This is a genomic window from Pseudomonas sp. MIACH (genome assembly GCF_001269925.1).
GTDB lineage: Bacteria > Pseudomonadota > Gammaproteobacteria > Pseudomonadales > Pseudomonadaceae > Aquipseudomonas.
The window spans coordinates 57,672-173,014 of the sequence record NZ_LHVO01000033.1 but is presented as its reverse complement, the minus strand read 5'-3'; the positions used below and the strand labels follow the sequence as shown (position 1 = coordinate 173,014).

General features: G+C 60.1%; 103 protein-coding genes and 2 other RNA genes (2 of these 105 cut by a window edge). 59 read left to right on the top strand and 46 right to left on the bottom strand.

The genetic code is table 11. The features are described 5' to 3' along the window. From cysM to AD670_RS13915, 3 genes are all read right to left on the bottom strand, one after another. Positions 1 to 624, bottom strand: the 5' portion of a protein-coding gene (cysM, locus tag AD670_RS13925; RefSeq protein WP_053133073.1) for a cysteine synthase CysM. Its footprint begins 279 nt before the window's first position; only the first 624 of its 903 coding nucleotides appear in the window; the start codon lies at positions 622 to 624; the stop codon falls past the left edge of the window. Positions 625 to 854: 230 nt separating this feature from the next. Then, positions 855 to 1,460, bottom strand: coding sequence for a tRNA-uridine aminocarboxypropyltransferase (locus tag AD670_RS13920; protein WP_053133070.1), 606 nt, complete (start codon positions 1,458 to 1,460; stop codon positions 855 to 857). A 6-nt stretch (positions 1,461 to 1,466) separates the two neighbouring features. Next, positions 1,467 to 2,360, bottom strand: a complete 894-nt coding sequence (locus tag AD670_RS13915) for a LysR family transcriptional regulator (protein ID WP_027603788.1) — start codon at positions 2,358 to 2,360, stop codon at positions 1,467 to 1,469. 149 nt (positions 2,361 to 2,509) lie between these two features. On the opposite strand from AD670_RS13915, the gene speB reads away from it, so the two are divergent. Genes speB through AD670_RS13895 form a run of 4 tightly spaced genes read left to right on the top strand, consistent with a single transcriptional unit; the run spans position 2,510 to position 6,825 of the window. Continuing rightward, entirely contained in the window at positions 2,510 to 3,460 is a 951-nt protein-coding gene (gene speB / locus AD670_RS13910; RefSeq protein WP_053133067.1) for an agmatinase, read from the top strand. Then, entirely contained in the window at positions 3,460 to 3,882 is a 423-nt protein-coding gene (locus AD670_RS13905) for a nuclear transport factor 2 family protein (protein WP_053133064.1), read from the top strand. Before speB ends, AD670_RS13905 begins: the two co-directional genes overlap by 1 nt. Positions 3,883 to 3,903: 21 nt before the next feature. Beyond that, a complete protein-coding gene (locus AD670_RS13900; RefSeq protein ID WP_053133061.1) occupies positions 3,904 to 5,418 on the top strand; it encodes a cytosine permease in 1,515 nt (504 codons plus the stop codon). Positions 5,419 to 5,442: 24 nt separating this feature from the next. Next, positions 5,443 to 6,825 carry a sodium:solute symporter gene (locus tag AD670_RS13895; protein WP_053133058.1) on the top strand — a complete coding sequence of 461 codons (1,383 nt, stop codon included), beginning with the start codon at positions 5,443 to 5,445 and terminating at the stop codon, positions 6,823 to 6,825. A 65-nt stretch (positions 6,826 to 6,890) separates the two neighbouring features. Here AD670_RS13895 and AD670_RS13890 read toward each other — a convergent pair whose 3' ends face one another. The 3 genes from AD670_RS13890 to AD670_RS13885 form a co-directional block, all read right to left on the bottom strand. Continuing rightward, positions 6,891 to 8,987, bottom strand: coding sequence for an amino acid dehydrogenase (locus tag AD670_RS13890; RefSeq protein ID WP_053133055.1), 2,097 nt, complete (start codon positions 8,985 to 8,987; stop codon positions 6,891 to 6,893). Positions 8,988 to 9,522: 535 nt separating this feature from the next. Beyond that, positions 9,523 to 9,645 carry a PA1414 family protein gene (locus AD670_RS31980; protein ID WP_003193089.1) on the bottom strand — a complete coding sequence of 41 codons (123 nt, stop codon included), beginning with the start codon at positions 9,643 to 9,645 and terminating at the stop codon, positions 9,523 to 9,525. Between the two features lie 143 nt (positions 9,646 to 9,788). Next, a complete protein-coding gene (locus AD670_RS13885) occupies positions 9,789 to 10,682 on the bottom strand; it encodes a LysR family transcriptional regulator (protein WP_053133053.1) in 894 nt (297 codons plus the stop codon). 103 nt (positions 10,683 to 10,785) lie between these two features. On the opposite strand from AD670_RS13885, the gene AD670_RS13880 reads away from it, so the two are divergent. Further along, a complete protein-coding gene (locus tag AD670_RS13880) occupies positions 10,786 to 11,994 on the top strand; it encodes an MFS transporter (RefSeq protein ID WP_053133050.1) in 1,209 nt (402 codons plus the stop codon). Here the strand turns inward: AD670_RS13880 and AD670_RS13875 are convergent. The 3 genes from AD670_RS13875 to AD670_RS13865 form a co-directional block, all read right to left on the bottom strand. Next, positions 11,906 to 13,348: an NCS1 family nucleobase:cation symporter-1 gene (locus AD670_RS13875; RefSeq protein WP_053133047.1), complete on the bottom strand. Its 1,443-nt coding sequence runs from the start codon at positions 13,346 to 13,348 to the stop codon at positions 11,906 to 11,908. The genes AD670_RS13880 and AD670_RS13875 overlap by 89 nt on opposite strands. Before the next feature lie 199 nt (positions 13,349 to 13,547). Then, entirely contained in the window at positions 13,548 to 13,946 is a 399-nt protein-coding gene (locus AD670_RS13870) for a DUF2177 family protein (RefSeq protein ID WP_053133045.1), read from the bottom strand. A 113-nt stretch (positions 13,947 to 14,059) separates the two neighbouring features. After that, positions 14,060 to 14,896, bottom strand: a complete 837-nt coding sequence (locus AD670_RS13865; protein WP_053133042.1) for a S1 RNA-binding domain-containing protein — start codon at positions 14,894 to 14,896, stop codon at positions 14,060 to 14,062. A 321-nt stretch (positions 14,897 to 15,217) separates the two neighbouring features. Here AD670_RS13865 and AD670_RS13860 point away from each other — a divergent pair, with 321 nt between their 5' ends. From AD670_RS13860 to AD670_RS13850, 3 genes are all read left to right on the top strand, one after another. Continuing rightward, entirely contained in the window at positions 15,218 to 15,397 is a 180-nt protein-coding gene (locus AD670_RS13860) for a hypothetical protein (protein WP_003193095.1), read from the top strand. A 206-nt stretch (positions 15,398 to 15,603) separates the two neighbouring features. Beyond that, complete coding sequence (locus AD670_RS13855; protein ID WP_053133040.1) at positions 15,604 to 16,326, top strand: TorF family putative porin; 723 nt, start codon at positions 15,604 to 15,606, stop codon at positions 16,324 to 16,326. 66 nt (positions 16,327 to 16,392) lie between these two features. Next, the gene (locus tag AD670_RS13850; RefSeq protein WP_053133037.1) at positions 16,393 to 17,259 is read left to right on the top strand and encodes a DUF6279 family lipoprotein; all 867 of its coding nucleotides are present in this window, start codon (positions 16,393 to 16,395) and stop codon (positions 17,257 to 17,259) included. A 43-nt stretch (positions 17,260 to 17,302) separates the two neighbouring features. On the opposite strand, the gene AD670_RS13845 is transcribed toward AD670_RS13850, so the two are convergent. Then, positions 17,303 to 17,692, bottom strand: a complete 390-nt coding sequence (locus AD670_RS13845) for a hypothetical protein (RefSeq protein WP_053133034.1) — start codon at positions 17,690 to 17,692, stop codon at positions 17,303 to 17,305. Between the two features lie 154 nt (positions 17,693 to 17,846). Here AD670_RS13845 and AD670_RS13840 point away from each other — a divergent pair, with 154 nt between their 5' ends. Next, positions 17,847 to 18,122 carry a hypothetical protein gene (locus AD670_RS13840; protein ID WP_053133031.1) on the top strand — a complete coding sequence of 92 codons (276 nt, stop codon included), beginning with the start codon at positions 17,847 to 17,849 and terminating at the stop codon, positions 18,120 to 18,122. A 51-nt stretch (positions 18,123 to 18,173) separates the two neighbouring features. Here AD670_RS13840 and AD670_RS13835 read toward each other — a convergent pair whose 3' ends face one another. Continuing rightward, on the bottom strand, positions 18,174 to 19,520 hold the full coding sequence (locus tag AD670_RS13835; protein ID WP_053133028.1) for a DEAD/DEAH box helicase: 1,347 nt from the start codon (positions 19,518 to 19,520) through the stop codon (positions 18,174 to 18,176). Between the two features lie 193 nt (positions 19,521 to 19,713). On the opposite strand from AD670_RS13835, the gene AD670_RS13830 reads away from it, so the two are divergent. From AD670_RS13830 to AD670_RS13805, 6 genes are all read left to right on the top strand, one after another. Further along, positions 19,714 to 21,003: a mechanosensitive ion channel family protein gene (locus AD670_RS13830; protein ID WP_053133025.1), complete on the top strand. Its 1,290-nt coding sequence runs from the start codon at positions 19,714 to 19,716 to the stop codon at positions 21,001 to 21,003. A 473-nt stretch (positions 21,004 to 21,476) separates the two neighbouring features. Continuing rightward, the gene (locus AD670_RS13825; protein WP_256243905.1) at positions 21,477 to 22,700 is read left to right on the top strand and encodes an iron-containing redox enzyme family protein; all 1,224 of its coding nucleotides are present in this window, start codon (positions 21,477 to 21,479) and stop codon (positions 22,698 to 22,700) included. A gap of 12 nt (positions 22,701 to 22,712) precedes the next feature. Next, positions 22,713 to 23,027, top strand: coding sequence for a Rieske 2Fe-2S domain-containing protein (locus AD670_RS13820; protein WP_053133022.1), 315 nt, complete (start codon positions 22,713 to 22,715; stop codon positions 23,025 to 23,027). Between the two features lie 8 nt (positions 23,028 to 23,035). Next, positions 23,036 to 24,217: an MFS transporter gene (locus AD670_RS13815; RefSeq protein WP_053133019.1), complete on the top strand. Its 1,182-nt coding sequence runs from the start codon at positions 23,036 to 23,038 to the stop codon at positions 24,215 to 24,217. A 12-nt stretch (positions 24,218 to 24,229) separates the two neighbouring features. Further along, the gene (locus tag AD670_RS13810; protein WP_053133016.1) at positions 24,230 to 25,447 is read left to right on the top strand and encodes an ATP-grasp domain-containing protein; all 1,218 of its coding nucleotides are present in this window, start codon (positions 24,230 to 24,232) and stop codon (positions 25,445 to 25,447) included. A gap of 4 nt (positions 25,448 to 25,451) precedes the next feature. Continuing rightward, a complete protein-coding gene (locus AD670_RS13805; protein ID WP_053133012.1) occupies positions 25,452 to 26,129 on the top strand; it encodes a phenylalanine--tRNA ligase beta subunit-related protein in 678 nt (225 codons plus the stop codon). Between the two features lie 28 nt (positions 26,130 to 26,157). Here AD670_RS13805 and AD670_RS13800 read toward each other — a convergent pair whose 3' ends face one another. The 4 genes from AD670_RS13800 to AD670_RS13785 form a co-directional block, all read right to left on the bottom strand. Next, positions 26,158 to 26,574 (bottom strand): Lrp/AsnC family transcriptional regulator, encoded by a 417-nt coding sequence (locus AD670_RS13800; RefSeq protein WP_053133009.1) that lies wholly within the window; start codon positions 26,572 to 26,574, stop codon positions 26,158 to 26,160. Between the two features lie 68 nt (positions 26,575 to 26,642). After that, complete coding sequence (locus AD670_RS13795) at positions 26,643 to 27,518, bottom strand: carboxylate/amino acid/amine transporter (protein WP_053133006.1); 876 nt, start codon at positions 27,516 to 27,518, stop codon at positions 26,643 to 26,645. Between the two features lie 203 nt (positions 27,519 to 27,721). Further along, positions 27,722 to 28,321 carry an FMN-dependent NADH-azoreductase gene (locus tag AD670_RS13790; RefSeq protein ID WP_053133003.1) on the bottom strand — a complete coding sequence of 200 codons (600 nt, stop codon included), beginning with the start codon at positions 28,319 to 28,321 and terminating at the stop codon, positions 27,722 to 27,724. Positions 28,322 to 28,472: 151 nt separating this feature from the next. Continuing rightward, on the bottom strand, positions 28,473 to 28,787 hold the full coding sequence (locus AD670_RS13785; RefSeq protein ID WP_053133001.1) for a hypothetical protein: 315 nt from the start codon (positions 28,785 to 28,787) through the stop codon (positions 28,473 to 28,475). Positions 28,788 to 28,836: 49 nt separating this feature from the next. Between AD670_RS13785 and AD670_RS13780 the strand changes: the two genes are divergently transcribed. From AD670_RS13780 to aqpZ, 5 genes are all read left to right on the top strand, one after another. Beyond that, positions 28,837 to 29,760: a LysR family transcriptional regulator gene (locus tag AD670_RS13780; protein ID WP_053132998.1), complete on the top strand. Its 924-nt coding sequence runs from the start codon at positions 28,837 to 28,839 to the stop codon at positions 29,758 to 29,760. Positions 29,761 to 29,774: 14 nt separating this feature from the next. Next, complete coding sequence (locus tag AD670_RS13775; protein WP_053132996.1) at positions 29,775 to 30,578, top strand: alpha/beta fold hydrolase; 804 nt, start codon at positions 29,775 to 29,777, stop codon at positions 30,576 to 30,578. Positions 30,579 to 30,581: 3 nt separating this feature from the next. After that, positions 30,582 to 31,145, top strand: coding sequence for a peptidylprolyl isomerase (locus AD670_RS13770; protein ID WP_053132994.1), 564 nt, complete (start codon positions 30,582 to 30,584; stop codon positions 31,143 to 31,145). 82 nt (positions 31,146 to 31,227) lie between these two features. Then, on the top strand, positions 31,228 to 33,060 hold the full coding sequence (locus AD670_RS13765; protein WP_053132992.1) for an ABC transporter ATP-binding protein: 1,833 nt from the start codon (positions 31,228 to 31,230) through the stop codon (positions 33,058 to 33,060). 147 nt (positions 33,061 to 33,207) lie between these two features. After that, positions 33,208 to 33,909: an aquaporin Z gene (gene aqpZ / locus AD670_RS13760; protein WP_053132989.1), complete on the top strand. Its 702-nt coding sequence runs from the start codon at positions 33,208 to 33,210 to the stop codon at positions 33,907 to 33,909. Between the two features lie 9 nt (positions 33,910 to 33,918). Here aqpZ and AD670_RS13755 read toward each other — a convergent pair whose 3' ends face one another. Continuing rightward, a complete protein-coding gene (locus AD670_RS13755; protein ID WP_053132986.1) occupies positions 33,919 to 35,043 on the bottom strand; it encodes a GNAT family N-acetyltransferase in 1,125 nt (374 codons plus the stop codon). 283 nt (positions 35,044 to 35,326) lie between these two features. Here AD670_RS13755 and AD670_RS13750 point away from each other — a divergent pair, with 283 nt between their 5' ends. After that, positions 35,327 to 36,670 carry a putative porin gene (locus tag AD670_RS13750; protein WP_053132983.1) on the top strand — a complete coding sequence of 448 codons (1,344 nt, stop codon included), beginning with the start codon at positions 35,327 to 35,329 and terminating at the stop codon, positions 36,668 to 36,670. A 106-nt stretch (positions 36,671 to 36,776) separates the two neighbouring features. Here the strand turns inward: AD670_RS13750 and AD670_RS13745 are convergent, their stop codons facing one another. From AD670_RS13745 to hrpA, 4 genes are all read right to left on the bottom strand, one after another. Continuing rightward, positions 36,777 to 37,022 (bottom strand): anti-sigma factor, encoded by a 246-nt coding sequence (locus AD670_RS13745; RefSeq protein WP_053132980.1) that lies wholly within the window; start codon positions 37,020 to 37,022, stop codon positions 36,777 to 36,779. After that, positions 37,016 to 37,630, bottom strand: a complete 615-nt coding sequence (locus AD670_RS13740; protein ID WP_053132977.1) for an RNA polymerase sigma factor — start codon at positions 37,628 to 37,630, stop codon at positions 37,016 to 37,018. The genes AD670_RS13745 and AD670_RS13740 overlap by 7 nt, the downstream gene beginning before the upstream one ends. A gap of 17 nt (positions 37,631 to 37,647) precedes the next feature. Then, complete coding sequence (locus AD670_RS13735; RefSeq protein WP_053132974.1) at positions 37,648 to 38,769, bottom strand: beta-ketoacyl-ACP synthase III; 1,122 nt, start codon at positions 38,767 to 38,769, stop codon at positions 37,648 to 37,650. Between the two features lie 340 nt (positions 38,770 to 39,109). Beyond that, positions 39,110 to 43,021, bottom strand: coding sequence for an ATP-dependent RNA helicase HrpA (gene hrpA, locus AD670_RS13730; RefSeq protein WP_053132971.1), 3,912 nt, complete (start codon positions 43,019 to 43,021; stop codon positions 39,110 to 39,112). Between the two features lie 312 nt (positions 43,022 to 43,333). On the opposite strand from hrpA, the gene AD670_RS13725 reads away from it, so the two are divergent. Then, positions 43,334 to 44,116 carry a hypothetical protein gene (locus AD670_RS13725; protein WP_053132968.1) on the top strand — a complete coding sequence of 261 codons (783 nt, stop codon included), beginning with the start codon at positions 43,334 to 43,336 and terminating at the stop codon, positions 44,114 to 44,116. A 68-nt stretch (positions 44,117 to 44,184) separates the two neighbouring features. Next, complete coding sequence (locus tag AD670_RS13720; RefSeq protein WP_053132966.1) at positions 44,185 to 45,966, top strand: hypothetical protein; 1,782 nt, start codon at positions 44,185 to 44,187, stop codon at positions 45,964 to 45,966. A gap of 7 nt (positions 45,967 to 45,973) precedes the next feature. Here the strand turns inward: AD670_RS13720 and aceK are convergent, their stop codons facing one another. After that, positions 45,974 to 47,695: a bifunctional isocitrate dehydrogenase kinase/phosphatase gene (gene aceK / locus AD670_RS13715; protein ID WP_053132963.1), complete on the bottom strand. Its 1,722-nt coding sequence runs from the start codon at positions 47,693 to 47,695 to the stop codon at positions 45,974 to 45,976. Positions 47,696 to 48,084: 389 nt separating this feature from the next. Here aceK and AD670_RS13710 point away from each other — a divergent pair, with 389 nt between their 5' ends. The 4 genes from AD670_RS13710 (at position 48,085) to AD670_RS13695 (ending at position 53,188) form a co-directional block, all read left to right on the top strand. Further along, positions 48,085 to 49,710 carry a methyl-accepting chemotaxis protein gene (locus AD670_RS13710; protein ID WP_053132960.1) on the top strand — a complete coding sequence of 542 codons (1,626 nt, stop codon included), beginning with the start codon at positions 48,085 to 48,087 and terminating at the stop codon, positions 49,708 to 49,710. Positions 49,711 to 49,762: 52 nt separating this feature from the next. After that, on the top strand, positions 49,763 to 50,659 hold the full coding sequence (locus AD670_RS13705) for a DMT family transporter (RefSeq protein ID WP_053132957.1): 897 nt from the start codon (positions 49,763 to 49,765) through the stop codon (positions 50,657 to 50,659). A gap of 68 nt (positions 50,660 to 50,727) precedes the next feature. Further along, positions 50,728 to 51,519: a CPBP family intramembrane glutamic endopeptidase gene (locus tag AD670_RS13700; protein WP_053132954.1), complete on the top strand. Its 792-nt coding sequence runs from the start codon at positions 50,728 to 50,730 to the stop codon at positions 51,517 to 51,519. Positions 51,520 to 51,622: 103 nt separating this feature from the next. Further along, positions 51,623 to 53,188: a PAS domain-containing methyl-accepting chemotaxis protein gene (locus AD670_RS13695; RefSeq protein WP_053132951.1), complete on the top strand. Its 1,566-nt coding sequence runs from the start codon at positions 51,623 to 51,625 to the stop codon at positions 53,186 to 53,188. A 93-nt stretch (positions 53,189 to 53,281) separates the two neighbouring features. On the opposite strand, the gene AD670_RS13690 is transcribed toward AD670_RS13695, so the two are convergent. Beyond that, the gene (locus tag AD670_RS13690; protein WP_053132948.1) at positions 53,282 to 53,974 is read right to left on the bottom strand and encodes an alpha/beta family hydrolase; all 693 of its coding nucleotides are present in this window, start codon (positions 53,972 to 53,974) and stop codon (positions 53,282 to 53,284) included. A gap of 79 nt (positions 53,975 to 54,053) precedes the next feature. Between AD670_RS13690 and ccoN (AD670_RS13685) the strand changes: the two genes are divergently transcribed. From ccoN (AD670_RS13685) to hemN, 16 genes are all read left to right on the top strand, one after another. Next, a complete protein-coding gene (gene ccoN / locus AD670_RS13685) occupies positions 54,054 to 55,478 on the top strand; it encodes a cytochrome-c oxidase, cbb3-type subunit I (protein WP_053132945.1) in 1,425 nt (474 codons plus the stop codon). 10 nt (positions 55,479 to 55,488) lie between these two features. Continuing rightward, positions 55,489 to 56,097 (top strand): cytochrome-c oxidase, cbb3-type subunit II, encoded by a 609-nt coding sequence (gene ccoO / locus AD670_RS13680; protein ID WP_053132942.1) that lies wholly within the window; start codon positions 55,489 to 55,491, stop codon positions 56,095 to 56,097. Positions 56,098 to 56,100: 3 nt separating this feature from the next. Beyond that, positions 56,101 to 56,301 (top strand): cbb3-type cytochrome c oxidase subunit 3, encoded by a 201-nt coding sequence (locus AD670_RS13675; RefSeq protein ID WP_027603735.1) that lies wholly within the window; start codon positions 56,101 to 56,103, stop codon positions 56,299 to 56,301. Then, positions 56,298 to 57,245, top strand: a complete 948-nt coding sequence (gene ccoP, locus AD670_RS13670; protein WP_053132938.1) for a cytochrome-c oxidase, cbb3-type subunit III — start codon at positions 56,298 to 56,300, stop codon at positions 57,243 to 57,245. Before AD670_RS13675 ends, ccoP (AD670_RS13670) begins: the two co-directional genes overlap by 4 nt. 350 nt (positions 57,246 to 57,595) lie before the next feature. Then, positions 57,596 to 59,038 (top strand): cytochrome-c oxidase, cbb3-type subunit I, encoded by a 1,443-nt coding sequence (ccoN, locus tag AD670_RS13665; protein WP_053132934.1) that lies wholly within the window; start codon positions 57,596 to 57,598, stop codon positions 59,036 to 59,038. After that, complete coding sequence (gene ccoO / locus AD670_RS13660) at positions 59,038 to 59,646, top strand: cytochrome-c oxidase, cbb3-type subunit II (protein ID WP_003193167.1); 609 nt, start codon at positions 59,038 to 59,040, stop codon at positions 59,644 to 59,646. Before ccoN (AD670_RS13665) ends, ccoO (AD670_RS13660) begins: the two co-directional genes overlap by 1 nt. A 6-nt stretch (positions 59,647 to 59,652) precedes the next feature. Then, entirely contained in the window at positions 59,653 to 59,838 is a 186-nt protein-coding gene (locus AD670_RS13655; RefSeq protein WP_003175465.1) for a CcoQ/FixQ family Cbb3-type cytochrome c oxidase assembly chaperone, read from the top strand. Then, complete coding sequence (gene ccoP, locus AD670_RS13650) at positions 59,835 to 60,812, top strand: cytochrome-c oxidase, cbb3-type subunit III (protein WP_053132931.1); 978 nt, start codon at positions 59,835 to 59,837, stop codon at positions 60,810 to 60,812. The genes AD670_RS13655 and ccoP (AD670_RS13650) overlap by 4 nt, the downstream gene beginning before the upstream one ends. Before the next feature lie 174 nt (positions 60,813 to 60,986). After that, complete coding sequence (locus tag AD670_RS13645; protein WP_053132928.1) at positions 60,987 to 61,241, top strand: type II toxin-antitoxin system Phd/YefM family antitoxin; 255 nt, start codon at positions 60,987 to 60,989, stop codon at positions 61,239 to 61,241. Then, the gene (locus tag AD670_RS13640; RefSeq protein WP_053132925.1) at positions 61,241 to 61,651 is read left to right on the top strand and encodes a type II toxin-antitoxin system VapC family toxin; all 411 of its coding nucleotides are present in this window, start codon (positions 61,241 to 61,243) and stop codon (positions 61,649 to 61,651) included. The genes AD670_RS13645 and AD670_RS13640 overlap by 1 nt, the downstream gene beginning before the upstream one ends. A 207-nt stretch (positions 61,652 to 61,858) precedes the next feature. Next, entirely contained in the window at positions 61,859 to 63,274 is a 1,416-nt protein-coding gene (gene ccoG / locus AD670_RS13635) for a cytochrome c oxidase accessory protein CcoG (protein WP_053132922.1), read from the top strand. Positions 63,275 to 63,305: 31 nt separating this feature from the next. Further along, positions 63,306 to 63,845 (top strand): FixH family protein, encoded by a 540-nt coding sequence (locus tag AD670_RS13630; RefSeq protein ID WP_053132919.1) that lies wholly within the window; start codon positions 63,306 to 63,308, stop codon positions 63,843 to 63,845. Between the two features lie 8 nt (positions 63,846 to 63,853). Continuing rightward, entirely contained in the window at positions 63,854 to 66,304 is a 2,451-nt protein-coding gene (locus AD670_RS13625; RefSeq protein WP_053132916.1) for a heavy metal translocating P-type ATPase, read from the top strand. 22 nt (positions 66,305 to 66,326) lie between these two features. Beyond that, the gene (gene ccoS, locus AD670_RS13620) at positions 66,327 to 66,545 is read left to right on the top strand and encodes a cbb3-type cytochrome oxidase assembly protein CcoS (protein ID WP_053132914.1); all 219 of its coding nucleotides are present in this window, start codon (positions 66,327 to 66,329) and stop codon (positions 66,543 to 66,545) included. Further along, positions 66,538 to 67,221 (top strand): sulfite exporter TauE/SafE family protein, encoded by a 684-nt coding sequence (locus tag AD670_RS13615; RefSeq protein WP_053132911.1) that lies wholly within the window; start codon positions 66,538 to 66,540, stop codon positions 67,219 to 67,221. Before ccoS ends, AD670_RS13615 begins: the two co-directional genes overlap by 8 nt. Positions 67,222 to 67,323: 102 nt before the next feature. Then, positions 67,324 to 68,706, top strand: a complete 1,383-nt coding sequence (gene hemN, locus AD670_RS13610; protein ID WP_053132907.1) for an oxygen-independent coproporphyrinogen III oxidase — start codon at positions 67,324 to 67,326, stop codon at positions 68,704 to 68,706. Here hemN and AD670_RS13605 read toward each other — a convergent pair whose 3' ends face one another. Continuing rightward, positions 68,707 to 69,168 (bottom strand): hypothetical protein, encoded by a 462-nt coding sequence (locus AD670_RS13605; protein WP_053132904.1) that lies wholly within the window; start codon positions 69,166 to 69,168, stop codon positions 68,707 to 68,709. It abuts the gene before it with no gap. 152 nt (positions 69,169 to 69,320) lie between these two features. On the opposite strand from AD670_RS13605, the gene fnr reads away from it, so the two are divergent. Together fnr and AD670_RS13595 are read left to right on the top strand one after the other, a co-directional pair. After that, on the top strand, positions 69,321 to 70,055 hold the full coding sequence (gene fnr, locus AD670_RS13600; RefSeq protein WP_053132901.1) for a fumarate/nitrate reduction transcriptional regulator Fnr: 735 nt from the start codon (positions 69,321 to 69,323) through the stop codon (positions 70,053 to 70,055). A gap of 79 nt (positions 70,056 to 70,134) precedes the next feature. Further along, complete coding sequence (locus AD670_RS13595) at positions 70,135 to 70,683, top strand: adenine phosphoribosyltransferase (protein ID WP_053132898.1); 549 nt, start codon at positions 70,135 to 70,137, stop codon at positions 70,681 to 70,683. Positions 70,684 to 70,722: 39 nt separating this feature from the next. Here AD670_RS13595 and AD670_RS13590 read toward each other — a convergent pair whose 3' ends face one another. The 5 genes from AD670_RS13590 to dnaX all read right to left on the bottom strand — a co-directional run bounded on the left by AD670_RS13590 (position 70,723) and on the right by dnaX (position 76,248). Continuing rightward, positions 70,723 to 71,871, bottom strand: coding sequence for an acyl-CoA dehydrogenase family protein (locus tag AD670_RS13590; protein WP_053132895.1), 1,149 nt, complete (start codon positions 71,869 to 71,871; stop codon positions 70,723 to 70,725). 118 nt (positions 71,872 to 71,989) lie between these two features. Next, positions 71,990 to 72,592 carry a recombination mediator RecR gene (gene recR, locus AD670_RS13585; RefSeq protein WP_027603720.1) on the bottom strand — a complete coding sequence of 201 codons (603 nt, stop codon included), beginning with the start codon at positions 72,590 to 72,592 and terminating at the stop codon, positions 71,990 to 71,992. A gap of 66 nt (positions 72,593 to 72,658) precedes the next feature. Beyond that, complete coding sequence (locus AD670_RS13580) at positions 72,659 to 73,693, bottom strand: NADP-dependent oxidoreductase (RefSeq protein WP_053132892.1); 1,035 nt, start codon at positions 73,691 to 73,693, stop codon at positions 72,659 to 72,661. A gap of 133 nt (positions 73,694 to 73,826) precedes the next feature. Then, positions 73,827 to 74,165 carry a YbaB/EbfC family nucleoid-associated protein gene (locus AD670_RS13575; RefSeq protein ID WP_003193199.1) on the bottom strand — a complete coding sequence of 113 codons (339 nt, stop codon included), beginning with the start codon at positions 74,163 to 74,165 and terminating at the stop codon, positions 73,827 to 73,829. A 43-nt stretch (positions 74,166 to 74,208) separates the two neighbouring features. Beyond that, positions 74,209 to 76,248 carry a DNA polymerase III subunit gamma/tau gene (dnaX, locus tag AD670_RS13570; protein ID WP_053132889.1) on the bottom strand — a complete coding sequence of 680 codons (2,040 nt, stop codon included), beginning with the start codon at positions 76,246 to 76,248 and terminating at the stop codon, positions 74,209 to 74,211. A 133-nt stretch (positions 76,249 to 76,381) separates the two neighbouring features. On the opposite strand from dnaX, the gene AD670_RS13565 reads away from it, so the two are divergent. Further along, positions 76,382 to 77,131, top strand: a complete 750-nt coding sequence (locus tag AD670_RS13565) for an ABC transporter substrate-binding protein (protein ID WP_053132886.1) — start codon at positions 76,382 to 76,384, stop codon at positions 77,129 to 77,131. Positions 77,132 to 77,185: 54 nt separating this feature from the next. Next, the gene (locus tag AD670_RS13560; protein WP_053132883.1) at positions 77,186 to 77,557 is read left to right on the top strand and encodes a VOC family protein; all 372 of its coding nucleotides are present in this window, start codon (positions 77,186 to 77,188) and stop codon (positions 77,555 to 77,557) included. Here the strand turns inward: AD670_RS13560 and AD670_RS13555 are convergent. After that, positions 77,471 to 78,430: a DMT family transporter gene (locus AD670_RS13555; RefSeq protein WP_053132880.1), complete on the bottom strand. Its 960-nt coding sequence runs from the start codon at positions 78,428 to 78,430 to the stop codon at positions 77,471 to 77,473. The two genes, AD670_RS13560 and AD670_RS13555, sit on opposite strands and share 87 nt — an antisense overlap. 102 nt (positions 78,431 to 78,532) lie before the next feature. Here AD670_RS13555 and AD670_RS13550 point away from each other — a divergent pair, with 102 nt between their 5' ends. Beyond that, positions 78,533 to 79,396: a LysR family transcriptional regulator gene (locus AD670_RS13550; RefSeq protein ID WP_053132877.1), complete on the top strand. Its 864-nt coding sequence runs from the start codon at positions 78,533 to 78,535 to the stop codon at positions 79,394 to 79,396. A 61-nt stretch (positions 79,397 to 79,457) separates the two neighbouring features. Next, positions 79,458 to 80,360, top strand: a complete 903-nt coding sequence (locus AD670_RS13545) for a DUF2167 domain-containing protein (protein ID WP_053132874.1) — start codon at positions 79,458 to 79,460, stop codon at positions 80,358 to 80,360. 59 nt (positions 80,361 to 80,419) lie between these two features. Here the strand turns inward: AD670_RS13545 and AD670_RS13540 are convergent, their stop codons facing one another. From AD670_RS13540 to AD670_RS30920, 4 genes are all read right to left on the bottom strand, one after another. Then, complete coding sequence (locus AD670_RS13540) at positions 80,420 to 81,007, bottom strand: hypothetical protein (RefSeq protein ID WP_053132871.1); 588 nt, start codon at positions 81,005 to 81,007, stop codon at positions 80,420 to 80,422. Position 81,008: 1 nt separating this feature from the next. Next, complete coding sequence (locus tag AD670_RS13535; RefSeq protein ID WP_053132868.1) at positions 81,009 to 82,055, bottom strand: N-acetylmuramidase family protein; 1,047 nt, start codon at positions 82,053 to 82,055, stop codon at positions 81,009 to 81,011. Between the two features lie 245 nt (positions 82,056 to 82,300). Then, positions 82,301 to 82,397: signal recognition particle sRNA small type (gene ffs, locus AD670_RS30925), an RNA gene on the bottom strand. 199 nt (positions 82,398 to 82,596) lie between these two features. Beyond that, on the bottom strand, positions 82,597 to 85,323 hold the full coding sequence (locus AD670_RS30920; protein WP_172681473.1) for a restriction endonuclease: 2,727 nt from the start codon (positions 85,321 to 85,323) through the stop codon (positions 82,597 to 82,599). A 543-nt stretch (positions 85,324 to 85,866) separates the two neighbouring features. On the opposite strand from AD670_RS30920, the gene AD670_RS13525 reads away from it, so the two are divergent. The 4 genes from AD670_RS13525 (at position 85,867) to AD670_RS13505 (ending at position 89,625) form a co-directional block, all read left to right on the top strand. Next, the gene (locus tag AD670_RS13525) at positions 85,867 to 86,445 is read left to right on the top strand and encodes a recombinase family protein (protein ID WP_053132862.1); all 579 of its coding nucleotides are present in this window, start codon (positions 85,867 to 85,869) and stop codon (positions 86,443 to 86,445) included. 433 nt (positions 86,446 to 86,878) lie between these two features. Then, positions 86,879 to 87,253 carry a hypothetical protein gene (locus AD670_RS13520; protein ID WP_053132859.1) on the top strand — a complete coding sequence of 125 codons (375 nt, stop codon included), beginning with the start codon at positions 86,879 to 86,881 and terminating at the stop codon, positions 87,251 to 87,253. 778 nt (positions 87,254 to 88,031) lie between these two features. Further along, the gene (locus AD670_RS13510; RefSeq protein WP_256243904.1) at positions 88,032 to 88,682 is read left to right on the top strand and encodes a hypothetical protein; all 651 of its coding nucleotides are present in this window, start codon (positions 88,032 to 88,034) and stop codon (positions 88,680 to 88,682) included. 454 nt (positions 88,683 to 89,136) lie between these two features. Continuing rightward, complete coding sequence (locus AD670_RS13505) at positions 89,137 to 89,625, top strand: ribonuclease H (protein ID WP_053132856.1); 489 nt, start codon at positions 89,137 to 89,139, stop codon at positions 89,623 to 89,625. 58 nt (positions 89,626 to 89,683) lie between these two features. On the opposite strand, the gene AD670_RS13500 is transcribed toward AD670_RS13505, so the two are convergent. From AD670_RS13500 to AD670_RS13465, 9 genes are all read right to left on the bottom strand, one after another. Then, entirely contained in the window at positions 89,684 to 89,905 is a 222-nt protein-coding gene (locus tag AD670_RS13500; RefSeq protein ID WP_053132854.1) for a hypothetical protein, read from the bottom strand. Between the two features lie 58 nt (positions 89,906 to 89,963). Next, positions 89,964 to 90,494, bottom strand: a complete 531-nt coding sequence (locus AD670_RS13495; RefSeq protein ID WP_053133373.1) for a hypothetical protein — start codon at positions 90,492 to 90,494, stop codon at positions 89,964 to 89,966. Between the two features lie 181 nt (positions 90,495 to 90,675). Next, entirely contained in the window at positions 90,676 to 92,082 is a 1,407-nt protein-coding gene (locus AD670_RS13490) for a site-specific integrase (RefSeq protein ID WP_053132847.1), read from the bottom strand. Positions 92,083 to 92,162: 80 nt separating this feature from the next. Beyond that, positions 92,163 to 92,259: signal recognition particle sRNA small type (ffs, locus tag AD670_RS30915), an RNA gene on the bottom strand. Positions 92,260 to 92,495: 236 nt separating this feature from the next. Then, a complete protein-coding gene (locus AD670_RS13485; RefSeq protein ID WP_053132845.1) occupies positions 92,496 to 93,662 on the bottom strand; it encodes a putative zinc-binding metallopeptidase in 1,167 nt (388 codons plus the stop codon). 118 nt (positions 93,663 to 93,780) lie between these two features. Next, entirely contained in the window at positions 93,781 to 96,138 is a 2,358-nt protein-coding gene (ligA, locus tag AD670_RS13480) for an NAD-dependent DNA ligase LigA (RefSeq protein WP_053132842.1), read from the bottom strand. 86 nt (positions 96,139 to 96,224) lie between these two features. Beyond that, positions 96,225 to 97,088: a cell division protein ZipA gene (gene zipA, locus AD670_RS13475; protein WP_053132838.1), complete on the bottom strand. Its 864-nt coding sequence runs from the start codon at positions 97,086 to 97,088 to the stop codon at positions 96,225 to 96,227. A gap of 259 nt (positions 97,089 to 97,347) precedes the next feature. Then, positions 97,348 to 100,836, bottom strand: coding sequence for a chromosome segregation protein SMC (gene smc, locus AD670_RS13470; protein ID WP_053132834.1), 3,489 nt, complete (start codon positions 100,834 to 100,836; stop codon positions 97,348 to 97,350). A gap of 2 nt (positions 100,837 to 100,838) precedes the next feature. Then, a complete protein-coding gene (locus AD670_RS13465; RefSeq protein ID WP_053132831.1) occupies positions 100,839 to 101,498 on the bottom strand; it encodes a GntR family transcriptional regulator in 660 nt (219 codons plus the stop codon). Positions 101,499 to 101,778: 280 nt separating this feature from the next. Here AD670_RS13465 and xdhA point away from each other — a divergent pair, with 280 nt between their 5' ends. From xdhA to guaD, 4 genes are read left to right on the top strand one after another with little or no spacing between them, the layout of a single operon-like run. Then, positions 101,779 to 103,227: a xanthine dehydrogenase small subunit gene (gene xdhA / locus AD670_RS13460; RefSeq protein WP_053132828.1), complete on the top strand. Its 1,449-nt coding sequence runs from the start codon at positions 101,779 to 101,781 to the stop codon at positions 103,225 to 103,227. Further along, positions 103,220 to 105,619 (top strand): xanthine dehydrogenase molybdopterin binding subunit, encoded by a 2,400-nt coding sequence (gene xdhB / locus AD670_RS13455; RefSeq protein ID WP_053132826.1) that lies wholly within the window; start codon positions 103,220 to 103,222, stop codon positions 105,617 to 105,619. Before xdhA ends, xdhB begins: the two co-directional genes overlap by 8 nt. 50 nt (positions 105,620 to 105,669) lie before the next feature. After that, positions 105,670 to 106,512 carry a xanthine dehydrogenase accessory protein XdhC gene (gene xdhC, locus AD670_RS13450; RefSeq protein ID WP_053132823.1) on the top strand — a complete coding sequence of 281 codons (843 nt, stop codon included), beginning with the start codon at positions 105,670 to 105,672 and terminating at the stop codon, positions 106,510 to 106,512. Between the two features lie 7 nt (positions 106,513 to 106,519). After that, a complete protein-coding gene (gene guaD, locus AD670_RS13445) occupies positions 106,520 to 107,824 on the top strand; it encodes a guanine deaminase (RefSeq protein ID WP_053132820.1) in 1,305 nt (434 codons plus the stop codon). A 76-nt stretch (positions 107,825 to 107,900) separates the two neighbouring features. Here the strand turns inward: guaD and AD670_RS13440 are convergent, their stop codons facing one another. Beyond that, on the bottom strand, positions 107,901 to 108,665 hold the full coding sequence (locus AD670_RS13440) for a GntR family transcriptional regulator (protein WP_053132817.1): 765 nt from the start codon (positions 108,663 to 108,665) through the stop codon (positions 107,901 to 107,903). A 244-nt stretch (positions 108,666 to 108,909) separates the two neighbouring features. Between AD670_RS13440 and AD670_RS13435 the strand changes: the two genes are divergently transcribed. Beyond that, complete coding sequence (locus tag AD670_RS13435) at positions 108,910 to 110,100, top strand: benzoate/H(+) symporter BenE family transporter (protein WP_053132814.1); 1,191 nt, start codon at positions 108,910 to 108,912, stop codon at positions 110,098 to 110,100. Between the two features lie 37 nt (positions 110,101 to 110,137). Here AD670_RS13435 and AD670_RS13430 read toward each other — a convergent pair whose 3' ends face one another. Next, entirely contained in the window at positions 110,138 to 110,482 is a 345-nt protein-coding gene (locus AD670_RS13430; RefSeq protein WP_010208515.1) for a YggL family protein, read from the bottom strand. A 237-nt stretch (positions 110,483 to 110,719) separates the two neighbouring features. Here AD670_RS13430 and dacB point away from each other — a divergent pair, with 237 nt between their 5' ends. Next, positions 110,720 to 112,180 (top strand): D-alanyl-D-alanine carboxypeptidase/D-alanyl-D-alanine-endopeptidase, encoded by a 1,461-nt coding sequence (gene dacB / locus AD670_RS13425; RefSeq protein ID WP_053132810.1) that lies wholly within the window; start codon positions 110,720 to 110,722, stop codon positions 112,178 to 112,180. A gap of 96 nt (positions 112,181 to 112,276) precedes the next feature. On the opposite strand, the gene AD670_RS13420 is transcribed toward dacB, so the two are convergent. Then, positions 112,277 to 114,676, bottom strand: coding sequence for a diguanylate cyclase (locus AD670_RS13420; RefSeq protein ID WP_053132807.1), 2,400 nt, complete (start codon positions 114,674 to 114,676; stop codon positions 112,277 to 112,279). Between the two features lie 133 nt (positions 114,677 to 114,809). Continuing rightward, positions 114,810 to 115,343 carry the 3' end of a bifunctional 23S rRNA (guanine(2069)-N(7))-methyltransferase RlmK/23S rRNA (guanine(2445)-N(2))-methyltransferase RlmL gene (gene rlmKL / locus AD670_RS13415; protein WP_053132804.1) on the bottom strand. It continues 1,731 nt past the right edge of the window, so 534 of the gene's 2,265 nt are visible here — the last part of the coding sequence; its start codon lies off the right edge, out of view; the stop codon is at positions 114,810 to 114,812.

The following is a 115,343-nucleotide window of genomic DNA, read 5'->3' as shown; positions in this document are numbered from 1 at the left end:
CGCGCCTTCCATCGGTTGCAGGCCGACGATCTGGATCGCCGGGTTCTGCTCCTTGAGGTAGCGCGAGTTGCCCATGATGGTGCCGGTGGTGCCCATGGAGCTGACGAAATGGGTGATGGTGCCCTGGGTCTGACGCCAGATTTCCGGACCGGTGGTGGTGTAGTGCGCTTCGGGGTTGTCCCCATTGGCGAACTGGTCCAGCACCTGGCCACGGCCTTCGGCGGCCATGCGCTCAGCGAGGTCGCGGGCGCCTTCCATGCCTTCTTCCTGGGTGACCAGCACCAACTCGGCGCCATAGGCGGTCATCGCCGCCTTGCGCTCGGCGCTGCCGTTGTCGGGCATGATCAGCACCATCTTGTAACCCTTGATCGCGGCGGCCATGGCCAGGGCGATCCCGGTATTACCCGAGGTGGCTTCGATCAGGGTGTCACCGGGCTTGATCTGCCCACGCAGCTCGGCGCGGGTGATCATCGACAGCGCCGGGCGGTCTTTTACCGAGCCGGCCGGGTTGTTCCCTTCGAGCTTGAGCAACAGGGTATTGCTGGTTTCACCCGCCATGCGTTGCAAGCGGACCAGGGGCGTGTTGCCGACGCAATCGGCGATTGTAGGGTACTGCAAGGTCATGGCGTATTCGCAATCCAGACTGCGGGGGCGAACATCATACCGGGAAAGGTCGGCGGGCCATATCACGCAAAGTGCGGTGCTTATGGCTTAAAGGCATAAGCGGAAAAGAGGGTGAGCTTGAGGGCCCCATCGGGAGCGAGCCCCCCTCCCACACTGGACCGCATTCTCATGCTGGAACTCGGTCGAATGTGGGGGGGCTTGCTCCCGATGGCCGCGCCTCGATACCCCGCCTAGCCCAAATGCCCATCGCCATGATTTTTCTGAAAGACCTCCTCCCCCATCGCCGCAATCTGCCCTTCGATCAATGCATCAAACGGCTTGAGCAACGGTTCAAACGACACCGGCGCCTCCAGCACCTGCAATGCCTGCACAATCGCCTCCACCGTCGACAACGCCCCTGCCCCCGGCGCCTTGCGCAGTCGATAGCGAGACACGGCGCCCTCCGCCAGCGTCACCCGAGGCAGCGCCGCCAGCAAAGGATTGAGGTGCAGCAGTTTGCGCGCCTTGCGCCAGGTGCCGTCGGGCACCACCAACAATAACGGCTGATCGCCGGGAGCATAGGCTTGCAGCGGCTGGGCATCGTCAGCCGGAAACAACAGCCGCGCCTGATAGCCGGGCGGGTTCAACAGGGTCGGCAGATCATCAAAGACCTCGCCCACTACCAACTGCGCATTGTTCAATCCCAACGCCGCCAGCCGCGCGGTGTTGAGCGCATGGTTGACCTCGCTCGGGTGCTGCAAAACAAGCACGCGGGTGCGGCTATCGAGGCAGGGGATCAGTGCACACAGGCAATGGGCAGCGGGCCTGAGGCAGCGGGAGCATTGGGGTCGGGACATGGTTATTCAGGCCTGATTGAGCTGGGCTTTGAGTAAATCGCGGAAGGTCTGGATCAGCGGTTCGCGGCTGCGGCCGCGGCGCATGATCATCGAGAACGGCGCCTGGTAGCCGAAGGTCGCCGGCAGCAAGACGCGCAGGTCGCCTTTGTCGGCCCAGGCCTGGGCGTAGTGCTCGGGCAGGTAGCCGATGTAGGCGCCGGAGAGCACCAGGATCAGCTGCGCCTCCATACTTTCCACCGTCGCGGCGCTGTGCTTGAAGCCGTGGCGCGCCAGTTCGGCCTGGCTCCAATAACCGCGGCCGACCATGCGTTGCTGGGTGATCACCTGCTCGGGGATACGTCGTTCGCTGAACAACGGATGCCGGGTGCTGCAATACAACCAGTGTTGCTCGCGGTACAGCGGCATGTAGATCAGCCCGCTCATGCGATTGGAAAAGGCGCCGATGGCTAGGTCCAGGCGGTTGTCCTGTACACCGAGTTGCAGTTCGTAGGGGCTCATCACCGATAAATTCAGGTGCACCGCCGGGTGCTCCAGGCTGTAGGCGCCGATAACCTCGGCGAACGGCAAGGCCTTGTCGCTGACGGTGGAGTCGAGCACGCCGAGCTTGAGCGTGCCGCGTAGCTCGCCCTTGAGCGCGGCGGCGTATTGCTCGAAGCCTTCCAGCTCACCCAGCAGGCGCAAGGTTTCCTGGTGAAACAGCTCGCCTTTGCTGGTCAGGCTGAACCCGCCCCGGCCGCGATGGCACAGCACCAGGCCCAACGCGCTTTCCAACTGGCTCATATAGGTGCTGATGGCCGAGGTAGACAGGTTGAGTTCGTGCTGGGCATTGGCGAACCCCTGGTGCCGCACGACGCTGACGAAGATGCGCAGGAGTTTCAGATCGGGCAAGGCGTTGGCCATGGGCGGCTCCGGGTGTCGGTCGCAGCAGTCTACCTGCGCGCTTTAGTTTAGAAAAATCTGAACTAAGTATTTGCCCCTGCCGATTCTTCCCACCTCGGGCTTTTCGCAGAATCGGCCCCTAATAAACAACACAACGATGAGGCAATCCCGTGGACAAGATTTTCCACCAACCACTGGGCGGCAACGAAATGCCGCGCTTCGCCGGCATCGCCACCATGATGCGTCTTCCCCACCTGCAGTCGGCCAAGGGCCTGGATGCGGCCTTTGTCGGCGTGCCCCTGGACATCGGCACCTCGCTGCGCGCCGGCACCCGCTTCGGACCGCGTGAGATTCGCGCCGAATCCGTAATGATCCGCCCCTATAACATGGCCACCGGCGCCGCGCCGTTCGACTCGCTCTCGGTGGCGGATATTGGCGACGTGGCGATCAACACCTTCAACCTGCTGGACGCCGTGCGCATCATCGAAGAAGCCTACGACGTGATTCTCGAACACAACGTGATCCCGATGACGCTGGGCGGCGACCACACCATCACCCTGCCGATCCTGCGGGCGATCCATAAGAAACACGGCAAGGTCGGGCTGGTGCACATCGATGCCCACGCCGACGTCAACGACCATATGTTCGGCGAGAAAATCGCCCACGGCACCACCTTCCGCCGCGCCGTGGAAGAAGGCTTGCTCGATTGCGACCGCGTCGTGCAGATCGGCCTGCGCGCCCAGGGCTACACCGCGGAGGACTTCAACTGGAGCCGCAAACAGGGCTTTCGTGTGGTGCAGGCCGAAGAATGCTGGCACCACTCCCTCGCGCCACTGATGGCCGAGGTGCGGGAAAAAGTCGGCGGCGGCCCGGTGTACCTGAGCTTCGATATCGACGGCATCGACCCGGCCTGGGCGCCGGGCACCGGCACCCCGGAAATCGGCGGACTGACCACCATCCAGGCGATCGAGATCATCCGTGGTTGCCAGGGTCTCGACCTGATTGGTTGCGATCTGGTAGAAGTTTCGCCGCCCTACGACACCACCGGCAACACCTCGCTGCTGGGCGCCAACCTGCTGTACGAAATGCTTTGCGTACTGCCCGGCGTGGCCCATCGCTGATGAGCGCGCAGGAGGTATTGAAAGCCGCCGCCGACCTGGTGTCGGCCTTTGCGCGCAACGACCGCGCCGCCTACTTCGGCGCGTTCACGGCCGATGCCAGTTTTGTGTTCTACACCCTCCCCCAGCCGCTGCTCAGTCGCGATGCCTACCAGGCGTTGTGGGACAGCTGGCGCCGGGATGAAGGATTTGAGGTGCTGTCCTGCACCTCAAGTAACGCCGTGGTCAGCCTGCAGGGTGATGTGGCGATATTTATTCATGACGTGGCCACCGAGCTGCGCATGAACGGGGAGCAATTTTTCAGCCAGGAACGCGAGACCATTGTCTTCAAACGACAAGGATCTCGCACAGAACAACAAGAAGGCCTGTGGCTGGCCTGTCACGAACATTTGTCCGCTATGCCGGAAGGGCTGCCGCCCCCTTAGCCAATGTGATCGGAGCTGATCATGAATAATAAAAACAACCATAAAAGTATTCGCACAATAGAAACCAACGGGGTCGAACAGATCCCCGACAACGAACGTACCGCCGGTCCCAAAGACCTGTTTCGCCTGATCTTCGGCGGTGCCAATACCTTTGCCACCGCCGTACTGGGTTCCTTTCCAGTGTTGTTCGGCTTGTCGTTCCACGCCGGCGTCTGGGCGATTGTGCTGGGTGTGCTGGTGGGGGCGGTGATCCTCGCGCCCATGGGCCTGTTCGGGCCGATCAATGGCACCAACAACGCCGTGTCTTCCGGTGCGCACTTCGGCGTGCACGGGCGGATTGTCGGCTCGTTTCTGTCGTTGCTGACGGCGATTGCCTTCTTCTCATTGTCAGTGTGGAGTTCAGGCGACGCGCTGGTCGGCGGTGCGAAACGGCTGATCGGCCTGCCGGAAACCGACCTGACCCTGGGCCTGGCCTACGGCGTATTCGCCATGCTTGTACTGACGGTGTGCATCTACGGCTTTCGTTTCATGCTGTGGGTCAACCGCATTGCGGTCTGGGCAGCGAGCCTGCTGTTCCTGTTGGGCATCTTCGCGTTCGCGCCGACCTTCGACAGCCATTTCGCCGGCACCGTAGCCCTGGGCCAGACCGGCTTCTGGGCGGCGTTTATCGGCGCGGCGCTGGTGGCCATGAGCAACCCGATTTCCTTCGGGGCGTTCCTGGGTGACTGGTCGCGCTATATCCCACGGGAGACGCCGAAACTGCGCATCATGCTGGCGGTGGTCCTGGCACAAATCGCCACCTTGATCCCGTTCCTGTTCGGCCTGGCCACCGCGACCATCGTGGCGATCAAGGCGCCCGACTACATCGCGGCCAACAACTACGTCGGCGGTTTGCTGGCGGTGGCACCCACCTGGTTCTTCCTGCCGGTGTGCCTGATCGCAGTGATTGGCGGCATGTCCACCGGCACCACCTCGCTGTATGGCACCGGGCTGGACATGTCCAGCGTGTTCCCGCGTCTGCTGTCGCGGGTCAAGGCCACGCTGCTGATCGGGGTGATGTCGATTGCCTTCATCTTTATCGGACGTTTCGCCGCCAACCTGGTGCAGAGCGTATCGACCTTCGCCGTGCTGATCATCACCTGCACCACGCCGTGGATGGTGATGATGATCATCGGCCTGATCGTACGTCGCGGCTTCTACTGCCCGGATGACCTGCAGGTCTTCACCCGCGGTGAAACCGGCGGCCGCTACTGGTTCAGCCATGGCTGGAACTGGCGCGGGCTGGGGGCCTGGATTCCAAGCGCGTTGGTGGGCCTGTGCTTCGTCAACTTGCCGGGTCAGTTTGTCGGGCCGCTTGGCAACCTGGCGGATGGTATCGACATCAGCCTGCCGGTGACGCTGGGGTTGGCGTCGGTGGTGTACCTGACGTTACTGCGTGTGTTCCCGGAACCGGCTTCGGTGTATGGCCCCGAGGGCTCCCTTCGCAGCCCTGCGGGGGCAAGCTCCCTCGCGACAACAAGCGCGCCTACTGCCTAAAACAATAATCGGAGAAACGCCGTCATGGCTTTGGATTTATTCGTCGTACTCATCTACGCCGCCGGCATGCTCGTGCTCGGCTATTACGGCATGCGCCGCGCCAAGACCCACGAAGACTACCTGGTGGCCGGTCGCAACCTGGGCCCGTCGCTGTACATGGGCACCATGGCCGCCACGGTACTGGGCGGTGCATCCACTGTCGGCACCGTGCGCCTGGGTTATGTGCATGGTATCTCCGGCTTCTGGCTGTGTGCCGCGCTGGGCATGGGGATCATTGCGCTGAACCTGTTCCTGGCCAAGCCGCTGTTGAAGCTGAAAATCTTCACCGTCACCCAGGTGCTGGAAAAGCGCTACAACCCTATGGCCCGCCAAGCGAGTGCGGTGATCATGCTGGCCTATGCGCTGATGATCGGCGTGACCTCGATCCTGGCCATCGGCACGGTGCTGCAAGTGCTGTTCGGCCTGCCGTTCTGGATTTCGGTGTTGCTGGGCGGTGGCGTGGTGGTGATCTACTCGACCATCGGCGGCATGTGGTCGCTCACCCTTACCGACATCGTGCAGTTCGTGATCAAGACCGTCGGCCTGATGTTTATCCTGCTGCCGATCTGCCTGTACCGCGTCGGCGGCTGGGACGAACTGGTGGCCAAGTTGCCGGCGTCGAGCTTCAGCTTCACCGCGATCGGCTGGGACACGATCATCACCTACTTCATGATCTACTTTTTCGGCATCCTGATCGGCCAGGACATCTGGCAGCGAGTGTTCACCGCCCGTGACGAAAAGGTCGCCAAGTACGCAGGCACTTTCGCCGGTTTCTACTGCATCCTCTACGGCCTCGCCTGTGCATTGATCGGCATGGCGGCCCATGTACTGATTCCGGACCTGGACAACGTCAACAACGCGTTCGCGGCCATCGTCAAAGTCTCACTGCCGGACGGCATCCGAGGCCTGGTGATCGCGGCGGCACTGGCGGCGATGATGTCGACGGCCAGCGCCGGCTTGCTCGCCGCCTCCACCGTATTGACTGAAGATTTGCTGCCACGTCTACGCGGCGGTAAACAGTCGAGCCTGGCAATCAACCGTCTGTTCACGATGTTGACCGGCATTGTCGTGCTGGGCATCGCACTGGTGGTCAATGACGTGATCAGCGCCTTGACCCTGGCCTACAACCTGCTGGTGGGTGGCATGCTGATCCCGCTGATCGGCGCGATCTTCTGGAAGCGGGCGACCACGTCGGGGGCAATCACGTCCATGACCCTGGGCTTCGTGACGGCGCTGGTGTTCATGTTCAAGGACGGGCTGGATGCGAACACGCCGATCTACTACAGCCTGGCGGTGGCGTTGGTGAGTTTTGTACTGGTGAGTGTGTTGTCACGCCGGCCAGAGGCGGAGGTGGCTCGGGCGGTGTAGGAAATAGGGGGGTTAGAGCGGTTTCTTCAGCGGGTGCGACGTCGGATGTCGCACCCGTTTTTTCATTAATACAGTGCCGAAACCGCAGACGCCTTTGCCTGGATGATTTCCTGGACCAAGGAGGCCCACACCAACCCCTGCGTCGTACCCCCGGCATACGTTCCTCCGGCGGCAATGCGGTTGTAGGCGGAGCAATAGACTATCGACAGTCCATCCGGAGTACCAGGCCTGGCACATTCGATAATTTGCAACTCGCCACTTTCGATTGCCCGGCGGTAAGACTTTGGAAAGTGACGAGCGACGGCAGCCTGGCATGCCGTCAGTATCTGCTCCTTGTACGCGGACGTGGAATCGGGCGGGACCTGCCCACCGGAGACAAGAATGTAGTCCCCGTCCAAGCGGCAATTCATGACACCGATGGGCAGATCGTACTGCAGTTTTAGTCCGCGCATTCCGACAGCTTCACTATCAACAGCACGTATCTTGAAAAACCAGCCAATGATCGCGATGACCTCTTCTTCCTCGACCCCCATGGCAGTGACGACGAGGTGCTCTCTGCTCAACTCAGCAATTTGGACAGGGCTTAGATACTGGGGTAGGAACTGAACCCCAGAGCGCGCCAAAAGCGCCACTATCTCATCCCTCAGATGGGCAAATTCCAGATCGTAGCCCGAGACTTCGATAGCCCGGCCAATCCCTGGGACGCCATAAATTACCTGGAATTGCAGGCGACTGATCTCTGCAAGTTCACCTCCTGGCTTGCCACTCGGCCAAGGCCTTTTTTCGATATCGCGTTGTTCTTGGATCGCGACCTCTACGCCACTAGCGTCGTCCATATACGCTCGTACAATCCGCGACCGTGCAAATCGTGCCAGAGATGGATTGTCAGCCAGAAACTTTTCAAACAGCTCGATGCCTGCGCGATTGCACTCCACGGCCAAGTACTGATTTCCAGGCGTTAGATAATCATTATTCAGCGGCTTCGCAGTAGTCTCCGTGGCTGATAGATGGCGCATGTTCACCTGCTTATGACTGGCGCCATCGCTCTGCTGATTTCCTCCGTAGACCGAGACCTGATAATTAGCCAGGCGGAACATCACGGCTTGGAGCAGGCCGTTGATACCTCTACCGATGATCGACACACGCGGCGCGCCGGCATCTGCCTGTTGCGCAGGGATCATCAATGAGTGGGCAAGTTTGCGCCTCACAAGGCAGCGCAAGGCGGTCAAGCTCAGTTGAATTGAAACGGCATAGTCAAGATCGCAATGGCAGGCCTCAGTCATCGCCGCCTGGGTTGTCAGGGTCGCCGGTTTGCGCCACTTGGAGACACTGCAGCCGAGTGCTTCTACGCGCGCCCGAAATGCATCCAATGTCCCAGGCCCGTAGTCCAATACAAGCTGGATATCTTCAGCCGTTGCCAGGGCTCGCAAAGCGTCATCGCTGAAGACATCTGGCTTGGCCACGCAGACCAGACGAGCTTGTCTGTGCAGGCACTGAATGAGGGCCCGATCAATGCGATGGGTGGACTCATCATTCAGGGATAAACAGATAGCGACAGCACTGGCCCCGTCCAGCGCCCCGAACCAGTCCACGCCAAACGACACTCGGCTGTCGGAGCGGGCTTTGCCCAGAGTGTCCGGCCCTTGAGCGTGTCGATCCAATACCTTGATCCGAACATCCGGATCTCGATCAAGCAACAGCTTGACCAGTTCTCTACCCACATTACCGTATCCCAGTACACAGACGTCACGGGGCAGGGAGCCATCGGCGAGTGTCAGCCAGCGCGCCATATAGGCGGCGACATGCGGCGCGTTGACCCCCGGCGTATTGACCACGCGGATGTCGTTGGAATCGCAAAGATCCAGTCGCACCTTATCCAGGCTCGTACCTCTGCGGATCAAATGGAGGTCACCAAATGGGTGGGATATGCGCCATTGGGCAATGACGTCTGCATCGATCGCCTGGTCTCCGACAATCATCGCCGATGGACTCAGGAGGCCGATCTGTATGAGTAGATCGTGCTTGGTTAATGTCGGGGGAAAGAACACTACGTTGCTGGGTGCGTGAGCCTTCCAGGCTCTCGACACAGGTGCGAGATGCAGGATATTGCCGGTTATGGCGATGAGTGACGCGGCGACTGGCGGAATGGAAGAGAGCCTCATAGCTTTGTCTCCAGCAATTCTGACTGACTAATGCCTCGCAGAGAGCCATTCAATGGAGGTGGGGCGTTATTGAAATGCCCTTGAGGAACTCAACCTACGCTCATCGTTTGAATTGAATAAGCCAGCCGCTTCTGATGAACAAGTAGCCTGATTCCCACACTTGAACGTCAAAAGCCTGACTGACCTGCATAGATTGGGACTACTCACCCGTGTCACCGGGGAACAACAGGTGTTTCCTGGAAGCAGGCGCTTGCATCCGAACGATTGTTCAGATCACCAGGGGCGAGTGAGTGCTGTGGAGTGAGGGGGTTATCGCGAGGGGTGACTCGGGCAGCGGGAGGTATGACTGGCGCTAAAAACGCCGCATGGGCGGTGCGCCATCGGATGTCACGCCCGTTGGTTTTGCCTGGCGCAAAATAAACGGTGGGAGCCGGCTTGTTCACGAAAGCGCTGGATCAGTCAATCATTCCATTAACTGACACAGCGTATTCGCGAGCAAGCCCGCTCCCACCTTTAATCCTGCTTCGGCCGGAGATTATCTGCGGCGCGGACGACGCTGCTCGTCATCGGTACGAATTGGCACCGGCTGCAGCGGTGGCTCGATCAGGCCCAGCGCAACGCCGAGGTCATGGAGCCAGTTTTGAATTTTCTCTTTCATGGTTTGCCCCCTTTGAGGGTAATGCTGATAGGCGCAAGCTCTGTCGCCTTTTCCTACATTGATAGTAGCCCTAAGTCCTACGTATTGCTTGAACGAAACCACAACGAACTATTACTGAATTGATCCAAATCCTGTCGGATCGTTCAAGCAATTGCGCGTGCTTCATGCAGGAAATCTGCCCTGCCCTCTTGCTGCAGGTCGATCCATGCGTTGAGGTTAGCGCCGAGCATACCCTTTCGCCACATCAGCCAGGTGGTCGCAGTGGCAAAAGGCCCTGTCAGCGGATGAACGGACACGCTGTCCTTGCCCGGCAGGCTGTCGAGCATGGATTCGGCCATCAGCGCCACGCCTGAACCGGCGATGACGCAGGCGAGCATGCCTTGATAAGACTCGATCTCAATCGCCCGCCCCATGGCGACGTGCTCGTGGGAAAACCAGGTTTCCAGGCGCGTGCGGTAGGCGCAGCTGCGGCGGAAAGTGAACACCGAACGCCCAGCAACGTCCTGTGGTCCGCGCACGGGCGGGTGGTCTGCTTCACATATCAGTACCAGGCGTTCTTCGCACAGGACTACACCGTCCAACGAGGCGATAGTGATGGGCCCGTCCACAAAAGCAGCATCCAGGCGACCGGTAATCAACCCTTCGAGCAGTTCACCACTGGGCGCCGATTGCACCTGCAGGTTCACCATCGGATAAGCCTTGTGATAGCGCGCCAGCAGCTTCGGCAAATGCACCGCCGCCGTGCTGTACATGCTGCCCAGCACAAAATTGCCGGCCGGTTGCCCGCCTTGCACCGCACCGTGGGCTTCGTCATGCAAGGCCAACAGGCGAGTGCTGTAGTCCAGCAACACCTTGCCCGCCGGAGAAAGCTGCAAGCGCTGGCGCTCGCGCAGGAACAACTCCACGCCAAGCTGTTCCTCCATCTGCTTGAGCCGGGTCGACAAGTTCGACGGCACCCGATGCAGGCGTTCGGCAGCGCGGGTGATGGAGCCCTCTTCGGCCACGGCCTGGAAAATCCGCAATTGACTGAACTCCATACCTTTCTCCAAAACTGAACAAGTTACTCACTATTATTCATTTTTACAGAAAGTCAATGCGCTTTAGCCTGCAGGTATTCGCTTACCAGCAGGACACCTGAGCATGTCACCCCTGATCCGCTTACTCGCCAGCTTTATCGCCCTGATGATGGCCATGGGCATTGGCCGCTTCGCCCTTACCCCGCAAATGCCCCATCTGCTCAGCGAGGGCCAGATCGACCTGACCGACGCCGGGCTGATCGCCGCTGCCAACTACTTGGGCTATTTCGTCGGTGCGGTGGATTCGATTTTTGCGCGCAGCCATCACCACGTGCGCGGTCGCCTGTACGGCGGGCTGTGGTTGTGTGTGTTGCTGACACTGGCGTCGTACTGGGCGCATGGTTTCTGGCCCCACTTGCTGTTGCGCTTCGGCACTGGCGTTGCGAGTGCCTGGGCATTGGTGATGATCACCAGCCTGAGCCAGCCGCTGGCGCTTGCCGCCGGGCGTGCACGCCTGGGCGCGCTGGTGTTCGCCGGGCCGGGGCTGGGGATTGTGTTGACCGGGTTACTGGCGCTGGGCTCCAACCTGTTGGGTCAAAACTCGGCAACGTTGTGGCTGATCTATGGTGTGGTGGCGCTGGTGATGCTACTGGCAGTCCTGCCCTTCCTGCCCCAGCCGTCTGCCGTCACTGCGCCTGTTGCAAGCCATGCCGACGCGGCCAGCAACGGCAGCATTACCCACCTGTGCTGGATCTATGTGTTGTTCGGCCTGGGCTACATCATCCCGGCGACGTTCCTATCACAGATGGCCAGCGCGCAATTCAAGAGCGCCTGGCAGGCCGATCTGTTCTGGCCCTGCTTTGGTTTGGCCGCGGCGATTGGCGTGGTGGTCGCAAGCGTGCGTCCCAAGGACCCGGACACCACCCGTCGCTGGCTGATGACCACGTTGTGGCTGCAAGCGGCCGGCGTATTCGCCTGCCTGCTGGGTAACAGTTGGGGTCTGGCGCTGGGGGTGTTGCTGTGCGGCGCGCCATTCCTGGCCTGCATGCAGTTGGTGATGGCGCGCCTGCGGGAGATTGCCCCCCACGGCTATCAGCGCAACACCGGTCTGCTGACCGCCAGCTTTGCCATCGGCCAATTGAGTGGACCGTTGCTGGCGTCGGTGAGCAGCCACCTGAGCGGTGGCCTGCAACCCGCGCTGGTGATCGCCGGTGCAGGCCTGTTAGTGGCGGGAGGGGTGTTGGTCAGCCCGCGACCAACGGTGCCGGCGCGCGAACCTGCTCTCGCCGCGCCAACACCAGGAAAAACAGCCCACCCAGGAAGCAACCGGTGAACCACGCAAAGTTAGCCATGCCCTGCAGCGCCGGGGTGAAGGTGATCGCGACACCCGCCAATGTAGCGGGCACCAGCGCCTTGACTGCCGTCCAGTTCACGCCGCCGTCGAAGTAATAGCGCCCGCTCGGGCTGTCATCGAACAGCGCGTCGACGTCGATCTTCTGTTTTTTGATCAGGTAGAAGTCCACCAGCAAAATCCCGAACAGCGGGCCGATAAAGGCCGCGAGAATGTCCAGGGTGTAGTGGATCATCAGCGGGTTGTTGAACAGGTTCCATGGGGTGATGAAGATCGAAGCCACAGCGGCGATCATGCCGCCGGCGCGCCAGCTGATTTTGCTCGGCGCGACGTTAGCAAAGTCAAACGCGGGGGACACGAAGTTGGCGACGATGTTGATGCCGATGGTGGCAGTCACAAATGCAAAAGCGCCAAGCAGCACCGCCATGCTGTTATCGATACGCGACACAGTGGCAATCGGGTCATGCAGCATTTCGCCAAACACCGGCAGGGTGCCCGAGACAATCACCACGGTCACCAGGGAGAACGCCAGGAAATTCACCGGCAGGCCCCAGAAGTTGCCGCGCCGCACATCCTGCATGCTGCGACAGTAACGACTGAAATCACCGAAATTCAGGGTCGGCCCGGAAAAGTACGACACCACCAGCGCCGTCGCCACGATCACCTGACCGACCGCCTGCCAGCCCGACAGGGATTTTTCCGCCAGGGTAAAGCTGATATTCGCCCAACCCGCCTTCCACACGATCCAGCCGGCCAGGGCAAACATCACCGCATAAACCACCGGCCCCGCCCAATCGATAAAGCGGCGGATGGACTCCATGCCGGCCCAGAACACGGCCGCCTGCAACACCCATAAACTGAGGAAACCAAACCAACCCAGGTAAGACAGGCCAGCAAAATGCGGCTCTGCATACACCGCCATCTGTGGGAAAAAGCGCAGTACCACAATGATCAAGGCACTCGACGCCAGGTAGGTCTGAATTCCGTACCAAGCCACCGCAATCAGGCCGCGAATCACCGCGGGAATATTCGCGCCGAACACACCAAACGCCAACCTGCAGATCACTGGATAGGGCACGGCGGCCTGCTGGCTGGGCTTGGCCACCAGGTTGGCAATCAATTGCACGATGCAAATGCCTGCCAGCAAGGCAATCAACACCTGCCAACTGGCCAGCCCCAGGGCGAACAGACTGGCGGCGAACACATAGCCACCCACGCTGTGCACGTCACTCATCCAGAAGGCAAAGATGTTGTACCAGGTCCACTTCTGCGGCAGTGGGCCCAGGTCCTGGTTGTACAGGCGTGGGCTGTAGCCTTTGGGCAATTGCTCGGTCATCGCTGGGCTCCTCGTAATACCGGCCTGCGCTTCCGTCACGGGGGTGCATACGGGAGGCGGCATGGTTTGTATACGAGACAGTCAGCAGAATGCGTGCCAATAGAACACAATCCCTCTGAAGCGGGGTTCCAAAGGGGTACGCAGGGGTTTATAGCAGCGAGCTGCGCTCAGCAACGGTGCAGATTAATCCTGTACACAATCAACGGTGCACCCGATGTGCACACAGGTAGCCAACCGTGCAGCACATCGCGGTCAGGCAAGTGCCCCAGGCCATGTCCATCAACGCTAAAGCAGCGGACCAGCCTTGCAACGTGGCCCAGTTGCTCAGGTCATAGGTGCCGTAGGCCACCAGGCCCAGCATGGCGCCCATCCGCGCAGCGCGTTGCCAACTGGCGCTGGGCAAGACCACAAACACCACGCAACCGAGAACATACAAGAGATAGAACAGCGTTGCGGGCAACAGGCGAGGCTGATCGAGCATCAGCGGGCCCAGCAGGGATTTGTAGGTCGGGCCCATGAGGACGCCGAGCCACAAGCCGTCAAGGATAAGGAAGGCGAGCAAAGTGCCGAGGTAGGCGAACACAGACTTCTTGAACATTGATGCACCCTCTGTAGGAGCGAGCTTGCTCGCGAAAATATTCCAGGCGCATCACGGTGTCGGATGGGCCTTTTTCGCGAGCAAGCTCGCTCCTACAGGAGAGCAAAGTGAACTCAGCTTAGTTCAATGCGATCCGCGTGAATCACGATCTGGCCCTGCTTGTAGAGTGCACCGATGGCCTTCTTGAAGTTGCCTTTGCTCACGCCAAACAAGTTGCTGATCACGGCCGGGTCGCTCTTGTCGCTGACCGGCAGGCTGCCGTTGTTTTCACGCAACTTGGCGAGGATCTTCGAGTTGAGGCTGGAGGCCGCTTCCTGGCCAACCGGTTGCAGGCTCAGGCTGATGTTGCCATCGGCGCGGATCTCTTTGATAAAGCCTTTCTCTTCCTTGCCCGGACGCAGGAACTTGAACACTTCGTTCTTGTGGATCAGGCCCCAGTGCTTGTTATTGATGATCGCCTTGAAGCCCATGTCGGTAGCTTCGGCCACCAGCAGGTCGACTTCCTGGCCCACGACGTAGTTGGCCGGCGTCTTGTCCAGGTAGCGGTCAAGGCGTGCGGTGGCGGTGATGCGCTTGGTGTGCTTGTCGAGGTAGACGTGCACCACACAATATTCACCGGCAGTCATCTGACGCTTTTCTTCCGAGTACGGCAGCAACAGATCCTTTGGCAAACCCCAATCGAGGAATACGCCAATGCTGTTGACTTCCACCACTTTCAAACTGGCAAATTCGCCGACTTGAACTTTGGGTTTTTCGGTGGTGGCGATAAGTTTGTCATCGCTGTCCAGGTAAATGAAAACGTTAAGCCAGTCTTCATCTTCACTGGGAATATCTTTGGGGATATACCGATTAGGCAAGAGGATTTCACCATCTTGCGCACCATCAAGGTACAAACCAAAGTTAGTGTGTTTAACCACTTGCAAGCTGTTGTAGCGCCCGACTAAAGCCATTTCCAATACCCTCATTGCGTGGGCGGCATTCTACCCGAGTTGCGCTTGCCACGCGCGTGCGCCTGAAAAATCGCGGGTTTGCCTGGCGTTTCTGTGGCACCGCCCCGCTCGTCCGATCATTCGGCTGAATTTTGCCAGGCCCCCGTGCCGGCTCACCCCGTGGTTTCGAGTTAAAACAGTAAGTTAGGGGCTAATTTCAAAGATAAACTTTGGCTGCTTTCAGCTGTTGCACTTATTCCCGGGGGATATTTACCAAGCAATTGTCAAGTATTTCCTGTACGATGCCTGGCCAAGTTAATTTTCTACAGGTTAGTGGCCGCCATGCGTGTAAAAGCATCCAATAGCAAAGCAAAGCCAGCTCCCGCCGTTGAAACCAGCGAATCGATCAACAGCCAGATTGCTGCTTTCCTCAAGTCCGGTGGCGAAATCCAGCAAATTGCCAAGGGCGTGAGCGGCCAGACTTTCGGCCCGTCCAAGCAGATCAGCCTGGGCAAGAAGTAACACCTGCGCAATACACCTGGTCCCTAAGCGTCTTGCCTTCAAGGCGCTAGGACTAGAGCAGATCCCCCCTCCCGACACACTCATTACCGCGCTAATCGACGAACGGGCCTCGCTGCCTGGCATTCGCCGGTATCCTTGCACACGTCTAGCACGGGCATCTGCCCGACTTTCTCCGTTACCGCTCCTCGCTTTCCATGGAGTGACGCATGTTCAAATCCTGCATTTTCCTGGTCGGCGCCTTGGCAGCCAGCCCCCTCGCCGAAGCGCAGATCTTCCAGCGCGAATTGGGTGACTTCGACCTGAAATTGGGTACTACCCCCAGTCGCAGCATGGCCCAAGGGTTGGTCAAGCCTACCTCGCCGGGCAGTGACTCGTTCCATGGCGGGCTGGACCTGAGCCATAACAGCGGCCTGTATTTCGGTCAATTTTCACCGAACATGGGGCTATCCTCGGCCAGCACCCTCGAAGTCGACTCCTACATGGGGTTCAAGCATCCTTTCGACCAGACCCTGGGCTACGAAGTGGGCCTGATCCACTACAGCTACCCCAAGCTCAGCCCCCTCGACAGCCAGGAGTTCTACGGCGGCCTCAACCTGCTCGGCAATCGCTTCGGCGCCTCGTTCAGCAACGACCCGGACCGCCAGGACAGCACCCTGTTTGCCGATCTCGGCGGCACCCAGCCCTTCGGCATCGGCGTGAGCATGAAGTACACCACCCATCAACTCGGCACTCCGGCCTCGGTGGAAGGCGGCACCATCAGCAGCTTCAGCGACTGGTCGGTGCAGTTCTCCCGCGCCTGGAAAGGCATCGACCTGGACCTGATCTACAGCGATTCCAGCCTCAGCGGCGGCGATTGCTCGGCCTACTCCGGACACAATTCGCAATGCGATGGCCTGTTGACGTTAAAGGCGGCGCGGTCGTTTTATTGATGGGCTGAACTGTCGCGTGTGCCGAGGGTTCACATGCATTAATCCCCTCTGCGCAAGGACACGCCCATGCTGCATCGGCTCAAACTGCTGGTGGTATTCCTGACCCTGAGCCTGGTACTCGCCGGCTGCAACCGCGTAGGCCTGGCTTATCGCAACCTGGACGTGATCATCCCCTGGACCCTCAACGACTACCTGGACATGAACGCCGGGCAGAAGAGCTGGTTCAACGACAAACTCAAGGAACACCTGGCCTGGCATTGCACCACGCAATTGCCGGGTTACCTCGACTGGCTGGACCGCCTGCAAGAGATGGTCGACAACAACCAGGTCACCGATGCAGCGCTGCAAACCCGCACCGTCGAGGCCAAGCAGGCGATTGCCGAAGTGGCGCGGGAAATCACCCCGTCCGCGATTGAATTGTTACAGGGGCTGGATGACCAACAGGTCAACGACATGAACGATGCCCTGGCCAAGGACCTGCGCAAACGCCAGGACGAATACCTCAAGCCGCCGCTGGCCAAGCAGATCGAGGAGCGCGCCGCGCGCATGAGCAAGCGCCTGGATGCATGGATGGGGCCGCTCAGCGACAGTCAGAAGAACCGGGTCATGGCCTGGTCCACCAGCCTGGGCAAACAGAACGAGCAGTGGATCGGCAACCGCGCCAGCTGGCAGGCGCAATTTATCGACGCCGTGCGGCAACGCAACGCCCCCGATTTCCCGCAGAAGATCCAGCAATTGATGGTAGACCGCGAAAGCCTGTGGACACCGGAGTACCGCGCCGCTTATGCACAGACCGAAGCCGCAGCGCGCAGCCTGATCGTGGATTTGATGGCCGAAAGCACCGTGCAACAGCGCCAGAAACTAACGCAGAAAATCGACGGCGTACGCAGCGACTTCAAAGCACTCAAATGCCTGAGGGCCGCTGCGAACTAATGTGGGAGGGCTTGCTCCCACACTGGGTCAGCGTAGTGCCCGCTCAGGCAATCTGCGCCTTCGAAGCCACTTCGGAAAAGGTCGTCGGGTCCAGCGCATCGGCCTGCTCATCCAGTACCTGGCGTGGGTGATCATTGCCCGGGATCGAGCTGTCGATCAGCGCCAATAGCTGCGCACCCAGTGCGGTCAGAATGAAATTCTCACCATTGCCGCCTTCTTCCTCAGGCCGTGACTCAATAAACCCTCGCTTAAACAGCAGCGCTTCATAATCCGCAGCAGTCTTTTTCAACGCATCCAGGTTGCCGGTGGACTCGCCCGCCGCGGCCTTCTCGGCCGCCTCCTGCTCGGCGTATTTGCGCGGGGCAAAGCTGCCCTCGCCGTTCTGCACTTCGTGCAGCAGACGTTCGATCAGATCCCAGTTGTAAGTCGTCATCCTGATTCCTCCTGCAGGCCTAAGGAAAGTAGCCCGCCTGTAGGAGTGACCCTGCGCGCCTGTAGCCGTTCAGACCAACCGACGGGCGTCATTTCTCTGAACTTTCCAGACGTTCGCTACCTCAACTGAGCATCACCGCCAAGGAGGTCCGACCATGAAAACCCTGATGAACCTGGCCATCGCCGCCACGCTGCTCACCGCCCTGCCCGTCTGGGCCTGCACTCCGGAAGAGGCCACCGCCAAGCGCGAGCAACTGGCCCAGGAAGTGGCCAAACTCACCGAGCAGAATCCGAACAAGGCCAAGGAGATGAACGACGAGCTGCAGAAGATGGACCTGGATACTGAAAGCGCAGAGTTCCCTGACAAGTGCCAGTTGATCGACGCGCGACTCAAGGAATTGAAAGAAGCTGCCGCCAAGGCTAAAAATTGAGGACATAAAAAACCGGACAACGTCGTCCGGTTTTTTCACATCCCTGAAGCCTTACTCGGCAGCGGGTGCTTCTGGCTTGCGACGCTTGAGCGGTGCCATGCCGTCCTTGCTGACGAGCGACAGGTTGTCGGTCTTCGGCCGGTTGGCGATCTTGCGCTTGGTCGGCGACTTGGCACCGGCCTTTTTCTTCTCGCCCTTGACGTCGGTCTTTTTCTTCTTCACGCCAACGGCCTTGCCCGACGCCTTGACCTTCTTCGGCCCGGTGTAGGTGCCTTTGACTTCCTTGATGGTGCGGCGCTCGAACGACTGCTTGAGGTAGCGCTCGATGCTCGACATCAGGTTCCAATCGCCGTGGCAGATCAGCGAGATCGCCAGGCCATCGTTGCCCGCACGCCCGGTACGGCCGATACGGTGCACGTATTCGTCGCCGCTGCGGGGCATGTCGAAGTTGATGACCATGTCCAGGCCATCCACGTCCAGGCCGCGCGCGGCGACGTCGGTGGCGACCAGGATCTTCACGCCGCCGGCCTTGAGGCGGTCGATGGCCAGTTTGCGGTCCTTCTGGTCTTTCTCGCCGTGCAGCACGAACGCCTTGTAGTCCTGGGCCACCAGGCGACCGTAGATGCGGTCGGCCGCAGCACGGGTGTTGGTGAACACGATGGCCTTCTGATAGGTCTCGTTGGCCAGCAACCAGTTAAGGATCTGTTCTTTATGCACGTTGTGGTCAGCGGTGACGATCTGCTGGCGCGTGGTGGCGTTCAGGTCGCTGACGTTGTTGACCTGCAGGTGCTCAGGGTTGTTCAGGACCTTGGCGACCATGTCGCGCAGGGTCGAGCCACCGGTGGTGGCGGAGAACAGCATGGTCTGCTGGCGATTCACGCATTCAGCCACCAGGCGCTGCACGTCGTCGGCGAAACCCATGTCGAGCATGCGGTCGGCTTCGTCGAGCACCAGTACTTCGACTTCCTTGAGGTCAAGGTTACCGGCGTTGAGTTGCTCGATCATGCGGCCAGGAGTACCGATCAGGATGTCCGGCACCTTGCGCAGCATGGCGGCCTGGACCTTGAAGTCTTCGCCACCGGTGATCAGGCCGGACTTGATGAAGGTGAACTGCGAGAAGCGCTCGACTTCCTTCAAGGTCTGCTGGGCCAGCTCGCGGGTTGGCAGCAGGATCAGGGTCTTGATGCTGACACGGACCTTGGCCGGGCCGATCAGGCGGTTAAGAATCGGCAGGACGAAAGCGGCGGTCTTGCCACTCCCGGTTTGAGCCGTCACCCGCAGGTCACGCCCTTCGAGCGCGAGCGGGATGGCCGCTGCTTGCACAGGCGTAGGCTCGACAAATTTTAGCTCGGCCACGGCTTTGAGCAGGCGTTCGTGCAGGGCGAATTGGGAAAACACGGGTGCTACCTCGAAGAAATACAAAAAATCAGCTGCATAGGGTACCGGTTTCGGGCGTCCAAACCGAGTGTCTTTACGCGAACGGCGCTAATCAGTTGCTTTTTTGTCAGGGTATTTGTCCACGGCATCAACTTTGTTGCACTTAAATGCTCTAATCGCGCCGTCTTGTCTTACAGAAGAATCGGTTTCATCCATGGATATCAAACAGCTCTGGCTCAACGTCCAAGACCTCTGGGGCGCCCTCGACGAACACCCGCTGCTGCACGCCAGCCTTGGTTTCCTGGTGTTGCTGGTGGTGGCCCTGCTGCTCGGACGGGTAGCACGTTACCTCATCCTCCACGCCGTCAAACTGCTCGGCCGGCAACCGGCCCTGCACTGGCTCAATGACCTGCGGCACAACAAAGTCTTTCACCGCCTGGCGCAGATGACGCCCTCGCTGGTGATCCAGTTCGGCCTGTACCTGGTGCCCGCGCTGAGCAAGACCGCCATCCTGTTTATCGGCAACGTGGCCCTGGCACTGACCATCCTGTTCCTGGTGCTGGCCATGAGCGCGCTGCTCAGCGCCCTGCTGGACATCTACGCCCGCACCGAACACGCGCGTACCCGCTCGATCAAGGGTTATGTGCAGTTGGCAAAGATGGTGCTGTTCGTGTTTGGCGCGATCATCATCGTCGCCACGTTGATCGACCGTTCGCCACTGTTGCTGCTGTCAGGCCTGGGTGCGATGTCGGCGGTGATCCTGTTGGTCTACAAGGACACCCTGCTGTCGTTCGTCGCCAGTGTGCAGCTCACCAGCAACGACATGCTGCGCGTCGGCGACTGGATCGAAATGCCCCAGGTCGGCGCGGACGGCGACGTGGTGGATATCACCCTGCACACGGTCAAGGTGCAGAACTTCGACAAGACCATCGTCTCCATCCCCACCTGGCGCCTGATGTCCGAGTCGTTCAAGAACTGGCGCGGCATGCAGGCCTCCGGTGGACGACGCATCAAGCGCAGCCTGTACATCGACGCCAGTGGCGTACGCTTTTTGCGCGACGATGAGGAAGTGCGCATGACCCAGGTGCACCTGCTCACCGACTACATCGGGCGCAAGCAGGCCGAACTCAAGGCCTGGAACGAAGCCCAGGGCCACAGCGCACAACTGTCGGCCAACCGCCGCCGCATGACCAACCTCGGCACCTTCCGTGCGTATGCCCTGGCCTACCTCAAAAGCCATCCGGATATCCAGCCGAACATGACCTGCATGGTGCGCCAGATGCAAACCACCGCCGAGGGCGTGCCGCTGGAGATCTACTGCTTCACCCGCACCACCGTGTGGGCCGATTACGAGCGGATCCAGGGCGACATTTTCGACTACCTGCTCGCCGTGTTGCCGGAGTTTGGACTGAACCTGTACCAGCAACCCAGTGGCACCGATTTGCGCACCGGGATACTGGCACTGAGCCAAAACACCCAAGCCTCACAGACGCTGCCGAGCTGATAACGATACCGGCGAGGGGCTGCCAAGCGCCTCGCCGCAACGCGTGACAAGCACTGGAACAGCAGTCATCCAAACACCCCGATAAAACGGCAAGTTCACCTGCAACTTGAGCCGGCGCTGGCGCACGTCCCGATAAAAGCCAGCAACTATGTGTAGCCGTTGCTGGCGAGTAATCAAACGGCTCGCCCCATAAGGAAAATTCTTCCTACGCCTTTAGTGAATTTCACTACTTGCGCGCACTATTTCTAATCTGTTTTAAAAAAAACCAACGCCTTAGCATCTGGCCATCGAACAACGCCAGCAAAAGGCTATCCCTCATGTTATGGACAACCCAGCTTTCCGATAATGCAGCAGACTTCGTATTAAGTTCGAATGCCGAAGCACTGACCCACTACTGTGGTGCTGCTGCCTTTGCTCAACCCACTGATTTTTATAGCCAAGGCCCCTATCAGCGGCCTTCCCGGCCGCAGGATGTGACCGATTCAATTATCAGCACCTGCCTGACCAGCGATCAACTTTCAAACAGTCAGCATCTGCTGGCGCAACGCTTGTTATTGAATATCTACGAGCAGGACCTGGTGTTCTTGCCCAAGCCGCCATTGGAACTGGATCTCAAGGCATTCAAACTTTTCTATGATCCGCAACATGCCGCCAGTGGCAAAAAGATCCGCCCGTTACTGGAACACTACTTGTACAACTGGCTCAAGGAAGAAGTGCATATCAACGGCCCTTGGTGCCTGGACTCCTTTATCGCCCACACCGACAAAGTATTGGAGGACGTTGCCCAGGCCGAGTCCAAACTTCACGAAGTGCTGACCACCAGCCGCCACCCCGAACGTGCCGCGCGGTTTTTCATGACCCAATGCGCGGGGGACTTCCTCAGTGAAGCCTCGGCCATGGCGCGTAATGTCCTGGGCAACTGTGGTGTGTACACCAGCGAATTGTTCAAGATCCTGATCGACGAGTACGGCTACGGCGTCGACAAAAAGAAGCACAGCACCATTTTTGAAGACATGCTCAAGGGCATGGACATGTCACATCACGTGCACCATTACTGGCAGTTCTATACGCCGGCGTCGCTGTCGCTGACCAACTACTTCCACTACGTATCGGCCAACCATGGCGAGCTGTTCCGCTATATCGGCGCCATGTACTACACCGAAGCCACATTGGCGCTGACGACCAAGCACCAGTCACGCGCGATCAAGACGATCTTCAACGGCACCGTCTCCACCGAGTACTTCGATGAGCATGCGCACATCGATGTGCACCACGGCAGGATGGCCCTCCAGCGCCTGATCATTCCGATGATCAAGCAGTTCGGCAACAAGATCATCCCCGACCTTATTCGCGGTTTTGAAGAGTTCAAGCTCCTTCAGGACATCGCCGACGAAGAACTGTATGCCCATATCAAATGGCATGACGAGATCGATGAGCATCGCGCACAGGCTGCAGCGCTCCAAGGCAGCAAGCCGGTGGACCTGACGATTACCGAGCCCGAACACGAACTTTCGGTGCTGCACACCCACCCGAATGACGAACTGTTCTGGGTCGAATCAGGCGAGCTGGATTTTGTCGCCAGCCCCGAGCTGACCCTGCGCCTCAAGGCCGGCGAAGGCGTGGTGATTCCCAAGGGAATGCTGCATGGCACCCGCATCGCCAGCCCGTCCTGCACGTACACCGTCACCGCCATCTGAGTGGGCAACCCAATGAAAGCGATCAGCCTGAATCTCACCCACGCCAACTATGTGGCCGTAGAGGAAAGAACCTACTTTCTCAAGCGCCACGCGTATTCGACGCAATTGCTGCCCACCGCGTGCCCCCATCGTGGCGGCCCGCTGCACATGGGCGAAGTGACAGGCGACGGCCAAAGCGTGATCTGCCCCTGGCACGACAACGCCTACAAGGTCTGCAACCTGGAAAAGAAAGCACTGCCCACCGTGCGCGTCAGAAACCAGATCAGCACCGTCGTCGGCGACACCGAGCGCTGTGTGCCGCTGCTTAAAATCTCCCGTTACGACTGATGAAGCCCATGAATACTAAATCGACCCTGACCGCGTTCTACTCAATCGTGACCCTCTTCACCGGCCTCGACATGGCGATTGTCATCGCGATGGTCTGGTTCGGCCTGGAGACGACCGGCTCGACATTCCTGGTCGGCGCCACCTTGTGTGTGGCGACCGTGGTGCCCTATTTGTGCGAGCAGTACATCGGCAAGTTCTTTACGATTGAACTCAGCCTGAAACGGCTGCTGTACATTCGCCTGGCGGCCTTCGCCGCAGTACTGGGGCTGTCGTTCACACAGGCCGCTTTGCTACCGATCGGCTTCCTGGCGATCGCCTTTGTGGTGGGCGTCACCGACTACTTCACCATCAGCACCCTGGAATCGAAAAATACCAAGCTGGTGCTGGCCGGCCTCACCGACAGCGACACCTGCGCGCGGTTGATGCAGACCTCCATCCAGATCGGTGCCTTCGGCGGTGCGCTCCTGGGCGGGTTGATCGTGGATGTGTTTTCGGTCAACCAGACCCTGCAGATCATCAGCCTGGCGGCGATTCTCTCGTTGGCGGCCATCCTCCTGGTGGCCGATAGCCCCAACGAACACGCCGCTGAACAGGCCACCGGCGCCTCCACTGCGCGGCCGCTGGACCTGCCGCGAAACCTCTACATCCTGATCATCGTGTTGAGCATGATCGGTTTCCATATCGGTGCGTTCAACAGCCTGGTGCCGATCGTTTTTCAAAAGCTCAATGAGTGGAATGCCACCCTGTTTGGCGTCGCCAGTGGCCTGGCAGGCCTGGGAGCCTTCAGCGCCGCCGTGCTGCCGCGCATCAAGCTCAACAGCTACGGGGCGATCTCCCTGGTGATACTGGCGGACGTGGCAATCGTCTACTTCCAGAACCTCTACGTGATGATGGCTGCGGCGTTCCTGCTGGGTTTTTGCATCAACAGCCTGCGGATTCAGTTGCGTAAAACCCTGATCGAGTCAGCGCCCAACGCCCGGGTCGCCGACGTGATCGCGGCCAAAAGTTCGCTCTACTACCTGCTGGTCAGTGGCTCGGCCCCCATGATCCTGACGTTCTTCACCACCTCAGGGTTTCTCGGGCTCGAAGGCGCACGCCTGCTGATGATCGTTTCCGCCGGCCTGTTGGCCACTGCCGTCCTGGCGTGGAACCTGACCCCGGCCGCCGCCCCCGCCGCCACCACGGAATAAGGAATACACGACTTGAAAACCGTACTGATCGTTGACCCGTTCTCGACGGGCAAACTCTATGCCCGCCTGTTCAAAGCCCAGGGTGTGAAGTGCTATGCCGTGATCTCGACAGACGCCTTGCCCAAACACTTCACCGATGACCTGATCAGAGAAGACTTCGAAGACGTCTACCACTGGGAAGAGAGCCTGCTGGTCGACCTGGAAAGCCTGTCGTTGCACGCCGTGATCGCAGGCTGCGAAACCGCGATCTACCTGACCGATTACCTCACGAAAGTGCTGCGCATCAAGGGCAATAGCCACATCACCAGTGATTTGCGCCGTAACAAGTTCTCCATGCAACAAGCGCTCAAGCACCATGGGCTGGCGAACATTGAGTCACAACTGCTGAGTTCACAGAGTCATATTCGAAAGGTGGTCGATTCGCTGGAGGAAACAGCCACCTATGTCGTCAAACCGCTGAACTCAGCCGCCACCGAAGGCGTGGTGTTTGCCCGGGGTAGAGGCGAAGTTGAGACCGCCTTGAACAATGCGGCCTGGAAGCAGAAAAACGACCTGGGGGAAATCAACCTCGGGTTTATCGTGCAGCCATTCATTTCTGGCCCGGAGTATGTGGTGGATATGGTCGCTTTTGGCGGCGAATACATCATTGCTACGGTGTGCAAATACACCAAGATCGATAAAAACGGCAGCAAGTTTGTCTATGAAAGCCTGGATACCCTTGACCCCCAGTCGGCGGATCTGCGCCCGCTGATCGACTACGCCCGCCAGGCAGCAGCGGCCCTGGGCGTGCAGGTCGGACCGATTCATATGGAAATCATTTGGTCTGACGCTGGCCCCGTAATGATCGAGGCCGGCGGCCGACTGCACGGGGGGATTGCTCCCCTGCTGTTTCAACAGGTGTATCACCCCGACCTGCTGTCACTGTCGATTGATAGCTACCTGGACCAACCAAAACCCCAGGCCGATGCTGTCAGCCAGATCAGCCATGGCCGCATCGGGTTCTTTTGCTCCGACGAACGCCGCACGTTCGCCCCACCCTTGCCTCAGGTCATCCAAAGCGCGCAAGAGGACGAGGCCTATTGCGGCCATCGTTACTTCATCAGCGAAGGCGATACCACACCAATCACCGTCGACTTCGCTACCTGTCCGGGACTGTTCTGGCTGCAGCATCCTTCGGCGCAGCAACTGGACGTCAGTACCGCCAACCTGCGAAAAAAACTGTGGGGTTAAGGTTATGAAAAGTCGCTTGATCATCAGAAAGTCAGCCTGTGAGCTGGGCATCAATAATGCGTGCGCCGCCGTTATCGAAGACATCACCGTCTCGAATGACCAGAGCTTTGTCGGGGTGCTGCAAAGTAACCTGAACCACGTGGCCTCGCGCCTTAACGAGCTGGATTCGAATATCGTGTATGAGGGGTTTGCCAGGCAGCTCAAAAAGCTTGGCTATGAAAACACCGTCAGTGCCAACGAAAAGCTGCTGCGACGTTTCATCGCCAAAGGCGTCTATCCCATCAACAACATCGTCGACGCCTATAACGCCGTCGCGATCCGGCATGGGGTCAGCATCGGCGTGCACACCTATCATCAGAAGGACGACATCTACGTGATGCGCTCGGATAAGCCGAGGGTGCTACGCCCACTGTTCGCCAAGAAGGCCATCACGATTCCCGTTGGCGATATCGTCTATACCTGCGGTGATGTGCCGTTGGCGAGTATCGGCAAGGTTGACGCCGATGCCCATGACTTCCGGCTGACGAAGGACTCGTCAAGGCTGCTGGTGGTGATCCTGGGGCATGACGACACATCACTCCAATTCAACCAGGGGGTCATCGAGGAACTCGTGGATACGCTGCGTCAGAAAATGCCGAACCTGAGTCATCATTTTCTTGAAACCGTGCGCGATCAAGCCTGAAGCCAAGGCATAAAGCGGTGGCCGGCGCCTAGCGCCAGGCCTTCAGCACGGGGTTGACCACGACTTCCTTCACATGCTCGATCTTCAGCAGGGTTTCCTTGAAGACCATCAGTTCTTCAAAGCTCCTGTACCGAACGTCGAGCATCATGTCCACGTCACCAAACAGTGAGTAGGCATGCACCACCTGGCTGAACTGCTGGACCTTCGGAAACACCAGATGGCAATTGCTGCCATTGAGCGTCAGCATCAGGAACGCCGCTTGCAGGGTCTCATCGCCCTCGGCGACGTTGATGGTGAAGCCCAGAATGATGCCTTTTTCAATCAGCTTTTGAACGCGCGACTCCACTGCGGTTCGAGACTTGTGAACTTGCCGCGCCAATTGCGCCAGGCTGACCCGGGAGTCATCCTTCAAGGCTGCAATGATCAGTTCATCAATCTTGTCCACTCTGCCGCCCCCACACCGTTCTTTTCGATAGCAGACTTTCATTGCCGCTCACGCATGCCCTCGGCCCATCATGTCGCAGACTGTACGCCAGGCACGGGCTTTACGCCCAACCGACTGATCCACACCGCCCCCAGGATCACCAACCCACCCAAGGCCAGGCGGCCCAGCGGTTCGTGCTGGTTCCAGATCAGCAGGTTCAGCAACAACCCCACCGGCACATGCAGGTTGTTCATCACCGCCAGCGTGCCGCCACGCACCAGGCAGGCGCCCTTGTTCCACCAGTACATCCCCAGCGCGGTGCTGACCAGCCCGAGGAACACCAGCACGCCCCACTGCAGTGGCGCTTGCGGCAAGAAGTCGGCCTTGCCGAACAACAGGAACGCCGGCAGCACCACCAGCAACGCGCCGAGGTAGAAATAACCGAAGCGTCGGTAGTGCGGCTGGTTGCTCGGGTAGCGTGCCACCAAGTGCTTGTACATCACTTGCCCGGCGGCGTAGGTGAAGTTAGCCAGCTGCAGCAGCAGGAAGCCCATCAGGAAGTGCGGGGTGATCTGATCGAAGCGAATCACCGCTGCACCGGCGACTGCCACCAGCGCAGCAACCAGTGCCCAGGGGTTGAAGCGCCGGTTCAGGGCGTCTTCGATCAAGGTCACGTGCAACGGCGTGAGGACGGTGAACAGCAACACTTCCGGCACCGTGAGCACACGAAAGCTCAGGTACAGGCACACGTAGGTCACGCCAAACTGCAGCGCGCCGATCACCAACAGGCCGCGCATAAAGGCCGGTTCTACCGAACGCCAGCGGGTCAGCGGGATAAATACCAGCCCGGCCAGCACGACGCGTACCAGCACCGCGAAGTAACTGTCGACGTGACCGGCGAGGTATTCGCCGATCAAACTGAAGGAAAATGCCTGAATCAGGGTGACAACCAGTAAATAGCCCATGTGCGCCTCGCATCGAATGGGCGGGACATTAAAGCTTTTCGCTGTTTGAAGAAACTCGGGGCAAAAAAAACCCGACCTCGCTAAAGCGGCAGTCGGGCAGGAGCACTCAGGAGCAACAAGTGCAAAGGGAGGTTCGTTACGCGTACTTGAAGGGTTTGCGTGGCGCTAGATAAACACCGCGCGATTACCTGACGATTAAAGGATCAAGCGACCTGGGCCAACAGCGCTTTGGCGTGGTTGATGCCCTTTTCCTGGAAGTCGCCACTCAGGTTCACCCCTTCGGCATGAATGAACGTGACGTCGTGGATGCCGATAAAGGCCATGACCTGACGCAGGTAGGGTTCCTGGTGATCCGAAGTGGCGCCGGTGTGAATACCTCCCCGAGCAGTCAGCACGATGGCGCGCTTGCCGGTGAGCAAACCTTGCGGCCCGGTGGCGGTGTACTTGAAGGTGACGCCGGCCCGCAGCACGTGATCCAGCCAGGCTTTGAGGGTGCTGGGGATAGCAAAGTTGTACATCGGCGCCGCCATTACCAGCACGTCGGCAGCCAGCAATTCGTCGGTCAATTCATTGGAGCGGTCGAGCGAAACCTGTTCATCGTCATTACGTTGCTGCGCAGGCTTCATCCAGCCACCGAGCAGGTTGGCGTCGAGATGGGGGACCGGGTTGAGGGCCACGTCACGCACGGTGATCCGGTCTGCCGGGTGAGCGCCCTGCCATTGGCTGATGAACTGCTGGGTCAGTTGGCGGGAGATCGAGCCCTGCTGGCGAGCGCTGCTTTCGATGATCAGAACATTGGACATGGCTTCGTAGGCTCCATCTGTAAATGCTGTAAGGCGATGGAGAAAAGATTAACCAGGGCTCATTCGATAAAAAAGCGCAAAAAACTGCTACAACCCATCTAGAAATTTGTTGATAAGCGGAGTATTCCTGTGGGCATGCTCCGCTGCCGCGTTATTTTGGCGCGCAGGCCAACGCGATACGCATCTTGATAATGGCGCGGTTGAACTTGACCGTGGTGTTGGTGCTTTTGCCTGCTGGCACCGTAACCGTGCGGCGACGTGGCGATTCCGGGCCGTTGGTGAAGGTTACCGAACACACAGCGTCTTGGGTGCCGTAGTTATTCAGCTGAATCGAACTGATATCGCCGTCCACGTCAGAGGCGGTGTAATCGATGCTCACGCCATCGATCTTTTTAGTCACGTCGATGGGGTAGGCAAACGCGCTCATCGGCAGCAGCGCCAGCCACACACAACAGAATTTTCTCATTCGGCAGTCTCCAATAGGGACCGCCAGCTTAGGACAAGAGGAACACATCTTGAAAGCGCCCCGCGTTACCCTCGATCAATGGCGCACGCTGCAAGCCGTGGTCGACCATGGCGGCTTCGCCCAGGCGGCCGAAGCGCTGCACCGTTCACAGTCTTCGGTGAGCTACACCGTGGCCCGTATGCAGGACCAGCTTGGCGTTCCGCTGCTGCGCATCGATGGGCGCAAAGCAGTGCTCACCGATGCCGGTGAAGTGCTGTTGCGCCGCTCCCGGCAACTGGTGAAAAACGCCAGTCAACTGGAAGACCTCGCCCACCATATGGAACAGGGCTGGGAAGCCGAAGTACGCCTGGTGGTGGACGCCGCCTACCCCAACGCGCGCCTGGTCCGCGCGCTCACCGCGTTTATGCCGCAAAGCCGTGGTTGCCGCGTGCGCCTGCGTGAAGAGGTGCTGTCCGGCGTCGAAGAACTGTTGATGGAAGGCGTGGCCGACCTGGCGATCTGCGGCTTCAGCATCCCCGGCTACCTGGGCACCGAAATGAGCGACGTGGAGTTCATCGCCGTGGCCCACCCCGAGCACGCCTTGCACCGCATGAACCGCGAGTTGAGCTTCCAGGACCTGGAAAGCCAGATGCAGGTGGTGATCCGCGACTCCGGCCGCCAGCAACCCCGGGATGTAGGCTGGCTCGGCGCCGAACAACGCTGGACCGTCGGCAGCCTGGCCACCGCCGCCGCGTTTGTCGGCAGCGGCCTGGGCTTTGCCTGGCTGCCACGGCACATGATCGAGCGCGAACTCGCCGAGGGTGTGCTCAAGCAACTACCCTTGGAACAGGGTGGCAGCCGCCGCCCCACGTTCTATCTGTATTCAAACAAAGACAAACCCTTGGGACCAGCAACGCAGATCCTGGTGGAGCTGCTGCGCACCTTTGACACAGCCCCGCTGGACGCGCCGTTCGCGGCCCCCCAGCAAGCCTGAAACGGAGTTCATGCATGGCCTGGTTCGACCACGAAGGCTGCAGCCTGCACTATGAGGAATACGGCCACGGCACGCCGCTGATCCTGATCCACGGCCTGGGCTCCAGCAGCCAGGACTGGGAACTGCAGGTGCCGGTGCTGGCTCGCCACTACCGCCTGATCGTGGTGGATGTGCGCGGCCATGGACGCTCCGACAAACCTCGGGAGCGCTACAGCATCGAAGGGTTCACCTACGACCTGATTGCGCTGATCGACCACTTGGACCTGCCGGCCGCCCACGTGGTGGGCTTGTCCATGGGCGGCATGATCGCCTTCCAACTGGCGGTGGACGAACCCGACCGGGTCAAGAGCCTGTGCATCGTCAACAGCGCGCCGCAGGTGAAGGTGCGCAGTGCCGATGATTACTGGCAGTGGGCCAAGCGTTGGACCCTGGCCCGCACCCTCAGCCTGGCCACCATCGGCAAGGCCCTCGGTGACCGGCTGTTCCCCAAACCTGAGCAGGCCGACCTGCGCCGCAAGATGGCCGAACGCTGGGCAAAAAACGACAAACGTGCTTATCTCGCCAGCTTCGATGCGATTGTGGGCTGGGGCGTACAGGAACGACTTTCGAGAATTACCTGTCCAACCCTGGTCATCAGCGCCGACCACGACTACACCCCCGTGGCCCAGAAAGAAAACTATGTAAAACTGCTGCCCGATGCGCGGCTGGTGGTGATCAAGGATTCCCGCCATGCCACGCCCTTGGACCAACCCGAAGTCTTTAATACCACCCTGCTCGATTTTCTAGAGACAGTCGACACCACTCCCCAGGATCACTGACCCATGCTGAAAAAAATCGCCTTCTTTGCCGGTTCCGTTCTGTTCGCTGCCAACCTGATGGCGGCCGAACCCGCCAAGGCGCCACACGTATTGATCTCCACCACCAACGGCGACATTGAAATCGAACTGGACCCGGTCAAGGCGCCGATCAGTACCAAGAACTTCCTGGCCTATGTCGACAAGGGTTTCTACACCAACACGATTTTCCACCGTGTGATCCCTGGCTTCATGGTCCAGGGTGGCGGTTTTACCCAGTCGATGTCGCAAAAGCCGACCGAAGCGCCGATCAAGAACGAGGCCAAGAACGGCCTGCATAACGTGCGTGGCACCTTGTCCATGGCGCGTACCAATGACCCGGATTCGGCCACCAGCCAGTTCTTCATCAACGTCGCTGACAACGCCTTCCTCGATCCGGGCCGTGACCGTGGCTATGCCGTGTTCGCCAAAGTGGTCAAAGGCATGGATGTGGTCGACATCATCGTCAACTCCCAGACCACCACCAAACAAGGCATGCAGAACGTGCCAATCGATCCTGTCCTGATCAAGTCGGCCAAGCGCATCGACTGAGGTCTGCAGGTAGTTCCGCGCGCGGCCCACAAGGCTGCGCGCGCATTTGAAAGGAGAGCCCGCCAGGCGGGCGTCAACCCTAATGCTCTATCGTCGTTTTGAACAACTGATCGATATTTTCCGCGACGCCCCGAGCGCCGCCCCTCCCGACAAAGTCCTGCCCTTCTACCTTTACTACCTGCGCCAGGTGTGGCCGCACTTCGCCGCCCTGCTGGTCGTGGGACTGATCGGTGCGCTGATCGAAGTCGCGTTGTTCAGCTACCTGAGCCGTATCATCGACCTCGCCCAAGGCACGCCGCCCGCTGACTTCTTCCAGGTCCACAGCACCGAGCTGATCTGGATGGCGGTGGTCGCCCTGCTGCTGCGCCCGATCTTTGGCGCACTGCATGACCTGCTGGTGCACCAGACCATCAGCCCCGGCATGACCAGCCTGATCCGCTGGCAAAACCATAGCTACGTGCTCAAACAGAGCCTCAACTTCTTCCAGAATGACTTCGCCGGACGTATCGCCCAGCGCATCATGCAAACCGGCAACTCCCTGCGCGACTCGGCAGTGGCTGCGGTGGATGCAATCTGGCACGTGGCGATCTACGCCATCAGCTCCCTGGTGCTGTTTGCCGAGGCAGACTGGCGGCTGATGATCCCACTGGTCACCTGGATCATCTGCTACAGCCTGGCGCTGCGCTACTTCGTGCCACGGGTCAAGGAACGCTCGGTGATCTCCTCCGAGGCGCGTTCCAAACTGATGGGCCGGATCGTCGACGGCTACACCAACATCACCACGTTGAAGCTGTTTGCCCATACCCAGTCCGAGCAGGAGTACGCCAGGGAAGCGATCATCGAGCAGACCGAAAAGACCCAACTGGCCAGCCGCGTGGTGACCAGCATGGACGTGGTGATCACCACCATGAACGGCCTGTTGATCGTGACCACCACCGGCCTGGCGCTCTGGCTGTGGACGCAGTCGCTGATTTCCGTGGGCGCCATCGCCCTGGCCACCGGCCTGGTAATCCGCATCGTTAACATGTCCGGCTGGATCATGTGGGTGGTCAACGGCATCTTCGAAAACATCGGCATGGTGCAGGACGGCCTGAAAACCATCGCCCAGCCGCTGGCAGTGATCGACCGCGACAACGCCCCGCGCTTGAGCGTGCCCCACGGGGAAGTGCGCTTCGAGCAGGTGGATTTCCACTACGGCAAGAAGAGCGGGATCATTGGCGGCCTGAACCTGAACATCAAGGCCGGGGAAAAAATCGGCCTGATCGGCCCATCCGGCGCGGGCAAGTCGACCCTGGTCAACCTGCTGCTGCGCCTGTACGACCTGCAAGGCGGGCGCATCCTGATCGACGGCCAGAACATCGCCGAGGTGGCCCAGGAAACCCTGCGCGAACAGATCGGCATGATCACCCAGGACACCTCGCTGCTGCACCGTTCGATCCGCGACAACCTGCTGTACGGCAAGCCGGACGCCAGCGACGAAGAACTTTGGGCCGCCATCCACAAGGCGCGCGCCGATGAGTTCATCCCGCTGCTGTCGGACGCCGAAGGCCGCACCGGGCTGGATGCACATGTGGGTGAGCGCGGGGTGAAACTCTCGGGTGGGCAACGCCAACGTATCGCCATCGCGCGCGTACTGCTCAAGGACGCGCCGATCCTGATCATGGACGAAGCCACTTCGGCGCTGGACTCGGAAGTGGAAGCTGCGATCCAGGAAAGCCTGGAAACCCTGATGCGTGGCAAGACGGTGATTGCGATTGCGCACCGGTTGTCGACCATTGCGCGGATGGATCGCCTGGTGGTGCTGGAGAAAGGCCAGATTGCCGAGACGGGCAGCCATGCCGAACTGCTGGCCCATGGCGGGTTGTATGCACGGTTGTGGCAACACCAGACCGGAGGGTTTGTGGGCATCGACTGAAGCAAGCCCCCTCCCACATTTGGTGGCCTGGATTTGTGTAAAAACCGTGCTGTACTCAGTGCAGTGCCCAGACGGGCGTTGAAGTAAATCTGCAGGGAGCATTACTGATTTACTGATGGGTAGAGCGATCTATCAAGGACGTGTTGCATGTCTTTGTTCAAGCGTTCAGTCACAGAGGGGTTAGGTACGTTTTGGCTGGTGTTGGGCGGTTGCGGGAGTGCGGTGTTGGCCGCCGCGTTTCCCGCTGTCGGGATCGGATTGTTGGGCGTGGCCCTGGCGTTCGGGCTCACCGTGCTGACCATGGCGGTGGCTATCGGACATATCAGCGGTTGTCACCTCAACCCGGCGGTATCGGTGGGGCTGGTAGTGGGCGGAAGGTTTCCGGCCAGGGAGTTACCGGCGTACATCGTGGCCCAAGTCATCGGCGGGGTAGTCGCCGCCGCATTGTTGTACTTCATCGCCAGCGGCAAGCCGGGCTTTGAACTGGCCGGCGGGCTGGCCTCCAACGGCTATGGCGAGCATTCGCCGGGCGGCTATTCAATGGCAGCGGGGTTTGTCTGTGAACTGGTGATGACAGCCATGTTCGTGCTGATCATCCTCGGCGCCACCGACCACCGTGCCCCGAAGGGCCTCGCGCCCATCGCCATTGGCCTGGCCCTCACATTGATCCACCTGATCTCCATCCCCGTGACCAACACCTCGGTCAACCCGGCCCGCAGTACCGGCCCGGCACTGATCGTGGGCGGGTGGGCGATCCAGCAATTGTGGATGTTCTGGCTCGCGCCGATCCTCGGTGCGGTGGCGGGCGGTGTTGTCTATCGATGGCTGGGCAAGGAGGAGCCGGCCTGAGGCAAAGGGTCAGCCCTGCCGGTAAGGCAGGGCTGCCCTCGCCTCTTCGGCATACGCCACAATCCCCACCCGCTCGCGCTCGAGGAAATCCTCCACGGCATTCTTCAACCCGGGATGGCGCAGGTAGTGCCACGACCGGGTGATCACCGGTTCAAACCCGCGAATCAATTTGTGCTCACCCTGGGCGCCGGCGTCGAAGCGTTGCAGGCCGTGGGCGATGGCGTAATCCATGCCCTGGTAGAAGCAGGTTTCGAAATGCAGCCGGTCAAACTCCGCCAGGCAACCCCAGTAACGGCCGTAGAAGCTGTCGCCCCCGATCAGGCTGAAAGCCATGGCCACCGGGCGTGTGCCTTGCTTGGCCAGCACCACACGGATTGCCTCGGGCATGCGTTCGGCGAGCAGGCTGAAAAATTCGCGGGTCAGGTAGGGTGTCTGGCGGCGGACCGCGTAGGTATTGGCGTAGCAGGCGTAGACAAAATCCCACTGCGCCTCGCTCAACTCGTGGCCTTGCAACCACTGGAAGTCGATGCCCTGCCCCGCCACCTGTTCGCGCTCCTTACGCATCTGTTTGCGCTTGCGGGAACTGAGGGCGTCGAGGAAATCCTGGAAGTCACGGTAGCCGCGATTCTGCCAGTGAAACTGACAACCCAGGCGCTGCAACCAACCCGGTTGTTGGGCTAACGCCTCATCGGCCAAGCCGTCGGTGAAGTTGACATGGGCGCTGGAGAGCCCTTCGATTTCCAGGTAGCCCGGCAGGCTCTTCAGCAGTTCGAAACCATCGGCGGCGCTGGCCGCCAACAGGCGCGGACCGCTGACCGGGCTGAATGGCACCGCTGTCAGCAGCTTGGGGTAGTAGTCGATACCTGCGCGCTCACAGGCATCGGCCCAACCATGATCGAACACGTACTCGCCGTAGGAATGCCACTTGCGATAACTGGGCAGTGCTGCCACCAGTCGCTCGCCCTCCCAGTGCAATAAATGCTCCGCTTGCCAGCCCGAATGCGGTCCGACGCTCGCGCTGTCTTCCAACGCGCTCAGGAAGGCATGCCGCACGAACGGTTGGGCCTGCGGCACCAGGGCATCCCAGGTCTGCGGGGCTATTTCGGACAGGCTCAGCAGGCGTTGCAGCGGCATCGGCATCCTCACTACTTCAGGGCTTGAAAGCCTCGCGAGTATCGCTTATCGCCGGTCCGGGCACACCCCCAAATCGCCCGACAAGGCTCTAAATCAATAGTTCCATTCTTAAATAATTTGTCATGTAGATGACATCACTTAGCCACTGCGGCGTCATAAACGATCGTGATACTGACGCCTGTTTTTAGAGCGCCTGGTTCTAGCAGGTGGTTATTTTTCCGTCCGTCATCGGTCGGTTGTGTCCTGGATGGTTTGCCATCCCTCCTCACTTTCGGAGATTGATATGCGTCTTGCTTCCACTAAAACTGCGGCGGCCCTTTGCGGCGGCCTGTTACTGGCCCTGAGCGTTCCGGCCAGCGCTGCAGTCGACGCTAAATTGCTCGACATGCTCAAGGCCAACGGCCAGATCACCGCTTCGCAGTACACCGAACTGCAAAACGAGTTGGCCAAAGACCAGAAAGAACAGCAGATCGCACGGCAAGCTCAACAAGAGACCAACGAACAGATCGCGGCCACCGCGAAGAAAACCAATGAACTGAGCAGCTTCGACCAGAAGCTGGCCTGGGCGGCCAAGACTCAGTTCAAGGGTGATGTGCGCATGCGCCACGAGACCATCAAGGTCGAAGGCGAAAATGGCGTTACCCGCGCCGGCGTCACCGGTCGTGACAAGGATCGCGAACGCATCCGTGCGCGCCTCGGCGCCTACACCGAAATCAACCCACAGGTGGACACCGGTATTCGTATCGCCACCGGCGGCGGCAGCGACGCGCGCTCCACCAACCAGGACCTGGACGGCTACTTCGATAAAAAATCGATCTGGCTGGACCTCGGCTACATCGACTACCACCCCGACCAGATCAAAAACCTGCACATCATTGGCGGTAAAATGCTGCAGCCATGGGTCAACATGGGCGATGTGATCTGGGATAGCGACATCAACCCGGAAGGCCTGGCAGTCACCTACAAGTACCCACTGGGCGGCAGCGCCGAGCTGTTCGGCAGCCTGGGTAACTACAACCTCAAGGACAACGTGGACGGTGACGGCGTGCAGTACCGCCACGACCTGCGCCTGACCACCGGCCAGTTGGGGACCCGTTTCTCGCTGACCGACAACCTGAAAATGACCCTGGGCGGCAGCGTCTACGCCTACCAGAACGATGAAGACAGCCGTGCCTCCGGTACCAGCACCCCGAACGTGCTGGCCACCAACGGCAACACCCCTAACGGCGAGTTCCGCCTGTATGAAGGCTTCGGTCAAGTCGATATCGGCGGCCTGGCGGTTCCCCTGTCGTTCTACGGCCAGTACGTGAAAAACAACGACGCTGTCGACGATGCGGACACGGCCTGGTTGTTGGGTGCCAAATCCAAGGTGTTCGGTTTCAACCTGGACTACAACTATCGCGACGTGCAGAAAAACGCCGTGGTGGGTGCCTTCACGGATTCGGACTTCGGTGGCGGCTTCACCGGTTCCCGTGGTCACAAGTTCAAGGTTGGCTATGACATCGACAAGAACTTCGCCGTCGGCGCCACCTACTTCCTGACCAAGACCGACACCTACAGCCGCACGCTCGTGGACGGTAGCGCCAAAGCCAACACCTTCCAGCTGGATGCAGAAGCCAAGTTCTAAAGAGACGTGTTCAAAACCTCGGGCAAGGACGCCCGAGGTGGCTGCAACAGTCTCGCCTGGGTGGATCGATCCCCATCATCCGTCCGATCCATCCACGCGAGCCTGCTTATTCCCCGCCTTTCTGATCCTTGAGCCGCTCGGCAACCAGTCGCTGCGCCAAGGCATCCACATCCTTTACCGGGTCGTCCGGCAAAATCCGCAACGTCGCCTGCATCAGGCGCATCTGGCGGATAAACCGTCGGCAGTTCGGGCAGAACATCAAGTGATGACGCACCAGCAGACGCTCGCGAAAGGTCAATTGCCCATCGAGATAGTCACTGGAACGTGCCACTTGTTCTTTACAGGTCAACATTCGCCCGTTTCCTCAAAATGCTCCACCGTGGCGAAGACTTTAAGCCGTGCTCGATGCAACAGCACTCGGACATTGGAGAGAGAGAGCGTCAGAAGATTACAGATCTCCTCCAGCTCCAGACCCTGGCGTTCACGCAGCACCAGCACACTGCTTTGCAGTTCAGACAGACTCAGCAGCGTATGTTCCAGGCAGTTGCGCAGCTCATCCTCGGTCAGCAGGGCTTCCGGCGTGTCCTGATGCCAGGCATACGGGGCGACGGCCCAGTGGCCATCATCGGGGGTGAAACGGTCATCGCCGATGGTGCCGTGGGGCGAAGGCAAATCGTCGAGCAGCACTTCCCGACGATTCTGTTTGTAGCGCCCCTTGGCGGCGTTGGCAGTGATGGTCAGCAGCCAGGTCTTGAGGCTGGAACGCCCTTCGAATTTGGCCAGGTTGCGCACCACCGACAGCCAGGCGTCCTGCACCACTTCGTCGGCATGGCGCTGGCCAGCGATGGCATACGCCACCGCCCGCATTGCGCTTTGATACGTGGTGACCAGTTCCTTGTAGGCCCGTTGCTCGCCCTTGAGCAGTCGCTCAAGCAGGTGCGCGTCGTCCGCTGCTGCCATTCAAGACCTCGATTGTCTTAACGCTTGCGCAGGATCACGCTACCGATCGAATAGCCTGCGCCAAACGAACTGAGTACCGCGACGGCGCCCTTGGGCAAATCGTCCTGGTAGGTGTGGAACGCAATCACCGAACCTGCCGAGCTGGTGTTGGCGTAAGTATCGAGGATCACCGGTGCTTCTTCTACCGTGGCTTCGCGGCCCAGCAGCTTCTTCACAATCAGGTGGTTCATGCTCAGGTTGGCCTGGTGCAGCCAGAAACGCTTCACATCGGCCACGTTCAACTGGTTCTCTTCCAGGTGCACGCCGATCAGCTCGGCGACCATCGGGCACACGTCGCGAAAGACCTTGCGGCCTTCCTGCACGAACAGCTTGTCGGGCGCACCGATGCCCTCTTCCGCAGCGCGGTTGAGGAAGCCGAAGTTGTTGCGGATGTTATTGGAGAACTTGGTCAGCAGCTTGGTGCTCACCACGTCGAACTGATGCTCGGAGGTCGCCAGGTCGGCGCGTTCGAGGATCACGGCAGTGGCGGCGTCACCGAAGATAAAGTGACTGTCGCGGTCGCGGAAGTTCAAGTGGCCGGTACAGACTTCCGGGTTGACCATCAGGATCGCCCGGGCCTGGCCCAGCTGGATGCTGTTGGCGGCATTCTGGATGCCGAAGGTCGCCGAGGAACACGCCACGTTCATGTCGAAACCGAAGCCTGCGATGCCCAGGGCTTCCTGGACTTCGATGGCGATGGCCGGGTAGGCACGTTGCAGGTTGGAACAGGCGACGATCACACCGTCGATGTCGGCGGCGGTCTTGCCGGCGCGCTGCAGGGCCTGTTCGGCGGCGCCGATGGCCATCTGGCAGAGTACCGACCACTCGTCGTTGCTGCGTTCCGGCAGGCGTGGGGCCATGCGCTGCGGGTCCAGGATGCCTTGTTTGTCCATCACGAAGCGGCTCTTGATGCCCGACGCCTTTTCGATGAACGCGGCGCTCGACTCCGTCAGCGCCTGCACCTCACCGCGCTCGATGGCGGCGGCGTTATCGCTGTTGAACTGTTGCACGTAGGCGTTGAAAGACTGCACCAGTTCTTCGTTGGTGATGCTGTTGGCAGGGGTGTAAAGGCCAGTGCCGCTGATGACGACGTTATGCACGATCGTTCCTCTAAATCTGTCAGGCAGATGATATTGGTACCGTCGTACCAAACCGTAAGTAGTTTTATTCCGCCCAGCGGACATCAAACTGGCAACGCTTTATTCCATCGCGCCGCAGACTTTTGCGACGATCCCGGCATTTATAGCGGCGAAGTTTGCCACAAACCCAGGGATTTGGCGCCATATGCCACTGTTCAAAGCTCACTGATTACTAATGTGGGAGGGGGCTTGCCCCCGATAGCGGTGTACCAGACACAGGTTCTGTCACTGACACATCGCTATCGGGGGCAAGCCCCCTCCCACATTTTGACCTGTCTGGTCTGGATAACCGAGAAAGGGATCAGGCCTCGACCAGGCTCCACTGCTTGCTCAATCGCTTATCGGAAATCGGCACCTTGGTGCCCAACTGCTGGGCAAACAACGACACCCGATATTCCTCCAACCACCAGCGATAGAGCTCCAACTGCGGATCGCGCTTGCCTTCCTGGGCGTGCTTGTTCAGGCGGTTCTGATACTGCGCCCACAGCCCGCCCAGCTCGCTGCTCCACACTCGATCCTTTTGCACCTGGCTTGGCAGTTTCTCCAGGCGCAATTCGATGGCCTTGAGAAAGCGCGGCAATTCCTTGAACCACTGCGCTGGGGTTTCGCGCACAAAACCTTGGTACACCAGGTTGCTCAGTTGCTGCTTGATGTCGTTCAGGGCCACGGCCTGGGCCAGGTCGATCTTGCCTTTGAAGCGCTTTTGCAGGCCGTGCCAGAGTTTCAGCACCTCCAGGGTCTGGCGCGCCAGGCGTTCGGCGTGTTCGGTCCAGCTGCCACGCTTGCGTTCAGCCAGCGCCGCTAAACCGGCACCGTCACGCGGCAGACTGGCTTCGCCTTCCAGCACGCAGGTGTCGAGGCTGGCCAGCAGGATGTCTTCCACCAGTGCATCGATACGCCCCAGTTCGCGGTACATCAGGCCCAGTTCAGTGAGGCCGGGTAATTTGCCGCGCAGGAATTTGGCCGGTTCGGCCAATTGCTGCATCAGCAGGCGCTGCAACGCACGGCGGTGCTGGAACTCAGCCTCGGCGGCGGTGGAAAAACGTCCCTCTTTCACAGTGCCGTTTTCTTCCACCAGCGCCGGGTAAACCGTCATCGACAGCCCGGCGATCTTCTGCTGGGTTTTCTCAGCCACCGCCGCAAATACCTTGGCCTCCACCGGCTGCTGGCTTTTCGCGGTTTGCGGCACGGCCAACGCGGCCTGGCTGGCTTCGGCAAACCGCGCAGTCAACTCGGCCAGGTCGCGGCCTTCGCCGAGGAACTTGCCCTGGCCGTCGACCACTTCCAGGTTCATCTTCAGATGGTTTTCCACCTGTTGCGCGGCTTCGGCCCAGGCCTCATCGCTGACCCGCGCCCCGGTCATGCGCAGCAACTCGCGCCCCAATGCCTGGGGCAGCGAGCCCTGGGCAAACTCGATACGCTGCAGCGCGGCCTTGACGAAGTCCGGCACCGGCACGAAATTCTTGCGCAGGGCCTTGGGCAGGTTGCGCACCAGGGCGATGCATTTGGCTTCGATCACCCCCGGCACCAGCCATTCCAGGCGCTCCGGCGGCAGGGCCGGCAACAGCGGCGCGGGTACACGAAGGGTCACGCCATCGCGCGGGTGGTTGGGTTCGAAGTGGTAACTCAGGGCCAGCTCCAGATCGCCCAGGTGCAGGGTGTCCGGGTAGTGTGCGGCGGTGACCTCGCTGGCCTCGCGGGCCAGTACGTCTTCCTCGCGCATGATCAGCAACTGCGGATCTTTCTGGCTGTTGACCTTGTACCAGCTGTCAAAGGTGGCGGTCTGGTGGATCTCTGCCGGTAACCGTGCATCGTAGAAGGCGTACAGGGTCTCCTCGTCGGCCAGGATGTCGCGGCGGCGCGCCTTGGCTTCCAGCTCGTCGAGCTGCTCCAGCAGTTGCTGGTTGGCCGTCAGGCACTTGGCGCGGGACTGGATCTCGCCACGCACCAGGCCTTCGCGAATAAACAACTCACGCGACACCACCGGGTCAATCGGCCCGTAATGCACCGGCCGGCGCCCGACCACGATCAGCCCGAACAGGGTGATCTGCTCAAACGCCACCACCTGGCCGCGCTTCTTCTCCCAATGCGGTTCGAAGTGGTTTTTCTTGATCAGATGCCCGGCCAGCGGCTCGATCCAGTCCGCGTCGATCTTGGCCACCATGCGCGCGTACAGCTTGGTGGTTTCCACCAGTTCGGCGGTCATCAGCCATTGCGGGCGTTTCTTGCCGATCCCCGAGGACGGGTGAATCCAGAAGCGTCGCTGACGCGCGCCGAGGTAATCGCCGTCCTCGGTCTTCTGGCCGATCTGGCTGAGCAGGCCCGATAGCACGGCCTTGTGCAATTTCGGGAAGTCCGCCGGCTCCTTGTTGATCGTGAGCTGCATATCGCGACAGATCAGGCTCAACTGGCGATGGGAGTCGCGCCACTCGCGCAGGCGCAGGTAGTTGAGGAAGTTCTTGCGGCACCAGTTACGCAACGGGCTGGCGGTCAGTTCCTGGCGCTGTTCTTCAAAGCCGCGCCACAGGTTGACCAAGCCGGCGAAATCCGAGTCCGGGTCCTTCCACTGTGCGTGGGCCTGGTCGGCGGCCTGTTGGCGCTCCGGTGGGCGCTCGCGCGGGTCCTGGATCGACATGGCGCTGGCAACGATCAGCACTTCCTGCAAGCTGCCGAGCTTGGCGGCTTCCAGCAACATGCGCCCCATGCGCGGGTCCACCGGCAGACGCGCCAACTGGCGGCCCAGGGGAGTCAGTTGGCTGTTGCGGTCTACCGCCGAGAGTTCCTGCAGCAGGTTGAACCCGTCGCTGATGGCCTTGCCATCAGGCGGTTCGATAAACGGGAAGTCGGTGATTTCGCCGAGGCGCAGGTGCAGCATCTGCAGGATGACGGCGGCGAGGTTGGTGCGCAGGATTTCCGGATCGGTAAATTCCGGGCGCCCGATAAAGTCTTCTTCGCTGTACAGGCGAATGCAGATCCCCGGCTCAACCCGGCCACAACGGCCTTTACGCTGGTTGGCACTGGCCTGGGAAATCGCTTCGATCGGCAGGCGCTGCACCTTGGCGCGATAACTGTAGCGGCTGATGCGTGCGGTGCCGCTGTCGATCACATAGCGGATACCCGGCACAGTCAGCGAGGTTTCCGCGACGTTGGTCGCCAGTACCACGCGACGGCCCGGGTGAGATTGGAAAATCCGCTGCTGCTCGGCCGGCGACAGGCGTGCATACAGTGGCAGGATCTCGGTGTGCTTGAGCTGGGCCTTGCGCAGCATCTCGGCCGCGTCGCGAATCTCGCGCTCACCGGGCAGAAACACCAGTACATCGCCGGGGCTGCGCCGTTCGCTGCGCTCATAAGCGGCGATTTCATCGAGGGTGGCGAGGATCGCCTGGTCGACGGTCAAGTCGTCCTCGACGCGGTTGCCCTCCTCGTCCTGCTCCAGGGTCAGCGGGCGGTACCAGGTATCCACCGGGAACGTGCGGCCCGAGACTTCGACAATCGGTGCATCGTCGAAGTGCTTGGAAAAACGCTCCAGGTCGATGGTCGCCGAGGTGATGATGACTTTCAGGTCGGGGCGACGCGGCAGCAGGGTCTTCAGGTAACCGAGCAGGAAGTCGATGTTCAGGCTGCGTTCGTGGGCTTCGTCGACGATGATCGTGTCGTAGCGTTCCAGATAGCGGTCATTCTGGGTTTCCGCCAGCAGGATACCGTCAGTCATCAGCTTGATCAGGGTGTTGGAATCGCTTTGGTCCTCGAAGCGCACCTGATAGCCGACCAACGCGCCCAGGGGCGTGGCCAACTCTTCGGCGACGCGGCTGGCAACACTGCGCGCCGCAATCCGGCGCGGCTGGGTATGACCGATCAGGCCGTATTGGCCGCGACCGATTTCCAGGCAGATCTTCGGCAACTGGGTGGTCTTACCCGAGCCAGTCTCACCGGCAATGATCAGCACCTGATGCTTGAGCAGCGCCTCCTTGATCTCATCGCGCTTGGCGGCGATCGGCAGGCTGTCGTCGTAACGAATCACCGGCAGGCTGGCGCGCCGCGCCGTGACCTGGGCACAGGACGCCTGCATGCGCGTGACCCACTGCGCCAACTTTTCCTCGTCGGGCTTCTTGCGCAGCTCAAGCAACTGGCGCCGCAAGCGGTGGCGGTCGGCGAGCATGGCGTGGTCGAGGTTTTTCAGCAGTTGGTCGAGAGCGGGCGCTTGGTCAGTCATCAGGTACGCAAAGGTCTTTTAGTGAGGCAGGTAAGCCTGCGGTGACGAAATCGTAGGCGGCAATTGTCGCAGATTTCAGTCCCTGCGAACGAGGCAACCCGTTTGATCACCGGAAAACCCCTGGATTCTCGGTGCAACGGTCGGTTTGAAGACGCCTGGAATACCCCCACCTCACAGGCCACCTCCACTTTTCACACGAAACTCACCGAAGCAACTGAATGGCTGCCCATGAGTCGCCGCAGTCTACTGTGCCGGCGTGCAATACGCGTTGTTGGTATCCACTGAACACTCAACTCATCCTGGAAAACCCTCATGCCCATCTCACCGACTTCATCCCTGCCCATCACCACCTGGGAAGCCCACACCACCAGCACGTACGGCGACATCCCGCGTGCTTCCACGCCGGTGTCTTACACCGAGCTGGACCCCGCGCTGGAGCGCCGCTCTCGTGTGACTCAGGACTACTTCAATGAGGTAGACCGATATGCCGAAGATACGCATCCGGACTCGGTCAGGCTGCTTGAAGCACGACTGCCTCACTCCTTGCCTCCGACCTACTGGCAGGCCATGGGCAAAGACAGCCCCCTGCCTGAGCATGTCGAGGACGGCGGGCTGCCACCCATCAACGAACAGGCTGTGGGTGCCTATGAATACCCTGACGAGGAGGGGCTGATGTTTGATCCAGCGCTTTCCGGCAGAGCACTGGCGCAAGCCTTGAAGCATGTGCGGCGTCTCGACGACCTGCTCAAGAACACCGAACAACTGGGCACGCTGTTGCGCGCGCGTGATGGGCAGGGTGGAACGTCTATTGATGTAAATACAGTCACCTCACTGGGCCAGAAAATAGATAGCCTCAGGTCTGACTGGGCCAGTGGCCAGTTTGCAGGCAGTTCCCGAGGGCTCAGCCATTTGGCCAATAACTTCGTACCCGTTTATCGAGCACAGCGGGAAACCGACTTGAAAGACTCGATCGCAGAACTGTGGACCGTCGCGAAAAAGGATTACCGAGAAGAATATCTAACCGACCGGAATGCAGATCAGACCCTGGTAGAGATTCTATTCATGGTCGAAGGCTTGAAAAAAGCTGAGATTTAAAGCCGGCCCACACGGCACGATTTTTTATCGACGCACATGACTAACGCCAAAACGAGAGCGGCCACCCTATGCAAACAAGCCTTGTAAGTCACCGTTACGTGCCAATCCCTGTCCACACCGCCCCCCTGCCAGAGCCCAATGAAATACCCAGGAAAAACAAACTTTCAAAAGCCTTCGCCAACATCAAAAAAGCCTTCAAACACCCGAAGCACAGCGAACCCATCGCCCCTTTTCTGTTCGCCAATGCCCAACCTGCGCCGCTCGAAGCGGGCCCTGCACCGACCATCATCCTGCCCTCACCTACACCGCTCTTGCCACTGGATGACGCAATCCAGGGCATTGACCGTCAGCTCGCCAGCATGCGCATGGCGAGGACTGACCACGTGATTGCGACATACGACCGCAAACTCGCAGCTTTTTATGGGAAGAGCATTGATGACACACAAGAAAACGCCGCTTCGATACAGGAGATTCAAACCTGGATCAAGGAACGCAACACCTATGCGTCTTTCAGGAATCTCTATGCACAGGGAAAGGTCCCCCACCCAACACACAACCTTCACGGTCCCGCAAACGAACGCGCGCAAAAGCACATAAACCGTCTCGACGACACAGCGTCAGCGCTCAACGACGCCATGTCCTCCATCCTGCAGAAAAGCGCAGGACGAGTACCCACTGCCGAGCTGGAAAACAGCTACCTCAGCGCCCACAAGGCACTGGGTGAACACCGCAACGCCTGGCTCACCGGCGAACTGGATGAAAGCTCGAAAACCAGCCTGAAAGTCCTCGCACTGACTGACCGCCTTAAGTCACGTGGCATACCTGTACCGAACTCGTCAGCCATGCAGTCCAGTCAACTCAGAAAGCAACTTGAACAGAACGTAACGAATGAGAGGCTCAAGTTCGATCATCAGCCAACGCTGTTTACCGCCGACAGCGCTGCCGCTCAGGATGCCTGGAGTTCTGACCCCTTCTACAAATTGGATAGCAGCTCCCCTCCCGCCGCAACAGGCGCACAGTTCAGCATCACCCACTCTCCCATCACTACCAAGGTGAGCAAAAATCAGGCAGAGCGTATTCAACGCCATGTGGCCGCGCTGGAAAAAGAGATCGCGCAGATCGATGGACGACTGGAAGGTCTTGCCAACGGCCGCCCAGATCCATTGCAACCGGAACAACTGCAATTCATCAGGAACGCCATCAGCCAATTGCGCAATAGCTGGGCGGCGGGCGAACTGACGCTCAGCAGCAGCATTGGGAAGGTGTTGAACGGAAACATCCACGACCTGCGGCGCAGGGAATTGGAACAGGCAGTCATCCTGGCAAAAGCGCTCGACTCAACGGCCACTGAGCCGGTAGCCATCAATCCTGCGCTCGACGGTTCAGCGTTGGCGATGACCCAAAGCAACGTGAAGCGATACGACGAAGCACTCGCTGAATTCGATTGCGCCCTATATAAGGCTCAACACTCCGGGATAGAAGGCGTGAGCCTGTCACGAAACGCCTTTGAAGGCCGCGAAGCCGTGATGAAACTGCGCAACGCCTGGGCCAACGGTGAGTTTGTCGACAGTGCCCCAGGCTCCAACCCAACAGATCCATCAGTCGATAAGCGACACAGGGAACTTGAGCGCCAAGTGCAACAAAAAGCGCGGATCAAGCTTCAGGTTGAACTGCACGAACCACCTGTAGGTGTCACTGCCAGGGAGGTATTGAGAAGAGCCAAATTCGCCAGAAAGATCAAGATGATGAGGGACCTTAACCATGACCTGACCAGCGCCTACCTGAAAGCTGCGGACCCTGCATTCACATCCCCAGCCACCAGCCAGGCCACTCTCGCACGCGTAAACTGACCCACGACTATGCGTCATCCAGCGTTTTGCGCCGATACGGGAAGACATCAATAACCTTACCGGCGCGAATCGCCTCCTGCAGGCCCTTCCAATAATCAGCGTTGTACAACTCGCCATGCAGCTCAGCGAAAAGCCTGCGCTGGCCGGCATCGGCAAACAGGAACGGCGGAAACTCTTCCGGGAACACATCCAGTGGGCCGATGGAGTACCAGGGCTCGGACGCCATTTCATCCTCGGGCGTGCGCGGCGCGGGGATATGGCGAAAGTTGGCCTCGGTGAGAAAACAGATTTCGTCGTAGTCATAGAACACCACACGGCCATGGCGGGTGACGCCGAAGTTCTTCAGCAGCATGTCGCCGGGGAAGATATTCGCCGCCGCCAGTTGCTTGATCGCCAGGCCGTAGTCTTCCAGGGCTTCGCGCACCTGGGCGGGGTTGGCGTTTTCCAGGTAGAGGTTGAGCGGGGTCATGCGCCGTTCGGTCCAGCAGTGGCGAATCAGCACGGTTTCACCTTCCACTTCGACGGTGCCGGCCGCGACTTCAAGCAATTCAGCCAGGCACTCCGGCTCGAACTTGCTCAGGGGGAAACGGAAGTCGGCGAACTCCTGGGTATCGGCCATGCGCCCCACGCGGTCGACGCTTTTGACCAGGCGATACTTCTCGATCACCGTGGCGCGATTGACGTTTTTCGACGGTGAAAAACGGTCCTTGATGATCTTGAACACGGTGTTGAAACCCGGCAGCGTGAACACGCTCATGACCATGCCACGCACGCCGGGGGCCATGATGAATTGATCGTCAGTGGTGGCCAGGTGGTTGATCAGCGCACGGTAGAACTCCGATTTGCCGTGCTTGTAAAAGCCGATGGACGTGTACAACTCAGCAATATGCTTGCCTGGCAGGATGCGTTTGAGAAAGCCGATGAATTCCGCCGGCACCGGCACGTCGACCATGAAGTAGGAACGGGTGAACGAAAAGATGATCGACACCTCGGCTTCATCGGTGATCAGCGCATCGACCTGGATGCCCTGCCCTTCGCGGTGCAGCAAAGGGATCACCAGGGGCCATTGTTCGTCGCGGGTGAAGATGCGCCCTACGAGATAGGCGCCTTTATTGCGGTAGAGCACCGAAGAAAACAGCTCGACCTTGAGGTCCGGGTCCTTGCACACCCAGTCCGGCAGGTTTTCGCGCAGTTGTACTTCGAGGCGGCGCAGGTCGGCAGGCAGGTCGGCGTAGGGCTCGCTGAAACCATAGTCTGCAAAAATCTGCGTGAGCATCTCGGGAATCTGGCCGACAGGCGCATAGGTACGGGTTTGTGCCGCCCGCGCCCGGCGCAGGCTTGGCCGAGTGGTGTGGATAAACATGCAGCCGTCGCTGATCAGGTCATGGCTGAACAGGCCGCAGAAGATCGAGTTGTACCAGGTCTCGGACAACTCATCGTCGAAACGCAGGTCGATCAGGCCGATGTAGGCGCTTTTCACCAAGGGCCAAAGGTCGATATCCAGCAGATCAGCCTCATCGAAACGGGAGCGCAGGCCCCTGATCACCTCGACGACCTTCTCTTCATACAGATTGATCCGCGCCGCCGACGCCGCCTGGCCCTGCTGCCACTGGGCCTTTTCGAAGCGCTCGCGAGCGCCATCGGTGATCTGGCGGAAGTGCTCTCGGTAATCGTCGAAGCCGTCGAGGATCGTGCGGGCAATAGCGACGGCAGGCGTGGATTGCGACATGCGGGAAACCTCGAACGGGCATCTGGAAGCCCTGAGCTTAGCCAGTGTACGAAGGCAGGAGAAGGGTCATTTTTTGCACTGCGTTGTACAACTTTGTTCATTCCGTACATTTATTTTCAATTTTTTAATTCGACCATACGGTCAATAAACGCACCAAAAAGTCGCACCGTGTTTGATCTACACGCCTTTAGTACCGTGGCCTGGGACATAGAAGCGCGAAAGCTGCCAGCCAGCACGGGCACGCACGCTCCGCGGGGCTTTGCATCCAGCTAAGGGAAACCCCGATTACTACCTTGATGGCACTTTGATATACAGCGCGCCCTCTCCCACCCTAACAAGGTCCGAAGACCGATCCGGGAGCAGGTTCTAATCGCCCAAGGAGCATTGAGATGTCATTGAGGAATATGGGGATCGGTCTGCGTGCCAGTCTGAGTTTTGGGGTTTTGGCCAGCTTGCTGGTGATTGTGGGAATGTTTGGCCTGGGCCAGATGGCCAAGCTGCGCGAAAGCGCGTTGGTCATTGAACAGTCATGGATGCCGAGCATCGAGAATATCCACGACAGTGCGGCCTTGGTGGCCACTGTCCGCCTGGAATCCCTGCGCCTGGTGAGCACCGACGAATCTCGCGTGCGTGACACCAGCAGAGGCCTGATCACCCGCACCAGCAGCGAACTGCAAGCCCTGCTCGATCGTCATGAAACCTTGCTGAGCAATGACGAAGAGCGCGAACTGCTGAAAACGCTCAAGGCCAATGTCGCGACGTACTTGGCCATCGTCGGGCAGATGGTCGCTTTGGTGGACAAGGATCAACAGCAAGACGCGCTCGACCTGCTCGTCAGCCGCCTCGCCCCCCAGGGCACGATCCTGAGTCAGAGCCTGGAAAACCTGATCGTCTTTAACCAGAACGGCGTCGAAGCGGCGGCAGATTCGGCCGCGCAGATGTATTCGAGCGCACAGTGGATTGTCGGCCTGATTATCGCCGTCGCACTGATCGCCACCTTGCTGCTGGCCTGGCTGCTGACCCGCAGCATCACCACCCCCATCGGCCAGGCCCTGCGTGTAGCGCGCACCATCGCCAGCGGCGACTTGAGCCAGCCGATTGTCGTCAGTGGCACTGATGAGCCGGCCCAATTGCTCAGCGCCCTGGCCACCATGCAGACGCAGTTGCAGACCACCATCCGGGGTATCAGCGAATCGGCGCAGCAACTGGCTTCCGCCGCCGAAGAGATGAGCTCGGTGATGGAACAGAGCACCCGTGGCCTGCAGGCGCAGAACGATGAAATCGAACAGGCTGCCACCGCCGTGACCGAGATGAGCGCAGCGGTGGACGAAGTGGCGGGCAATGCGGTGTCCAGCGCCGAGGCGTCCCAGGCCTCCGATGAAGACAGCAAGCACGGTCACTACCAGATCAGCGAAACCATCAGCTCGATCCAGAACCTGGTGGACGAAGTGCTCGGCGCCTCGAATAAGGCCGAAGGCTTGGCCGTGCAAGCGCAGGACATCAGCAAGGTGCTGGAAGTGATCCGTGGCATTGCCGGGCAAACCAACCTGCTGGCGCTCAATGCGGCGATTGAAGCCGCCCGCGCCGGTGAAGCCGGGCGTGGTTTTGCGGTGGTGGCCGACGAGGTGCGTTCGCTCGCGCAACGCACCCAGGACTCCACCGAAGAAATCGAGCAAATGATCACCGGCATCCAGCAAGGCACCCAGGATACGGTCACCGCCTTGAACAGCAGCGCCGAGCACGCCGGCCAGACCCTGCAACGGGCCAACAGCGCCGGCACTGCCCTGGAGAAAATCACCGCCGCCATCTCGCAGATCAGCCAACGCAACCTGGTGATCGCCAGCGCCGCCGAACAGCAGGCATTGGTGGCGCGGGAAGTCGATCGCAGCCTGGTGAATATCCGTGACCTGTCCACCCAGACCGCCGCAGGCGCCACCCAGACCTCAGCCGCCAGCCAGGAGTTGTCGCGCCTGGCGGTGGACCTCAACGGTTTGGTGACGCGGTTTGTCGTGTAATCATTGAGAGTGTCATGCAACACTCGCCGCCTTATCGATGTAGGAGCGTTGCGTGAGACCTGTCGACACCCTTTACCTGCTGGGGCTCGCCGCCATTTGGGGCGCGAGTTTCCTGTTCATGCGCATCATCGCGCCGGAGATCGGTACGCTGCCAACCGCGTTTTTCCGCGTGTCGATTGCCGCCGCCGGCTTGCTGGTGATGCTGGCGGTGATGCGGGTGAGCTGGAATTTCCAGGGCAAGTTCAAGACCGTGCTGTTGCTGGGCGTGATCAACTCCGGGATCCCCGCGACCATGTATTCGGTGGCGGCCCAGGTGCTGCCGGCGGGTTACTCGGCGATTTTCAACGCCACCACGCCGTTGATGGGGGTGTTGATTGGCGGGCTGTTTTTCCACGAACGCCTCACCCCGTCGAAAATCGCCGGGGTGTGCCTGGGCCTGTTCGGCGTAGGCGTGTTGACCCGCGCCGGGCCGGTTGCGTTTGACCTGGAACTGTTGATGGGAGCATTGGCCTGCCTGCTGGCCACCACCTGTTATGGCTTTGCCGGTTTCCTCGCCAGGCGTTGGCTGGACCAGCGGGGGGGCCTCGACAGCCGCCTATCCGCCCTGGGCAGCATGCTCGGTGCCACGCTGTTCCTGCTGCCCTTCTTCGCCTACAACGCCGCGCTCCATCCGCCGGCCAGTTGGGGTGGGTGGTCGGTGTGGTTGTCGCTGCTGGGCTTAGGATTGGTGTGTACGGCGTTTGCCTACGTGCTGTACTTCCGCCTGCTCACGGCCATCGGGCCGGTGCGGTCGATGACCACCACCTTTTTGATACCGCCGTTTGGGGTGTTGTGGGGAGCGTTGCTGCTGGATGAACCGTTATCGATGGCGCATGTGTATGGCGGGGTATTGATTGCGGGGGCATTGTGGCTGGTGCTGCGGCCGGGGAAACTCGCCAAGGCGCTGTAGACAGGTTTCATGCGGGCACACTGGGACGGTCGCTATAATCGTGGGCTGATTTTTCCAAGGACTCCCCCATGATCTCATTGCCCTGGCTGTACCTGGCGCTCCTTTCCATAGGCTATGCAATGGCCCTGGCCTACGGACAACTGGGCGTGCTGGCGGCAGTGTCCGTCGCCCTGCTGCTGGTCGCCGGGTACGCCGTACGCCAGCAACGCACGCCGTGGGCGCGTTACCTCGGGCACGGGCTGTTTATCGTCTTGGCCCTGAGCCTGGCGATGCACTGGTTGCCAGGGTTCTATAACGGACGCGGCATTGACCCGCAGCGCTTTACCCCCGATGCCGTGCCCTTCTCGATGTACCTGAACCAGGACAAGCCATTGATCGGCTTCTGGTTGCTGCTGGCCTGCCCCTGGATCGTGGCGCGGCGCTCGTGGCGTGTGTCGATCTGCGTCACCGCGCTGGCCTTGACCCTCACCGCCATCGCGGCCTTGGGCGGTGCCGTCCTGCTGGGCGTGATCAGTTGGGCGCCGAAATGGCCGGACCCGGCCTGGCTGTGGGTGCTCAACAACCTGTTGCTGGTGACCCTGGTGGAAGAAGCCTTGTTCCGTGGCTACATTCAAGGCGGCCTACACCTGCGCTTCAAACACCTGCCCTATGGCGAAAACCTCGCGCTGCTGCTGGCGTCGTTGTTGTTCGGGCTGGTGCATCTCGGCGCGGGCTGGCATTGGGTCCTGCTGGCCAGCATCGCCGGGGTCGGGTATGGCCTGGCTTATCGGTTTGGCGGGTTGGGTGCGGCGATTGCCACGCACTTTGGTTTGAATCTGCTTCACTTCGGGTTGTTTACCTATCCGATGCTCGCGGGTTGATAGCCCTTCGATGAAGGAGCAACCCGCCGATTGTTGCAAAAATAAGTTAAATAAACCCCCGTTACCGCCGATACCCAATGAAAGCCTTGCGGATTGAACAATCATGCGTAATAACCAACCCGTTACCCAGCGCGAACGTACCTTCCCCGCTCAGCAACGGTTGATCTCCACCACAGATGCCAAAGGCGTGATCACCTACTGCAACGACGCGTTCGTCGAAATCAGTGGGTTCTCGCGCGACGAACTGGTGCGTGCCCCGCACAACCTGGTCCGTCACCCGGACGTGCCAGCGGCCGTGTTCGGGCATATGTGGTCAACGCTCAAACAAGGCTTGCCATGGATGGGCATCGTTAAGAACCGCTGCAAGACGGGCGATCACTACTGGGTTAACGCCTATGTGACGCCGGTCTTCGAAGGCAATCAGGTGGTCGGCTACGAATCGGTGCGCATCAAGCCCACCGCCGAGCAGATCCGCCGTGCCGAAGCGCTCTACCAACGCATCAACCAGGGCAAGTCGGCCGTTCCCCAGCGGGACAAGTGGTTGCCGGTGTTGCAGGACTGGCTGCCGTTTATCCTGATCAGCCAGTTGAGTTTCATGATCGGTGTGTCGCTCAACTCCCACTGGGGCTTTGCCCTGGCGGCGGGCTTGTCGGTGCCATTGGGGCTGCTGGGCCTGAGCTGGCAACAGCGCGGTCTCAAGCGCTTGCTGCGTCTGGCCGAGCAGACCACGTCCGACCCGTTGATCGCGCAGATGTACACCGACAGCCGTGGCGCCCAGGCGCGCCTGGAGATGTCGATCCTCAGCCAGGAGGCACGTCTGAAGACCTGCCTGACGCGCCTGCAGGACACTGCCGAGCACCTCAACGACCAGGCCGCGCAGTCCAATACCCTGGCGCATAACAGCTCCAGCGGCCTGGAACGCCAGCGCGTGGAAACCGAGCAGGTGGCCACGGCGGTCAACCAGATGGCCGCGACCACCCAGGAAGTAGCCAGCCATGTGCAGCGCACCGCCGATGCTACCCAGGAAGCCAATCGCCTGACCGGTCGCGGTCGCTCTATTGCCGGGGAAACCCGCGAGGCAATTCAGCGTCTGTCGGTGGCCGTGGGCGAAACCGGCGTGACCGTCACCCAACTGGCCAAGGACAGCGACGAGATCGGCGGCGTAGTCGACGTGATCAAAGGCATTGCCGACCAGACCAACCTGCTGGCGCTCAACGCCGCCATTGAAGCGGCGCGTGCCGGGGAGATGGGCCGTGGGTTTGCGGTGGTCGCCGATGAAGTCCGCCAACTGGCGCAGCGCACCGCTGAGTCGACCGGGCAGATCCATGCCCTGATCGCCAAGCTGCAGCAAACCGCTGCCGCCGCCGTGCAGACCATGGACGCCGGGCATCGCCAGGCCGAAGAGGGTGTGGCGCGGGTGATGGAAGCCGATCAGGCGTTGGTGGGCATCAGTGAAGCCGTGGCGCATATCACCGACATGACCACCCAGATCGCAGCCGCTACCGAAGAGCAAAGCTCGGTGGCCGAAGAGATCAGCCGTAACATCAGCACCATTGCGCTGTTGGCAGATCAGACCTCGGAGCAGGCGATGAACTCGGCGCAGTTGAGTGAGGAATTGACGCATACCGCCCATACCCAGTATTCGTTGGTCGAGCGTTTCAACCGGTAGACCGCTATCGGGAGCAAGCCCCCTCCCACAGTTAACCGCGTACATCCCTTGGAATGCGGTCGAATGTGGGAGGGGGCTTGCTCCCGATTGGCCCTAACAGGCGCTGAGAAACTCAGCCACCTGCACGGCCGCAGCCTCCAAATGCTGCTCATGCGTAAACCCCGAAGCCTTCAACGGCTTCAAATCATGATCTCCCGCCACCAGCCACATCACTTCGATGCTCGGCGACAAGTCATACCCTTCCACCGCCGCCCGATTGCCCAGTGCATCGCGCTCGCCCTGCACAATCAACGTCGGCGTCTTCAATCCGGCCAAATGCGCTACACGTGGTTTCTCCGGCTTGCCCACCGCATAAAACGGATAACCCAGGCACACCAGCCCATCGACGCCCAATTCATCCGCCAACAGACTTGCCATGCGCCCGCCCATGGACTTGCCGCCAATCGCCAGTTTCCCAGCGACATGACGTCGCACTTCGGCATACACCCCGCGCCACGCTTCCAGCAGTTTCGGCGCCGGGTTGGGTGGGCGTTTACCGCCATCCAATCGCCGTTGAGCCATGTAGGGAAACTCGAAGCGCAACACGTTGACGCCATGCCCGGCAAGGCGTGCAGCCATATCGTTCATGAAGGATGAGTCCATCGGTGCACCGGCGCCGTGGGCCAGGATCAATGTCACGCAATCATCCGAAGCAGCGCCCGGCGCAGCATCCCACAGCCAGCCATGTTCCCGCACACACTGCGCCCATTGATCCCCGTCAATACTGGCCTTGTGCTCTTTGCCCATGCTTGCCTCGCTATTCAGTCTGCCTATAACTCCAGCCCAAGTGCCGCATTTGCTTGGGTTGAACCGTGGATGGGGAACCATGAACACTACTTTAAGTACCGCCTATAACTACAAGGTGGTCCGCCAATTCGCCATTATGACGGTGGTGTGGGGCATCGTCGGCATGGGGCTCGGGGTTTTTCTCGCCGCCCAATTGGTTTGGCCCGCGCTCAACTTCGACTTGCCCTGGACCAGCTTTGGCCGCCTGCGCCCACTGCACACCAACGCGGTGATCTTTGCGTTCGGTGGCTGTGCGCTGTTCGCCAGCTCCTTCTACTCGGTGCAGCGTACCTGCCAGACCCAGCTGTTTGCGCCGAAAATCGCCGCGTTCTGCTTCTGGGGCTGGCAACTGGTCATCCTCCTGGCCGCGATCACCTTGCCGCTGGGCTACACCAGCTCTAAGGAATACGCCGAGCTGGAATGGCCGATCGACATCCTGATCACCATTGTCTGGGTGGCCTACGCCATCGTGTTTTTCGGCACGGTGATGAAGCGCAATACCAAGCACATCTACGTCGGTAACTGGTTCTTCGGTGCGTTCATCATCACCGTGGCGATCCTGCATATCGTCAACAACCTGGAGATCCCGGTCAGCCTGACCAAGTCCTACTCGCTGTATGGCGGTGCGACGGATGCCATGGTGCAGTGGTGGTATGGGCATAACGCGGTAGGCTTTTTCCTCACCGCCGGCTTCCTCGGGATGATGTACTACTTCGTGCCGAAACAGGCCGAGCGTCCGGTGTATTCCTATCGCCTGTCCATCGTGCACTTCTGGGCACTGATCACCCTGTATATCTGGGCCGGTCCTCACCACCTGCACTACACGGCGCTGCCGGACTGGGCACAGTCGCTGGGCATGGTGATGTCGCTGGTACTACTGGCGCCGAGCTGGGGCGGCATGATCAACGGCATGATGACCCTGTCGGGCGCCTGGCATAAGTTGCGCAGCGACCCGATCCTGCGCTTTTTGGTGGTGTCCCTGGCGTTCTACGGCATGTCGACCTTCGAAGGTCCGATGATGGCGATCAAGACCGTCAACGCCCTCTCCCACTACACCGACTGGACCATCGGCCACGTACACGCCGGCGCCCTCGGTTGGGTGGCGATGATCTCCATCGGTGCGCTGTACCACATGATCCCGAAAGTCTTCGGTCGCGAGCAGATGTACAGCATCGGCCTGATCAACGCGCATTTCTGGCTGGCGACCATCGGCACCGTGCTCTACATCGCCTCGATGTGGGTCAACGGCATCGCCCAGGGCCTGATGTGGCGTGCGATCAACGAAGACGGCACCTTGACCTACTCCTTCGTCGAAACCCTGGTGGCCAGCCACCCAGGCTTCATCGTGCGGCTGGTGGGCGGCGCCATCTTCCTCAGCGGCATGTTCCTGATGGCTTACAACACGTGGCGCACCGTGCGTTCGGCACAACCTGCCGAAGTCACCGCTGCAGCGCAGATGGCCTGAGGAGTCGATGATGAAACACGAAACGATTGAAAAAAACGTCGGCCTGCTGATGCTGCTCATGGTGCTCGCCGTGAGCATCGGCGGCCTGACCCAGATCGTCCCGCTGTTCTTCCAGGACGTGACCAACAAGCCGGTGGAAGGCATGAAGCCCTACACCGCGCTGCAACTGGAAGGCCGCGACATCTACATCCGCGAAGGCTGCGTACAGTGCCACTCGCAGATGATCCGCCCATTCCGCGCCGAGACCGAGCGCTACGGGCACTACTCGGTGGCCGGAGAAAGCGTGTGGGATCACCCGTTCCTGTGGGGCTCCAAGCGTACCGGGCCAGACCTGGCGCGCGTCGGCGCACGCTACTCGGACGACTGGCACCGCGCGCACTTGTACAACCCGCGCAACGTCGTGCCCGAGTCAAAAATGCCGGCCTACCCGTGGTTGGTCACGGCTGCGGTCGACAACAGCCACACCGAGACCAAGTTGAAAGTGATGCGCACCCTCGGCGTGCCGTACACCGACGACGACATCAGTGGCGCCGTGGCCAGCCTCAAAGGCAAGACCGAAATGGACGCGCTGGTTTCGTACCTGCAAGTACTCGGCACTGCCATCAAGAGCAAGAGGTGAGCCATGGGATTTGAATTCGATGCGGGCACCATCCGCGGCCTCGGCACGCTGGTGGTCGCCATCGCCTTTATCGGCCTGTCGCTGTGGGTGTTCAACAACCGGCGCAATGCGGAATTCGAGCAGGCACGCCTGCTGCCCTTCGCCGATGAACCCTCTCCAACCGACGCTCAAGAAGAGCCTGTAACAAGGAGCAACCGGCCATGACTACCTTTTGGAGTACATGGATCTGCGTACTGACCCTCGGCAGCCTGATCGGCCTGACCTGGCTGTTGTTCGGCACCCGCAAGGGCGAGACCAAGGGCAGCGTCGACCAGACCATGGGCCACGCCTTCGACGGCATCGAGGAATACGACAACCCGCTGCCCCAGTGGTGGTTCATGCTGTTCGCCGGCACCCTGGTGTTTGCCGTCGGCTACCTGATCCTCTACCCGGGCCTGGGTAACTGGAAAGGCGTGCTGCCGGGCTATGAAGACGGCTGGACCTCGTCCAAGGAGTGGGACAAGGAGATGGCCAAGGCTGACACCAAGTTCGGGCCGATCTTCGCCAAATTCTCGGCCATGCCCGTGGAAGAAGTCGCGAAAGACCCGCAAGCGTTGAAAATGGGCGGCCGCCTGTTCGCCTCCAACTGCGCGGTGTGCCACGGCTCGGATGCCAAGGGCGCATTCGGTTTTCCAAACCTGGCCGATAACATCTGGCGTTGGGGCGGTTCGGCCGAAGCGATCAAGACCACCATCCTGAACGGTCGCCACGCGGCCATGCCGGCCTGGGGTGACATGCTGGGCGACGAAGGCGTTAAAAACGTCGCCGCCTATGTGCGCCACGACCTGGCCAAGCTGCCATTGCCGGCGGACAGCACCGCCGACCTGGCCGCTGGCCAGGCCGCGTTCAACACCACCTGCGTGGCCTGCCACGGTCCGCAAGGCCATGGCATGGAAGCCATGGGCGCGCCGAACCTGACCCTGCCCGCCGGTTACATCTACGGCACCAGCCTTGCGCAGTTGCAGCAGACGATTCGCCACGGCCGCCAAGGCCAGATGCCAGCGCAGGAAGTGCTGCAGGGCAATGACAAAGTGCACCTGCTGGCCGCCTACGTTTACAGCTTGTCCCATAACGCTGATGGCGCAACGCCAGAAAGCCCAGCTCAGTAACACCTGACTGCCGCCCCAATTTGGGGCGGCAGCTCTACCCCGCTACGCGACCAAGTGTCGCACCCTTCCAAAGCACACCTTTCCCCTCCTGCCATTCGGGTCTACGCTTCCCTGCACAGCGGACCGGTTCCGGCGTACGCGACGACTATCGTCGCGGCCTGGCAAATTTCCTGTCCACTCGATCAGCTTTCCATTTTGGATTTTGTCCTTACGCTAAACATGGAAAGGGCGCAGAATCTGGCTTGGAACGCCTTGACACAGGTCAGCGTTGCGTTGCATTGGCCCCTCGCTTTCTACATACTTGCGGCCGAATTTTACCTATAAAAAAACCTAAACCGTGGAACCTTAGAATGAGCACAGCAATCAGTCCGACTGCTTATAACTATAAGGTAGTCCGCCAGTTCGCCATCATGACGGTGGTCTGGGGGATCCTTGGCATGGGGCTCGGGGTGTTCATCGCCTCGCAACTGGTTTGGCCGGAATTGAATTTCGGCTTGCCATGGACAACCTTCGGCCGCCTGCGCCCGCTGCACACCAACCTGGTGATCTTCGCCTTCGGCGGATGTGCATTGTTTGCCACCTCCTACTATGTCGTGCAGCGCACCTGCCAGACGCGACTCATCTCCGACGGCCTCGCGGCCTTCACCTTCTGGGGTTGGCAAGCCGTGATCGTCGGCGCCATCGTCACCCTGCCACTGGGCTACACCACCACCAAGGAATACGCCGAGCTGGAATGGCCGATCGCGATTTTGCTCGCCATCGTCTGGGTGACCTACGCAGTGGTGTTCTTCGGCACCATCGTCAAACGCAAGACCAAGCACATCTATGTGGGCAACTGGTTCTACGGTGCCTTCATCCTGGTGACGGCGATGCTGCACATCGTCAACCACGCCTCGTTGCCGGTCAGCCTGTTCAAGTCCTACTCGGCCTACGCCGGTGCGACGGATGCGATGATCCAGTGGTGGTACGGCCACAACGCCGTAGGTTTCTTCCTCACCACCGGTTTCCTGGGGATGATGTACTACTTCGTGCCGAAACAGGCCGAACGGCCTATTTACTCGTATCGCCTGTCCATCGTGCATTTCTGGGCGCTGATCACCCTGTACATCTGGGCCGGCCCGCACCACTTGCACTACACCGCGTTGCCGGACTGGGCGCAGTCCCTCGGCATGGCGATGTCGATCATCCTGCTGGCCCCGAGCTGGGGCGGCATGATCAACGGCATGATGACCCTGTCGGGCGCCTGGCATAAGCTGCGCACCGACCCGATCCTGCGCTTTTTGGTGGTGTCCCTGGCGTTCTACGGCATGTCGACCTTCGAAGGGCCGATGATGGCGATCAAGACCGTCAACTCACTGTCCCACTACACCGACTGGACCATCGGCCACGTACACGCCGGCGCCCTCGGCTGGGTGGCGATGATCTCCATCGGCGCGCTGTACCACATGATCCCCAAACTGTTCGGCCGTGCGCAGATGCACAGTGTCGGGCTGATCAACACGCACTTCTGGCTGGCGACTATCGGCACCGTGCTCTACATCGCCTCGATGTGGGTCAACGGCATCACCCAGGGCCTGATGTGGCGTGCGATCAACGATGACGGCACCCTCACCTACTCCTTCGTCGAAGCGCTGCAAGCCAGCCACCCGGGCTACATCGTCCGCGCCCTGGGCGGTGCGTTCTTTGCCACCGGCATGCTGTTCATGGCCTATAACGTCTGGCGCACCGTGCGTGCCTCCGACCCGGCCGAAGCCGAAGCCGCCGCCAAGATCGCCGTTGTGGGAGCCCACTGATGAAGCATGAAGTAGTCGAGAAGAACATCGGCCTGCTGGCCTTCTTCATGGTCATCGCCGTGAGTATTGGCGGCCTGACCCAGATCGTTCCGCTGTTTTTCCAGGACGTGACCAACAAGCCGGTCGAAGGCATGAAGCCGCGCACCGCCCTTGAACTGGAAGGCCGCGACGTCTACATCGCCAACGGTTGTGTCGGCTGCCACTCGCAGATGATCCGCCCGTTCCGCGCCGAAACCGAGCGCTACGGCCACTACTCGGTCGCCGGTGAAAGCGTGTGGGACCACCCGTTCCTGTGGGGTTCCAAGCGTACCGGCCCGGACCTGGCCCGTGTCGGCGGGCGTTACTCCGATGACTGGCAGCGTGCGCACCTGTACAACCCGCGCAACGTGGTGCCTGAGTCGAAAATGCCGGCGTACCCGTTCCTCGTGGAAAACAAGCTCGACGGCAAGGACACCGCGAAGAAGATGGAAGTCTTGCGCACCCTGGGCGTGCCCTACACCGACGAAGACATCGCCGGTGCAGCCGCAGCCGTGAAGGGCAAGACCGAAATGGACGCATTGGTGGCCTACCTGCAAGGCCTTGGCACCATCATCAAAAGCAAACGGTGATTCTTCATGGATATCGGGATGATTCGTGGCCTGGGCACCGTTGTCGTGATGGTGGCCTTTATCGGCCTGGCGTTGTGGGTGTTCAGCCCCAAGCGCAAGTCGGAGTTTGAAGACGCGACCTTGCTGCCCTTTGCGGATGATCCCGAAGCCATCAAGCACGTCGAGCAAGCTTCTAGGAGTAACAAAGAATGACTACGTTCTGGAGTCTGTACGTCACAGTCCTGAGCCTGGGTACCATCTTCGCCCTGACCTGGCTGCTGCTGTCGACCCGCAAGGGCCAGCGCGCCGAGCAGACCGACGAGACCGTCGGCCACTCGTTCGACGGCATCGAGGAGTACGACAACCCGCTGCCCAAGTGGTGGTTCATGCTGTTCGTCGGCACCATCATCTTTGCCCTCGGCTACCTGGTGCTCTACCCCGGCCTGGGCAATTGGAAAGGCCTGCTGCCGGGCTACAACTACCTCGACAACGACAAGCAAACCCCATTCGCCAACGGCCAGACCGGTTGGACCGGCGTGCACGAATGGGAAAAGGAAATGGCCAGATCGGACGCCAAGTTCGGGCCGATCTTCGCCAAGTTCGCGTCGATGCCAATCGAGGAAGTCGCCAAGGACCCGCAAGCCTTGAAGATGGGCGGTCGCCTGTTCGCCTCCAACTGTTCGGTGTGCCACGGCTCCGACGCCAAGGGCGCCTATGGCTTCCCCAACTTGACCGACGCCGATTGGCGCTGGGGTGGCGAGCCGGCCACCATCAAGGAAACCATCATGAAAGGTCGCCATGCCGTCATGCCGGCCTGGCTGGACATCCTCAAGGAACAAGGTGTCAGCGACGTCGCCGCGTTCGTCGTCACCAACCTCGACGGCCGCAAGCTGCCGGAAGGCGTCAAGGCTGATGTAGCCAACGGCGAGAAACTCTTCGCCGCCAACTGCGTGGCCTGCCACGGCCCGGCCGGCAAAGGCACCCCCGCCATGGGCGCGCCGGACCTGACCCACCCGGGTGCATTCATCTACGGTTCGAGCTTCGCCCAACTGCAGCAGACCATCCGTTGGGGCCGTCAGGGCCAGATGCCTGCGCAGGAGCAACTGCAAGGCAATGACAAGGTGCACTTGCTCGCGGCGTATGTGTACAGCTTGTCCCATGGGGATAAGAAGGCCGAGGAGCAGTAAGGCTCCCGGAAACAAAAAAAGCCCCGCCAGCGCAAGCTGGTGGGGCTTTTTCGTTTCCGAGGCATCGATACCCCCATGGGAAAAGCACTTTGACCACTTGTAGCTTTAAGCTTGTGGCGTGCCAAGACCACGTAGTAACGTAACTACATTCAGCCCGCTCCGGGGAGGCGCACCATGACTATCACCACCATTTCCAGTCGCGAATTCAATCAAGACACAAGCGGTGCCAAAAAAGCCGCTCGCCAAGGCCCGGTTTTTATCACCGATCGCGGCAAGCCTGCCCATGTACTGCTAAGCATTGAGGACTACCAAAAGCTGACAGGTCTCAATGTGGACATCGTTGACCTGCTGGTGATGCCGGAAGCGGCCGATATCGACTTCGAAACCGAACGTGCCGTGATCACTCATCGACCCGTGGACCTCTCTTGATGTATCTACTCGACACCAACGTAATCTCTGAACTTCGTAAACCCCAGGCTGATGCGAATGTGGTCGCCTGGGCCAAAAGTGTCATCGCACCGCGTATGTTTATTTCGGCAATCACTCTGAAAGAATTGGAAACCGGGGTCTTGCGCATTGAGCGGCGAGACCCGGCTCAGGGGAAGGTGTTGCGAACCTGGCTCAAGCGTCATGTGATGCCGGCCTTTGATGCCAGAATCCTACCCGTCGATGCTGCAGTCGCGTTGCGTTGCGCACACTTGCATGTGCCGGACCGCGCCAATGAAAGTGACGCATTAATTGCCGCGACCGCGCTGGTGCATGGGCTCACGGTTGTCACGCGTAACGTCAGCGACTTCAAATCCAGCGGCGTTCCACTGATCAATCCTTGGGACGAATGACCGCCTCCCCCACAAAAACCGTCCATACTTCCCAAGTCAATTGATCCAGATCACGTACACCATCAATTGATTTCCCCCAACGCGACCAAAGGTCGCACCCTTTGAGCGCCACCGGGGGCGTATCATTACGCCACTGCAACACCCTTAATTTGACCCCGGTTGGCACGTACTGGCCGAGGCAAATCTCCACCGCCGTGGGATGCAATGATGAGCAACCAGATACCGGTACATGACGTTACCCCGCCTGCCAAAAACTCGAATCCATCCGTCGATCTCTACGCGTCGCGAGAGAAAATCTACACCCGTGCCTTCACCGGCCTGTTCCGCAACCTGCGCATGCTCGGCGGCGCCGGTCTGTTCCTGCTCTACTTCGGCACGGTGTGGCTGAACTGGGGTGGTCACCAGGCAGTGTGGTGGAACCTGCCGGAACGTAAGTTCTTTATTTTTGGCGCGACCTTCTGGCCCCAGGACTTCATCCTGCTCTCGGGCATCCTGATCGTCGCGGCATTTGGCCTGTTCTTTATCACGGTGTACGCCGGCCGCGTGTGGTGTGGTTATACCTGCCCGCAAAGCGTGTGGACGTGGATCTTCATGTGGTGCGAAAAGGTCACCGAAGGCGACCGCAACCAGCGCATCAAGCTGGACAAGGCGCCGATGGGCGCCAACAAGTTCCTGCGCAAATTCAGCAAGCACACCCTGTGGCTGTTGATCGGTTTTGTCACCGGCATGACCTTCGTCGGCTACTTCTCGCCGATCCGCGAACTGGTGTTCGACTTCTTCACCGGCCAGGCCGATGGTTGGTCGTATTTCTGGGTTGGCTTCTTCACCCTCGCCACCTATGGCAACGCCGGTTGGCTGCGTGAACAGGTGTGCATCTACATGTGCCCGTACGCGCGCTTCCAGAGCGTGATGTTCGACAAGGACACCCTGATCGTCTCCTACGACCCACGTCGCGGCGAAGTGCGTGGCCCGCGTAAAAAAGGTACCGACTACCAGGCCCAGGGCCTGGGCGACTGCATCGACTGTACGATGTGCGTACAGGTATGCCCCACCGGTATCGACATCCGCGACGGCCTGCAAATCGAGTGCATCGGTTGCGCCGCCTGTATCGATGCCTGCGACAACATCATGGACAAGATGGAGTACCCGCGGGGCCTGATCAGCTACACCACCGAGCACAACCTGTCCGGGCAGAAAACCCACAAGTTGCGTCCACGCCTGATCGGTTATGCCCTGGTGTTGCTGGCGATGATCAGCCTGTTGGCCGCCGCGTTTTTCATGCGTTCGCTGGTGGGCTTCGATGTGAGCAAAGACCGCGTGCTGTACCGCGAAAACGCCGAAGGCCGCATCGAAAACGTCTACAGCCTGAAGATCATGAACAAGGACCAGCGCGATCACACCTACGTGCTCGACGCCGCCGGCCTGCCGGACCTCAAGCTGCAAGGTCGACGTGAAATCAAAGTGGCGGCGGGCGATATCGTCAGCATGCCGGTGGAGCTGTCGAGTGCACCGGAGCAACTGCCGTCGAGTACCAACGAGGTGACGTTCATCCTCAAGGATGCCGATGACGCCAGTGTCCATATTGAAGCCAAGAGCCGATTCATCGGCCCCCAGGTTCGTTAAATAGAAAGCTTCGTTAATAGAGAGCAGAACAATGCCCGTAGCCACTGCCGCAAGCCCTTGGTACAAGCACCTCTGGCCCTGGATCATCATTGGGATCCTGGCCTGCTCGGTGACCTTGACCTTGTCCATGGTGACCATCGCGGTGAACAACCCGGACAACCTGGTCAACGACAACTACTACGAGGCCGGCAAAGGCATCAACCGCTCCCTGGACCGCGAGCGGCTGGCCCAGACCCTGCAACTGCGCGCCAAGCTGCACCTGGATGAGCTGACCGGCGAAGTCGAGCTGCAACTCACCGGCTACAGCAACCCCAACACCCTGGAACTGAACCTGATCTCCCCGACCCAGCCAGAGAAGGATCGCAAGATCAACCTGATCCGCAGCGACAGCGAACCGGGGCGCTACATCGGCCAGGTCACCGACAAGGTCGAAGGCCGCCGCTTCGTGGAATTGCTGGGTGTGGAAGGCGACAAGACCTGGCGCCTGTTCGAGGAAGAAGAAGTCAGCCACGACAAGGACTTGCTGCTGGGTGATGAACCGTTGCTGGGTGCTGAAGACCTGAAAAAATAGCAGCGCCCATGACCAGCCCAACCCCCTGCTACCACTGCGCCCTGCCCGTCCCGTCCGGCAGTCGGTTCACCGCCGTGATCCTCGGCGAGCGCCGCGAGCTGTGCTGCCCCGGCTGCCAGGCCGTGGCCGAAGCGATTGTGGCCGGTGGGCTGGAAAGCTATTACCAGCACCGCAGCGAAGCCTCGGCCAACCCCGAGACGCTGCCGGTGCAACTGGTGGACGAACTGGCGCTGTATGACCGCGCCGACGTGCAAAAACCCTTCGTGCACCATGAGGGCGACCTCGCCGAAACCACCCTGTTGATGGAAGGCATCAGTTGCGCCGCCTGTGGCTGGTTGATCGAAAAACACCTACGCAGCCTGCCCGCCGTGGCCGAGGCGCGGCTGAACCTGTCCAACCATCGCCTGCAGGTGCGCTGGGCCGACGGGCAATTGCCGTTGAGCCAGGTGCTCAGTGAACTGCGCCATATCGGCTACGCCGCCCACCCGTATCAAGCCGACCGCGCGGCCGAGCAACTGGCCAGCGAAAACCGCCTGGCCCTGCGCCAGTTGGGGGTCGCCGGATTGCTGTGGTTCCAGGCGATGATGGCAACCATGGCCACCTGGCCGGAATTCAATATCGACCTGAGTCCCGAACTGCATGTGATCCTGCGCTGGGTGGCGATGTTTCTGACAACGCCCATCGTGTTCTACAGCTGCGCGCCCTTCTTCAAGGGTGCCATGCGCGATCTGCGCACCCGCCACCTGACCATGGACGTGTCGGTATCCCTGGCGATTGGCGGGGCTTACCTGGCCGGGATCTGGACCGCGATCACCGGCGTGGGCGAGTTGTATTTCGATGCGGTGGGCATGTTTGCGCTGTTCCTGCTGGCCGGTCGGTACCTGGAGCGCCGCGCCAGGGAACGTACGGCCGCCGCCACCGCGCAGTTGGTCAACCTGCTGCCCGCTTCATGCCTGCGCCTCAAAGGTGACGGTCAGAGCGAACGTATTCTGTTGAGCGAACTGGCACTCGGCGACCGCGTGCTGGTGCATCCGGGCGCGGTTCTGCCGGCCGATGGGGTGATCCTCGACGGCCGGTCCAGCATCGATGAGTCGCTGCTCACCGGTGAGTACCTGCCGCTACCGCGCCACACCGGCGACGCCGTCACCGCCGGCACCCTGAACGTGGAGGGAGCGCTGACCGTCGAAGTACGCGCCTTGGGCCACGAGACCCGCCTGTCCGCCATCGTGCGCCTGCTGGAACGGGCCCAGGCCGAGAAGCCGCGCCTGGCGCAGATCGCCGACCGCGCCGCGCAGTGGTTCCTGCTGGGCTCGCTGATTGCTGCGGCAGTGATCGGCCTGCTGTGGTGGCAGTTGGATTCATCGCGGGCATTCTGGATCGTGCTGGCGATGCTGGTCGCGACCTGCCCCTGTGCGCTGTCCCTGGCCACGCCGACCGCCCTGACCGCCGCGACGGGTACCCTGCACAAGCTCGGGCTATTGCTGACCCGTGGCCATGTGCTCGAAGGCCTGAACCAGATCGACACGGTGATTTTCGACAAAACCGGCACCCTCACCGAAGGCCGCCTGGCGCTGAAAGCGATCCGCCCCCTGACCGCCCTGAACAGCGACGAGTGCCTGGGCCTCGCCGCCGCCCTGGAAAACCGCTCCGAGCACCCGATTGCCCGTGCTTTCGGCCGTGCGCCTCTGGCCGCTGACGAGGTGCTCAGTTCCCCCGGCCTCGGCCTGGAAGGGCGTGTCGGCAGCCGCCAGTTGCGCATCGGCCAGCCGGGGTTTGTCTGCGCACTCAGCGGTTGCCCGATCCCTGCCGCCCCGGAGGAGGCCGGCCAATGGCTGCTGCTGGGCGACCGCGACGGCGCCCTTGCCTGGTTCGTGCTTGACGACCGTCTGCGCAGCGATGCCCCCGCGTTGTTGGCCGCCTGCAAGGCGCGCGGTTGGCGCACCCTGCTGCTGTCGGGGGACAGTTCGCCGATGGTCGCCAGCGTCGCCGCTGAACTGGGCATTGATGAAGCCCACGGCGGCCTGCGCCCCGACGACAAGCTGCAGGCGCTGCAACAACTGCGCAGGGAAGGCCGCAAGGTGCTGATGCTTGGCGACGGTGTCAACGATGTGCCCGTGCTGGCCGCCGCCGACATCAGCGTGGCCATGGGCTCGGCCACCGACCTGGCCAAGACCAGCGCCGATGCGGTGCTGCTGTCCAATCGCCTCGACGCGCTGGTGCAGGCCTTTAGCCTGGCGCGACGCACCCGCCGGGTAATCATTGAAAACCTGCTGTGGGCCGGGCTGTACAATGGCCTTATGTTGCCGTTTGCGGCCCTTGGCTGGATCACCCCGATCTGGGCGGCCATCGGCATGTCCCTCAGTTCGTTGACCGTGGTGCTCAACGCCCTGCGCCTGACTCGCCTGCCGAGTGCGCAGGCCACCAGCGCCCCTTTGGTAACCCGTCCGCTGCCGGCTTGAGCCGCGCGGGCATGGAGTGCAGATGCCAGCTCTATACGTGATGATTCCGGCGGCGCTGCTGTTAGTGGGCGTGGCCATCTACATCTTCTTCTGGGCGGTGGACAGCGGCCAGTACGACGACCTCGACGGCCCGGCCCACAGCGTGCTGTTCGACGACCAGGATCCGAACCACCTCGCGGCCGTCGACGAAGCCAACGGCCCCGAGCAACCGCCCACGCCCAAAGACCCACCCCATGCTTGAGCTGGCGCCGCTGCTGGTTTCCGCGCTGATCCTCGGCCTGCTGGGCGGCGGCCATTGCCTGGGCATGTGCGGCGGGCTGATGGGCGCGCTGACCCTGGCGATTCCCAAGGAGCAACGTAGCCGCCGGTTCCGCCTGTTGCTGGCGTACAACCTGGGACGCATCCTCAGCTATGCCACGGCCGGGTTATTGATTGGCCTGGCCGGCTGGGCCGTGGCCAACAGCCCGGCGGCCCTGTTCATGCGCGTGCTCGCCGGATTATTGCTGATCTGCATGGGCCTGTACCTGGCCGGCTGGTGGAGCGGCCTGACCCGCATCGAAAGCCTCGGACGCGGCCTGTGGCGCTATATACAGCCCGTCGCCAACCGTTTGCTGCCGGTGTCCAGCCTACCGCGCGCATTGCTGCTGGGCGCGCTGTGGGGCTGGTTGCCGTGCGGGCTGGTCTACAGCACCCTGCTGTGGGCCGCCAGCCAGGGCAATGCGCTGGACAGTGCGTTGCTGATGCTGGCTTTTGGCTTAGGCACGTGGCCGGTACTGCTGGCGACCGGGTTGGCGGCCGAACGCGTGACCGCGTTATTGCGCAAGCGCAGCGTGCGTATGGCCGGTGGCCTGCTGGTGATTATTTTCGGTCTCTGGACCCTGCCAGGTCCGCACCAGCACTGGCTGATGGGCCACTAAAAGGCTATGTGGCATAGCGCCGCTCCCCGTTGATGCAAATCAACATGCCATACCGGCCACGCCCCTAGACTCGGCCTACCAGCCTATCCGGGGAATGCCCGCATGCTCGACGCCATTCGTTGGGACACCGATCTGATTCACCGCTACGACCTGGCGGGACCGCGCTACACGTCCTACCCCACCGCCGTACAATTCGACAGCCAGGTCGGCACCTTCGACCTGCTCCACGCCCTGCGCGAAAGCCGCAAGGCCACGCGACCGTTGTCGCTGTATGTGCATGTGCCGTTCTGCGCGAACATTTGCTACTACTGCGCGTGCAACAAGGTGATCACCAAGGACCGCGGTCGCGCCCAGGCCTATCTGCAACGCCTGGAGCAGGAGATTCAGTTGGTGGCCTGCCACCTCGATCCGAAACAGTCGGTTGAACAACTGCACTTCGGCGGTGGCACCCCGACCTTTCTCAGCCACGACGAACTGCGTCAGGTCATGGGCAGCCTGCGCCAGCACTTCAACCTGCTCGACGATGACTCCGGCGACTACAGCATCGAGATCGACCCCCGCGAAGCTGACTGGGCGACCATGGGGCTGCTGCGGGAACTGGGCTTCAACCGCGTGAGTATCGGCCTGCAAGACCTCGACCCCGAGGTGCAGCGCGCGGTCAACCGCCTGCAAAGCCTGGAAGAAACCCGTGCGGTGATCGACGCGGCGCGCACCCTGCAATTTCGCTCGATCAATATCGACCTGATCTACGGCCTGCCCAAGCAGACGCCGATCAACTTCGCGCGCACCGTGGAGGAAGTGATCAAGCTGCAGCCGGACCGTCTGTCGGTGTTCAACTACGCGCATTTGCCGGAGCGCTTCATGCCCCAGCGAAGGATCAACAGCGAGGATTTGCCGTCGCCGGAATCCAAGCTGCTCATGCTGCAAACCACCATCGAACAATTGACCCAAGCGGGCTATCGCTACATCGGCATGGACCACTTCGCCTTGCCGGACGACGAACTGGCCGTCGCCCAGGAGGACGGCACCCTGCAGCGCAATTTCCAGGGCTACACCACCCATGGCCATTGCGACCTGATCGGGCTTGGCGTATCAGCCATCAGCCAGATCGGCGACCTGTATTGCCAGAACAGCAGCGACCTCAACGGTTATCAGACCGCCCTGGCCAGCGCGCAGCTGGCGACCAGCCGTGGCTTGGTCTGCACCACGGACGATCGGTTACGGCGGGAAGTGATTCAGCAGTTGATCTGCAATTTCAGCCTGGACTTCGAACCGATAGAACAGGCGTTCACGATAGATTTTCGCGGGTATTTCGACGAAGTCTGGCCACAACTGGAGGTGATGGCCGAGGACGGCCTGATCGAGTTGGATGCCCAAGGCATTCGCGTGCTGCCCGCCGGACGGCTGCTGGTGCGTTCGGTATGCATGGTGTTCGACGCGTACCTGGAGCATCAGAACCGGCAGCGGTTTTCGCGGGTGATCTAGTTACATCGACAACGAAGCGGCTTTGAGCGCGTCATCGGCGCTCATGGTTTTCATCGCTTTGGCCAGGGAGGTCTGGGCCGTCATCAAGCCTGCCTGCAAGGAACTGATGGCGCCCTGCACACTGGCGGTCTTGGCCCGAGCCTGTTCCGGGGTCAAGCTTTTGTCAGCCGCGATCGCCTGGAGCTCAGCCATTTTCTCGGCGATCTGCTGTTTCAGTTTACGGATCATTTTCAGCACTTCTTTGACGCTATCGTCCAGGCCGCTGTCGTCGATATCGGCATTCGCGCTTTTGCTCGCACCGGCCGCCTTGAACGCTTCACCGGAAATAGTCACCGTAACCCCTTCAACCACTTTGGTTTCAGGCGCGGTCGCGGACGGAGTTTCCTTGGCCGTGGCAGTGGGCTTTGCGTCCGGCACGCTGGGTACACGGATGGCAGGGTTGTAAGCCGCGATAACAGACATGGTCCAAGCTCCGACGGATAGATGTGCCCCTTGTATCGGCATCGATACAAAAAGCTTTATACCGCTGCCTGTTTTTTGTACACGCTGGCCTCCCCTCCCCCCAGTGCGGTACCCTTACGTCTTATGTGTGTTTTCCCACAAGGATCTAAGAAATGTCCGAGCCAGTCAAACTGCGCGCTCACAGCCAGGCTCACTGCAAGGATTGCAGCCTGGCCCCCCTCTGCCTGCCACTTTCGCTGAATCTGGAAGACATGGAAGCGTTGGACGAGATCGTTAAACGTGGTCGCCCGCTCAAGAAAGGCGAGTTTCTGTTTCGCCAGGGCGACAAGTTCGATTCCGTCTATGCAGTACGTTCGGGCGCGCTGAAGACCTTCAGCCTGAGCGACGGCGGCGAAGAGCAGATCACCGGCTTCCACCTGCCCAGCGAGTTGGTCGGGTTATCGGGCATGGACACCGAGATTCACCCGGTGTCGGCCCAGGCCCTGGAGACCACATCGGTGTGCGAAATCCCCTTCGAGCGCCTGGACGAACTGGCCCTGCAACTGCCACAACTGCGCCGTCAGCTGATGCGGGTGATGAGCCGCGAGATTCGTGACGACCAGCAGATGATGTTGCTGCTGTCGAAGAAAACCGCCGACGAGCGCATCGCGACCTTCCTGGTCAACCTGTCGGCGCGGTTCCGTGCCCGTGGGTTCTCGGCCAACCAGTTCCGCCTGAGCATGTCGCGCAACGAAATCGGCAATTACCTGGGCCTGGCGGTGGAAACCGTGTCCCGCGTATTTACCCGCTTCCAGCAGAACGACCTGCTGGCCGCCGAAGGCAAAGAAGTGCACATCCTCGACCCGATCCAACTGTGCGCACTGGCCGGTGGTTCTTTAGAAGGCTGATGCAGACACTTGCGGCCGCGCCAATCGACGAGGCCGCAGGTATACTTCGAGTCCGTTTTCCGCCCAGGACTCTTCGACGATGACTTTCGATTCGTTCGACATCAAATCCCTGATCCGCCCCGTCATCGACTTCCCCAAGCCTGGGGTGATCTTTCGTGACATCACGCCCCTGTTCCAATCGCCCAAGGCCCTGCGCCTGGTGGCGGACACCTTTGCCCATCGCTACGTCGAGGCTGACTTCAGCCATATCGGCGCGATGGATGCGCGAGGCTTCCTGATCGGTTCGATCATCGCCTATCAACTGAACAAGCCGCTGATCCTGTTCCGCAAGCAGGGCAAGCTGCCGGCTGACGTGCTGTCCGAGGGTTACCAGACCGAATATGGCGAAGCATTCCTGGAAGTGCACGCCGACAGCCTGTGCGAGGGTGATTCAGTGCTGATGTTCGATGACCTGATCGCCACGGGCGGTACCTTGATCGCGGCGGCGAACCTGGTACGGCGCATGGGGGCGAAGATCTTTGAAGCGGCGGCGATCATTGATCTGCCGGAACTGGGAGGCTCGCAGCGCCTGGAAGATATGGGGATTCCCACTTTTTGCCTGACGCAGTTTGCGCTGACCGAACGGTAACGGTTGCCCGGACTGACGCTGCCGGGGGCAAGCCCGCCCTCACAACCCCATCTGCTTGCTGATGATTTCATTCATCACTTCGCGGGTGCCGCCGCCGATGGACAGGATGCGGTTGTCGCGATACAGCCGCTCCACCAGGCTGCCGCGCATGTAGCCCTGGCCGCCCAGGATCTGCACGGCGTCATAGGTGACGCGGTCGGCGGTGTCGGTGGCGAGGTTCTTGGCCATCGAGATCTCCTTGATCACACTGATGCCAGCGGCCATTTTCGCCGCCTGGCGGTAGGTGAACTCCCGCGAGACTTCCACCGCGGTGGCCATTTCCGCCAGGCGATGCTTGAGCACCTGGAATTTGCCGATAGGCTTGCCGAACGCTTCGCGCTGGGTGGCCCATTTGAGACTTTCCTCCAAGGCCATCTGCGCAGTCATATTGGCCATAAGGGCCAAAGCCAGGCGCTCGCTCTGGAAGTTACCCATGATGCAGGCAAAGCCCATGTTCTCGGCGCCGATCAGGTTGCCGACGGGCACGCGGCAATCGTCGAAGAACAATTCAGCGGTGTCCGACGCCCACCAGCCCATTTTCTTCAGCGGTTGGCCGACGGTGAAACCCGCAGTGCCCTTCTCGATCAGCAACAGGCTGATGCCGCCAAAGCCCGGTGCGCCAGTGCGTACGGCCACGGTATAGAAGTCGGCACGGATGCCGCTGGTGATAAAGGTCTTGCTGCCGCTGACCCGGTAATGCTCCCCGTCGCGGACGGCGCGGGTGTGCAGGTTGGCCACGTCGGAGCCGCCGCTGGGCTCGGTAACCGCCAGGGCGATGATCTTCTCCCCCGACAGCACCAGGGGCGCCACCCGCTCGCGCACCTCAGGCCGCGCCCATTTGACGACAGGCGGCAAGCCAATATCCAGCGAGCCCAACCCTGCGACCACGCCGCCGGAACCGCAGCGCATCAACTCCTCGCTGGCGGCCACCTTGGCGAACAGATCACCTTCGTGACTGCCGCCCAGCGCTTCGGGGTAGCCAATACCGAGTACCCCGGCCGCCCCCGCCTTGAGGTACAACTCACGGGGAAAGCTTTCCGCCTCCTCCCACTGCTCGACGTCCGGCAACACCTCGCGCTCGACGAAACGACGCACGCTGTCGCGGACCAATTGGTGGCTGGGGTCGAAGTAGTCCTGATAGGCAGACATCGGCAAGCTCCACGGTGAGGTGGAGCGAAATTACCAAGCGCTTGCTTGGTTATCAAGCCATGCGCAAATCAAATGTGGGAGGGGGCAAGCCCAATCCCACATTGATTTGTGCTGATCGTTAGAGGGCGATGGGTTTTCGGCCGGCGAAGGAATGCGCCAACGTGCCGCCGTCCACCAGCTCCAACTCGCCACCCAGCGGCACGCCATGGGCGATGCGCGAAGTGACCAGGCCTTTGTTGCTCAGCAGTTGGGCGATGTAATGCGCGGTGGCTTCACCTTCCACGGTCGGGTTGGTGGCCAGGATCACCTCGGTAAAGGTGCCCTGCTCTTCAATCCGCGCAACTAACTGCGGAATGCCGATGGCCTCCGGTCCCAGGCCATCGAGCGGCGAGAGGTGGCCCTTGAGCACAAAGTAGCGCCCGCGATAACCGGTCTGCTCCACCGCGTACACGTCCATCGGCCCTTCTACCACGCACAGCAGCGTGTCGTCGCGGCGCGGGTCGGCGCATTGCGGGCAGAGCTCTTCTTCGGTGAGGGTACGGCACTGGCGGCAGTGGCCCACCCCAGTCATGGCCTGGCTCAGGGCCTGGGCCAACCGTGTACCGCCACTGCGATCACGCTCCAGCAGTTGCAGCGCCATGCGTTGGGCGGTTTTCTGGCCGACACCCGGCAGGGTGCGCAGGGCGTCGATCAGTTGGCGAATCAGGGGGCTGAAGCTCATGGGCGAATGGTCCGACAAAACAACGAGACGCGGTTTATACCCGCGCCCCGGATTAGCGTCAAATGGTCAATCCTGCGCGACCCGCACCACCAACTTGCCGAAGTTACGCCCCTCCAGCAAACCGATAAAGGCTTCGGGCGCCTGCTCCAGGCCCTCCACCACGTCTTCGCGAAACTTGATCTTGCCATCGCGCACCCACGGCGCCATGGCGCTGAGGAACTCGGGCTGGCGATCACCGTAGTCGTCAAACACGATAAAGCCCTGGATCCGCACGCGCTTGGTCAGCAAGGTACGCTGCAGCGCCGGCAAACGATCCGGCCCGCTGGGGGCTTCGTGGGCGTTATAGCCGGCGATCAGGCCGCACAGCGGAATACGGGCCCTGGGGTTGAGCAAAGGCACCACCGCATCGAAGACCTTGCCGCCGACGTTCTCAAAGTAGATGTCCACGCCCTTGAAGCACGCCTGGGCCAAGTCATCGGCAAACGTCGAGCTCTTGTGGTCGATGCAGGCATCAAAGCCCAGTTCGTCCACCACGTAGCGGCACTTGTCGGCACCGCCCGCAATCCCGACCACACGCAGGCCCTTGAGCTTGGCCACCTGGCCGACCACCGAACCCACGGCGCCGGACGCTGCGGCCACTACCAGGGTTTCACCGGCCTTGGGCTGGCCGATGTCCATCAGGCCCATGTACGCGGTCATGCCTGGCATGCCCAGCACACCGAGCGCCATGGAAGGGCTGGCCAGGCCGTTAGGCACGGGGACCAGGTTACGGCCGTCGGAAATGCTGTGGCTCTGCCAACCGGTGGCGCCCACGACCAGGTCACCCACCTCGAACTTAGGATTACGCGACTGCTCGATACGGCTGACAGCGCCACCGGTCATCACCTCGTCGATTTCCACCGGCGCCGCGTAGGAAGGTGCGTCGCTCATGCGCCCGCGCATGTAGGGGTCAAGGGACAGGTACAGGGTCTTCAGCAGGACCTGGCCGTCTGCCAACTCCGGCAAGGTCACCCGTTCCAGGCGGAAGTTTTCCGGGGTGGGGGCGCCTTGGGGGCGTGAGACCAGGACAATGCGCTGGTTCAATGTCGGTTCTTGAGGCATGAAGGGGCTCCTTTATCGAATACATCGGTACAGGGTGCAGACCATGCGTGCCGTGCCAGGGTTCGATCGGATTGGCACAAACAAAAATGCCAGGCACGGGGCCTGGCATTGGAGTCTAGCTAAAACCTGCCGATCAGAACGGCAGCTTCATGCCCGGTGGCAGTTGCATGCCAGCGGTCACGCCGGACATTTTGTCCTGGCTGTTGGCTTCGATCTTGCGCACCGCGTCGTTGACCGCCGCAGCAAACAGCGCTTCGAGCATTTCCAGGTCATCTTCGCCCACGCCTGGCAATACGCTTGGGTCGATGCTCACGCGCTTGATGTCGTGACGCCCGGTCATCACGACGCTGACCATATCGCCACCGGCCTTACCGGTGACTTCGGCGTTGGCCAGTTCTTCCTGCATCTTGGCCATCTTTTCCTGCATCTGCTGTGCCTGCTTCATCAGGCCGGCCATGCCACCTTTCATCATGGGAATTACCTCAAAAGTACGTGGATCAATGAGTAGCCCGGTGTCAGGACGCCTGGGGCACCGGGGCTTCGACAGGTTCAATAGTATCGTGACGCACGACCGCGCCGAACTGTTGCATCATTTGCTGGATAAGCGGATCGCCGTGGATCGAGTCCTCAGCCTCACGCTGGCGATTGATACGCCGACGGGTGGCAGCCTGGGCCGGGGTCTCCTGCTCGGGCTTGATCAACTCGATAGTGATGGTCAGCGTGCGCTCATGGTACTGGTTCAGGGCATCGTTGAGGCGCCGTTGCTGGGTCGCGTTGAACAGCGCGCTGTGGGCCGGGTCCAGGTGCAACAGCCAGTGGTCGCCGTCGATGGCGATCAGGGTGCAGTTGGCGGCGATGCTGCCGGTCATGCCGGAAATCGGCAGTTTCGGGAACAGCTCCAGCCATTGCAGGGCCAGGCCGGTGGCCGGCGCAGCAGCAGGTTCTGCCTCGGGCTCCGGGGCCGGTTCGGCGGTGTGCTCGCTGGCCAGGTCGTCCAGGTAGCTGTAGGCCGAATCCATGTCCGGCTCAATGTAATCTTCGTCCAGCGGCGGTTCGTCGTCGAGGTCGATGCCCGGGATTGCGGCTTCGACCTGGGCGACGGTCGGCTCGGGCACCGGAGCCGACACCCACTCAGGCGCGGCCGGCACCACGCTGTCCGGCGTCGGTGCCGGCATCGGCGTCAACTCGGGCTGCTCGCCGGTGGTTTCCAGTACGGGCTCGACGTAAGGCTGCTGCTCGACTTCAGCCTCGGCCTCGGCTTCTACCGGGGCGTTCCAGGGCAGGTCGACCACAGGCTCGGGCTCGACAACCGGCTCAGGCGCAGCCACGGGGGCTGGCTCAGGCGTCGGCTCAACGGGGGCAGCAACCACTGGCGCGACCACCGCCACGCCAGCCACTGGTTTGGCGGAATCAACTGTGGCCTGGCTGATCCCCACTGGCTTTAGCGGCTGTCTCGGCGCCTCGGCCGAATCCGCCGGTCGGAACGCCAGCATCCGCAGCAGGACCATCTCGAAGCCTCCGCGCGGGTCCGGTGCCAAAGGCAAGTCGCGACGACCGATCAGGCCCATCTGGTAGTAGAACTGCACGTCTTCGGCCGGCAACGCCTGGGCCAGGGCCAACACGCGGTCGCGGTCGCCATGGCCGTTGTCGACACCTTCCGGCAACGCCTGGGCGATAGCGACGCGGTGCAACACATTGAGGATTTCCGAGAGCACGCCGTTCCAGTCCGGACCTTGCTCCGACAGGTGGCGCACCGCTTCGAGCAACGCCTTGGCATCGCCCTCGATCAGCGCGTGCAGCACGTCGAACACCTGGCCGTGGTCGAGAGTGCCGAGCATGGCGCGCACATCGGCGGCCATGACCTTGCCTTCACCAAAGGCGATGGCCTGGTCGGTGAGGCTCATGGCATCGCGCATCGAACCATCGGCGGCGCGGCCGAGCAGCCACAGTGCGTCATCTTCGAACGGTACGTTCTCGACGCCCAGCACGTGGGTCAAATGCTCCACCACGCGCTCGGGGGTCATGTTTTTCAGGGAGAACTGCAGGCACCGCGACAGGATCGTTGCAGGAAGTTTCTGCGGGTCGGTGGTGGCCAGGATGAATTTGACGTAGGGCGGCGGCTCTTCCAGGGTTTTCAACAAAGCGTTGAAGGAATGGCTGGAGAGCATGTGCACTTCGTCGATCAGGTAGACCTTGAAGCGTCCACGGCTCGGCGCGTACTGCACGTTGTCGAGCAGCTCGCGGGTGTCTTCGACCTTGGTGCGGCTCGCGGCGTCGATCTCGATCAGGTCGACGAAACGCCCTTCGTCGATCTCGCGGCACACCGAGCAGGTGCCGCAGGGCGTCGAAGTGATACCGGTTTCACAGTTCAGGCATTTGGCGATGATGCGCGCAATGGTGGTCTTGCCCACCCCCCGGGTACCGGTGAACAGGTAGGCGTGGTGCAGCCGTTGGCTGTCCAAGGCATTGATCAGAGCCTTGAGCACATGGGTCTGGCCGACCATTTCGCGGAACGAGCGCGGACGCCATTTACGTGCAAGAACCTGATAACTCATCGAAAACCGTCGCAACTGGGAAGCGGGAGCCGGTAATGCTAGCGGAGCAAGGGGGAAATTGCATCCGGCACGCTCGTCTAATCTGACTAAGCTCTGCTGATTGGCCCCGAAAAGGCCTGAACCCGGAGAGTGTATGCGCGTAGTCCTGGGCACTTTATGGATGATGACCACGGCTTGCCTGGCGGCGCCTGCACCGCTGCGTTTCTCGGTTTCCGACAGCTGGGCGATGCCCATGGTGCAACTGGAGGACGGCCGGCCCACCCAAGGCATTTTATATGACCTGATGTTGAGCCTGGCCACCCAGGTCGGTCGGCCAGCGCAGTTCCACGTACTGGCGCGGGCGCGTATCTCGACGGCCATGCAAAATGGCGATATAGACGTGCGCTGTTACGTCACCCAGGCCTGGTTCGAAAATATGTCCGGCGATTACACCTGGAGCATCCCGCTGATGGTGCAGCGCAACCTGCTGGTCAGTACCCAGGAGCCCGTGCAGCCGGTGCAGGCGAGCAAGTTGGCGCCCCAATCGATCGGGACCGTGCTCAACTATCGCTACACCAGCCTCGACCCGCTGTTTGCCAGCGGCCAACTGGCCCGTGACGATGCGCGCAGCGAAGAGCAGGTGCTGCAAAAACTGGTGGCCGGACGTTTCAAGTTTGCGGTGAGCAACGAATGGATACTCGACCGTTTCAACCAGCGCATGCCGGTGGGCAAGAAGCTGCATAAGGTCGCGGTAATTGATGAGCAGAAGATCGGCTGCACCGTGCGCAATGACCCCGACGTACCAGTGCAACGGATCCTGCGCACCCTGCTGCGAATGAAAATGTCCGGCGAGATCGATGAAATCATCAAGCTGTACACCGGCGAGACTCCTGACAAGAACTGACAGTGCGGCCTTATAGACTCAGCGCTCTCAAACGCCCGTTCTCAAGGAGCCCGCATGAATACCGTCGCCCATTACTTCCTGTTGTACGTCGACAGCCCGGCCACCAGCGCCAACTTCTATAGTCGCCTGCTGGACAAGCCACCGGTGGAGCTCAACCCGACGTTTGCCCTGTTCATTCTCGACAATGGCGTAAAGCTGGGGCTGTGGTCACGTCACACCGTGGAGCCGGCGGCGCAGTTCACGGGGGGTGGCGGTGAAGTGGGTTTCTCGCTGCCCGACACGGCGGCCGTGGACGCGCTGCACGACCTATGGGTCGAGCGAGGCGCCCGGATTGTCCAATCACCGACGGCTTTGGATTTCGGCTACACCTTTGTCGCCCAGGACCTCGATGGCCACCGCTTGCGCGCGTTTAGCCTGAACGACTGACCGCCAGCGCCCCTCCAGGCTGATGGCCGCCACACTGGCCAGCACGATCACAGCGCCCAGCATCACCTGCAAGGCGATGTGTTCGCCCAGCAATGTCGCGGCCATCAGCATCGCCACTGGCGGGATCAGGTACATCGCCACCGACGCGCGACTGACCTCCACATGTTTCAACACGTACCCCCAGGCCAGATACGCCAAGGCGCTGGGAAAAATACCGAGCACCAGCACCGCCCCGTTCTCCGCCAACGGCGCCTGCACCACCGCAGCAGACAGGCCCGGCAGGTTCACACACAGCATCAGGGTGCCGGCCCACACCATGTAGCACGCCATGGTCAACGGACTGTAACGGTGGGCATAGTGTTTCTGCAGAGCGAAATACACGCTCCACGACACCGCCGCCAGCAGGATCAACAAGCCACGCGGGTCGATCTCTCCCAGACCCTGATCCCCCCAGATCACCACCACTACGCCGAGCAGCCCCAGCAATACGCAGCCCCAGCGCCAGGCGCTGACCCGCTCCTTCAAGCAGAAAAACGCGATCAGCACACTGAACAGCGGCGCCGACTGCGCGAGCACGCTGGACGCCGCCGCCGTTACCCATTGCTGTCCGTAATTGATCGCAGTGTGATGCAGGAACACGCCGAAGAACCCCAACACCAGCAACCAGGGCACATCGCGCAGGTGCGGTCGGCCGATGCCCATCACCAGCGCCACACCGCCCATGAACACCGACGCAATCAAAAACCTTAACAACGCCAATTGGCCGGGGCTGTAGCTGTGCAGCCCCATGTGCACGCCAATCGGCGAATAGGCCCAACACAGGATGACGCTGGCGATGACTAGCGTAAGCTTTACGGGTGAAGGGCTATTCATCGACGGCGTCCAGAAACTGGGAAGGAGTGCCGTCAGTCTTGGCCCGAGTAAGGCGCAGGACAATTAACCGTTTCTGACTTCTGCAATCACTGGAACTGAGCAATGGAACTGGCCCAACTGAAAATGGTGCGAGCCGTGGCGCAAACCGGCAGCGTGGCCCAAGCAGCTGTAATGCTGCATTGCGTGCCGTCCAACGTCACCACGCGCATCAAGCAGCTGGAAGGTGAGCTGGGCACCCCCCTATTCATCCGCGCCGGGCGTGGGCTGGCCATCAGTGCCGCCGGTGAGATTTTCCTGGATTACTGCGAGCGCATTCTCGCGCTGGTGGATGAGTCCAAACGCGCCGTGGACGCCAACGCGATTCCCCGTGGCACCTTGCGGATCGGCGCGGTGGAGTCCAGCGCCAGCGGGCGTTTGCCGCCACTGCTGGCGGAGTATCACCGGCGCTATCCCAATGTCAGCCTGGAACTGGTGACGGGTGCCTGGGGCCCCTTGCTCGACGACCTGCAACACCATCGCTTGGACGTGGCGCTGGTAGCCGCCGGCGACAAGCGCCCCAAGCTCGAACACAGCGTGGTCTACAGCGAGCGCCTGGTGCTGATCGCCAGCGCGTCGAGTGCACCCATCAATGGCGCCAAGGACCTCGCCGGCCGCACCTTGCTGGTCTGGCCACCCGGCTGCCCGTATCGCGCGGCACTGGAAAACTGGGTCAAGCCCCATGACTTCAAGCCGAGCATCGCCAGCTATGCCAGTTGGGGCACGATCATCGGCTGCGTCAGCGCCGGGATTGGCGTGGCGTTGGCACCGGAAGGCATCCTGGCCCGTTATGAGCAGGCCACTCAGCTGGCGTCTTATCGATTTGAAGAGCTGGCGGCCGTGGATAACCTGCTGTTCTGGCACAAGGACACCCAGCGACATCTGGCCAGGGATGCATTCGCCGGGCTGTTGCGGGAGACGTTCGGCTAACTCGCAACATGTTGTTTCGGTTATCCTCTCGCGAAATTAATTCAAAATGTAAGGGACTACCATGAATTACTTCCGCTTGTTGTTAGCGGCAGCCGCCCTGAGCCTGCCTGCTGCACCCGCCGTTGCTGCTGCCGCGCCTGCCCCCGTTGAAGCCAGCGCACCCGCCGAAACGGCGGAACACTTTCTGGCGTCACTCAAGCAAAAGACCGGCACGGTCACCCTGCCCAGCGGCATTGCCACCCTCAAGCTCAACGACGAGTTCTACTACCTCGACCCTGCCGATACCGAGCGTCTGCTGACCGACGGCTGGGGTAACCCGCCGGGCTTCAAGACCCTCGGCATGATCGTGCCCAAAGCCGTCAGCCCGTTGTCGGAACGCGGCTGGGGCGTGATCGTGAGCTACAAGGCTGATGGGCATATTTCCGACGAAGATGCGGCAAAAATCGACTACGCCGACCTGCTCAAGCAGATGCAGGAAGAAGATGAAGCAGAGAACCAGGAGCGCCAGAAACAAGGCTACGCCGGCCTGCATCTGCTGGGCTGGGCCGAGCCGCCACACTACGACGACACCACCCACAAGATGTACTGGGCCCGCGAACTGAAAGCCGACGACGCCGACCAGACCACCCTCAACTACAGCATCCGCGTGTTGGGCCGTGAAGGGGTGCTGGAACTCAATGCCGTCGCCGCCATGGCCGACCTGGCCACCATCAAACAGGAACTGCCCAAGGTCCTGGCTTTTACCAACTTCACCGACGGCAACCTCTATACCGACTTCAACCCGAAAACCGACAAGCTCGCCACTTACGGCCTCGCCGCGTTGGTTGCCGGCGGGATTGCCGCCAAGGCCGGGCTATTTGCCAAGATCGGTATCTTCCTGCTTGCCGCGAAGAAGTTTCTGGTGATCGGTGTGGTGGCGCTGCTCGCCCTGATTCGCAAGCTGTTCAACCGCAACAAGGCCTGAACCCCAGACACCAAAACGCCGCAGCGTGCCCGGCACACTGCGGCGTTTTGGCGGATGACTCAGTTAGGCGCGGCCAGGCGACTGTATTGATCCTGGCTGATCCAACCACTGAACGAGCGGTCCTCGGCATTGATGAATTCGACCTGGGCCCAGCCGTCCTTGAAGGCCAGCACACCGACCACATCGCGCTTGACGATATACGGACGCTTGGCCGCCTTGGCGCCTGGGGTTTTCAGCAGGTAAGCCTTGTCGGCAGAGACCGTCACCAGGCCGATCCATTTTTTGCTGGCGGTCTGGGTCAGGTCCAGGCCAGTGGCAATCTCCGGCATCAGCACGTTCATGCAGCCTGGGTGCTGGCGGCCCTCTTCCACCGTCAGGGTGACGCCATCGGACGAAGGCGCCACGCTGCCGGGATGAGCCTCATCGAGCCAAGTGGTGAGCGCCTCAGGCTTGCCTTGCAGATAAAACGCGCAACTGCGGGTGACGCCCTCGCCCATGGCTTCCGAATAGAACCCTTCGACCTGATGCTCCGGCGTCACTGCCAGCATCAGCCCTTCGTACTTGCCCGAATGCAACCCAGCCGAACCAGCCAAGGCGGGCCCCACGGCGCACAACGACAACACACCGATTGCTAGAAAACGGATCATCCTATTTTTTCCCTTCAAGTTTTTCGTAGGCTTTCTGCATAAGGACGTCGTAGTTGCCGTAGTCCTCGCCGTTATAGTTACGCGCCATGCCGGTAAAGTCCTTGGCTTTCATGGCCTTCATCAATGCCGGGCTTTTGCTGCAAAAGCCCAGGAACGCTTTTAGTTGGTTGCCGGCATTCACTTTTAATGCCGCCGAAAACTCAAACACCGTCTTGTAACCGCACGAGGCAAAGTTGAAGCCCATGATCTGGAACATGCCCCACGAAGCTGACATGAGTGCCGCTTCCTGATCCAGAGCAAACGCGGTGGCCATGGTTTCCCACGCCTTGGTCTGGTCCTTGTTGTTGGTCTGCCACTGCGGCCCGGCCTTTTTCTTGTAGGGGTAGGACAGCAGCGGATGCGCCTGGTCGTAGATGTGCTTGGTGTACTTGCGAAACAAGTGCCCTTCAAACGCGATCACCGGCAACTTGGCCGGGCCGAACCCCGAACGCCCACCGGACTCGACGGTGGCGAAGGCCTTGATGATATTCACCGAAATACCGCTGCCTAACTGCGTGGCGGCGTTCTGGAAGTCCGTCTCGCTGAGCGTCATACCCCCGTCGCACGTGGCCTGGAGCATTAATTGCCGGTTACGCCGCTCGGCCTCGATCATCGCGCGCATGCGCTCCAGGTACACATTGACTGTGGCCTGCACCGCATCGCCCTGGTTGTTGCCAAAGGCGTTGAGAAAAGTGGGAATACGCATTGCCGGAAAGGCCTTCACCGGCACTTTCACCGCTTCCTCGATCAGGCTGTTGAAGGTGCGACCGGTGGGATCGATCACGCCATCGGGGTGAGCGTATTTGAGATGGCGGAATTGGTACTGGCTGATGCACTGCACCAACTGGCCGTCGCATTTACCGTTTTCGGCCAGCGGGAAACCCATCTTGGGAATGATCAGATTGAATAAATACTGGATGCACTGCACATCGGCGGGCAAGTTGCGGGCTTTACCCGGAGCGCCTACCGAAGCACTGATAAGACGAGGTAAACCTTGCAGGCTTTTCATCACAGACATCCTTGTTAGTTAAAGAAGTGATAGCACTTCAATATCAAGTCGACGCCCTTGTCATATTATGAAACAAGTGGCCGGCGGAAACTAACAAGGCGGTTTGGGGTTGTCCAGAGGGGGCTTGGAAAGTTGTGAAACAGCCGTCATCGACTGCGCAATAAAAACATCGGCAGTTGACTGGAAATAAGTCATTTGGATTTGAATCGAAGGGGGTATTGCAAGGAAGAGCGTTATGGAGGCAACCCCACCAGCCACACCCCGGCACACAATGTTCCCGCTGTGGCTGCTGCCTTCCGGCTCTGACCAGGTTCACGGGTAATCGTTGCGGGGGGACCGATGGGGTCACCATCCTAGAGCTTCCAAGCGATGCTCCGTACGATTCATCACCATCACGCGGATGTGAATTTGGCGTCATTGTAAGGCGTGTGAAGGGGCGCCGCGCAAGCCATTTGTATCACCTATCTGCCTCCCTTTTGTACCACCTGAAACCCAAAAAGCCGAGCCGTTTCTTGAAACCTAAAGCCCAGCCCTGCCGAAATCAAATTACCGCTTTCCTCGCCTTTACGACCTCCAACCCCGCATGCGCAACCCAAGCTCGAAACTTAGTACCGGCAATTCTCTTCGTTGCGTCAGCCCAACGCGCCCCATAGGCATCGCGAAGCACTTCACCGACAGACATCGCGTCTGAAGAGCTATTCGCCTTTAATAAACTAATCGCAGCGGCGCCACCTGGCACACAGTGTAAAGCTTCCAGTAGCGCATCCTGCATTGATTCTGGATTTAACAGCTTGGATGCTAAACTCGTATTAACAAGTTCGTTTTTTACATCTAAAACGCCCAATAGTATTAAATCATTTTGAGCCTTCTGCTCTACAGAACTACTGAATGTCGAAGGGGACAATGAAACCCTACTGCGCAAATATTCAAGGGCGGGTTGTGGACTACACTGAGGAAATGTCCTAGTCCGCCTTCCGGGCTCAATCCTACCAAGAATATTGGTGGAGGGAGTGGTTTTCGATGGGCCTAGGAACTGCCCCCGAAGCTGCATCAAGCCTGAATAGTCCAACCAAGAAATGAAAGACAGGGCATATATACGCCAAGTATTGTGCGTAGCTTCCAATGCTGGAAACAAGGCGGGCATTTCTCGAGCGAGTGTATCAATGCTAATTTCCGGAATAGACGCAAGACCAATAACCTCTTGAATCTTAGTAAATACCGTATGACGTTTCAGCGCTTTCGCAACGCGAGCCCTTAAATCGGACTCAACAATGACGCCCGACCTAAACTGCTCCGCCAACAGCATCGAACCTGATTTAGGCACTAATATACCTAACTGACGCAGCTCTCTAGACGTATTGAACACCACGTGCAGGGACATAGACAAGTGCTGAGCAGCTTCAGCGGCAGTGACCTCGCCACCTTTAGAAACCAAGTATTGTAGCAGCTTGGAAGTTGAAGGCGGGCGCATCCGCAGGATATAGGTATCTTCTACAGCAACCTTACCACTAATTAAAAACTCCCGAAAAATATCCCAATAAACATCGACTCTTTCACCAACACGGACAATTAAACGCTGGTCAACTAGAGACTGAATTACATCAGGACTCACTCGTTCAACAATATCACTAACCAAAACCGGAGCTTCTCGTGCAATGGTCTTCAGCGCATCAATTTCTGCTGACTGCAAACCCGCCAAATCCTGTTCGAACAGCTCCTCAATATTCAAAGACTCAGACAGCAAAGTCTCTTCGGTCGTCCCCGCTTGCAGCTGCTTCAAAATGTGGCTTGCGAGCTTTTTAAGCAGCCATGGCAACCCCTGAGAATACTCCCTTAATCGCTGTTTAAGATCCGTCGACAATGAAGTTTGTGCTGCCTTCGCCAAACGCGCTAAAAGAGTACCAACATCTTTCGGACCGAAGGGCTCTATAGAAATGACATTTGCCACACCGCGAATCTCGTCTCGCAATCGATAAGGGTAGCTCTCTGTAAGGCCTACCAAATCTGTCTTCCAAGAGAACCCCAGTAAAATAGGGACCGGCAGTTCCCTAACAGCCAAAGCTAGATCGCGAAACTCTTGCGTTAACCTTGGATCCCTAAATACGTTCTCAAACTGATCGAAAAAAATAGCCAACGGCGCATGAGAACTCCATACACATAGCCTTATGGTACTGATTGCACTTTGAAGTGAGGCGAAAGAAGACTCTACTGGTAGGACAAGATTACCTTTCGCCTCTGCTTGCGTTAAAGCCCGGCGCAAAGCCGCTGCAACATACGCCGGAGTAGTAGCAGTTCGTGTATCGAAAACCACAGCTGCGCCACCACTTTTCTCCGCCTGATGAGCTAGGCGCAAGGCGAGTGAGCTTTTGCCCCAACCTGACTGAGCATTCAAGACAACAACACTACCTTTTAAACCGGCATCTTCACTTGCCTTCTTAATCCGCTGTAAAATATCTTTTCGACCCACGAAAAATTCAGGGGCTGCGGGAAACTGATACTCAAAATCTTCCCTACTCCCCACTACTGTCACTAATGCTGGAGCTTCCACGCTTGCGGAACTTGGAATTACTTGGGATGTGGCGTCGCAATCATGTACAGGCAAGCCAGCGCCGTAGTCACTTGAACCAAGCAAGTTGACACTTTCTAAATCTAAAGGAGCGCCGCCGGACCGGAATAAAATTTTAACCGGCATTCTTGTAGTAGGATCCAATTGCTTCGCAACTGTGTACAAGCCAGCTTCAGTGATAAGAACACCATAATCCGATAGAATTGCACCACTCTCAGGGGTCAACTCTTTTACCCAGCGGTTTCTCAATACAAGCTGATATATGTCAAGAACGGTTATCAAACGAAAACGCGGGTCTGCGCCTTCTATTTTTTTCGCCATTCGATTCCCGTCCGCAGTTAGCCCGGGAATTGCAACAAACCATCCATGTACAGCTGGCTCATCAAGTCGGGCCGTAGAAAGCTTCCCGTAAAAATTACTTAACTCCTTTAACTGGAGCGGTGAACTATAGGCTTTACATTCAGCAATTGCCGACTCCCTGGACAAAACAATCTTGGTAGATATGTCAAGCTCATACCCATTCTGACGTACGTTGAGGTTCTCCGTCCGTGGTTCTTCACAACCGTATGCACCAAATAGCTTCGCGACAAACTTCTCAAATAAATGCCCCCTAGCGGTTGCTTGAGACTGGGGGGTGTCGCCCTTAGCTACAATAACGATTCTGGGCGGCGAAATGTCGAATGCTGGTGAATGGTCGGTCATGCGTGCCTCTTGATCCATCAGAGTAAAGATTACCTACTGGTAAGCGGCATCTAACCACAAGAGACGCCTCCGTACGATAGAGGAATGGATGTTTATTCTAAGCTAGAGCCATCCGTTTCGTTCTTCAGCTTCTCCTTTAGCGGAGAGGACTCTTAGCAACGCGACGACGGACGAGAGCCCAACCACTTGTGACTATTTTTTGAGCAAAAATCTATATCCCATTTAGTAATATTTGCTTCTGCTTATTCCCCCCCCTGGGGAGGTGGAAAACGCCACGACATCGGGGGAATGCTCTATCTCAATACACACGTCTGGTCGTCACTACACTCCAGGGTCCGGAATCTATTTCCCCGTTGATAAAACGGAATCGAAGCGCCCCCTCTCCGCCTGACCTAGCTCAGTAAGTACACCTTATGAGCTAAGCCGGGAGGCGTTTGACGATGATGAAGATTCGGCGTCTCCACGCTAGCTCAGATGTGTTGATTTTATACGAGCCATGTCGTAGATTTGCGAGCTAACGTTCTGAGCCAGGTAAACCCGTCCATGTCCGCCACCATTGCCTATGCCCGCGTCAGCTCCGATGGTCAGTCCGTCGAGGCACAGCGCCACTCTATCAACCAGCGCTACAACGTCTCGGATGACGGCTGGTTCACCGACGAAGCCACAAGCGGCACAACGAAGGCTTTGCATCGGAAAGGCTTCTCAGCGCTGTTCAGCTACGCAAGGAAAGGCGACATCGTTGTGGTCTCCGCAATTGACCGACTGGGGCGGAGCACAATCGACGTTTTGGAGACGGTCGAAGCACTGAAGTCTAAGGGAATCACGGTTATATCCATGCGGGAAGGCTTCGATCTATCCAGCCCTACGGGGAAATTAATGCTGACACTCCTGGCCGGCGTTGCCGAATTGGAGAGGGAGAACATCCGGGCCCGACAAATGGCCGGCATTGAGAAAGCCAAGGCTGACGGTCGAAAGCTGGGTGCTCCCAAGAAACACGACGACCTGGCTATTGCCGCATGGAGGAAGGAGACAGGCTCAAGCATTGCAGCTACTGCTGAGCACTGGAAAGTTTCGATAGCCACTGTTAAACGGGCTTGCAGAACTTCCCAAAGTATCGCTTGAGTGCGCTCATAAGTTCCGCTCAGAGGGACGTCAGCTATCACGAGCAACGACGCTTCAGGTTTCACCGGATCAGTCATGGAAGCGGTCTTGAGCATGTTGTAATGCTGACTAGCTTCGCCGCTGACTACCTAGACGGTCTCCAGTCCTGTAGGAATAGACAATCCCGGTTCCGGGATCGTTGATGTCGACGCATAACTGAGGCCCGTAGCTACATGGGTTACAGGTCACAGACTGAACGTTATCACACTTCCTAAACAGACTGTTTCGGAACCTTCAAGACTGCTAAAAATGGCTCTCCCAAAACCTGGGCGGGGCCCAAATGTCGAAGAAAACCGCCCAGCCAAATCCAATGGCGCAACGCTCAAGAACGTGAGGCGGGTTGTCAGCCGACGTAAAAATCTAGAGTGTGAAGGCCGAAGCTGGAGGTTTAGATGTGCATCCATTTCAACTGGTAATTGATGAGCTCAAAACTGCTGGGGTTAAAATCAGCGGTGGTGAAAGTGCTTACAAGCTTCTTCACAAGCTTTGCATCTATAAGGCTCTTCAAATGAATGGTTCTGCGCTCAGAGCAGCAAAGAACGGTGGACTGCCAAGAAAGAAGGTCATAACCCAGGCCAAGCACCTGCTCGAGGAATATCTCAAAACGGGCCTGATAGTTCTCCCGGTGCACATGAAGGCCCGTGGTTCAGAACACAAGTACAAGCACGACGGTGACGCTACTGCTAACCGTAATCTCTGGCGCGCCGGGTGGAGGGCGCCAGCCCCCCAGGACAACACTCATCACGGGCTCAACACCGTCAAAGGCTAGGCAGGCTACCAGGAGCTGCCGGTCCGTCCATTTTTCGGTTTGTTAAGGTTGGCAGCTTTCCGGTCGATATTTCGCCCTTCCTTGTACTGGTGACATCCGTCACCGCACCCAGCTCTGGCGCAATCGTCCTTAGTGCAATCCATTACTCACGCCGGCATGGCACCTGCATTTGCTATCACTGGATAAGGCTCCTGTCGCGCATCAACTTTTCCTTTCAAGCAAATGCGTGAAAAGGGCCAAATGCACTCAGACAATTGGCAGAATCTCCACCTTCGCACAACACCCCGCCGATTCCTCTGTAACCCTTGGCCCTGCTGGGCTTCAGCCAATAAAGCGGCAATTAACGCCAGTCCTTGTAGAAAGCACCCGTCGCCCCCTTAAACGATCTAGGGGGAATTAGGGCCCTTCCTTGTGTAACCCGCACCGGCGTCCCGTCCGGCTGCACCTCAAAACCCAACTTCTGCAAACCATTGACCCTGCCTGGAACCCCATGGCGGGGCTTTGGCGTTCGCTATCACTGGACCTCTATCCCATGAAACAACCCGTGCGCCTTGTGCGCCTCAATCTACACCTACGTGCGGACCACATTGCCCGCCTGACCTGTCTTGCCACTGCTATCAGTGGGCGTAAAGGGCGCGACACACGGCTTGCTGAAGCCCTGGAGCTGGCTCTGGTCACTGGCCTTACGTGGAGCGACGCAGACATGCTCGAGCTCCTCAAGTCCGACCTGGAGGCGCCTTACTGGCGCACCCTGGGCTCAGTTGTGCGGAGTCGCTGAATGGACGCAATTAACATGAATGTTGACCTTGCTCCGCAACGCAGCGACCAAGACACTAACACTCGATTCAAACCAACAGCAGGCAGACCGTCCATCGCTGTCACCGTCGGGAACCACATGTACTTTGTGGACCCAAATACCGGTCTAATCCTCCACTCCACTCGCAAGCTTCCTAGGCACAGAGTCGTAAGTAGGATCGAAGTTTACGTAGGTCTCGACACCAAGCTCCCGACACAAGCAAGGGACAGTGAGGAACTTATTGAAGCTCTGATTCCATTTGACGCCTGGCTAAACAAAAAGTACTTCAGCGCAAAAAAAGCACTTGACCTGCTTCGTACCTGCGCCACAAAAAATGCTGTTTGCACGCTGAGCCACCTTGCTCAGAACCTGTCTGGAAGAAACTACTGGTTCGGCCGCATTGAAGATCTGGCAAAGGCTTTGGACACACCACAAAGGTCGGTTGAGCGCGCGCTCAAGGACTTGGAAAGCATGAACATAGTGAAGCGCAAGGCCCAAGGACGCCAATGGCCAACACGTATCACGGTTCATCCCTGGTACGCCTGGAGAGGCGACCTCCAAGGCCGTGACGCTGCGTACTCGGATTGGCTTGGCATTAGCCCCGCCGAATTTGGCGGTCGAACTGGCCTGTAGCCCTTGTATTACGGGACCTCAATTTCCTGCTAGATATTATATAAGCAGACAACTGAGGGCAGGCGTGAACCGGGCAGTAGCGCAGCTGCTGTTTGGGTCTATCGAGCCTGACCAACAATCCCGACCAGCTAAGGGGACAAGGTCGTTAGTTTCCAACCAAAGTAAAAACTCAGTCTTTCTTTCTATGGGATTGACTACGAACACCACCCTCTAAGCCTTCCTTACTTGTTGGTCGTCCTCGCTGGGCAGCCGACAGCAGCTTCGCTACTGCCGTCTACCACGGCCGCCCCTGAACTTCCCCCAACGATAACCTGGTCTTTCACCGTAGCGGTCCACCTGTACCTATGTCGGGAATTGGTCCGGTGCGCTTTACCCCTCAACGTAAAACTCCTCACGTCTAGCAGCCGACTTCTTCGGTAGCTACCAAAACACCATTATCAAAGGACATCAATCCATGACCACGTACATTGCTTACGTCGACGGCGCCTGCCCGAACAACGGTAAACCGAATGCCAAAGCAGGCTGGGGCGCCTACATCACCAACGCCGAAGGAAAGACATTGAAGCTTGCCGCTCCGGTCCCCCGTGGCCAGCCTCAGACCAACAATAGAGCCGAACTGCTGGCAGCCCTGGAGGCACTGAAGCGTTGCAATAACCCAATGCCTATCACCCTGTACAGCGACTCCCAGCTTGTGGTCAAAGGGGCAAACGAATGGCTGCCCAACTGGAAGGCCAAGGGCTGGAAGAACAGTAGCAAGAAGTCTGTTGCGCACCGCGACCTATGGGAGCAAATCGACCAGCTCATAGAGCAACGGGAGGTGACTTTCGTATGGGTCGAGGGGCACACCGGCAACCGGGGCAACGAGGAAGCGGACACGCTGGCCTGTCGTGGAGCCAACGGCGAGTACGTCCATGAACTGACCGTGGCGGGCGAGGCAGCGTAAACACTGACGGGGTGGATGGGGCTTCTGTGCCCATCCCCCTGTCGTTTTCGCTAGGGCTTCAGTGCAGGACAGCGTCAGTGCCCTTCAGGTTGCGCTCCATGTAGGCCTGCATAACGTTAGACTTTTCAGCCACGACCAGCTCCAACTGGGCGGCTAAAGCAGAATCCCCCGCCGCCTTCGCCATGTCATAGGTCTTCAGGGCTTCGCCGTACTCACGACACAGCCGCTCCATTACTTCACGGTGGGCGTCGGCCTGTCTCTCATGTTCGGTTGTTCCCATGGCAGCCTCCATTGCGCTTGCGTGCGGCCCGACTTACAGAGGAAGGTGGGCCATACTGCTAAAGCTTAGCTGCTGATAGCGACTCAAGAAACTGGGCAATGTTTGCCTGCACCGAACGATTGAGCGACTCCTTTACGCGCACCAGACCGGAGAAGGCGTAGCCCGGTGGAACAGTGCCCTCGGTGTAGACCTCCTTTTCAAACAAAGTCTTCCCTGTGCGGCGGCTGACAACGCTGTAACGCGCCCGTGCCGGTGTGACCATAGTAATGCCGCCCGCAGGGGGATCTAGCTCAAGCACCTTGACGAAGATATTGACCTTTTCCGGGGCGTCGTCGCTGAACACCCCAGCCTTGTCTATCGCTTCCACCAGCGACTTCTCCCACAGGATGGGGAAACCTTCGCCGTAGGTTGGAATGTCGCCCTTGACTTCGCTGGGTAGGCCATAGGAAACCGAAACGGCCTTGAGTTCTAATGCTTGCTGGGTAGTGGCCCGCTGGACGCCTGGAACTGAGAAGTTCGTCGGTGGCGCTGTGACGCAACCAGTTAGTGTCGCTCCCAGTAAGGCGAGTAGTGTGATTCTCTTGAGCATGTCGAAGTCCCTTTCATAGTTGCCCGGATGATACCGATACATTTTGGGCGCGTCCTACAACATCAACGGACATGACGCTGACGAGATAGAGCGGGCTCACAAAAGCATTGCCCCGAACCAACCCGCTAAGGCTTCCTGAAGCACACTGGAACACCCGGACAGTATTTCATCCAGCCACCGCCTAGAAAGACTCAAGGGTCACCAGCTCCATTACGGGTGCCAGTACGTCCGGCCTGAAGTCCTTACCATAGCGACCAAACGTGATGCCTCCAGCCTGATGCCCCAGCAGCCCACCGACAAGTGACTCAGCGACCCCCTTTTGTTTCAGATGGTCAGCCAAAGTGTGACGGAAGCTGTGGAAGTCCTTCTTGGCAGCGTCATCGCGGAAGCCCAACTGTTCACGCACCCGAGTAAACCACTTCGACGGCGCAGCACTGTATCCGTGCTTCTTATGGCAGGTCAGCTCCGGGAAAACACGTTCGTTCCCCGCCTCTTTCATCTTCGTCACGTACTCCAGGAAACCCAATGCTAAAAGTTTGGAATGCACCGGAACAAGTCGCTCGGATGACGCCGTCTTGAGCTTCTGGTCCGGCCTTGTAGCTCGTATGTGGATGCAGGCGATACCGTCGATGGTCACCACGTCGTCAGTGTAAAGCTGGCACAGTTCGTTAAGCCTGGCCCCCGTGTAGAGCCCCAGGAGGGGGAGCCAGTATTGATTTGGCTTAGGGCCACGGGCGGGTGCATACGTCGCAACATTAAACAACGCCTTCAGGTCATCAGTACTGAAAGCGCTTCGCTCCTCGCTGACCTTGCGCCGTATACGCACACGGAGACCATCGAACGGATTGCGACTGCAATAGCCTTCCCTGACCGCATACGAAAAGAAGGTCGTCAGGTTCTTCACGTAGTTGTTGAAGGTCGTCACGCTGATGGTCGTAGTCGCCTCCGCGATGGACTGCTCCAGTGGTTGGTCCGGCAACTGATGCAGGCGCGGGGGGAGCTTCAGCGCCGTCTCCCGGAACAAATGAGCGTCCTTCCGAGTTATCTGGTCGATAGGCATGTCGCCAATGATTCGGGTTAGCAGCACGGCGACCGCACGCTTGTCATCCAGCGACTTCACCGCAACTCCCTCCCGGCGCTGGTGGGCTAGTTGTTCGTCGACCACCGCAAGAAAGCCAGGCGATTGCTGCACAGACCCATCTGCTATCACTGAGGGCGGTGCTGTGGGGGCCTGTACGGCGATTGGGGGCGCTTCCCTCAAGACTTCAGGCGAAGACATAGGAACGCCAAGCAACTGCTGCTGACGCAGCCACGACGCCCAACAGGCGAGACGCTTGCCGCCTGCCTCCCATGCACCGCGCAGACGCTCAACACAGGGTCTACTTCCCTGGAACGCTTGCGTGAACAGACCTTGGACCTGGGCCAGAATGTCACGCCCACGAATCAGCGCCTCCCGCTTGCAACGGGTTTGCAGGGAGCGACGAATTTCTCTTTGGGGGAATAACGGACGAATGACATCCGGCACCACGATTCGGAAGTAGTAGACCGAGTGGCGGGACAGCAATAGGTAGGACGGGATGGTCGACACGGATGTATCACTCCTTGTACCACCGCGTGGTAAAGGGTGAAAAACCGTTAAAAATCAATCACTTAGATGATTGGAGGCAACCCCACCAGCCACACCCCGGCACACAATGTTCCCGCTGTGGCTGCTGCCTTCCGGCTCTGACCAGGTTCACGGGTAATCGTTGCGGGGGGACCGATGGGGTCACCATAACGACGCTGGCCTCTCGGCAAGCGGGGCCATTGTACCGATCTCATCGGAAGTTACAACCGTTGGTGACGGATTAAAAATATGAAGGGGTTCAAGCACTTGCCATGGCCGTCAGCATCTACGCCATCCCCTTTGGGAGGGGACTTGCCCCGATAGCGGTCTGCCAGCCAATAAATCAGTGACTGACCCACCGCTATCAGGGGCAAGCCCCCTCGCACATTGGTTCATCATTGTGCCTGCAACACCTCATCCGCCCGACCGCCCTCTTCCTGGATGACCAGGTGAATAAAGTGCAGCTTGGCAATCACCGCCGGTGGCAGCACGAACGGGTAAAAATCGGGCTGGCCCATGGCGCGGGACAGTTCATTGAGCATGCCGGCCAGTTCGATCCAGGCGTTGACGAAGGACAGGAATGCCACGCCGCCGGGATGTTCAGGGTCGTAGAGCGTGGTGAGGGGGAATGGCTGGTAATCCAGGTCCATCTCACGGGCGCTCATGCCAAAGCCCAGGGCGGTGTCGACGGCGTCCATCATGTGCAGGTAGTGGGCCCAGGTTTCGGCCCAGTCCTCCCAGGGGTGCATGGTGGCGTAGGCACTGACGCAGGTTTGCTGCCAGTCGGGGCGTGGGCCGTTCTGGTAGTGCTGGTCGAGGGCGTCGGCGTAACTGGCGCGTTCGTCGCCGAACACCTGGCGAAAAGGCTCCAGCCAGTGGCTGTTGGCGATCAGGCGGTCCCAGTAATAGTGGCCGACCTCATGGCGAAAATGGCCCAGCAAGGTGCGGTAGGGTTCGCGCATCTGCACCCGGATTTTTTCGCGGTGGGCGTCGTCGGCTTCCTTGATGTCAAGGGTGATCAGACCGTTGGCATGCCCGGTCATGGGCGCGTTACCTTCAAGGTCGATGCCGACGAAGTCGAACGCCAGACCAATGTCCTCGTCGACGCTTTTGGGCACCACTTGCAGGCCCAGGCTGATCAACTGCGCCACCAGCCGACGCTTGGCGGTCTCCACCTTGCGCCAGCGCTCGGGGTTCTCCGGGACCGACAGGTCGGGAATGGTGCGGTTGAGGCTGCACGCCACACACAGCGGCGCAGTGCTGTGGGCGGGAATCAGCCAGTTGCAGGCCGCCGCAGTGTCGAGGTTGGCACAACGGCGAAAAGCGCCGGCGTCGAGGTTGTCGTCTTGCAGCCAGGTGCCTTCCACGGGCCCAGGCTGCAGGGAGGACAAGCGGCTTTGCTGCGGCTGATAACCCAGCAGCGCCTGGCAAGCCAGGCACTGGCTGTTGCGAAAGAACAGCGATTGCCCGCACCGACACTGCCACACCTTGCTGTTGCGCGAGGTTTCGGCCATGAACGGTGCGGCGATGCGCGAACTGAGTTGCTCGAAGTAGCGGAACATGGCGATCTCTCTCTGGGTGACTGAGACTAGATCATTTCGGACTCAGGATCGTTCCACTTTCTTCAGGGGCTGCGTCCCAGCGCGGCGAGGGGCAAGCCCGCTCACCACAGGCGCCGCGTCAGACCGAAATATTGTGTTTGGCAAGGAACGCGACAAAGGCCTCTTCGTCCAGCACTTTCAAGCCCAGTTCGCTGGCCTTGGCCAACTTGGAGCCGGCACCCGGCCCGGCCACCACGCAATGGGTCTTCGCCGACACGGAACCGGCCACCTTGGCGCCGAGGCTTTCGAGCTTGTCCTTGGCCACGTCGCGGCTCATCAGTTCCAGAGAGCCGGTGAGCACCCAGGTATGCCCCGCTTCGGGCAGGCCTTCGACCACCTTCTTCTCGCTCTGCCAGTGCATGCCGAAGTCCTTGAGCTGCTGCTCAATCGCCACGGCGCGGCTGGCGTTGTCCGGGTTATCAAAGAAGTCGCGCACAGCCTTGGCCTGCTTCTCCGGCAGCGCCTGGCGCATGTCGAGCCAGTCCGCCTTGATCACGCCCTCCAAGCTGCCGAACTTATCCGCAAGTTTCTGCGCAGCGCCAGGGCCCACGGAGGGTACGTGCAGCTTGTCCAAGAAGCCGCCCAAAGTGGTACTGGCGGCGAACTCGGCGCTCAGCTCACCTTGATCCTGCAATTGCAGGCCGCATTCATCCGGCGACAACAGCGCGCCGATCACGTCCTGGTTGTGGCGGTCTTCAAAGAAGCTGTGGATCTCGTGTGCGACTTCCAGGCCCACATCCGGCAAGTACGTCAGCACTTCCGGCAAGGCCTTCTGCACGCGCTCAAGGGACGCCAGGGAGCGCGCCAGCACCTTGGCGGTCTCTTCGCCCACATCGGGAATGCCCAGTGCGTAAATAAAGCGCGCCAGGGTCGGGGTCCTGCTGTTTTCGATCGCAGTGATCAGTTTCTTGCTGGAGATATCGGCAAAGCCTTCCAGGTCGATGATCTGCTCATATTTGAGTTTGTAGAGGTCGGCCGGCGAACCGATGAGTTTTTCATCCACCAGTTGCTCGATGGTTTTGTCACCGAGCCCGTCGATGTCCATGGCCCGGCGCGAGACGAAATGGATAATCGCCTGCTTGAGTTGCGCACCACACGCCAGGCGCCCGACGCAGCGGTACACCGCGCCTTCGCTGACGGTTTCCTTGCCCTTGCTGCGCTTGACCAGTTGCGTGCGCTCCACGTGGGAGCCGCACACCGGGCAGCTTTCGGGGATCTGCACCGCACGGGCGTGTTCCGGGCGGCGCTCGGTGACCACAGAGACCACCTGCGGGATGACATCCCCGGCACGCCGGATGATCACGGTGTCGCCGATCATCAGGCCCAGGCGCGCCACTTCATCCATGTTGTGCAGGGTGGCGTTGGACACGGTGACGCCCGCCACCTTGACCGGCTTCAAGCGCGCCACTGGGGTTACGGCGCCGGTGCGGCCGACCTGGAATTCCACGTCGAGCAGTTCGGTAAGTTCTTCCATGGCCGGGAATTTATGCGCGATGGCCCAGCGCGGTTCGCGGGCGCGGAAGCCCAGTTCACGTTGCGAGGCAATGCTGTTGACCTTGAACACCACGCCGTCGATTTCATACGGCAGGCTGTTACGTCGCTCGCCGATATCGCGGTAGTAATCCAGGCAATCCTGAATGCCCTTGGCCAGCTTCAGCTCATGACTGATGGGCATGCCCCATTTCTGCAACTGCTGCAGGTTGCCGATATGGGTATCGCTGATGTCGGTGGTCACGCCATAGCAGCAGAATTCCAACGGACGGCTGGCGGTGATCTTCGAATCCAACTGGCGCAGGCTGCCGGCCGCAGCATTGCGCGGGTTGGCGAAGGTCTTGCCGCCGACCTCCAGTTGCGAGGCGTTGAGCCGCTCGAAGCCGGCCTTGGACATGAACACTTCGCCACGTACTTCCAGGGTCGCCGGCCAGCCGCTGCCCTGCAGTTTCAGCGGGATATTGCGCACGGTGCGCACGTTGACGCTGATGTCTTCGCCGGTAGTGCCGTCGCCTCGGGTGGCGCCGCGCACCAACTCGCCGTCCTGGTAAAGCAGACTGACCGCCAGGCCATCGAGCTTGGGCTCGCAGCTGTACTCCACCGCCGCGCCACCGCCAAACAGATCGCCCACCGGCAGGTCGAGGCCCTCGGTGACCCGGCGATCAAACTCCAGCATGGTGGTTTCATCAAACGCGTTGCCCAGGCTGAGCATCGGGATCTCGTGGCGCACCTGGGTAAAAGCGGACAACGCCGCGCTGCCGACCCGCTGCGTCGGCGAATCCCGCGTCACCAGGTCCGGATGCTCGGCCTCCAGGGCCTTGAGCTCGTGGAACAGCCGGTCGTACTCGGCGTCCGGAATGCTCGGCTCGTCGAGGACGTGGTAACGGTAGTTGTGCTGATCCAGTTCAGCGCGCAGTTCGAGGATGCGGGTGTGGGGGGCGGTCATGGGTGTTCTCTCATAAAGCAAAAGAGCAGCCGAAGCTGCTCAAATGTTGGTGCGCTTATTCTAATGACAACGCTGGAAACCAATCCTCAGCGTTTCTGTGTCAGGGCGCGACGCTCGAACTCGACGATGCGCTGACGGTAGTGTTCGATGGTCTGGGCGGTCAGGACGCTGCGTTGGTCGTCCTTAAGCTCGCCGTTGAGCTCCTGGGACAGCTTGCGGGCGGCGGCCACCATCACGTCGAACGCTTGTTTCGGGTGACGCGGGCCCGGCAGGCCGAGGAAGAAGCTTACGGCCGGGGTGCTGAACAGGTCGATGTCGTCCAAGTCGAAGGTGCCTGGCTTGACCGCGTTGGCCATGGAGAACAGCACTTCGCCGTTGCCGGCCATGCTTTCGTGGCGGTGGAAAATATCCATCTCGCCAAAGCGCAGGCCGCTTTCGAGGATGTTCTGCAGCAGGGCCGGGCCCTTGAAGCCGGCGGCGTCGCGGCAGATCACGCTGATCACCAGCACTTCTTCGGCGGCCGGCTGATCGTTGACCGATTGGCGCGGCGCGTTCTTACCGGCGTTTTCATCCGGGAAGTCATCGTCACGGCTGCTGAAGCTCGGACCTTCATCCACATCGAGGTTGAGGTCACCCTGATGGGGTTCGGCAACGCCGGCGCTGGCACGTTTGCCACGCTTGGAAGAGGGTTCACGGGCTTCACGCAAAGGCGCGCTCATGGATGGCAGGTCATGCTCGTCCAGTTGCGGCTCTTTATGGGTATCCAGCACACGGGGCGGCCCCAGCAATTCGGCGCTGCCGTCGTCGTCGGGCAAGTTGGACAGGTTGCGGTCCAGACGGAATTTGAGCTTGCCCTTGCCACCGCGCATGCGGCGCCAGCCATCAAAAAGAATACCGGCAATGACAATTATGCCGATGACGATCAGCCACTCGCGCAGACCGATTTCCATGTAATCCCGTGCCTCTAATAAAAAATGCTGAAAAATAAGGGGTTTAGCACCGTGCAAACCGCTTTAAAACGTGGCGCCAACTCTATGTTCTGACTGACGTTTTGCCCACGCATACGAAAAATTGACATTAAACTAGCACGACCAAAGATAACTTTACACCGTCTGTCAAAATGCCTTGAACAAATATGTCCATTTGCCACTTTCGTCAGACCGGTAAATCGCCCTACAGCGCGCTAGGATTTTTCTGTGCTGCCGGGGCTTAGGATTCCACCATCGCCATCGCTTCTTCCACATCCACCGCAACCAATCGTGAACAGCCCGGCTCATGCATTGTCACCCCCATCAACTGATCAGCCATTTCCATGGCGATCTTGTTGTGGGTGATATAGATGAATTGCACCGTCTGGGACATCTCTTTGACCAGTCGTGCATAGCGTCCAACGTTAGCGTCATCCAGCGGAGCGTCAACTTCATCGAGCATGCAGAACGGCGCCGGATTCAACTTGAAGATGGCAAATACCAGGGCCAATGCGGTCAGGGCTTTTTCGCCGCCGGACAACAAATGGATAGTGCTGTTCTTCTTACCCGGAGGCCGCGCCATGATCGTTACCCCTGTATCGAGTAGATCTTCGCCCGTCAGTTCCAAGTAAGCGCTGCCACCACCGAAAACTTTCGGGAATAACGCCTGTAAACCGCCATTAATCTGATCAAAGGTATCTTTGAAGCGGTTGCGGGTTTCCTTGTCGATCTTGCGGATCACGTTTTCCAGGGTGTCCAGGGCTTCCACCAGATCGGCGTCCTGGGCATCCAGATAACGTTTGCGCTCGGACTGCTGCTGGTATTCATCGATGGCGGCGAGGTTGATCGCGCCCAGTCGCTGGATACGTGCGGCAATCCGTTCAAGTTCTTCTTCGGCTTCTTTCTCGTTGGCCTGGGCGGTCAAGGTGTTGAGCACGCCGTGCAAGTCGTAGCCGTCTTCGAGCAACTGGTCTTGCAGGGTCTTGCGGCGCACGGTCAGGGCTTGCCATTCCATGCGCTGTTGCTCGAGCTGGCCGCGAATCAGCTGGGATTGCTGCTCGGCCTGGGTCCGGCGTTTTTCTGCATCGCGCAGTTCGCGGTCGGCGTCTTCGAGGGCGATCTGTGCGGTCTTGAGCTCTTCGTCGACGGTCATGCGCTTGTCGAGCAATTCTTCAAGCTTGAGGCGCAACTCTTCCAGCGGTGCTTCGCCCTCCTCCAGGTTGAGGCTCAGTTGCTCGCGTTTTTCGGTCAGGCGTTCGGACTGCATCTCCAGGCGCTCAAGGGCCTGGGCCGTGGACGCGTGCTGGGCCTTGAGCGAACCCAGGCGCACTGCCAACTGATGGGCGTGATCCTTGTGCTGGCGCGCTTCCTGGCGCACGCGGTCGAGGCGCTCGCGCAGGCTGTCGCGCTGAGCCAGCAGCAGTTCGCGCTGCTCGGTGTCCAGGGCCATGCTGTCGAGGGCTTCCTGCAATTGCAGGCGCGCTTCGCCGATCTGTTCGTGCTCCAGGGCGCGCTGCTCGCCCATCTCGGCCACTTCCTCGTCGAGGCGGGTGCGACGCAGGGTCAGTTGCTCGGCCTTGGCCTTGCTCGCAGAGAGCTGCGCTTTCAATTCACCTTGCTGGCGCGCTTCGTCCTGCAACAGGCGGCGCAGGTGTTCACGGCCGGTCTCTTGCTGGCGCTGGGTGGCGCGCAGGGTTTGCAGTTCGGTTTCGAGGCTTTCCAGGGTGGCTTCGCGCTCTTCACGCTCGGCGATCAGCTTGACGATTTCCTGGCCACGGGCCAGAACGCCGCTTTCCGCTTCGCTGGCGCGGCGCACCCGCAGGAAGTGGCGGCCGACCCAGTAACCGTCGCGGCTGATCAGGCTTTCGCCGCCAGCCAGCTGACCACGCTGGGCCAGGGCCTGCTCCAGGGAATCCACCGGCCTGACCTGGCCCAGCCACGGCGACAGATCAATCGCCGCCTCGACCTTATCCAACAGGCTGCCCGGCACTCGCGTGCCATCAGCGGCGGGGCTGAGCAGGCGCAGATCACCCTGGGCAAAACCGGCCAGGTCAAAGCCGCCAAAATCATCCACCAGTACGGCTTGCAGGTCGGCGCCTAAAACGGTCTCTACCGCCAGCTCCCAACCGGCTTCAACTTTCAAGCCTTCGGCCAAACGCGGACGCTCGGCCAGGTGCTGATCACGCAGCCATTCGGCGGTGCCGGTGCCTGGGTCCAATGCTGCTTGCTGCAAGGCTTCAAGGGACGCCAGCCGGCCATTGAGCCGCTGCAAATCGCCCTGGGCCTGCTGCTGGGCCTGGCTCGCCTGTTGCAGCTGCTGACGCAGTTGCTCCAGGCGCTCCACTTGCTGTTCTTCGCTGGCTTCCAGCTCTTCCAGGGTCATTTCGCTTTCGGCCAGTTGCTCGCTCAGCTCCATGATCGCTGCGTCTTCCGGGTCGGCGGCGAGCAGCACGCGCTCTTCCTGCAGACGACGCTGGCGCTCGGCCAGGCGTTCCATGCTGGTTTCCAGTTGCTGGATGCGCGACTGCTGCACCTCGGCCTGGCGCCGCGGTTCGGCGGATTGCAGGTTGAAGGCGTCCCACTGCTCCTGCCAACCGTGCATGGTGGTTTCGGATTCTTCCAGCGCAGCGGCGGCCTCTTCGGCGGCGGCGTTGGTGATTTCCTGCTCGGGGGTGAGCATGTCCAGCTCTTCACCCAATGTCAGCAGCAAGGTGCGGTCGTGGCCCAGGTGCGATTCGGTTTCCAGGCGCGCGCGTTCGGCTTCCTTCAAATCGTCCTGCAACTGGCGCAAGCGCTGCTGGCCGTGCTGGATGCTTTGCTCGACCCGGGCAATATCGCCGCCCACCGAATAGAAGCGGCCCTGCACCAGATTGAAGCGTTCGGACAGGTCATGGTGCCCGTCGCGCAGGCGCTCGATGGCGGCGTCGGCATTGCGCTGCTCGGCCACCAGCGCTTCAAAGCTGATTTCCTGGGTGCCGATAATCGCTTCGCGCTGGCCCACCTGTTCATTCAGCGCCTGCCAACGCAGGGCCGACAGTTGCGCCTTCAACTGGCGCTCTTCGCCCTTGTATTCCTGATATTTCTCGGCGGCCTGGGCCTGGCGGTGCAGGCGCTCCAACTGGCGCTCCAGCTCTTCGCGCAGGTCGGTGAGGCGGGCGAGATTTTCATGGGTACGGCGGATACGGTTTTCGGTCTCGCGGCGGCGCTCCTTGTACTTGGAGATGCCGGCCGCTTCCTCGATAAAGTTGCGCAGGTCTTCGGGCTTGGCTTCGATCAGCTTGGAGATCATGCCCTGTTCGATGATCGAATAGCTGCGCGGGCCCAGGCCGGTACCGAGGAAGATGTCGGTAATGTCCCGGCGTCGGCATTTGGTGCCGTTGAGGAAGTAACTGTTCTGGCTGTCGCGCGTCACCTTGCGGCGGATGGAGATTTCCGCGTAGGCCGCGTATTCGCCGATCAGGGTGCCGTCGGAGTTGTCGAACACCAGTTCGATGCTGGCCTGGCTCACTGGCTTGCGGCTGGTGGAGCCGTTGAAGATGACATCGGTCATCGACTCGCCACGCAGGTTTTTTGCCGAGCTCTCGCCCATCACCCAGCGTACGGCGTCGATGATGTTCGACTTGCCGCAGCCATTGGGCCCGACCACTGCCGCCATGTTACTGGGGAAGTTCACCGTGGTCGGGTCGACGAAGGATTTGAACCCCGCCAGTTTGATGCACTTGAGCCGCACGTTTAGGCGTCCGCCAACGCTGCGATGACCAGCGAGCTGCTGCGCTCGCAGTAGGCCGACAACACCTGGCGAATCTGCAGCAGGTCACGGGCGAGCACGGCGGCGAGCAGTTGCTCGAACAGCGCCAGGTACTCGCTCATGGACGCCTTGCGCTGATCCAGGGCCAGGTAATAGGCGCGGTTCATCGCCGGCTGCAGGTTCTCGACGGTTTCCTGCAAATACGGGTTGTTGGCAAAGGGGTACGCGGCGCGCATCACATTGAAGCATTCTTCGACAAAGGCGCGGATGTCCTGGCGCTCGAAATTGCTCACCAGGCGCTGCTGGATCTGCACGAACGGCGCCATGTCCGCCTGGGTCTGCCAGCCCTGGGCGACCGCATTGCCGAGCAGGATATACAGCTCGCTCATCAGCGTGCACAGGCTCTGCACCTTATGCGCAGTCAGCTCGGTGACGTGGGCACCACGGCGAGGCAGGATCGCGATCAGGTGCCGGCGTTCGAGGATCAGCAAGGCTTCGCGCACGGAACCACGGCTGACATTGAGCGCCAGTGTGACTTTCTGTTCCTGGATCCGCTCCCCAGGCTTGAGATCGCCGCGAATGATACGTTCGGCGAGGTGGTGAGCGATTTGCTCGGCGAGACTGTCCGGCGCCTTGAACGTCATGTTTTCCCTTCAAAATCTTCTATCGGTACAAGCGCGGCAGTGTAGCGCATTGGCCCGCTGATGGCGCTACGCCCACGGTGGCGAATTTGGCATGAAATAAGCAGCACTGAAAACCCACACGCCCCCAAAAACGCCGGTTTCAGAAGACTGAACCATAATTGAAAGTGTTGCGATCGCAATTTCCTGACCTTCTAGTCAGAAAATCATTGACCGAAAAGTCAGACATGACTAGATTCGGCGCAAAGCGGTTAACAACAATAATGAGTCTGCGAGGCCTTCCGTGATCCAGTTTTTACTTAACCAGGAACTCCGTAGCGAGCACGCCCTGGACCCCAACCTGACCGTGCTCAACTATCTGCGCGAGCATGTCGGCAAATCCGGCACCAAGGAAGGCTGCGCCAGCGGCGACTGCGGTGCGTGCACGGTGGTGGTGGGCGAGCTGCACACCGATCCGCAGGGCGCCGAGCAGATTCGTTATCGCAGCCTCAATTCCTGCCTGACGTTTGTGTCGTCGTTGCACGGCAAGCAACTGATCAGTGTCGAAGACCTCAAGCACCAGGGCCAACTGCACAGCGTTCAAAAAGCCATGGTCGAGTGCCACGGCTCACAATGCGGCTTTTGCACCCCCGGTTTTGTGATGTCGTTGTTCGCCCTGCAAAAGAACAGTGACGCTCCCGACAGCCAAAAGGCCCACGAAGCCCTGGCCGGCAACCTGTGCCGCTGCACCGGCTATCGCCCGATCCTCGCCGCCGCCGAACAGGCCTGCTGCAACAAGCCAGCGGACCAGTTCGACAGCCGCCAGGCCGAGACCATCGCCCGCCTCAAAGCCATCGCGCCGACGCAAACCGGTGAACTCAACAGCGGCGACAAACGCTGCCTGGTGCCCCTCACCGTTGCCGACCTCGCCGACCTCTACGATGCCTACCCCCAAGCTCGCCTGCTGGCCGGCGGCACCGACCTGGCGCTGGAAGTCACCCAGTTCCACCGCACCCTGCCGGTGATGATCTATGTCGGCAACATTGAAGAGATGAAGCGCATCGAATCCTTCGACGACCGTCTGGAAATCGGTGCGGCCACTGCCCTCTCCGATTGCTACACCGCGCTGCACCACGAATACCCGGACTTCGGCGAGCTGCTGCACCGCTTCGCCTCCCTGCAGATCCGCAACCAGGGCACCCTGGGCGGCAATATCGGCAACGCCTCGCCCATCGGTGATTCGCCGCCACTGCTGATCGCCCTCGGCGCGCAGATCGTGCTGTGCAAGGGCGACGTGCGCCGCACCTTGGCACTGGAAGACTACTTCATCGACTACCGCGTGACGGCGCGCCAGGACAGCGAGTTCATCGAGAAAATCATCGTGCCCAAGGGCCACGCGCTGTTCCGCGCCTACAAGGTTTCCAAGCGCCTGGACGATGATATTTCCGCCGTGTGTGCGGCCTTCAACCTGACGATCGACAACGGTGTGATCAGCCAGGCCCGCGTCGCCTTCGGCGGCATGGCCGCCACGCCAAAACGTGCGAAAAGCTGCGAAGCCGTGTTGGTCGGCGCCACCTGGAACGCCGCCACCGTCGAGAAAGCCTGCGCCGCCCTCGCCGAGGATTTCACCCCGCTCTCGGACTTCCGAGCCAGCAAGGAATACCGCCTGCTCAGCGCGCAAAACCTGCTGCGCAAATACTTCATCGAACTGCAAACGCCGCACATCGAGACTCGGGTGACCGCTTATGTCTAACCATCACGCCGTGGAAAAAACCCAGGCCGAACTGGCCGCGCTGTTTGCCCAGGACCTGACCTCCGGGGTCGGCCGCAGCGTCAAGCATGACAGCGCCGCCAAGCACGTATCCGGTGAAGCGCAGTACATCGATGACCGCCTGGAATTCCCCAACCAATTGCACCTGTATGCGCGCATGTCCGACCGCGCCCACGCCCGGATCATCAGCATCGACACCGCGCCCTGCTACGCCTTCGACGGTGTGCGTATCGTCATCACCCACGAAGACGTGCCGGGCCTGAAAGACATCGGCCCGCTGCTGCCCGGCGATCCCTTGCTGGCCATCGACACGGTGCAGTTTGTCGGCCAGGTCGTTTTGGCCGTGGCTGCCCGCGACCTGGACACCGCACGCAAGGCCGCGATGGCCGCCGTGATCGAATACGAAGACCTGGAGCCCGTGCTGGATGTGGTCGAGGCCTTTCGCAACAAGCATTTCGTGCTCGACAGCCACACCCACCAACGCGGTGATTCGGCCGGCGCACTGGCGACCGCCAAGCACCGCATCCAGGGCACGCTGCATATCGGCGGCCAGGAACACTTCTACCTGGAAACCCAGATTTCCTCGGTGATGCCCACCGAAGACGGCGGCATGATCGTCTACTGCTCCACGCAAAACCCCACCGAAGTGCAGAAGCTGGTGGCCGAAGTGCTGGACGTGTCGATGAACAAGATCGTCGTCGATATGCGCCGCATGGGCGGCGGTTTCGGCGGCAAGGAAACCCAGGCCGCCAGCCCGGCGTGCCTGTGTGCGGTGGTGGCACGTCTCACCGGCCAGCCGACCAAGATGCGCCTGCCGCGCGTCGAAGACATGCTGATGACCGGCAAGCGCCACCCCTTCTACATCGAATACGACGTCGGCTTTGACGACAGCGGTCGCCTGCACGGCATCAACCTGGAGCTGGCCGGTAACTGCGGCTGCTCGCCGGACCTGTCCAACTCGATCGTCGACCGCGCGATGTTCCATGCCGACAACTCGTACTACCTGGGCGACGCCACGGTGAACGGCCATCGCTGCAAGACCAACACCGCGTCCAACACCGCCTATCGCGGCTTCGGTGGCCCGCAAGGCATGGTTGCCATCGAGGAAGTGATGGACGCCATCGCCCGCCATCTGGCACTGGACCCGCTGGCGGTGCGCAAGGCCAACTACTACGGCAAGACCGAGCGCAACGTCACCCACTACTACCAGACCGTCGAGCACAACATGCTCGAAGAGATGACCGCCGAACTTGAAGCCAGCAGCCAATACGCCGAGCGCCGCGAAGCGATCCGCCTGTACAACGCCCACAGCCCGATTCTGAAAAAAGGCCTGGCGCTGACCCCGGTGAAGTTCGGGATCTCGTTCACTGCCAGCTTCCTGAACCAGGCCGGTGCGCTGATCCACATCTACACCGACGGCAGCATCCACCTGAACCACGGCGGCACCGAGATGGGCCAGGGCTTGAACACCAAGGTCGCGCAAGTGGTGGCCGAAGTGTTCCAGGTGGACATCGACCGCGTGCAGATCACCGCCACCAATACCGACAAGGTGCCCAACACCTCGCCGACTGCTGCTTCCAGCGGTGCGGACCTGAACGGTAAGGCCGCCCAGAACGCCGCCGAAACCATCAAGCAACGCCTGGTGGAATTCGCCTCGCGCAAGTACGACGTGAGCGAAGCGGATGTGGAATTCCACAACGGTCATGTGCGCGTGCGCGAGCAGATCCTGACCTTCGAGGCGTTGATCCAACAGGCGTATTTCGCCCAGGTGTCGCTGTCGAGCACCGGCTTCTACAAGACCCCGAAAATCTTCTACGACCGCAGCCAGGCACGCGGTCGGCCGTTCTACTACTTCGCCTTCGGCGCGGCCTGCTGCGAAGTGATCGTCGACACCCTGACCGGCGAATACAAGATGCTGCGCACCGACATCCTGCACGATGTGGGCGCCTCGCTGAACCCGGCGATCGACATCGGCCAGGTGGAAGGCGGCTTTATCCAGGGCATGGGCTGGCTGACCATGGAAGAGTTGGTGTGGAACAACAAGGGCAAGCTGATGACCAACGGCCCGGCCAGCTACAAGATCCCGGCGGTGGCCGACATGCCTTTGGATTTGCGTGTGAAGCTGGTGGAAAACCGCAAGAACCCGGAAGACACGGTGTTCCACTCCAAGGCCGTGGGTGAGCCGCCGTTCATGCTCGGGATTGCCTCGTGGTGCGCGATCAAGGATGCGGTGGCGAGCCTGGCTGATTATCGCCATCAGCCGAAGATCGATGCGCCGGCGACACCGGAGCGAGTGTTGTGGGGGTGTGAGCAGATGCGCAAGTTGCAGGCGGCGACAGCTATCGAGACTGAAACTGAAATGGCTTCGCTCTAGACCGAGGCGCTGCCATCGGCCGAACTGACAACAGTAATGTTGAGGTAAACATGAACAACTGGATCAGCGCCCTCGCCGACCTGCAAAACCAGGGCGAACCCTGTGTCCTGGTGACCATCATCGAAGAGCTCGGCTCCACGCCGCGCAATGCCGGTTCGAAGATGGTGATCAGTGCCGCGCAGACCTTCGACACCATCGGTGGCGGACATCTGGAATACAAGGCCATTCAGCTCGCCCGCGACATGCTTGTGCGCGGCCAGCAGAACACCCATCTGGAGCGCTTCAGCCTCGGCGCGAGCCTGGGCCAATGCTGCGGTGGCGTCACCGTGCTGCTGTTCGAACCCATGGTTCAGGTGCAGGCGCAGATTGCAGTGTTCGGCGCCGGCCATGTCGGCCGCGCGTTGGTACCGTTGCTGGCGAGCCTGCCGTGTCGGGTGCGCTGGATCGATTCGCGCGAGCAGGAGTTTCCGGAACATATCCCCCAGGGCGTGCGTAAAATCGTCAGCGAAGAGCCGGTCGATGAAATTGCCGACCTGCCGGTGGGCAGTTACTGCATCGTCATGACCCACAATCACGCACTGGATCTGGAACTGTCTGCCGCCCTGCTCAAGCGCAATGACTTTACCTACTTCGGCCTGATCGGCTCGAAAACCAAACGCGTCAAGTTCGAACACCGCCTGCGCGATCGCGGCTTCGACGCCGCGCAGTTGCTACGCATGCGCTGCCCCATGGGCCTCACTGAGGTGAAGGGCAAGTTGCCGGTGGAGATCGCCATCTCCATCGCCGGCGAAATCATCGCCACGTATAACGCCAATTTCGGCCAGCACACCGCGAGCGCCGAACCCATTGCCAAATTGCTGCCGGCCTCGCGCCGCAGCCAAGCTATCAATTGAGACGACCATGCCTTTGACTCGCAAAGCCTACCGTGCCGCCCTCCTGCACAGCATCGCCGACCCCGCTGAAGTTGGGATCGAAGCCTCCTACGAGTATTTCGAAGACGGCCTGCTGGTGATCGAAAACGGCCGGATCAGCGCCGTGGGCCATGCCGCCGACCTGCTGCTGAGCTTGCCTGCCGACATCGACATCACCCATTACCAGGATGCGCTGATCACTCCCGGCCTGATCGACACCCATATCCACCTGCCGCAAACCGGCATGGTCGGCGCCTATGGCGAGCAGTTGCTGGACTGGCTCAACACCTACACCTTCCCGTGCGAAAGCCAGTTCGCCGACAAGGCCCACGCCGAGGAAGTCGCAGATATTTTCATCAAGGAACTGCTGCGCAACGGCACCACCACCGCGCTGGTGTTCGGCAGCGTGCATCCGCAGTCGGTGAACGCATTTTTTGAAGCGGCGGAAAAACTCGACCTGCGCATGATCGCCGGCAAAGTGATGATGGACCGCAACGCCCCGGACTACCTCACTGACACCGCTGAATCCGGCTACCAGGAAAGCAAGGCGCTGATCGAACGCTGGCATGGCAAGGGTCGCCTGCACTATGCGGTCACGCCGCGTTTTGCGCCGACCAGCACGCCGGAGCAATTGGCGTTGGCCGGGCAACTGCTGGGCGAGTACCCGGACCTGTACATGCAGACGCACATCAGTGAGAACAAGCAGGAAGTCGAGTGGGTAAAGGAGCTGTTCCCAGAGCGCAACGGCTACCTGGACGTGTATGACCACTACAAGCTGCTGGGTGAGCGCTCGGTGTTTGCCCACGGCGTGCACCTGTGTGATGACGAATGCGCGCGGTTGGCGCAGACGGGATCGGCGGTGGCGTTCTGTCCGACCTCGAACCTGTTCCTCGGCAGCGGTCTGTTTAACCTGCCGATGGCCGAGAAACACAAACTCAACGTTGGCCTGGGCACGGATGTGGGCGGCGGCACCAGCTTCTCACTGCTGCAAACCCTCAACGAAGCCTACAAGGTCATGCAACTGCAGGGCGCGCGGTTGAGCCCGTTCAAGTCGTTGTACCTGGCCACCCTCGGCGGTGCTCGGGCGCTGCGCCTGGAAAACAAGATCGGCACGTTGCAGCCGGGCACCGATGCAGACTTTTTGGTGCTGGACTACAACGCCACGCCACTGCTGAGCTATCGCTTGAAGCAGGCCAATAACATTGCCGAGACGTTGTTTGTGCTGATGACACTGGGGGATGATCGGACGGTGTTGCAGACCTACGCTGCCGGCCAACTCGTGCACCAACGCTGATCTGCGCCACAACACAAAACAAATGTGGGAGGGAGCAAGCCCCCTCCCACATTTTGTCCCGGGTGAGCCAGGGAAATTACAGCTTGACTGAAGAACGCCCCGGCTTCTTGGTCTGCAACAGATGCGAGAACACCGCATGCAAATCATCCGACGCACTTTCCTCGTCGAGGTTGAGCTTGCTGTCGATGTGATCCATGTGATGCATCATCAAATTCACCGCCAGCGCCGCGTCCCTCGCTTCGATCGCGTCGATCAGTTGCGTGTGCTCATCGTAGGAGCAGTGCGAGCGGTTGCCGCTTTCGTACTGCGCGATGATCAACGATGTCTGGGACACCAAGCTGCGCTGGAAGCTGATCAGCGGCGCGTTTTTCGCGGCTTCGGCCAGCTTGAGGTGGAACTCGCCGGAAAGACGGATACCCGCACCGCGATCGCCACGGGAGAAGCTGTCGCGCTCGTCGTTGACCATCTGGCGCAGTTCGGCCAGTTGCTCAGCGGTGGCATGCTGCACCGCCAACTCGGTGATCGCTCGCTCTACCAGGCGCCGGGCCAGGAACACCTGACGCGCTTCTTCCACGCTTGGGCTCGCCACCACCGCGCCACGATTGGGCCGCAGTAACACCACGCCTTCATGGGCCAGGCGCGACAGCGCGCGGCGAATGATGGTGCGGCTCACGCCGAAGATTTCGCCCAGTGCCTCTTCACTCAATTTGGTACCGGGTGCCAGGCGCTGTTCGAGGATCGCCTCGAAGATATGCGCGTAGACGATATCGTCCTGGGTTCCGCTGCGACCGGACTTACCGGCTCGCGGTTGTTTCTTGAGAGGTTGCAACTGTTCGTTCATGGGCACTCGGGTAGGGAGAACGGCGGCGAATTAACGGTAATACGGCAAATTCAAGGTAATACGGCAACATGGGGTCGCTGGCAAGTATCACCTAAAAACACGGCACATTGTACACAACCCACTGCGCCAACACACTGTACGGCTGTTTGCGGTGCCGTCTGTATTGCAATGAGTCGTTACGTTTGAGTTTAGGCTTGAATCTGCGCCGTCACCGGCAAAACCCAGGTAAAAGGAACACCTCTCCATGACCGACGCCACCCAAGCGCCCTTGCGCCCGCTGGCCGACACTTCTGCATCGGCCGTCGTCGCCGGCTTTATCGCCATGATGACCGGCTACACCAGTTCCCTGGTCCTGATGTTCCAGGCCGGTCAGGCGGCCGGCTTGACCACTGCGCAGATTTCGTCATGGATCTGGGCGATTTCCATTGGCATGGCGGTGTGCAGCATCGGCCTGTCCCTGCGCTATCGCACGCCGATCACCATTGCCTGGTCCACCCCCGGCGCGGCGCTGTTGATCACCAGCCTGGGCGGTGTGAGTTACGGCGAGGCCATCGGCGCCTACATTACCTGCGCGGTGCTGGTGACACTCTGCGGGCTCACCGGCAGTTTTGAAAAACTGGTCAAGCGCATCCCGGCATCGTTGGCGGCGGCGTTGCTGGCAGGGATCCTGTTCAAGATCGGCAGCGAGATTTTCGTCGCCGCACAGCATCGCACCGGCCTGGTACTGGGGATGTTTTTCACCTACCTGGTGATCAAGCGCCTGTCGCCACGCTATGCGGTGCTGGCGGCATTGGTGATCGGCACCCTGCTGTCGGGGCTGATGGGCTTGCTGGATTTCAGTGGCTTCCACCTGGAAGTGGCGACGCCGGTGTGGACCACGCCACACTTCTCGTTGGCGGCGACTATCAGCATCGGGATTCCGCTGTTCGTGGTGGCCATGACCTCGCAGAACATGCCCGGCGTCGCGGTACTGCGGGCCGACGGCTACAACGTGCCGGCCTCGCCGCTGATCACTGCCACCGGCCTGGCCTCGCTGGTGCTGGCACCGTTCGGTTCCCACGGTATCAACCTGGCCGCGATCAGCGCAGCGATCTGCACTGGACCCCATGCCCATGAAGACCGCAACAAACGCTACACGGCGGCGGTGTGGTGCGGGGTGTTCTACGGCATTGCCGGGGTGTTCGGGGCCACACTGGCGGCACTGTTTGCAGCGCTGCCCAAGGAGCTGGTGCTGTCGATCGCGGCCTTGGCCTTGTTTGGCTCGATCATCAATGGCTTGAGTATCGCCATGAATGAGCCGAAGGAACGGGAAGCGGCGCTGATCACCTTTATGGTCACCGCGTCAGGCTTGACGTTGTTTTCCATCGGGTCGGCGTTCTGGGGAATTGTCGCGGGGGTGTTGACGCTGCTGATTCTGAACTGGCGCAAGGCATAAAAAAACGGCGACCCTCAGGTCGCCGTTTTTTTCAGTATCACTTAGCCGCGTTGATCGGCTTTTCCGGATACCACACGTCCAGCAACGGGCTGACTTCAGCCTTGGTCAGCTCGGAACGGGTTTTCAGCCAGGCTTCGACAGCAGCGCGCTGCTCTTCGGAGACCGAGCCACGCTTCTGCAGGCAAACCAGACCGTAGTCATCGCCGCCGACATAGCCCAGACCGTTGGCTTCCATGGCTTCTTTGATGAATGCTTCGAGGAAAGCGTCGATAGCTTCTTCACTCAGGCCTTCTTTGAAGTCCAGGTTCAGTTCGAAACCCAGCTCTTGAAATTCATCAACGCACAGTTTTTTGCGCAGACGCTGGGAACGGTTAGTCGCCATTGGAACAATCCTCATAAGTAATAACGGGCGGCACTTTAGCAGTTTAAGGCGACGATTGCCCGACTCTCTGGGACAGGCGGCAGTTTGCTGTTAAAAAAACGCCGATTACCAGCTATCGTTCAGCTACAAGTGCCTTCACCTTGGGGCATAATGCCGACACTTTCATGACCATTGAGGGAATTTTCTTATTTACCCCTCGCCTTTTTCACCCTCCTCAGCAGTAGGGTTTTACTTCTTATGATCAAATCTTTGCGTCCATTGCTACTCGCCAGTTTTCTTCTGCCACTGGCCTTCTCCACCTCCGCTGCCCCGATCAATAACACCCTGCCCCCGAACGTCCAGCAGGCGCTGGCCAAAGCCAAGCTGCAAAACACTGCGCTGTCCCTGGTGATGATTCCCCTGAACGGCCCCGGCACCCCCACGGTATTCAACGCCGACGTCTCGGTGAACCCGGCCTCTACCATGAAGCTGGTCACCACCTATGCGGCCCTGGAAATGCTCGGCCCCAACCACCAGTGGAAAACCGAGTTCTATACCGACGGCACCCTCAGCGGTGGCGTGTTGCACGGCAACCTGTACCTCAAGGGCGGCGGTGACCCCAAGCTGAACATGGAAAAACTCTGGCTGCTGATGCGCGACCTGCGTGCCAATGGCGTGCAGCAAGTCACCGGCGACCTGGTGCTGGATCGCAGTTTCTTCAACCAGCCGCAGTTGCCGGAATTCAATGATGACGGCAACGACGAGAACAAGCCGTTCCTGGTCAAGCCGGACGCGCTGCTGGTCAACCTCAAGGCCCTGCGCTTTGTGACCCGCAACGATTCGGGCCGCGTAATCGTCTCGGTCGAGCCGCCGATTGCCAGCATCCGCATCGACAATCAGGTCAAGGTTTCCAACGCTAAGCAGTGCACCGGCGACGTGCGCTACAACCCGGTCACAGCCGCCGATGGCAGTGTGACGGTCACCGTCAGCGGCCAATTGGCCGATGGCTGCAGCTCGCAGACTTACCTGTCATTGCTGGACCATGCCACTTACACCGCTGGCGCTGTGCGGGCGATCTGGCAGGAACTGGGCGGCACCATCCAGGGCCGTGATATCCAGGCGCCGGTGCCCAAGGATGCCAAGGTACTGGCCCGCGCGTTTTCGCCGGACCTGGCGGAAATCATCCGCGACATCAATAAATACAGTAACAACACCATGGCCCAGCAATTGTTCCTGAGCCTGGGCGCCCAGTTCCGCAACGATGCCGACGGCGACGATGCCAAGGCCGCGCAACGTGTGGTGCGCCAGTGGCTGGCGAAGAAAGGCATCACCGCGCCACACCTGGTGATGGAGAACGGTTCGGGCCTGTCCCGCGCCGAACGGGTCAGCGCCCGCGAGATGGCCGCCATGCTGCAAGCCGCCTGGAAAAGCCCCTACGCTGCGGAGTACATCAGTTCCATGCCGATTGCTGGCACCGACGGCACCATGCGCAAGCGCTTGAAAACCACCGCCATGCGCGGCGAAGCCCACGTCAAGACCGGTACGTTGAACACCGTGCGCGCCATTGCCGGGTTCAGCCGCGACAATAACGGCAACACCTGGGCGGTGGTCGCGATCCTCAACGATTCGAAGCCGTGGGGCGCTTCGTCGGTGCTGGATCAGGTGCTGCTGGATCTGTACCGCCAGCCAAAACTGGCCGCGCCATCACCGGTGCTCTAGGACATTGTGGAAGGGGGCTTGCCCCGATGCCGATGGAACAGTCACAGCCCTGTTGACTGACACTCCGCCATCGGCAGACCTCCGCTCACATGCCCCTCAAGCCCGCACCCTCTCGGCCTCCACCCGGTCCCTGCCTGCCTGCTTGGCCAGATACACGGCCGAGTCGGCGCGCAACAGCAGCCCATCGATGCCTTCATCCGCGCGCCAACTGGCCACACCAAAGCTGGCAGTGACGATGCCCACCGGTTCCATCGGCACGCTGCGCAGCGACTGCCACAACTCCAGCGCCAGGCTGTAGGCCCGCTCGCCATCCGTGTTGGGGCACAGCACCATGAATTCCTCGCCCCCCAGGCGGCAGAACACATCGGTACGGCGCAGACGTTGACCGATGCGCTTGCACAGCTCCTGCAACACCCCGTCGCCGACCGCATGCCCATGCTGGTCGTTGATACGCTTGAAGTGATCGATATCGAGCATGATCACCGACAGCGCCCCCGAGGTACGGTTGAGCCTGACCATCTCGGCCCTGAGGCGATCCTGGAAATAGCGGCGGTTATGGATCCCGGTCAGGGAATCTGTGATGGACAGCGCGCGCAGCTCCTCTTCTACCCGCTTGAGATCGGAAATGTCCGACACATAGCCATGCCACAACGTACCACCGCCCGGTAACTCTTCCGGAGTGGCCTCGCCGCGAATCCAGCGCAGGCCCCGTTGCGGCAACAGCACCCGATACTCTTCGCGCCAATGGCTCAACTGCAACGCGGACAAACGAATCGACGCCCGCACCCGCTCCACATCCAGCGGGTGGATGCGCTCAAAGACCTTCGTCGCATTCTGTTGCAACGCGCTGACCTCGATTTCATAGATGTCGCGCATGCCATCGCTGGCGTAGATAAAGCGCCACTTATCCTGAGGCTCCAAGGTGAATTGGAAGATGCCGCCGGGCACGTGGGCGCTGAGCTTCTTCAGCAGGCGATCCCGCGCAGCCAGGGCCTCGTAGGCGCGTTTTTGCTCGGTGACATCCAGGTAAATGGCCAAGTGACCGATCCACAGGCCATGGTCATCCAGCAGCACGGTGGCCAGCATGTTCACGATCAACTGGGTGCCATCCTGGCGGACCAAGGTCCATTCCCGGGCTTCGTGCAGGTTGTCAGGGCTTTCCACCAGCATGGCCTGGCTCGCCGGGATGCGCTTGCCCAAGGTCACGCTCAGGCCGGCGGAGCACGCCTCCAGCTCCAACGCCAAATGCAGGCTCTCCAGGGTCAGCTTGCCCACCACCTGCTCGGCCTTGAACCCCAGCATCTGCTCGGCACCCGCATTAAAGGTGTTAATGACCCCACGCAGATCGGTGGCGATGATCGCCACTTGGGTCGCAGCATTCAGCACACTGCGCAATTGGCCGTGGGCACCGCGCAGTTCCAGCTCGCGCAGGCGTAACTGCACAGTACGCTGCTCCACCAGCTTCAACGCCCGTTGGCGCTGGCTCACCAGCACATAGAGCAAAGCGCTGAGCAGTACGCTGAGCAAGCCGCCCATGATCAGGATCACGGCCAGCGAGGAATGGTTGGCCTGCTCGAATACCTGGCTCGGTCGCAGGGTCAAGGCGTACACATGGTCGCCCAGGCTCAGACGCCGTGCGCCCACAAGGTCACTGCTGGCGACGGCATTGCTGGACTCGAAGAGCACTTGCGGTTGCAGGTCGGAGGTGTCGACGATCTGCATCACCAGGTTGTCCCGCTCGGCTTTGGGCAAGCCATCGGCGACCAGCTGGCGCATGCTGATCACCGCCATCACGTAACCGTAGGGCTCATTTTGGGACAGCTCGGAAGTAGGCGCGCGGCTCACCGGCGCGACCAGTAATACGCCAGTGGCATAAGCCGGCTCGACCCCCACCAACTGGATCGGTTGGGACACCGCCAGCTTGCCGCTCTTGTGCGCACGTTCAAGGGCCGAACGCCGCGGGGGCTGGGCCAGCAGGTCAAAGCCCAGCGGTGCACCCAGCAGGCTTTGGGTCTGGCTGTAGAGCACCGGCACGTACTCATCACGCTCAGGCGCAGGGGCCAACTCGCCGGATGCATTCAATTCCCGGATGACAAAAGGCGCTCCGCGCTGGCGGGTCACCTCTTGCTCAAATTGACTGCGCTGCTCGCGAAACACCCGGGGCGCCCAAGAGTAAGCCTGGGCGCGCAGCAACAACGGCTGGGCAAACCCGTCGAACTCTTCGCGGGAGACCTCATCGGAATTGACGAAGAATCGCCGCAGGCTGCTCAGGCGTTGCTCCTGGTCCTCGAAACGCTCCTGCAGGCGGGTATACCGCTCGTTGACCAGCAACTGAAAGCGTTGGCGCACCTGCTGCTGATAGAGATCGGAGGCGGCCCAGGCGACGATTGCCGTCAGCGCAAACCCTGCCAATAACACCACCAATGCCACCAGCCAAGCCGACGCCTGCTCACTGATGAAGCCTAGGATTTTCGGGCGGACGGCGTTCAACGGCATAAGCAACACTCAGAACGCCAGTGTGCCGGGGGTGTCACTTTGGCTAGGTGTTAAGTTATAGCGATAGGCCCAGGGTTTGACCAGCGTAAAAAACTGTAGGGGCGAGCTTGCTCGACCCTACAGGGGGAGACTATCAGCGAGCGGTGATTTTCCACGCCCGGTGGATCTTCGCGTTACGCGCAAAATCCGGGTCGATGGTCTTGTCGCTGATCTCTTCGACCGCATAGCGTTCGCTGAGGTTGTCCTCCAGCTGGAACTTGCGGAAGTTGTTCGAGAAGTACAACACGCCACCCGGTGCCAGGCGGGCCATGGCCAAGTCGAGCAACTGCACATGATCGCGCTGCACGTCGAAGATGCCTTCCATGCGCTTGGAGTTGGAGAAGGTCGGCGGGTCGATGAAGATCATGTCGAACTCATCGCGGCTGGCGTCCAGCCAGGCCATCACATCACCCTGCTCCAGGCGGTTCTTGTCGGAGAAACCATTGAGGGAGAAGTTGCGACGGGCCCAGTCCAGGTAGGTCTTGGACAGGTCGACACTGGTGGTGCTGCGCGCGCCGCCCTTGGCAGCGTGCACACTGGCCGTGGCGGTGTAGCAATACAGGTTGAGGAAACGCTTGCCGGCGGCTTCTTTCTGGATACGCATGCGCATCGGACGATGGTCGAGGAA

Excerpts from the sequence above, each read along its gene's own strand:
- AD670_RS30920 (WP_172681473.1), bottom strand. The coding sequence starts at position 85,323 with ATGACCGACCATTCACCAGCATTCGACATTTCGCCGCCCAGAATCGTT.
- xdhC (WP_053132823.1), top strand. The coding sequence starts at position 105,670 with ATGAACAACTGGATCAGCGCCCTCGCCGACCTGCAAAACCAGGGCGAA.
- hemN (WP_053132907.1), top strand. The coding sequence starts at position 67,324 with ATGCTCGACGCCATTCGTTGGGACACCGATCTGATTCACCGCTACGAC.
- AD670_RS13645 (WP_053132928.1), top strand. The coding sequence starts at position 60,987 with ATGACTATCACCACCATTTCCAGTCGCGAATTCAATCAAGACACAAGC.
- AD670_RS13560 (WP_053132883.1), top strand. The coding sequence starts at position 77,186 with ATGAATACCGTCGCCCATTACTTCCTGTTGTACGTCGACAGCCCGGCC.
- AD670_RS13795 (WP_053133006.1), bottom strand. The coding sequence starts at position 27,518 with ATGGGCTATTTACTGGTTGTCACCCTGATTCAGGCATTTTCCTTCAGT.
- guaD (WP_053132820.1), top strand. The coding sequence starts at position 106,520 with ATGCCTTTGACTCGCAAAGCCTACCGTGCCGCCCTCCTGCACAGCATC.
- ccoN (WP_053132945.1), top strand. The coding sequence starts at position 54,054 with ATGAACACTACTTTAAGTACCGCCTATAACTACAAGGTGGTCCGCCAA.
- AD670_RS13820 (WP_053133022.1), top strand. The coding sequence starts at position 22,713 with ATGAAAGCGATCAGCCTGAATCTCACCCACGCCAACTATGTGGCCGTA.
- AD670_RS13695 (WP_053132951.1), top strand. The coding sequence starts at position 51,623 with ATGCGTAATAACCAACCCGTTACCCAGCGCGAACGTACCTTCCCCGCT.
- AD670_RS13915 (WP_027603788.1), bottom strand. The coding sequence starts at position 2,360 with ATGGCCAACGCCTTGCCCGATCTGAAACTCCTGCGCATCTTCGTCAGC.
- AD670_RS13420 (WP_053132807.1), bottom strand. The coding sequence starts at position 114,676 with ATGCCGTTGAACGCCGTCCGCCCGAAAATCCTAGGCTTCATCAGTGAG.
- AD670_RS13575 (WP_003193199.1), bottom strand. The coding sequence starts at position 74,165 with ATGATGAAAGGTGGCATGGCCGGCCTGATGAAGCAGGCACAGCAGATG.
- AD670_RS13465 (WP_053132831.1), bottom strand. The coding sequence starts at position 101,498 with ATGACGTTCAAGGCGCCGGACAGTCTCGCCGAGCAAATCGCTCACCAC.
- AD670_RS13580 (WP_053132892.1), bottom strand. The coding sequence starts at position 73,693 with ATGCCTCAAGAACCGACATTGAACCAGCGCATTGTCCTGGTCTCACGC.
- AD670_RS13640 (WP_053132925.1), top strand. The coding sequence starts at position 61,241 with ATGTATCTACTCGACACCAACGTAATCTCTGAACTTCGTAAACCCCAG.
- AD670_RS13505 (WP_053132856.1), top strand. The coding sequence starts at position 89,137 with ATGACCACGTACATTGCTTACGTCGACGGCGCCTGCCCGAACAACGGT.
- AD670_RS13540 (WP_053132871.1), bottom strand. The coding sequence starts at position 81,007 with ATGATCCGTTTTCTAGCAATCGGTGTGTTGTCGTTGTGCGCCGTGGGG.
- ccoP (WP_053132938.1), top strand. The coding sequence starts at position 56,298 with ATGACTACCTTTTGGAGTACATGGATCTGCGTACTGACCCTCGGCAGC.
- AD670_RS13565 (WP_053132886.1), top strand. The coding sequence starts at position 76,382 with ATGCGCGTAGTCCTGGGCACTTTATGGATGATGACCACGGCTTGCCTG.
- AD670_RS13725 (WP_053132968.1), top strand. The coding sequence starts at position 43,334 with ATGCCCATCTCACCGACTTCATCCCTGCCCATCACCACCTGGGAAGCC.
- AD670_RS13605 (WP_053132904.1), bottom strand. The coding sequence starts at position 69,168 with ATGTCTGTTATCGCGGCTTACAACCCTGCCATCCGTGTACCCAGCGTG.
- AD670_RS13545 (WP_053132874.1), top strand. The coding sequence starts at position 79,458 with ATGAATTACTTCCGCTTGTTGTTAGCGGCAGCCGCCCTGAGCCTGCCT.
- AD670_RS13740 (WP_053132977.1), bottom strand. The coding sequence starts at position 37,630 with ATGGCAGCAGCGGACGACGCGCACCTGCTTGAGCGACTGCTCAAGGGC.
- AD670_RS13435 (WP_053132814.1), top strand. The coding sequence starts at position 108,910 with ATGACCGACGCCACCCAAGCGCCCTTGCGCCCGCTGGCCGACACTTCT.
- AD670_RS13700 (WP_053132954.1), top strand. The coding sequence starts at position 50,728 with ATGATCTCATTGCCCTGGCTGTACCTGGCGCTCCTTTCCATAGGCTAT.
- AD670_RS13710 (WP_053132960.1), top strand. The coding sequence starts at position 48,085 with ATGTCATTGAGGAATATGGGGATCGGTCTGCGTGCCAGTCTGAGTTTT.
- AD670_RS13770 (WP_053132994.1), top strand. The coding sequence starts at position 30,582 with ATGCTGAAAAAAATCGCCTTCTTTGCCGGTTCCGTTCTGTTCGCTGCC.
- AD670_RS13785 (WP_053133001.1), bottom strand. The coding sequence starts at position 28,787 with ATGAGAAAATTCTGTTGTGTGTGGCTGGCGCTGCTGCCGATGAGCGCG.
- AD670_RS13870 (WP_053133045.1), bottom strand. The coding sequence starts at position 13,946 with ATGTTCAAGAAGTCTGTGTTCGCCTACCTCGGCACTTTGCTCGCCTTC.
- AD670_RS13765 (WP_053132992.1), top strand. The coding sequence starts at position 31,228 with ATGCTCTATCGTCGTTTTGAACAACTGATCGATATTTTCCGCGACGCC.
- AD670_RS13895 (WP_053133058.1), top strand. The coding sequence starts at position 5,443 with ATGGCTTTGGATTTATTCGTCGTACTCATCTACGCCGCCGGCATGCTC.
- AD670_RS13430 (WP_010208515.1), bottom strand. The coding sequence starts at position 110,482 with ATGGCGACTAACCGTTCCCAGCGTCTGCGCAAAAAACTGTGCGTTGAT.
- AD670_RS13510 (WP_256243904.1), top strand. The coding sequence starts at position 88,032 with ATGGACGCAATTAACATGAATGTTGACCTTGCTCCGCAACGCAGCGAC.
- zipA (WP_053132838.1), bottom strand. The coding sequence starts at position 97,088 with ATGGAAATCGGTCTGCGCGAGTGGCTGATCGTCATCGGCATAATTGTC.
- AD670_RS13675 (WP_027603735.1), top strand. The coding sequence starts at position 56,101 with ATGGGATTTGAATTCGATGCGGGCACCATCCGCGGCCTCGGCACGCTG.
- ccoO (WP_053132942.1), top strand. The coding sequence starts at position 55,489 with ATGAAACACGAAACGATTGAAAAAAACGTCGGCCTGCTGATGCTGCTC.
- xdhB (WP_053132826.1), top strand. The coding sequence starts at position 103,220 with ATGTCTAACCATCACGCCGTGGAAAAAACCCAGGCCGAACTGGCCGCG.
- AD670_RS13860 (WP_003193095.1), top strand. The coding sequence starts at position 15,218 with ATGCGTGTAAAAGCATCCAATAGCAAAGCAAAGCCAGCTCCCGCCGTT.
- AD670_RS13865 (WP_053133042.1), bottom strand. The coding sequence starts at position 14,896 with ATGGCTTTAGTCGGGCGCTACAACAGCTTGCAAGTGGTTAAACACACT.
- ccoG (WP_053132922.1), top strand. The coding sequence starts at position 61,859 with ATGAGCAACCAGATACCGGTACATGACGTTACCCCGCCTGCCAAAAAC.
- AD670_RS13815 (WP_053133019.1), top strand. The coding sequence starts at position 23,036 with ATGAATACTAAATCGACCCTGACCGCGTTCTACTCAATCGTGACCCTC.
- AD670_RS13840 (WP_053133031.1), top strand. The coding sequence starts at position 17,847 with ATGAAAACCCTGATGAACCTGGCCATCGCCGCCACGCTGCTCACCGCC.
- dnaX (WP_053132889.1), bottom strand. The coding sequence starts at position 76,248 with ATGAGTTATCAGGTTCTTGCACGTAAATGGCGTCCGCGCTCGTTCCGC.
- aceK (WP_053132963.1), bottom strand. The coding sequence starts at position 47,695 with ATGTCGCAATCCACGCCTGCCGTCGCTATTGCCCGCACGATCCTCGAC.
- AD670_RS13855 (WP_053133040.1), top strand. The coding sequence starts at position 15,604 with ATGTTCAAATCCTGCATTTTCCTGGTCGGCGCCTTGGCAGCCAGCCCC.
- AD670_RS13500 (WP_053132854.1), bottom strand. The coding sequence starts at position 89,905 with ATGGGAACAACCGAACATGAGAGACAGGCCGACGCCCACCGTGAAGTA.
- AD670_RS13850 (WP_053133037.1), top strand. The coding sequence starts at position 16,393 with ATGCTGCATCGGCTCAAACTGCTGGTGGTATTCCTGACCCTGAGCCTG.
- AD670_RS13615 (WP_053132911.1), top strand. The coding sequence starts at position 66,538 with ATGCTTGAGCTGGCGCCGCTGCTGGTTTCCGCGCTGATCCTCGGCCTG.
- AD670_RS13630 (WP_053132919.1), top strand. The coding sequence starts at position 63,306 with ATGCCCGTAGCCACTGCCGCAAGCCCTTGGTACAAGCACCTCTGGCCC.
- ccoN (WP_053132934.1), top strand. The coding sequence starts at position 57,596 with ATGAGCACAGCAATCAGTCCGACTGCTTATAACTATAAGGTAGTCCGC.
- hrpA (WP_053132971.1), bottom strand. The coding sequence starts at position 43,021 with ATGACTGACCAAGCGCCCGCTCTCGACCAACTGCTGAAAAACCTCGAC.
- AD670_RS13905 (WP_053133064.1), top strand. The coding sequence starts at position 3,460 with ATGAGCGCGCAGGAGGTATTGAAAGCCGCCGCCGACCTGGTGTCGGCC.
- AD670_RS13485 (WP_053132845.1), bottom strand. The coding sequence starts at position 93,662 with ATGTTCCGCTACTTCGAGCAACTCAGTTCGCGCATCGCCGCACCGTTC.
- AD670_RS13875 (WP_053133047.1), bottom strand. The coding sequence starts at position 13,348 with ATGACCGAGCAATTGCCCAAAGGCTACAGCCCACGCCTGTACAACCAG.
- AD670_RS13625 (WP_053132916.1), top strand. The coding sequence starts at position 63,854 with ATGACCAGCCCAACCCCCTGCTACCACTGCGCCCTGCCCGTCCCGTCC.
- AD670_RS13755 (WP_053132986.1), bottom strand. The coding sequence starts at position 35,043 with ATGCCGCTGCAACGCCTGCTGAGCCTGTCCGAAATAGCCCCGCAGACC.
- AD670_RS13890 (WP_053133055.1), bottom strand. The coding sequence starts at position 8,987 with ATGAGGCTCTCTTCCATTCCGCCAGTCGCCGCGTCACTCATCGCCATA.
- AD670_RS13495 (WP_053133373.1), bottom strand. The coding sequence starts at position 90,494 with ATGCTCAAGAGAATCACACTACTCGCCTTACTGGGAGCGACACTAACT.
- AD670_RS13550 (WP_053132877.1), top strand. The coding sequence starts at position 78,533 with ATGGAACTGGCCCAACTGAAAATGGTGCGAGCCGTGGCGCAAACCGGC.
- ccoS (WP_053132914.1), top strand. The coding sequence starts at position 66,327 with ATGCCAGCTCTATACGTGATGATTCCGGCGGCGCTGCTGTTAGTGGGC.
- AD670_RS13535 (WP_053132868.1), bottom strand. The coding sequence starts at position 82,055 with ATGAAAAGCCTGCAAGGTTTACCTCGTCTTATCAGTGCTTCGGTAGGC.
- AD670_RS13805 (WP_053133012.1), top strand. The coding sequence starts at position 25,452 with ATGAAAAGTCGCTTGATCATCAGAAAGTCAGCCTGTGAGCTGGGCATC.
- AD670_RS13525 (WP_053132862.1), top strand. The coding sequence starts at position 85,867 with ATGTCCGCCACCATTGCCTATGCCCGCGTCAGCTCCGATGGTCAGTCC.
- AD670_RS13690 (WP_053132948.1), bottom strand. The coding sequence starts at position 53,974 with ATGGGCAAAGAGCACAAGGCCAGTATTGACGGGGATCAATGGGCGCAG.
- AD670_RS13900 (WP_053133061.1), top strand. The coding sequence starts at position 3,904 with ATGAATAATAAAAACAACCATAAAAGTATTCGCACAATAGAAACCAAC.
- ccoO (WP_003193167.1), top strand. The coding sequence starts at position 59,038 with ATGAAGCATGAAGTAGTCGAGAAGAACATCGGCCTGCTGGCCTTCTTC.
- AD670_RS13885 (WP_053133053.1), bottom strand. The coding sequence starts at position 10,682 with ATGGAGTTCAGTCAATTGCGGATTTTCCAGGCCGTGGCCGAAGAGGGC.
- AD670_RS13920 (WP_053133070.1), bottom strand. The coding sequence starts at position 1,460 with ATGTCCCGACCCCAATGCTCCCGCTGCCTCAGGCCCGCTGCCCATTGC.
- ligA (WP_053132842.1), bottom strand. The coding sequence starts at position 96,138 with ATGACCGCCCCCCACACCCGCATCCTCGAACTGCGCGCTGAACTGGAT.
- AD670_RS13775 (WP_053132996.1), top strand. The coding sequence starts at position 29,775 with ATGGCCTGGTTCGACCACGAAGGCTGCAGCCTGCACTATGAGGAATAC.
- AD670_RS13790 (WP_053133003.1), bottom strand. The coding sequence starts at position 28,321 with ATGTCCAATGTTCTGATCATCGAAAGCAGCGCTCGCCAGCAGGGCTCG.
- recR (WP_027603720.1), bottom strand. The coding sequence starts at position 72,592 with ATGAGCTTCAGCCCCCTGATTCGCCAACTGATCGACGCCCTGCGCACC.
- AD670_RS13440 (WP_053132817.1), bottom strand. The coding sequence starts at position 108,665 with ATGAACGAACAGTTGCAACCTCTCAAGAAACAACCGCGAGCCGGTAAG.
- AD670_RS13750 (WP_053132983.1), top strand. The coding sequence starts at position 35,327 with ATGCGTCTTGCTTCCACTAAAACTGCGGCGGCCCTTTGCGGCGGCCTG.
- fnr (WP_053132901.1), top strand. The coding sequence starts at position 69,321 with ATGTCCGAGCCAGTCAAACTGCGCGCTCACAGCCAGGCTCACTGCAAG.
- AD670_RS13745 (WP_053132980.1), bottom strand. The coding sequence starts at position 37,022 with ATGTTGACCTGTAAAGAACAAGTGGCACGTTCCAGTGACTATCTCGAT.
- AD670_RS13555 (WP_053132880.1), bottom strand. The coding sequence starts at position 78,430 with ATGAATAGCCCTTCACCCGTAAAGCTTACGCTAGTCATCGCCAGCGTC.
- AD670_RS13845 (WP_053133034.1), bottom strand. The coding sequence starts at position 17,692 with ATGACGACTTACAACTGGGATCTGATCGAACGTCTGCTGCACGAAGTG.
- AD670_RS13720 (WP_053132966.1), top strand. The coding sequence starts at position 44,185 with ATGCAAACAAGCCTTGTAAGTCACCGTTACGTGCCAATCCCTGTCCAC.
- ccoP (WP_053132931.1), top strand. The coding sequence starts at position 59,835 with ATGACTACGTTCTGGAGTCTGTACGTCACAGTCCTGAGCCTGGGTACC.
- AD670_RS13655 (WP_003175465.1), top strand. The coding sequence starts at position 59,653 with ATGGATATCGGGATGATTCGTGGCCTGGGCACCGTTGTCGTGATGGTG.
- AD670_RS31980 (WP_003193089.1), bottom strand. The coding sequence starts at position 9,645 with ATGAAAGAGAAAATTCAAAACTGGCTCCATGACCTCGGCGTTGCGCTG.
- AD670_RS13590 (WP_053132895.1), bottom strand. The coding sequence starts at position 71,871 with ATGTCTGCCTATCAGGACTACTTCGACCCCAGCCACCAATTGGTCCGC.
- AD670_RS13595 (WP_053132898.1), top strand. The coding sequence starts at position 70,135 with ATGACTTTCGATTCGTTCGACATCAAATCCCTGATCCGCCCCGTCATC.
- AD670_RS13830 (WP_053133025.1), top strand. The coding sequence starts at position 19,714 with ATGGATATCAAACAGCTCTGGCTCAACGTCCAAGACCTCTGGGGCGCC.
- dacB (WP_053132810.1), top strand. The coding sequence starts at position 110,720 with ATGATCAAATCTTTGCGTCCATTGCTACTCGCCAGTTTTCTTCTGCCA.
- aqpZ (WP_053132989.1), top strand. The coding sequence starts at position 33,208 with ATGTCTTTGTTCAAGCGTTCAGTCACAGAGGGGTTAGGTACGTTTTGG.
- AD670_RS13880 (WP_053133050.1), top strand. The coding sequence starts at position 10,786 with ATGTCACCCCTGATCCGCTTACTCGCCAGCTTTATCGCCCTGATGATG.